At 52.1% G+C, this 114,135-nt stretch carries 113 protein-coding genes and 1 pseudogene (1 of these 114 cut by a window edge); 77 read left to right on the forward strand and 37 right to left on the reverse strand.

Going from position 1 to position 114,135, the window contains the following annotated elements:
* A protein-coding gene (locus OGV75_RS13140; protein ID WP_016152439.1) for a PTS sugar transporter subunit IIB crosses the window boundary here: on the reverse strand, positions 1-21 show its 5' portion. 255 nt of this gene lie to the left of the window's left edge; 21 of the gene's 276 nt are visible here — the first part of the coding sequence; the start codon lies at positions 19-21; the stop codon falls past the left edge of the window.
* 121 nt (positions 22-142) lie between these two features.
* On the opposite strand from OGV75_RS13140, the gene OGV75_RS13145 reads away from it, so the two are divergent.
* Complete coding sequence (locus OGV75_RS13145; protein WP_047359385.1) at positions 143-991, forward strand: MurR/RpiR family transcriptional regulator; 849 nt, start codon at positions 143-145, stop codon at positions 989-991.
* Positions 992-1,052: 61 nt separating this feature from the next.
* On the opposite strand, the gene pflA is transcribed toward OGV75_RS13145, so the two are convergent.
* The 3 genes from pflA to OGV75_RS13160 all read right to left on the reverse strand — a co-directional run bounded on the left by pflA (position 1,053) and on the right by OGV75_RS13160 (position 3,319).
* On the reverse strand, positions 1,053-1,850 hold the full coding sequence (pflA, locus tag OGV75_RS13150) for a pyruvate formate lyase 1-activating protein (protein WP_044701640.1): 798 nt from the start codon (positions 1,848-1,850) through the stop codon (positions 1,053-1,055).
* A gap of 31 nt (positions 1,851-1,881) precedes the next feature.
* Positions 1,882-2,877 carry a phage integrase gene (locus OGV75_RS13155; protein ID WP_181539867.1) on the reverse strand — a complete coding sequence of 332 codons (996 nt, stop codon included), beginning with the start codon at positions 2,875-2,877 and terminating at the stop codon, positions 1,882-1,884.
* Between the two features lie 142 nt (positions 2,878-3,019).
* Entirely contained in the window at positions 3,020-3,319 is a 300-nt protein-coding gene (locus tag OGV75_RS13160) for a helix-turn-helix transcriptional regulator (protein WP_181539866.1), read from the reverse strand.
* Positions 3,320-3,412: 93 nt separating this feature from the next.
* On the opposite strand from OGV75_RS13160, the gene OGV75_RS13165 reads away from it, so the two are divergent.
* The 11 genes from OGV75_RS13165 (at position 3,413) to OGV75_RS13215 (ending at position 10,104) form a co-directional block, all read left to right on the forward strand.
* On the forward strand, positions 3,413-3,787 hold the full coding sequence (locus tag OGV75_RS13165) for a Cox family DNA-binding protein (protein WP_286480759.1): 375 nt from the start codon (positions 3,413-3,415) through the stop codon (positions 3,785-3,787).
* A gap of 11 nt (positions 3,788-3,798) precedes the next feature.
* Positions 3,799-3,975: a hypothetical protein gene (locus OGV75_RS13170; RefSeq protein WP_286480760.1), complete on the forward strand. Its 177-nt coding sequence runs from the start codon at positions 3,799-3,801 to the stop codon at positions 3,973-3,975.
* Entirely contained in the window at positions 3,966-4,466 is a 501-nt protein-coding gene (gene repB, locus OGV75_RS13175; protein WP_279653635.1) for a phage replication protein B, read from the forward strand. The genes OGV75_RS13170 and repB overlap by 10 nt, the downstream gene beginning before the upstream one ends.
* 63 nt (positions 4,467-4,529) lie before the next feature.
* A complete protein-coding gene (locus OGV75_RS13180) occupies positions 4,530-4,754 on the forward strand; it encodes a DUF2732 family protein (RefSeq protein WP_286480761.1) in 225 nt (74 codons plus the stop codon).
* Positions 4,754-5,053 (forward strand): DUF5405 family protein, encoded by a 300-nt coding sequence (locus OGV75_RS13185; RefSeq protein ID WP_286480762.1) that lies wholly within the window; start codon positions 4,754-4,756, stop codon positions 5,051-5,053. The genes OGV75_RS13180 and OGV75_RS13185 overlap by 1 nt, the downstream gene beginning before the upstream one ends.
* Positions 5,053-5,334, forward strand: coding sequence for a DUF5405 family protein (locus tag OGV75_RS13190; protein ID WP_286480763.1), 282 nt, complete (start codon positions 5,053-5,055; stop codon positions 5,332-5,334). Before OGV75_RS13185 ends, OGV75_RS13190 begins: the two co-directional genes overlap by 1 nt.
* 194 nt (positions 5,335-5,528) lie before the next feature.
* Positions 5,529-6,161 carry a DNA cytosine methyltransferase gene (locus tag OGV75_RS23545; protein WP_353622581.1) on the forward strand — a complete coding sequence of 211 codons (633 nt, stop codon included), beginning with the start codon at positions 5,529-5,531 and terminating at the stop codon, positions 6,159-6,161.
* Positions 6,158-8,431, forward strand: a complete 2,274-nt coding sequence (locus OGV75_RS13200) for a replication endonuclease (protein WP_286480764.1) — start codon at positions 6,158-6,160, stop codon at positions 8,429-8,431. Before OGV75_RS23545 ends, OGV75_RS13200 begins: the two co-directional genes overlap by 4 nt.
* A 129-nt stretch (positions 8,432-8,560) precedes the next feature.
* Positions 8,561-8,749, forward strand: a complete 189-nt coding sequence (locus OGV75_RS13205) for a DUF2158 domain-containing protein (protein WP_286480765.1) — start codon at positions 8,561-8,563, stop codon at positions 8,747-8,749.
* Between the two features lie 41 nt (positions 8,750-8,790).
* Positions 8,791-9,474: a hypothetical protein gene (locus tag OGV75_RS13210; RefSeq protein WP_286480766.1), complete on the forward strand. Its 684-nt coding sequence runs from the start codon at positions 8,791-8,793 to the stop codon at positions 9,472-9,474.
* 405 nt (positions 9,475-9,879) lie between these two features.
* Complete coding sequence (locus OGV75_RS13215) at positions 9,880-10,104, forward strand: DUF2188 domain-containing protein (RefSeq protein ID WP_279653628.1); 225 nt, start codon at positions 9,880-9,882, stop codon at positions 10,102-10,104.
* Between the two features lie 35 nt (positions 10,105-10,139).
* Here the strand turns inward: OGV75_RS13215 and OGV75_RS13220 are convergent, their stop codons facing one another.
* Both OGV75_RS13220 and OGV75_RS13225 read right to left on the reverse strand, forming a co-directional pair.
* The gene (locus tag OGV75_RS13220; RefSeq protein ID WP_286480767.1) at positions 10,140-11,153 is read right to left on the reverse strand and encodes a phage portal protein; all 1,014 of its coding nucleotides are present in this window, start codon (positions 11,151-11,153) and stop codon (positions 10,140-10,142) included.
* 1 nt (position 11,154) lies between these two features.
* Positions 11,155-12,924, reverse strand: coding sequence for a terminase ATPase subunit family protein (locus OGV75_RS13225; protein WP_286480769.1), 1,770 nt, complete (start codon positions 12,922-12,924; stop codon positions 11,155-11,157).
* 166 nt (positions 12,925-13,090) lie between these two features.
* On the opposite strand from OGV75_RS13225, the gene OGV75_RS13230 reads away from it, so the two are divergent.
* The 27 genes from OGV75_RS13230 to OGV75_RS13360 all read left to right on the forward strand — a co-directional run bounded on the left by OGV75_RS13230 (position 13,091) and on the right by OGV75_RS13360 (position 32,275).
* On the forward strand, positions 13,091-13,945 hold the full coding sequence (locus tag OGV75_RS13230) for a GPO family capsid scaffolding protein (RefSeq protein WP_286480770.1): 855 nt from the start codon (positions 13,091-13,093) through the stop codon (positions 13,943-13,945).
* Between the two features lie 61 nt (positions 13,946-14,006).
* Complete coding sequence (locus OGV75_RS13235) at positions 14,007-15,074, forward strand: phage major capsid protein, P2 family (RefSeq protein ID WP_286480771.1); 1,068 nt, start codon at positions 14,007-14,009, stop codon at positions 15,072-15,074.
* Positions 15,075-15,077: 3 nt separating this feature from the next.
* The gene (locus tag OGV75_RS13240) at positions 15,078-15,833 is read left to right on the forward strand and encodes a phage terminase small subunit (RefSeq protein WP_286480772.1); all 756 of its coding nucleotides are present in this window, start codon (positions 15,078-15,080) and stop codon (positions 15,831-15,833) included.
* A gap of 99 nt (positions 15,834-15,932) precedes the next feature.
* Entirely contained in the window at positions 15,933-16,439 is a 507-nt protein-coding gene (locus OGV75_RS13245; RefSeq protein ID WP_046276225.1) for a head completion/stabilization protein, read from the forward strand.
* Complete coding sequence (locus OGV75_RS13250) at positions 16,439-16,642, forward strand: tail protein X (RefSeq protein WP_286480773.1); 204 nt, start codon at positions 16,439-16,441, stop codon at positions 16,640-16,642. Before OGV75_RS13245 ends, OGV75_RS13250 begins: the two co-directional genes overlap by 1 nt.
* A complete protein-coding gene (locus tag OGV75_RS13255; protein WP_019077171.1) occupies positions 16,633-16,854 on the forward strand; it encodes a phage holin family protein in 222 nt (73 codons plus the stop codon). The genes OGV75_RS13250 and OGV75_RS13255 overlap by 10 nt, the downstream gene beginning before the upstream one ends.
* On the forward strand, positions 16,838-17,347 hold the full coding sequence (locus tag OGV75_RS13260; RefSeq protein WP_286480774.1) for a lysozyme: 510 nt from the start codon (positions 16,838-16,840) through the stop codon (positions 17,345-17,347). Before OGV75_RS13255 ends, OGV75_RS13260 begins: the two co-directional genes overlap by 17 nt.
* Complete coding sequence (lysB, locus tag OGV75_RS13265) at positions 17,344-17,775, forward strand: Rz-like lysis system protein LysB (protein ID WP_286480775.1); 432 nt, start codon at positions 17,344-17,346, stop codon at positions 17,773-17,775. The genes OGV75_RS13260 and lysB overlap by 4 nt, the downstream gene beginning before the upstream one ends.
* Positions 17,657-17,902 (forward strand): Rz1-like lysis system protein LysC, encoded by a 246-nt coding sequence (gene lysC, locus OGV75_RS13270; protein ID WP_232034640.1) that lies wholly within the window; start codon positions 17,657-17,659, stop codon positions 17,900-17,902. The genes lysB and lysC overlap by 119 nt, the downstream gene beginning before the upstream one ends.
* On the forward strand, positions 17,865-18,332 hold the full coding sequence (locus OGV75_RS13275; protein WP_286480777.1) for a phage tail protein: 468 nt from the start codon (positions 17,865-17,867) through the stop codon (positions 18,330-18,332). Before lysC ends, OGV75_RS13275 begins: the two co-directional genes overlap by 38 nt.
* Positions 18,325-18,771: a phage virion morphogenesis protein gene (locus OGV75_RS13280; protein WP_286480778.1), complete on the forward strand. Its 447-nt coding sequence runs from the start codon at positions 18,325-18,327 to the stop codon at positions 18,769-18,771. The genes OGV75_RS13275 and OGV75_RS13280 overlap by 8 nt, the downstream gene beginning before the upstream one ends.
* Positions 18,772-19,024: 253 nt before the next feature.
* Positions 19,025-19,900, forward strand: a complete 876-nt coding sequence (locus tag OGV75_RS13285) for a hypothetical protein (protein ID WP_286480780.1) — start codon at positions 19,025-19,027, stop codon at positions 19,898-19,900.
* A gap of 16 nt (positions 19,901-19,916) precedes the next feature.
* Positions 19,917-20,441: a hypothetical protein gene (locus tag OGV75_RS13290; protein WP_286480781.1), complete on the forward strand. Its 525-nt coding sequence runs from the start codon at positions 19,917-19,919 to the stop codon at positions 20,439-20,441.
* Positions 20,442-20,675: 234 nt separating this feature from the next.
* On the forward strand, positions 20,676-21,317 hold the full coding sequence (locus OGV75_RS13295) for a phage baseplate assembly protein V (RefSeq protein ID WP_286480782.1): 642 nt from the start codon (positions 20,676-20,678) through the stop codon (positions 21,315-21,317).
* The gene (locus OGV75_RS13300; protein ID WP_216425065.1) at positions 21,314-21,664 is read left to right on the forward strand and encodes a GPW/gp25 family protein; all 351 of its coding nucleotides are present in this window, start codon (positions 21,314-21,316) and stop codon (positions 21,662-21,664) included. Before OGV75_RS13295 ends, OGV75_RS13300 begins: the two co-directional genes overlap by 4 nt.
* 5 nt (positions 21,665-21,669) lie before the next feature.
* On the forward strand, positions 21,670-22,578 hold the full coding sequence (locus OGV75_RS13305) for a baseplate assembly protein (protein ID WP_286480783.1): 909 nt from the start codon (positions 21,670-21,672) through the stop codon (positions 22,576-22,578).
* Positions 22,571-23,101: a phage tail protein I gene (locus tag OGV75_RS13310; RefSeq protein WP_181596544.1), complete on the forward strand. Its 531-nt coding sequence runs from the start codon at positions 22,571-22,573 to the stop codon at positions 23,099-23,101. The genes OGV75_RS13305 and OGV75_RS13310 overlap by 8 nt, the downstream gene beginning before the upstream one ends.
* Positions 23,102-23,111: 10 nt before the next feature.
* Positions 23,112-24,941, forward strand: a complete 1,830-nt coding sequence (locus OGV75_RS13315; protein ID WP_286480784.1) for a phage tail protein — start codon at positions 23,112-23,114, stop codon at positions 24,939-24,941.
* The gene (locus tag OGV75_RS13320; RefSeq protein WP_286480785.1) at positions 24,941-25,519 is read left to right on the forward strand and encodes a tail fiber assembly protein; all 579 of its coding nucleotides are present in this window, start codon (positions 24,941-24,943) and stop codon (positions 25,517-25,519) included. Before OGV75_RS13315 ends, OGV75_RS13320 begins: the two co-directional genes overlap by 1 nt.
* Positions 25,520-25,655: 136 nt before the next feature.
* Positions 25,656-26,849, forward strand: coding sequence for a phage tail sheath protein (locus OGV75_RS13325; RefSeq protein ID WP_286480786.1), 1,194 nt, complete (start codon positions 25,656-25,658; stop codon positions 26,847-26,849).
* 12 nt (positions 26,850-26,861) lie between these two features.
* The gene (locus OGV75_RS13330) at positions 26,862-27,380 is read left to right on the forward strand and encodes a phage major tail tube protein (RefSeq protein WP_041327772.1); all 519 of its coding nucleotides are present in this window, start codon (positions 26,862-26,864) and stop codon (positions 27,378-27,380) included.
* 53 nt (positions 27,381-27,433) lie between these two features.
* Positions 27,434-27,748: a phage tail assembly protein gene (locus OGV75_RS13335; protein ID WP_019077156.1), complete on the forward strand. Its 315-nt coding sequence runs from the start codon at positions 27,434-27,436 to the stop codon at positions 27,746-27,748.
* Positions 27,745-27,903, forward strand: coding sequence for a GpE family phage tail protein (locus OGV75_RS13340; protein ID WP_306308100.1), 159 nt, complete (start codon positions 27,745-27,747; stop codon positions 27,901-27,903). The genes OGV75_RS13335 and OGV75_RS13340 overlap by 4 nt, the downstream gene beginning before the upstream one ends.
* Positions 27,893-30,334, forward strand: coding sequence for a phage tail tape measure protein (locus tag OGV75_RS13345; protein ID WP_286480787.1), 2,442 nt, complete (start codon positions 27,893-27,895; stop codon positions 30,332-30,334). The genes OGV75_RS13340 and OGV75_RS13345 overlap by 11 nt, the downstream gene beginning before the upstream one ends.
* Positions 30,335-30,347: 13 nt before the next feature.
* Positions 30,348-30,812 carry a phage tail protein gene (locus OGV75_RS13350; protein WP_286480788.1) on the forward strand — a complete coding sequence of 155 codons (465 nt, stop codon included), beginning with the start codon at positions 30,348-30,350 and terminating at the stop codon, positions 30,810-30,812.
* Positions 30,809-31,978, forward strand: coding sequence for a phage late control D family protein (locus OGV75_RS13355; RefSeq protein WP_286480789.1), 1,170 nt, complete (start codon positions 30,809-30,811; stop codon positions 31,976-31,978). Before OGV75_RS13350 ends, OGV75_RS13355 begins: the two co-directional genes overlap by 4 nt.
* 75 nt (positions 31,979-32,053) lie before the next feature.
* Positions 32,054-32,275, forward strand: coding sequence for a DNA-binding transcriptional regulator (locus tag OGV75_RS13360; protein ID WP_047090157.1), 222 nt, complete (start codon positions 32,054-32,056; stop codon positions 32,273-32,275).
* Positions 32,276-32,587: 312 nt separating this feature from the next.
* Here the strand turns inward: OGV75_RS13360 and pflB are convergent, their stop codons facing one another.
* The 3 genes from pflB to ycaO all read right to left on the reverse strand — a co-directional run bounded on the left by pflB (position 32,588) and on the right by ycaO (position 37,952).
* Positions 32,588-34,870, reverse strand: coding sequence for a formate C-acetyltransferase (pflB, locus tag OGV75_RS13365; RefSeq protein WP_016152441.1), 2,283 nt, complete (start codon positions 34,868-34,870; stop codon positions 32,588-32,590).
* A 59-nt stretch (positions 34,871-34,929) separates the two neighbouring features.
* Positions 34,930-35,787, reverse strand: coding sequence for a formate transporter FocA (gene focA / locus OGV75_RS13370; RefSeq protein ID WP_003831909.1), 858 nt, complete (start codon positions 35,785-35,787; stop codon positions 34,930-34,932).
* 404 nt (positions 35,788-36,191) lie between these two features.
* Complete coding sequence (gene ycaO, locus OGV75_RS13375; protein WP_286480790.1) at positions 36,192-37,952, reverse strand: 30S ribosomal protein S12 methylthiotransferase accessory factor YcaO; 1,761 nt, start codon at positions 37,950-37,952, stop codon at positions 36,192-36,194.
* 136 nt (positions 37,953-38,088) lie between these two features.
* On the opposite strand from ycaO, the gene OGV75_RS13380 reads away from it, so the two are divergent.
* The 13 genes from OGV75_RS13380 (at position 38,089) to OGV75_RS13440 (ending at position 53,120) form a co-directional block, all read left to right on the forward strand.
* Positions 38,089-38,781, forward strand: a complete 693-nt coding sequence (locus OGV75_RS13380; RefSeq protein WP_016156114.1) for a DUF421 domain-containing protein — start codon at positions 38,089-38,091, stop codon at positions 38,779-38,781.
* 212 nt (positions 38,782-38,993) lie between these two features.
* Positions 38,994-40,082: a 3-phosphoserine/phosphohydroxythreonine transaminase gene (gene serC / locus OGV75_RS13385; RefSeq protein WP_075847039.1), complete on the forward strand. Its 1,089-nt coding sequence runs from the start codon at positions 38,994-38,996 to the stop codon at positions 40,080-40,082.
* A gap of 68 nt (positions 40,083-40,150) precedes the next feature.
* Positions 40,151-41,434: a 3-phosphoshikimate 1-carboxyvinyltransferase gene (gene aroA, locus OGV75_RS13390; protein WP_075847041.1), complete on the forward strand. Its 1,284-nt coding sequence runs from the start codon at positions 40,151-40,153 to the stop codon at positions 41,432-41,434.
* A 233-nt stretch (positions 41,435-41,667) separates the two neighbouring features.
* The gene (cmk, locus tag OGV75_RS13395; protein ID WP_016152447.1) at positions 41,668-42,351 is read left to right on the forward strand and encodes a (d)CMP kinase; all 684 of its coding nucleotides are present in this window, start codon (positions 41,668-41,670) and stop codon (positions 42,349-42,351) included.
* 113 nt (positions 42,352-42,464) lie between these two features.
* Positions 42,465-44,138, forward strand: coding sequence for a 30S ribosomal protein S1 (gene rpsA, locus OGV75_RS13400; protein ID WP_003035776.1), 1,674 nt, complete (start codon positions 42,465-42,467; stop codon positions 44,136-44,138).
* 160 nt (positions 44,139-44,298) lie between these two features.
* Positions 44,299-44,583 carry an integration host factor subunit beta gene (ihfB, locus tag OGV75_RS13405; protein ID WP_003035780.1) on the forward strand — a complete coding sequence of 95 codons (285 nt, stop codon included), beginning with the start codon at positions 44,299-44,301 and terminating at the stop codon, positions 44,581-44,583.
* 206 nt (positions 44,584-44,789) lie between these two features.
* Positions 44,790-47,054 carry a ComEC family protein gene (locus OGV75_RS13410; RefSeq protein WP_286480791.1) on the forward strand — a complete coding sequence of 755 codons (2,265 nt, stop codon included), beginning with the start codon at positions 44,790-44,792 and terminating at the stop codon, positions 47,052-47,054.
* A 36-nt stretch (positions 47,055-47,090) separates the two neighbouring features.
* A complete protein-coding gene (gene msbA / locus OGV75_RS13415) occupies positions 47,091-48,839 on the forward strand; it encodes a lipid A ABC transporter ATP-binding protein/permease MsbA (protein ID WP_286480793.1) in 1,749 nt (582 codons plus the stop codon).
* On the forward strand, positions 48,836-49,813 hold the full coding sequence (gene lpxK, locus OGV75_RS13420) for a tetraacyldisaccharide 4'-kinase (RefSeq protein ID WP_286480794.1): 978 nt from the start codon (positions 48,836-48,838) through the stop codon (positions 49,811-49,813). The genes msbA and lpxK overlap by 4 nt, the downstream gene beginning before the upstream one ends.
* Positions 49,814-49,854: 41 nt before the next feature.
* Positions 49,855-51,087 (forward strand): winged helix-turn-helix domain-containing protein, encoded by a 1,233-nt coding sequence (locus tag OGV75_RS13425; RefSeq protein ID WP_286480795.1) that lies wholly within the window; start codon positions 49,855-49,857, stop codon positions 51,085-51,087.
* 51 nt (positions 51,088-51,138) lie between these two features.
* Positions 51,139-51,321 (forward strand): protein YcaR, encoded by a 183-nt coding sequence (ycaR, locus tag OGV75_RS13430; protein ID WP_003035793.1) that lies wholly within the window; start codon positions 51,139-51,141, stop codon positions 51,319-51,321.
* Complete coding sequence (gene kdsB / locus OGV75_RS13435) at positions 51,318-52,064, forward strand: 3-deoxy-manno-octulosonate cytidylyltransferase (RefSeq protein ID WP_016152452.1); 747 nt, start codon at positions 51,318-51,320, stop codon at positions 52,062-52,064. The genes ycaR and kdsB overlap by 4 nt, the downstream gene beginning before the upstream one ends.
* 162 nt (positions 52,065-52,226) lie before the next feature.
* Positions 52,227-53,120 carry a YcbJ family phosphotransferase gene (locus OGV75_RS13440; RefSeq protein WP_016156120.1) on the forward strand — a complete coding sequence of 298 codons (894 nt, stop codon included), beginning with the start codon at positions 52,227-52,229 and terminating at the stop codon, positions 53,118-53,120.
* Between the two features lie 35 nt (positions 53,121-53,155).
* Here OGV75_RS13440 and elyC read toward each other — a convergent pair whose 3' ends face one another.
* The gene (elyC, locus tag OGV75_RS13445) at positions 53,156-53,920 is read right to left on the reverse strand and encodes an envelope biogenesis factor ElyC (RefSeq protein WP_049269627.1); all 765 of its coding nucleotides are present in this window, start codon (positions 53,918-53,920) and stop codon (positions 53,156-53,158) included.
* A gap of 135 nt (positions 53,921-54,055) precedes the next feature.
* Here elyC and cmoM point away from each other — a divergent pair, with 135 nt between their 5' ends.
* The 7 genes from cmoM to OGV75_RS13480 all read left to right on the forward strand — a co-directional run bounded on the left by cmoM (position 54,056) and on the right by OGV75_RS13480 (position 64,728).
* Positions 54,056-54,859 carry a tRNA uridine 5-oxyacetic acid(34) methyltransferase CmoM gene (gene cmoM, locus OGV75_RS13450; protein WP_286480796.1) on the forward strand — a complete coding sequence of 268 codons (804 nt, stop codon included), beginning with the start codon at positions 54,056-54,058 and terminating at the stop codon, positions 54,857-54,859.
* Positions 54,852-56,174 carry a chromosome partition protein MukF gene (gene mukF, locus OGV75_RS13455; RefSeq protein ID WP_016156123.1) on the forward strand — a complete coding sequence of 441 codons (1,323 nt, stop codon included), beginning with the start codon at positions 54,852-54,854 and terminating at the stop codon, positions 56,172-56,174. Before cmoM ends, mukF begins: the two co-directional genes overlap by 8 nt.
* On the forward strand, positions 56,155-56,859 hold the full coding sequence (gene mukE, locus OGV75_RS13460) for a chromosome partition protein MukE (protein ID WP_016152457.1): 705 nt from the start codon (positions 56,155-56,157) through the stop codon (positions 56,857-56,859). Before mukF ends, mukE begins: the two co-directional genes overlap by 20 nt.
* On the forward strand, positions 56,859-61,319 hold the full coding sequence (mukB, locus tag OGV75_RS13465) for a chromosome partition protein MukB (RefSeq protein WP_101699881.1): 4,461 nt from the start codon (positions 56,859-56,861) through the stop codon (positions 61,317-61,319). Before mukE ends, mukB begins: the two co-directional genes overlap by 1 nt.
* Positions 61,320-61,574: 255 nt before the next feature.
* On the forward strand, positions 61,575-63,326 hold the full coding sequence (gene ldtD / locus OGV75_RS13470) for a L,D-transpeptidase (RefSeq protein ID WP_286480797.1): 1,752 nt from the start codon (positions 61,575-61,577) through the stop codon (positions 63,324-63,326).
* A gap of 177 nt (positions 63,327-63,503) precedes the next feature.
* Positions 63,504-64,052, forward strand: a complete 549-nt coding sequence (gene mepK / locus OGV75_RS13475) for a peptidoglycan L,D-endopeptidase MepK (protein ID WP_016152461.1) — start codon at positions 63,504-63,506, stop codon at positions 64,050-64,052.
* A gap of 28 nt (positions 64,053-64,080) precedes the next feature.
* A complete protein-coding gene (locus tag OGV75_RS13480) occupies positions 64,081-64,728 on the forward strand; it encodes an MBL fold metallo-hydrolase (protein ID WP_286480798.1) in 648 nt (215 codons plus the stop codon).
* A gap of 54 nt (positions 64,729-64,782) precedes the next feature.
* Here OGV75_RS13480 and aspC read toward each other — a convergent pair whose 3' ends face one another.
* The 4 genes from aspC to pncB all read right to left on the reverse strand — a co-directional run bounded on the left by aspC (position 64,783) and on the right by pncB (position 70,614).
* Positions 64,783-65,973 carry an aspartate transaminase gene (gene aspC / locus OGV75_RS13485; protein ID WP_286480799.1) on the reverse strand — a complete coding sequence of 397 codons (1,191 nt, stop codon included), beginning with the start codon at positions 65,971-65,973 and terminating at the stop codon, positions 64,783-64,785.
* Positions 65,974-66,156: 183 nt separating this feature from the next.
* The gene (ompF, locus tag OGV75_RS13490) at positions 66,157-67,245 is read right to left on the reverse strand and encodes a porin OmpF (protein WP_003035828.1); all 1,089 of its coding nucleotides are present in this window, start codon (positions 67,243-67,245) and stop codon (positions 66,157-66,159) included.
* A gap of 600 nt (positions 67,246-67,845) precedes the next feature.
* On the reverse strand, positions 67,846-69,246 hold the full coding sequence (gene asnS / locus OGV75_RS13495) for an asparagine--tRNA ligase (RefSeq protein WP_016152464.1): 1,401 nt from the start codon (positions 69,244-69,246) through the stop codon (positions 67,846-67,848).
* A gap of 165 nt (positions 69,247-69,411) precedes the next feature.
* Positions 69,412-70,614 (reverse strand): nicotinate phosphoribosyltransferase, encoded by a 1,203-nt coding sequence (gene pncB, locus OGV75_RS13500; protein ID WP_016156127.1) that lies wholly within the window; start codon positions 70,612-70,614, stop codon positions 69,412-69,414.
* A gap of 265 nt (positions 70,615-70,879) precedes the next feature.
* Between pncB and pepN the strand changes: the two genes are divergently transcribed.
* Complete coding sequence (pepN, locus tag OGV75_RS13505) at positions 70,880-73,492, forward strand: aminopeptidase N (protein ID WP_019076406.1); 2,613 nt, start codon at positions 70,880-70,882, stop codon at positions 73,490-73,492.
* A gap of 103 nt (positions 73,493-73,595) precedes the next feature.
* Here pepN and ssuB read toward each other — a convergent pair whose 3' ends face one another.
* Genes ssuB through ssuE form a run of 5 tightly spaced genes read right to left on the reverse strand, consistent with a single transcriptional unit; the run spans position 73,596 to position 77,847 of the window.
* Positions 73,596-74,363: an aliphatic sulfonates ABC transporter ATP-binding protein gene (gene ssuB / locus OGV75_RS13510; protein WP_286480800.1), complete on the reverse strand. Its 768-nt coding sequence runs from the start codon at positions 74,361-74,363 to the stop codon at positions 73,596-73,598.
* A complete protein-coding gene (gene ssuC, locus OGV75_RS13515) occupies positions 74,360-75,151 on the reverse strand; it encodes an aliphatic sulfonate ABC transporter permease SsuC (protein WP_016156130.1) in 792 nt (263 codons plus the stop codon). Before ssuC ends, ssuB begins: the two co-directional genes overlap by 4 nt.
* Before the next feature lie 11 nt (positions 75,152-75,162).
* Positions 75,163-76,308, reverse strand: coding sequence for an FMNH2-dependent alkanesulfonate monooxygenase (gene ssuD, locus OGV75_RS13520; protein ID WP_053388964.1), 1,146 nt, complete (start codon positions 76,306-76,308; stop codon positions 75,163-75,165).
* Complete coding sequence (locus OGV75_RS13525) at positions 76,305-77,279, reverse strand: sulfonate ABC transporter substrate-binding protein (RefSeq protein WP_016156132.1); 975 nt, start codon at positions 77,277-77,279, stop codon at positions 76,305-76,307. The genes ssuD and OGV75_RS13525 overlap by 4 nt, the downstream gene beginning before the upstream one ends.
* A complete protein-coding gene (gene ssuE, locus OGV75_RS13530; protein WP_053388963.1) occupies positions 77,272-77,847 on the reverse strand; it encodes an NADPH-dependent FMN reductase in 576 nt (191 codons plus the stop codon). The genes OGV75_RS13525 and ssuE overlap by 8 nt, the downstream gene beginning before the upstream one ends.
* A gap of 242 nt (positions 77,848-78,089) precedes the next feature.
* On the opposite strand from ssuE, the gene pyrD reads away from it, so the two are divergent.
* Together pyrD and zapC are read left to right on the forward strand one after the other, a co-directional pair.
* On the forward strand, positions 78,090-79,100 hold the full coding sequence (pyrD, locus tag OGV75_RS13535; protein WP_016152472.1) for a quinone-dependent dihydroorotate dehydrogenase: 1,011 nt from the start codon (positions 78,090-78,092) through the stop codon (positions 79,098-79,100).
* Positions 79,101-79,265: 165 nt separating this feature from the next.
* The gene (gene zapC / locus OGV75_RS13540; protein WP_016152473.1) at positions 79,266-79,808 is read left to right on the forward strand and encodes a cell division protein ZapC; all 543 of its coding nucleotides are present in this window, start codon (positions 79,266-79,268) and stop codon (positions 79,806-79,808) included.
* On the opposite strand, the gene OGV75_RS13545 is transcribed toward zapC, so the two are convergent.
* A complete protein-coding gene (locus tag OGV75_RS13545) occupies positions 79,805-80,911 on the reverse strand; it encodes a YcbX family protein (RefSeq protein WP_286480801.1) in 1,107 nt (368 codons plus the stop codon). The genes zapC and OGV75_RS13545 overlap by 4 nt on opposite strands.
* Before the next feature lie 98 nt (positions 80,912-81,009).
* Between OGV75_RS13545 and rlmKL the strand changes: the two genes are divergently transcribed.
* The 6 genes from rlmKL to rmf all read left to right on the forward strand — a co-directional run bounded on the left by rlmKL (position 81,010) and on the right by rmf (position 88,932).
* On the forward strand, positions 81,010-83,118 hold the full coding sequence (gene rlmKL / locus OGV75_RS13550) for a bifunctional 23S rRNA (guanine(2069)-N(7))-methyltransferase RlmK/23S rRNA (guanine(2445)-N(2))-methyltransferase RlmL (protein WP_016152475.1): 2,109 nt from the start codon (positions 81,010-81,012) through the stop codon (positions 83,116-83,118).
* Between the two features lie 12 nt (positions 83,119-83,130).
* A complete protein-coding gene (locus OGV75_RS13555) occupies positions 83,131-85,038 on the forward strand; it encodes an ABC transporter ATP-binding protein (protein ID WP_016152476.1) in 1,908 nt (635 codons plus the stop codon).
* A 15-nt stretch (positions 85,039-85,053) separates the two neighbouring features.
* Entirely contained in the window at positions 85,054-86,301 is a 1,248-nt protein-coding gene (gene pqiA, locus OGV75_RS13560; RefSeq protein WP_016152477.1) for a membrane integrity-associated transporter subunit PqiA, read from the forward strand.
* Between the two features lie 4 nt (positions 86,302-86,305).
* On the forward strand, positions 86,306-87,946 hold the full coding sequence (gene pqiB, locus OGV75_RS13565; protein WP_003836843.1) for an intermembrane transport protein PqiB: 1,641 nt from the start codon (positions 86,306-86,308) through the stop codon (positions 87,944-87,946).
* Entirely contained in the window at positions 87,943-88,506 is a 564-nt protein-coding gene (gene pqiC, locus OGV75_RS13570) for a membrane integrity-associated transporter subunit PqiC (RefSeq protein ID WP_016152478.1), read from the forward strand. Before pqiB ends, pqiC begins: the two co-directional genes overlap by 4 nt.
* 258 nt (positions 88,507-88,764) lie before the next feature.
* Complete coding sequence (gene rmf, locus OGV75_RS13575; RefSeq protein ID WP_003035871.1) at positions 88,765-88,932, forward strand: ribosome modulation factor; 168 nt, start codon at positions 88,765-88,767, stop codon at positions 88,930-88,932.
* Between the two features lie 107 nt (positions 88,933-89,039).
* Here the strand turns inward: rmf and fabA are convergent, their stop codons facing one another.
* Positions 89,040-89,558 carry a bifunctional 3-hydroxydecanoyl-ACP dehydratase/trans-2-decenoyl-ACP isomerase gene (gene fabA / locus OGV75_RS13580; protein WP_003035875.1) on the reverse strand — a complete coding sequence of 173 codons (519 nt, stop codon included), beginning with the start codon at positions 89,556-89,558 and terminating at the stop codon, positions 89,040-89,042.
* 68 nt (positions 89,559-89,626) lie between these two features.
* Positions 89,627-91,387 (reverse strand): AAA family ATPase, encoded by a 1,761-nt coding sequence (locus OGV75_RS13585; protein WP_016156136.1) that lies wholly within the window; start codon positions 91,385-91,387, stop codon positions 89,627-89,629.
* A gap of 185 nt (positions 91,388-91,572) precedes the next feature.
* Between OGV75_RS13585 and matP the strand changes: the two genes are divergently transcribed.
* Positions 91,573-92,025 carry a macrodomain Ter protein MatP gene (gene matP / locus OGV75_RS13590; protein ID WP_016152480.1) on the forward strand — a complete coding sequence of 151 codons (453 nt, stop codon included), beginning with the start codon at positions 91,573-91,575 and terminating at the stop codon, positions 92,023-92,025.
* A 98-nt stretch (positions 92,026-92,123) separates the two neighbouring features.
* Here matP and ompA read toward each other — a convergent pair whose 3' ends face one another.
* Both ompA and sulA read right to left on the reverse strand, forming a co-directional pair.
* On the reverse strand, positions 92,124-93,182 hold the full coding sequence (gene ompA / locus OGV75_RS13595) for a porin OmpA (RefSeq protein WP_046275731.1): 1,059 nt from the start codon (positions 93,180-93,182) through the stop codon (positions 92,124-92,126).
* 357 nt (positions 93,183-93,539) lie between these two features.
* Entirely contained in the window at positions 93,540-94,049 is a 510-nt protein-coding gene (gene sulA / locus OGV75_RS13600; protein WP_046275730.1) for an SOS-induced cell division inhibitor SulA, read from the reverse strand.
* A gap of 216 nt (positions 94,050-94,265) precedes the next feature.
* Here sulA and OGV75_RS13605 point away from each other — a divergent pair, with 216 nt between their 5' ends.
* Entirely contained in the window at positions 94,266-94,880 is a 615-nt protein-coding gene (locus OGV75_RS13605) for a TfoX/Sxy family DNA transformation protein (RefSeq protein WP_016152483.1), read from the forward strand.
* Here the strand turns inward: OGV75_RS13605 and yccS are convergent.
* Positions 94,858-97,011 carry a YccS family putative transporter gene (gene yccS / locus OGV75_RS13610; RefSeq protein ID WP_016152484.1) on the reverse strand — a complete coding sequence of 718 codons (2,154 nt, stop codon included), beginning with the start codon at positions 97,009-97,011 and terminating at the stop codon, positions 94,858-94,860. The genes OGV75_RS13605 and yccS overlap by 23 nt on opposite strands.
* 18 nt (positions 97,012-97,029) lie before the next feature.
* Positions 97,030-97,476 carry a YccF domain-containing protein gene (locus OGV75_RS13615; RefSeq protein ID WP_016152485.1) on the reverse strand — a complete coding sequence of 149 codons (447 nt, stop codon included), beginning with the start codon at positions 97,474-97,476 and terminating at the stop codon, positions 97,030-97,032.
* Positions 97,477-97,601: 125 nt separating this feature from the next.
* Here OGV75_RS13615 and helD point away from each other — a divergent pair, with 125 nt between their 5' ends.
* Positions 97,602-99,656: a DNA helicase IV gene (gene helD, locus OGV75_RS13620; RefSeq protein ID WP_047359367.1), complete on the forward strand. Its 2,055-nt coding sequence runs from the start codon at positions 97,602-97,604 to the stop codon at positions 99,654-99,656.
* Positions 99,657-99,688: 32 nt separating this feature from the next.
* On the opposite strand, the gene mgsA is transcribed toward helD, so the two are convergent.
* Positions 99,689-100,147, reverse strand: a complete 459-nt coding sequence (mgsA, locus tag OGV75_RS13625) for a methylglyoxal synthase (protein WP_016152487.1) — start codon at positions 100,145-100,147, stop codon at positions 99,689-99,691.
* Positions 100,148-100,240: 93 nt separating this feature from the next.
* Positions 100,241-100,903 carry a curli synthesis inhibitor gene (csgI, locus tag OGV75_RS13630; RefSeq protein WP_019076417.1) on the reverse strand — a complete coding sequence of 221 codons (663 nt, stop codon included), beginning with the start codon at positions 100,901-100,903 and terminating at the stop codon, positions 100,241-100,243.
* A 171-nt stretch (positions 100,904-101,074) separates the two neighbouring features.
* Here csgI and OGV75_RS13635 point away from each other — a divergent pair, with 171 nt between their 5' ends.
* Positions 101,075-101,488, forward strand: coding sequence for a CoA-binding protein (locus tag OGV75_RS13635; RefSeq protein WP_016152489.1), 414 nt, complete (start codon positions 101,075-101,077; stop codon positions 101,486-101,488).
* Positions 101,489-101,555: 67 nt separating this feature from the next.
* Here the strand turns inward: OGV75_RS13635 and hspQ are convergent, their stop codons facing one another.
* Together hspQ and rlmI are read right to left on the reverse strand one after the other, a co-directional pair.
* A complete protein-coding gene (hspQ, locus tag OGV75_RS13640; protein ID WP_016152490.1) occupies positions 101,556-101,873 on the reverse strand; it encodes a heat shock protein HspQ in 318 nt (105 codons plus the stop codon).
* Positions 101,874-101,930: 57 nt separating this feature from the next.
* Positions 101,931-103,142, reverse strand: a complete 1,212-nt coding sequence (gene rlmI / locus OGV75_RS13645; protein WP_049283229.1) for a 23S rRNA (cytosine(1962)-C(5))-methyltransferase RlmI — start codon at positions 103,140-103,142, stop codon at positions 101,931-101,933.
* 113 nt (positions 103,143-103,255) lie between these two features.
* Here rlmI and OGV75_RS13650 point away from each other — a divergent pair.
* A pseudogene (locus tag OGV75_RS13650) lies at positions 103,256-103,402 on the forward strand (AraC family transcriptional regulator); the annotation flags it as partial.
* 34 nt (positions 103,403-103,436) lie between these two features.
* Positions 103,437-103,718 carry an acylphosphatase gene (gene yccX, locus OGV75_RS13655; RefSeq protein ID WP_016152492.1) on the forward strand — a complete coding sequence of 94 codons (282 nt, stop codon included), beginning with the start codon at positions 103,437-103,439 and terminating at the stop codon, positions 103,716-103,718.
* On the opposite strand, the gene tusE is transcribed toward yccX, so the two are convergent.
* The 6 genes from tusE to OGV75_RS13685 all read right to left on the reverse strand — a co-directional run bounded on the left by tusE (position 103,715) and on the right by OGV75_RS13685 (position 109,949).
* Positions 103,715-104,044 carry a sulfurtransferase TusE gene (gene tusE, locus OGV75_RS13660; RefSeq protein ID WP_016152493.1) on the reverse strand — a complete coding sequence of 110 codons (330 nt, stop codon included), beginning with the start codon at positions 104,042-104,044 and terminating at the stop codon, positions 103,715-103,717. The genes yccX and tusE overlap by 4 nt on opposite strands.
* A 69-nt stretch (positions 104,045-104,113) precedes the next feature.
* A complete protein-coding gene (locus OGV75_RS13665; protein ID WP_181546179.1) occupies positions 104,114-104,665 on the reverse strand; it encodes a LuxR C-terminal-related transcriptional regulator in 552 nt (183 codons plus the stop codon).
* A 10-nt stretch (positions 104,666-104,675) separates the two neighbouring features.
* Positions 104,676-105,833: a CblD like pilus biogenesis initiator family protein gene (locus OGV75_RS13670; protein ID WP_080858513.1), complete on the reverse strand. Its 1,158-nt coding sequence runs from the start codon at positions 105,831-105,833 to the stop codon at positions 104,676-104,678.
* Between the two features lies 1 nt (position 105,834).
* Complete coding sequence (locus OGV75_RS13675; protein ID WP_286480802.1) at positions 105,835-108,552, reverse strand: TcfC E-set like domain-containing protein; 2,718 nt, start codon at positions 108,550-108,552, stop codon at positions 105,835-105,837.
* A gap of 72 nt (positions 108,553-108,624) precedes the next feature.
* A complete protein-coding gene (locus OGV75_RS13680) occupies positions 108,625-109,131 on the reverse strand; it encodes a CS1 type fimbrial major subunit (protein WP_016152497.1) in 507 nt (168 codons plus the stop codon).
* 74 nt (positions 109,132-109,205) lie between these two features.
* Complete coding sequence (locus tag OGV75_RS13685) at positions 109,206-109,949, reverse strand: fimbrial protein (protein ID WP_047359363.1); 744 nt, start codon at positions 109,947-109,949, stop codon at positions 109,206-109,208.
* A gap of 308 nt (positions 109,950-110,257) precedes the next feature.
* Between OGV75_RS13685 and OGV75_RS13690 the strand changes: the two genes are divergently transcribed.
* Together OGV75_RS13690 and OGV75_RS13695 are read left to right on the forward strand one after the other, a co-directional pair.
* Positions 110,258-111,013 carry a winged helix-turn-helix domain-containing protein gene (locus tag OGV75_RS13690; RefSeq protein WP_286480803.1) on the forward strand — a complete coding sequence of 252 codons (756 nt, stop codon included), beginning with the start codon at positions 110,258-110,260 and terminating at the stop codon, positions 111,011-111,013.
* The gene (locus tag OGV75_RS13695) at positions 111,010-111,486 is read left to right on the forward strand and encodes a hypothetical protein (RefSeq protein WP_019076424.1); all 477 of its coding nucleotides are present in this window, start codon (positions 111,010-111,012) and stop codon (positions 111,484-111,486) included. The genes OGV75_RS13690 and OGV75_RS13695 overlap by 4 nt, the downstream gene beginning before the upstream one ends.
* A gap of 56 nt (positions 111,487-111,542) precedes the next feature.
* Here OGV75_RS13695 and yccA read toward each other — a convergent pair whose 3' ends face one another.
* The gene (gene yccA / locus OGV75_RS13700; protein WP_016152501.1) at positions 111,543-112,202 is read right to left on the reverse strand and encodes an FtsH protease modulator YccA; all 660 of its coding nucleotides are present in this window, start codon (positions 112,200-112,202) and stop codon (positions 111,543-111,545) included.
* 270 nt (positions 112,203-112,472) lie between these two features.
* On the opposite strand from yccA, the gene OGV75_RS13705 reads away from it, so the two are divergent.
* Entirely contained in the window at positions 112,473-114,101 is a 1,629-nt protein-coding gene (locus tag OGV75_RS13705) for an ABC transporter substrate-binding protein (RefSeq protein ID WP_131348256.1), read from the forward strand.
* Positions 114,102-114,135 lie beyond the last annotated feature (34 nt).

Consider the following 114,135-nt stretch of genomic DNA (forward strand, 5'->3'; position numbering starts at 1 on the left):
ACAGACGATCAGACCTTTCATTAGACGTTCTCCTGTTTGTAAAAATAATTATTTTTAATTATCATTGGTGCGATAAAAATTATTATCGCAAAGCCGGGCAAAGTATGTGACAGCATTTGCATTTTGTGCAAAAAGGCGAAAAATGAGTCAGATAGATACTAATTTATTGATTAACATAAGAAATGGGGCTTCAGAGCTGAGTCCGATACTGGAAAAGGTAGGGCGTTTTATCACTGAAAATCCTGATTTTGTGATGCGGCATACGATAACCGAGCTGGCCGATTCTATTGATACCAGTGAGGGGAGCATCACTCGTTTTTGCCGTGCCTTTGGTTTTAAGGGGTTTTCTGATTTCAGAACGGCTCTTGCACTGGAGCAAGGAGCTGCACGGCCGAATGATGGAGGAAGTGAGGAGACGGCGGCGGTACTGGCAAGCGTTTGTGACAGCAATGCCATCATTGACAGCAAAGAGTTGCAGGCGGTTGCGACCTGGTTAAATCAGCTCAGTAATATTGCAATTTATGCGGTAGGTACTGCGGTGCCGGTGGCGTTATTCCTGCAAATCAATCTGGTGCAGATGGGGAAAATAGCCAGTTATATCGACCGATTTTATCCGGCGGCTATCTCTCCGTTGGCGGACAGCCAAAAAACAGGGATTATTGTTATTCATACAGAACAAATCTCTACCGATATGATGCAGTCGCTGACGCTAGCGAAGGAACAAGGCATAAAAATTCTCTCGTTAACTCGCGGATCGTTTGCTCCATTAAATCGGCTTTCTGACTGGAATTTGCAGGCGGCGGTTGCATTACAGGGGGAAGGTGAGTCTGGTTTTGCTGAAATTGCTGGTGCGATGATGGTGGCGGATCGCATACTCAGTGCTCTGGAAGAGCAGGATGAGCGTTACGTGCAGTGTCGTAAAGCACACCAGAAACGTATTTTCTCTATTGAAAGCGTGACCAATAAACTTTCAGAATATTTTATGTCGTAGGCATCGAACGTTGGCGTCGCGCTACTCAAGCAGAGCGCTGCGACGCCGTGGTCGTCATACCTTAGTACATTACTTTATGACCATACTGCTCAAGAATGCCTTTCACGCGCTCCATGGTCTCTTTCTTCGGTGGCTTAACACCGTCAAGTTTGTACTCTTCACCCATTGCCACCCATTTGTGTTTGCCCAGCTCATGGTATGGCAGCAGTTCGATTTTCTCTACGTTGCCCATATCGCGGGTAAACTCGCCCAGGCGGTGCGCGGAGTCGTCATCGTCAGACCAGCCAGGCACAACGACGTAGCGGATCCACACCTTGATGTCTTTATTGGACAGGTAACGTGCGAACTCAAGCGTACGATGGTTAGATACGCCCACCAGATTCTGATGGATTTCATCGTTCATCTGTTTGAGATCGAGCATCACCAGGTCGGTGACTTCCAGCAATTCATCGATCACCGGATCGTAGCGGCGAACAAAACCGTTGGTATCCAGACAGGTATGAATACCTTCTTTTTTACAGGCACGAAACCAGTCGCGTACAAATTCAGCTTGCAGGATAGCTTCGCCACCGGACGCTGTCACACCGCCACCGGAGGCGTTCATAAAGTGGCGATAGGTCACGACCTCTTTCATTAACTCGTCGACGGTGACTTCTTTGCCGCCGTGCGTATCCCATGTGTCACGGTTATGACAATACAGGCAGCGCATCAGGCAGCCCTGGAAGAAGGTAATAAAACGGATGCCCGGGCCATCAACAGTGCCACAGGATTCAAAGGAGTGAATGCGACCAATAACTGACTTGGTAGCCCCCGATGCAGCGGGGTTTTCTGTTGTATTACAGTGATTTAAATTACTCATATCGCTCTAATTCGCTCTAAGTAGCTCTGGTTTATGGACGCATTATGGACATTCCAGACACCGGATTTAGAGTCACTGCATCTTGCAGGAAATCCGGCGCGAAATGTGCGTAGGTCATAGTTTGCTGTATGTTTGAATGACCTAATATGCGCTGCAATGTGATTATGTTACCTCCATTCATTATAAAATGTGTGGCAAATGTGTGCCTCAAAACATGTACGGCCTGTCCATCTGGTAAATCGGGTTTAACCTCTTTTAAGGCGGTGCGTACTTTGTAGTAACTGGCGTTAAAGAGCCTGCCTGAGTTTTTCTTCTTGATTCGCTTTATTAGGTCAAGCGAAAGGGGGATTGTCCTGCGCTTCCCGTTTTTGGTTTTCATGAATGTAACCATCTGATTTATGATGTGCTCGGCTTTTAAGTCAGAAACCTCACCCCACCTGCCGCCGGTTGACAAACAAACTAGAACGGCGTTGCGCTCGTCGCCATCAAGGCGGGCTAACAGAGCTTCAATTTCCTCACCTGACAAAAAAGCCATTTCGAAAGAAGCCTCTTTCAACCGCTTGATATCCCTGAACGGATTAGGGCAGTTGTATTCCTCTGCATCAATCAGTTTTGTGAATACGCCGCTCATCATTGCCATATGTCGGTTTACACTGGCTGGTTTCAACCCCTCATTCATCATCAACACCCGGTAATCGGTTATCGATTTTTTGGTTAGTTGATCAGCTCTGGTTATACCCATTTCCTCAAACTTTGCGGCTATTGTTGTAAGTCGACCCCTTTCGATATCCCCGCGGGGGTGCATCTTGCCGTGATATATCCACCAACGTTCTAAAAGTTCGGTAATTCTTCTTCGGTCTGCTGGTTTTTCAATCCACTCTTTATTGTGAAAGTTAACCAGTACATGGCGTTCAAAGGCTTGCGCCTCGCCCTTTGTGTTAAATTTGCGCCGGATGCGTTTTCCGTCTGCACCCTGCGGCCTTACGTCCACTTCATATCGACCGTCATCGAGTTTCTTAATGCTCATAAGATTCTCCATGCGGTGTATAAATTCTTCTTTTGTGCCTTTGACGCTATTTTTTGCGGTTTGAATCTCCTGTGGTTACGTTGCTCGCCGTATTTGTTAACAAGTAAACAAACTTTGTAATAAACATGCGCACGGTGAATGGTTAACCAGTCTTTTGGTCTGAGTGCTGCGAGGTTGTTAAATCTTGCCCAGAGTGTGCGAGCGCCGGAGCTATCTGTCCGGCTTCGGGGTCAGTCTCATCAAACATGAACCAATCGCGGTACTTACGAAATCGAGGGTGTTTAAAGAGTTTCATACCTGCGTCCATCGGCATTTTGGATTTTCCAGACTCGTAGCCGTGATAGGTGTAGTAATTTATTCCAATTAATTCAGCAAGTTCCTTTGTTTTTAAACGTTCAGATTCACGGATGAGTTTTAACTTCTCGCTTTGTTCACTTGACATAATTTTGCTAATCTCCAATTATATGTGCAGTTAAACATTGGCAATTCACTTTAAGTGGCTCTAAGTAGCTCCAGTTGGTGAAATGCAAATCTTATGGAGGATAGCAAATTGTCAACAGATGTAGAAATTTCTGGTGTTGCGGTTGATGGAGGAAGCGCAGAAAGCTCTGTTAAGAAGAAGGAGGTCCGTATTTCTGAACATCCATCTGACTTACTTTCTAAAGAGGGGTTTGCGCTTTATATCGGCAAAAGTCCTCGAGCAGTGGCTGAAATGGCTAAGTCCGGCAAATTGCCTGCTTTTTACATGACGGATCCTTTAAAACCGGGTGGTCAAGCGGAGTTATGGGTAAACCGCCGCGAGTGGGATAAATACGCTGCACAGTTGGTGCAGGACGCTCCGACCGAGTGGCATGACTGGAAAAACCGTATTAGCTACAGCAAGTCGGCTCATGGTCGCGCGGTTGCTTAGGGGAAAAGCTCATGAATGAACCTCGTTGCATTGCTCAGTTACTGCGTAGCGAAAGCCCACGCCCGATGACGTTCAAGATTACCCATGGTAAGGGACGTAAAGGCATCATCATCCGCACCCGTAAGCCGGGATTTTTTACCATGGCTAAACACTTCATAAAATCCAGAGGGTTAACGTTATGGCGGTAATGACTCTTGCTTTAGTTCAAAAACAGCCACAATCCCTGCGCCACGTCATCGGAAAACATCTGGCGGAACCGCGCTGGCATGATAGCTGCGATTTCTATAATCAAATGATGGAACGTGACCGCCTGACGGTCTGTTTTCATGCTCAGTTAAAACAACGTCATGCAATGATGCGTCTCGAAGAAATGAATGATGTAGACCGTGAGCGTCTGGTGTGTGCTATCGATGAATTGCGTACAGCTTTTTCTAAACGTCGTCAGGTTGGCGCAAGTGAGTCTGCATATATTAGTTTTCTAACAGTAGGTCAGCGACGTTCTTTATTTTTACATGCAGGGTTAAGTGAGGTTGAATTTAATCAGCCTTACTGGCGAATTAATGAAGAATCATGTTATTGGCGTGAGAGGTTATTTCGTGCATTGCGTGAGTTATTTAGCCTGTTTGAGTATGCGCCGACGATATTAACATCGGTAAAGCCTGAGCAATATTTGCATTAATTAAATAATACGAATTTTAAACGCACTTGATTGTGCGGGACTTCTTTTTGTCAGGAGAAAGTCATGCTTACAGGAACGGAAAAGCAAAGCGGTAATTTTTCTTTATTGCTTCAGCAGGCCAGAGCAGAAGCGCAGGCCGACGCGGCGACTATATTCTCATCTCATCTGGATAAACTGATTCAACATATCGTTACGCAGGAGTTGGGGCGTGTTGAGATTGTCGAGTTACTCAGCCAGGAATCAACGGTACTTCATAACGCAGGTCTCGCCCGTGGGGAGGCTGTTTAATGTCTTTGCTGAAATCTGTGATTATCAATGGCTGTTTAAAAGTTGCCGTTCTCAAAAATGGTGATTTATCTCTGTCTGACCTCAAAAGTGATAAAGAATCTGGCGTGATGGTTGGGTCAGTTATCGCTATTTATTCGAATGAGTTAAATCTGTTTTCTGATGTTGTCGACCTGCTCGCCAAACGTGCTATTTATCACAAGAGAATAACCACGGCGGATGAGTTAATAAAATTCATGGCTGAACAATCTACATATTGCGCGTGTGAGCTAAAAAAATTAAATCGGAAAGGTGGTAAATAATGTCAATTTATATTGAGGTGGGCGACCGTTTCGTCGTCACTAGTGACCAGTTTCAATTTATTTTGCAGGAAAAGAAAACCGCAAAATCAGGAAAGAGCGCCGGTAAAGAGTGGCTCGGTGTTATTGGTTATTATCCAACAATTTCCAAGCTCGCATCTGGTCTGTTAGTACACGGCATCCTGACAGGTGACGCGCGCTGCTTTGCAGATTTAAACGTGCAAGTTGAGCAATTGGGTCAGCAGTGTCTTGATGCTTTCATGGCTGGCGGTGCAAACCAGTGACAGCTTATTACAACGAATATGATCATTTTGCTGTGCAATGGCTTCGCAATCTTATCGATGCGGGGTTAATTGCGCATGGAATCGTTGATGACAGGAGTATTACCGATGTTACCCCATCAGACCTTAAAGGATTTAAGCAGTGCCATTTCTTCGCCGGAATCGGCGGATGGTCATACGCTTTGCGCCTCGCTGGTGTGCCAGACACTTTCCATTGCTGGACCGGAAGCCCACCTTGTCAGCCATTCAGCACAGCCGGAAAACAACTCGCTCAAAACGACCCCCGACACCTCGCGCCGACTTTCGCCCGGCTCATCATTGAGTGTCGTCCTCCAGTCTTGTTTGGAGAGCAAGTTAGAGCGGCAATTAACAAATTCTGGCTCGATGATTTATTCGTTGAGCTGGAAAAAGAAAACTACGCCTGCGCAGCGGCAGTTTTGCCTGCTGCAATCGACGGCGCGTACCACAAAAGAGAGCGAATTTGCTTCGGTGCGACCGTGGGCGACTGTTACAGCGCGAGCTGGCAAGGATACGGGGAATCTGAGCAAGTCTTTTTACAGAAAGGATGGAAGGATGAGAAACGACACTCTTTATCGCCAGATGTGGCTTCACACTTTTGGTCTGAATGGAGACCCGACGAGGGAGCAGATGGTCAAGTTAGAATGCTACCTGCCGGTTATGGCGAGACTCTTGATGGGTTATCCGCAAGGGTGGAGCGACTGCGCGGTTTTGGTAACGCAATAGTCCCGCAAGCTGCAGCTAAATTTGTAGAAGCGTTTCTTGATGCTGCCTCAGATTGTTGTTTAGTTAATTCGGGTTGCGAGTCATGACGATTATGACTCGTGGCCGCGTAGCTCCTTCACCACCTCCGCCACTACCAAAAAGCACCGGTGATAATTTCGTCGGTGCTTATCCGTGGAATAAATCCCGCGAGGCAGTTGGCCGCGACAGACCCCTTACACGTGCCGAACTCCGTCAGGTGCAAGGTGTTTTAAACCGGATTGATCGCCTGCCGTTTTTCCTGCAAACGCTGTTTACCTCGCGTTATAACTTCATTCGCCGCACAAAGAGCCCTTTGGGTGGGCTGTATTTCCTCAAAAACACGTTTGAGCGCAAGCTGCTGCCGCGTCTTGAGCGTGTTAATGAGCTGTGCGGGATGAATGAATCCGCCTCGATTGGTTTTTTGTCCGAGCGTGACCAGTATGCGCGCCTGCCGGATATGAATGACAAAGAGCTTAAGAAATTTGCGGCCAGAATTGCTTCTCAACTCTGGAGCAAATACGAAGAGTTAAGCGACGCATGGGAGGAGGCGCACGGCGGGAAAGAAACTTTATTCACCGATGAGGCGCAGGCGCATTTATACGGTCAGGTGGCCGGTATTGCTCGCGCTTTTAACTTCACCCCGATGTACTGGAAAAAATACCGTAAGGGTCAGATGACGATCCGCATGGCATTTTCTGCTATTTCCCGTCTGATAAAAGATGAGTGGTGGGTCAGTCAGCTCAAGGCGCAGCGGATGCGCTGGCGCGAGGCGCTGCTTATTGCGGCCGGTGAGGTCAACAAAGACCGCTCACCTTACGCAAGCAAAATGGCGATCCGCGATGTGCACGCGCGCCGCCTGGCTAATCTCGAATACCTGAAATCCTGCGAGCTGGAAAACAAAGTCACCGGCGAACGTATCGACCTCATCAGTAAGGTCATGGGGAGTATTTCTAACCCTGAAATACGGCGTATGGAACTGATGAACACTATCGCTGGGATTGAACGCTACGCGGCCAGCGTTGGTGACGTGGGGATGTTTATCACGCTGACCACGCCATCGAAGTATCACCCGACCCGACAGGTCGGCAAAGGTGAAAACAAAACTGTGCAGCTCAATCATGGCTGGAATGAAACCGCATTTACCCCCAAAGACGGCCAGCGCTATCTATGCCGAATCTGGAGCCTGATACGTACCGCTTTCAAAGATAACGATTTAGAGGTTTACGGGATGCGTGTTGTCGAACCGCACCACGACGGGACGCCACACTGGCACATGATGCTGTTTTGCAAACCCGGTCAGCGTAAAGCTATTAACGAAATTATGCGTCGTTATGCCCTCAAAGAGGATGGGCACGAAAAGGGCGCGGCGAAACAGCGCTTTGAGTCTCGTCATATTAATCAGGGCGGTGCGGCGGGTTATATCGCTAAATACATTGCCAAAAATATCGACGGCTACGCACTCGACGGCCAGCTCGACCACGACACCGGCAAGCCTCTGAAAGATACGGCTGCAGCCGTGACTGCATGGGCGTCTACATGGCGCATCCCGCAGTTTAAACCAATTGGCCTGCCGACAATGGGCGCTTACCGCGAACTGCGCAAGCTGCCGCGCGGCGTAAGTATCGCCAGTGAGTTTGACGACCGGGTCGAGGCTGTCCGGGCTGCTGCTGATGAAGGTGAATTTGACCTATATATCATCGCGCAGGGTGGGGCAAACATGCCGCGTGATGAACAGGCCGTCAGGGTCGCCCGTAAGGTGACTGATGAGGTCAACGAATATGAGGAAGATATCGAGAGAGTGGTCGGCATTTATGCCCCTCACCTCGGGGCGAGCCGCATACATGTAACCCGTACAGCCGAATGGCGCATTGTTCCAAAGATTTTGGCCGTTGAGCCTTTGACCTTAAAAAGCGGCTCTGCCGCGCCTCGGAGTCCTGTCAATAACTGTGGAAAGCTCACTGGCGGTGATACTCCAGTTATGACACCTACACCGTCTGAGCAAGCCGCAACGGTGTTAAATCTGATTGATAAAGGGGTTATTGGTTGGGATGAGCCAGATGTTATGAAGGTGCTTAACGGTGCGTTAAAAGCTGGCGCGCCTCAGAAAAACCGCCAACAAAGAAATGCAGCACCGCTTAAAACTGCTGAACAGGCTCCATCAGCCAGGCTAACCAAAGCTGAAAGGGATAAAATTCCGAAAATTCGTTTCGATTTGGCTCAGGAAGGGATTACCCCGGAACAGTGGGAACTCAGCGCGTTAGCCCGTGGAGCAACGGTAATTTATGGCGATAAGAAATTTAATTATGCGATCTGCGAGGAATGGCCTGGTTTTCAATGAAAAATCACCGCATCAATACATTTTAAAAGGTGTTTTGTAACTGTTTGTTTTTTATATTGTTTGTGCAGTGAATCTACATCAGTTTCGCTATGATATAATGGATTGTCTAAAAAACTTTGGAGAAGCAAAATGTTCAAACCTGCTGATGTTGTTCGCCTGAAAAGTGGTGGATTTAAAATGATGGTATCTGAGTCTACTGAGGTACATGCTAAATGTATTTGGCATGATAATCATGGCGTTTTGCATGAAGAATCATTCACATTTGATTTACTGGAAGTGGCGGTAAGTGAAAGTGGAATTCTACGCCGTTCGCGTTAAGTAAACCGAAATAGGAAATTAAGTTCACAAAGGTGATGGAAATGAAACAGTACAGCGAGTTAGAAATTAATGTTAAAAAATTTATTGTTGAATTTGAGAAAGGAATTTCCATTGATGATATACAACATAAGTTTCGAAAAGGTGACGGTCAGAACCATAAAATGGCAGATTATCTTATTGCGGATAATAAAATCATATTAGAGATGAAAAGTCTTTTTACTGACAGGGTCAGCAATGTTAATGAAAAATTGAATGAACTGGTTAAAACGGATGACTGGCTTGCAAAAAACTGGTATGGAACAGTTCATTTAGAGGATTTGATTACAAAACATCCGGATTCAGAGCGCTTTAGACACAATATAATGAATTTTGCTTACGAAAATATTAAAACAAAAGTAATTAAGACAGCAAATAAACAGATAAGTAAAACAAAGGAGGTTTTGGGTTTAAAAGATTCAATTGGTGGGGTTGTTTTGTTAAATGATAATGTGTTTTCGCATAATGCTGATTATTTGTCTGATGCGATACTTCATCTTTTAGCTACTCAAAAATACTCAAGTGTTGAATTTGTTGTTTATATATCAAAGTTAATTGATAAGCGAGTTGATTTTTTCCTTCTTATTAATGGTGAGTCCAAGAATCAAAACTATATAAATTGGTACATGAATAATGTTTTTCTAATGAAGTGGTCTTCTTTCAATCAATATGCTATTCAGTTTTCGTAGTGCGTGAAGGTGTTGAACCTTAGATAGGAAAGCAACAGGGTGTCAGTGGCCTCAATAACCACCCGTGTTGAGTGTTTTTATTGATACCTATACAACTGATATTGAAGGTTGTTCTAACAAAATTATCGCCTTTCTAGCGGCGCATGCATCAGTCGCATGAGTTTGCATTCATTTTTGAAGGGGATTTTTGACAGCCAGTGCCAGTGCCGATGCTTGTTGAGGCTGCTAATGCAACTGCATTAAAACCGACCCATAAAGCGGGCAGGCGAGGCGGGGATAGCATTGCGCGCTGAAGCGGAAAGCATGATTAATTTAGTACGAGATCATAATCACAACTATGCCGCTTCGCTTTGGATAAAATCTCATCGGCATACCTTGTGCCTAACTCACGGTTGGAGGTCTTTGATGGACAATTATCACATCACTAAAGACGGTGATAAGTGGAAATTGCAGAAAGAAGGGAACACGAAGCCAAGCAAAACGGCAGACACTAAAGCCGAAATGATCAAGCAAACTCAGGAGTTTATGTCTGATAAAAAGGCGTCTGTCAAAATTCACAAGGTAGACGGTAAGATCCAAGAGGAAAGGACTTATCAAAGGAAAGATGACCCTAAGTCCTCCAAAGGTTAGATTCAATTAAAGCCGCCATACTGGCGGCTTTAATATTAGTTATCCAGAATGTAATCTTTAAAACGGATTAGCTCCATCCCGAGCCAGTCGTTAATCTCTTTAAAGCGCTCCTGCAGTGGGTTCAGTTCGTTACGCACAAACACCCGCGCCACCTTCTCAATATCCCCCATTGAGCCAATATTTTCCGGCTTGCCGCCCATAAGCTGGAACGGTACGCGGTGTGCATCGAGCAGGTCAGCGGCGCTCACCTTTTTAATATTGAAAAAGTCATCTTTCGTGGCGACCTCACTCAGCGGCACTATCTTGATGCCATCCGGTTTCCCGTTGGGCGCGTAGAAAAACAGGTTTTTAAAATTCCCGAGTCCCTTTGAATCGCGCATTGCAGAGCGCAGCGACTCGACGTCGGTGCTGCTCTGTGCCGCGTCGGTGACATACATGATGTAACCCGCGTGCGCGCCATTCTGGTAATACTTGCGACGAAACAGGGTAGCGGATTCATTCAGCCAGGCCGAATTGAGTGCGCTCAGATATTCCGGCATGCCGTAAAGCTCCTGATTGATATCAGGCTCCAGCAGGTGAAACACCGAGCCGGGTGCGAACTGGTGCGGGTTGTTAAAGCTCGATATGTACCAGTAAACGCCATCCTCGACGCCACGACGGGTATATTTAGCGGGTGATGTTTCCAGTTTTAAAAGCTGGCCGGTAACGCTCATGCGTTTCTCAAGATAGCCGTTGGCAAAGACCAGATAATCCAGCACGAGGCGGCTGAAATCCTGACGCGACAGGAGCGGGTGCGGGATGTAGGTGCTCGTCAGAATATTTCGTTTCACGTAAATCGGCGAGCTGTGATGCACGGCGGCGCGCAGGCTTTTTGCCAGACCAGAGAAATTGACCGGCGGCTCGTACCATTTCCCGTTATTGATGCACTCGACATAATCGAGGATATCGCGGCGATCCAGAACGGCGGAGGGCTCGCCAAAGGTGAACGCCTCCATTTTTTGCGGTGCGCTGGCGGCCGTTGTGGCGGGTTTCTTCTGTTGTTTTTTCATGTCAGTTAATATCCAGAATTGACGTTGAATGCATGCCGCTACCGGCGGAAAGCGGCTCGTTTAACAGGGCGTGCATGGTTGCCCATGCGATATCCGCGTGGCTGGCCTCTTCGCTGCGGCTGGCTTCATAGGTGGAGCTGCGCCCGCTGTTGGTCATGGTTTTACGGATAGCCATAAATGACTGTGTGATGTCAGTTGCCCCGGCGTCGTATTCCAGACACCCGCGTCTGATGGTGTCTTTCGCTTTCAGTACCATCGCGGTTTTCATTTCCGGCGTGTAGCGAATGGCGCGCGCCGCCGGGAAGAACGAGCGCACGAGCTGGTAAACACCCTGGCCGATGCCGGTCGCATCGATGCCGATATACTCGACGCAGTATTTCTCGGTCAGCTCGCGGATAGCCTCGGCCTGTGTCGCAAAATCCATCCCTTTCCACTGGTGACGCTCAAGGATGCGGAACTTGCCACCGGCAACCAGTGGCGGAGCCAGTACCGCGCAACCTGCACTGTCGCCGGTGTGCGACGGGTCATAGCCAATCCACACCGGACGCCAGTTAAACGGACGGTCAGAAAACGGCTCAAAGTCCTCCCATTCTTCCATCGCATCGACCATGCAGCGCTGCAGTTCCTCGAACGGGAATACCGATGCCTTGTCGTCGACAAACTCACACATGAAGAGGTTGCGGAAATCGTCGGCGCTGTTTTCCTGTTTCAGCTGATCCAGATTAAACAGCGTGCATCCCCCGGCGAGCGCGTCCTCGATGGTGACAATCTGCCGCCACTGGCCATCCGGGCACAGCACGCCCCCGGCCAGCGCCTTATGACTGATATCGATGTCGACACGCTCGGCGGCGCTGCTGCGTCCCCGGTTGAACAGCTCACCTGACCAGAACGGATATGCGCCATGTGCCAGCGTCGAGGGGGTTGAAAAGTAGGTGGTGCGCAGGTGCGACTGTGACGCCATCCCCGAGGCAACTTTGCGCAGTTTCTGAAAGTTGGGGATCCAGAAAATTTCATCGACATACAGGTCGCCGTTATGACTCTGCGCCGTGTTGGAATTTGTCCCGAGAAAAATCAGCTCTGCGCCGTTGTTGCCGATGACAATCGGGTCGCCTGACAGGTCGACGTCGACCATGCGCGCAAAGGCGATGATGTACTTTCGGAACACGTAAGCCTGCGTCTTACTGGCCGACAGAAATATCTGGTTTTGCCCGGTTTTCAGGGCGCGAAGCAATGACTCGCGGGCAAAGTAAAACGTGGCGCCAATCTGGCGTGATTTGAGAATGTGGCGAATACGGTGCGCGATACCGGCCTTGTGCCAGTTGAGCTGATACTCAAAGGATTGATCGAAGAAAATCTCTTCGAGCTTTTCGATAGCCTCATCGCTGAAAAAATTACGTTTTGGCTTGCGGCGATCGCCTTTGTTGCGGCTGGCAATGTTGGGATTTAAATCTGCCTCGTTTCCGGTCTGGCCGTAGCGGCTGACGCGCGCGAGCCGTTCCATCTGGCGTGACAGAAAGTCAGCGACCTTGAAGTCATGCGGCGTGAGGTCAGGCTTTACATAAAGCTGAATCAGGCGCGCCTCAAGCGTGGATTCCACGCGGTTAAGCGGGGCGGTTTCCTCCCACCCGTCACGCTGTTTCCAGCTCTGCACGGTCGGGCGCTTGACCTGCAGCGTGTCGGCGATTTGTGGCACGGAAAACCCCTGCCAGAACAGCAGGCGTGCCTGTCGGCGCGGGTCGTGCAAAAGGGAGAGGTCAGTCGAAATGGTCATAGTTGCCTCGTGTCAGTGAATACGGGGCAAGGCTAAGGAAATAGCGGGGCATTATCGCTAACCCACTGTTGTGTCAGGGGGTACACGTCTGCAAGCGGTGGCTGATGCGGGGCGGAGTCGGGAAACTACACCCGAACCGAAAACCCAACATCAGGACACCTGAACAATGGCAAAGAAAGTTTCTAAATGGTTTCGCATCGGCGTCGAGGGTGACACCTGCGATGGTCGTGTCATCAACGGTGATGACATTCAGGATATGGCGGATACCTTTGACCCGCGCGTCTACGGTTGCCGTATTAACCTCGAACACATCAAAAGCCTCTGGCCTGACGGTCCGTTTAAACGCTACGGCGATGTGACCGAAGTGAAAGCGGAAATCATCAGTGATGACTCTGCGCTGAACGGCAAAAAGGCACTGTTTGCCAGGATTGCCCCGCTCGATGAACTGGTGAGCATGGTGCGTGCCGGTCAGAAGGTTTATACCTCCATGGAAATTCGCCCGAATTTCTCAAATACCGGTAAATGCTATCTGATTGGTCTCGCTGTGACCGATGACCCGGCAAGCCTCGGCACCGAATATCTCGAATTCTGCAGCCGTGCTGCGCAGAACCCGCTCGCCGGTAAAAAAGACCAGCCGGGCGATCTCTTCTCGGTGGCCTCCCTTGCTGAGCTGGAATTCGAGGATGTCCCCGACACCATGCTCAACAGCCTGACCGACAAGGTCAAATCGATTTTCAGCCGCAAACAGGTCAGTGATGACGCCCGTCTTGCTGATGTGCATGAAGCGGTGACCGCCGTCTCTGAGCAGGTACAGACCAACCTGACCGCCACCGAAACGCGCGTCACTGAGCTGGAAACCGCCTTTGCACAGCTAAAGCAGGACGTGACCAGCCAGACCACGCAGAGCGCGCAGGCGTTTAACGCCCTGAAAAGCTCCCTAGATAACACCGAAAGCTATCGCCAGCCGCGCCGCGAGAAATCGAAAGGCGGGACGGGTGACGAGCTGCTGACCAACTGCTGACAGACCTGCCGGGTGCGCATCACCCGGCCTGATGCCCCTTTTTAGAAAAACAGGAATAACAATGCGTAAAGATACCCGCTTTAAATTCAATGCTTACCTGTCCCGCGTGGCGGAGCTGAACGGCGTCGACACCGATGACGTGGCGAAAAAATTCACCGTTGAGCCGTCCGTGACGCAGACCCTGATGACCACTCTGCAGGCGTCATCCGCGTTTCTGACCAAAATCAATATCGTGCCGGTCGACGAGCTGAAAGGCGAAAAGGTCGGGGTTGGCGTCAATGGCACTATTGCGAGCACCACGGACACCGCCGCCGATGACGAGCGTAAGACCGCTGATTTCACTGCGCTCGAATCCAACAAATACGAATGCGCACAAATCAACTTTGACTTCCATATTCGTTACAAACAGCTCGACCTGTGGGCGCGTTTCCAGGACTTTCAGACCCGTATCCGTGACGCGATTATCAAGCGTCAGTCGCTCGATTTCATCATGGCAGGTTTCAATGGTATTACCCGTGCGGAGACCTCCAACCGCAAAACGAACCCGATGCTGCAGGATGTCGCGGTGGGCTGGCTGCAGAAATACCGCAATGAAGCTGCCGCGCGCGTGATGTCCAACGTCACCGATGATGACGGCAAGGTCATTTCCGATGTGATCCGCGTGGGTAAAAACGGTGACTATGAAAACCTCGATGCGCTGGTGATGGATGCGACCACCAACCTGATTGATGAGATTTATCAGGATGACCCGGAGCTCGTCGTTATTACTGGCCGTAAGCTGATGGCGGATAAATATTTCCCGCTCGTTAACAAGGCGCAGGAAAACAGCGAAACGCTGGCCGCTGACATCATCATCAGCCAGAAGCGTATCGGCAACCTGCCTGCTGTGCGCGTGCCGTATTTCCCGGCGAATGCCCTGATGGTGACTCGCCTCGATAACCTGTCGATTTACTTCATGGATGATGCACACCGCCGCGCCATCATCGAGGAGCCGAAAAAGGACCGTGTCGAAAACTACGAGTCGATGAATATTGACTATGTGGTCGAGGCTTACGCCGCCGGTTGCCTGATTGAAAACATCATTCTCGGTGACTTCACCTCACCTGCCGCACCGGAAATCGGGGAATAAGCCATGACGAGTCCCGCAGCGCGTCACATGATGCGGGTCTCGGCCTCTGAAACTGCGCGGCGGGCTGCTGCTCCGCTGCGCAATGCAACTGCCTATGAGCAGATGCTCGTCAAGCTGGCCGCAGACTGTCGCACGTTAAAACAAATCCGCTCCAATGAACGCAAGGCAGACAAAAAGCGTGAGCTGCTGCCGTTCTATCTGCCGTGGGTGTCGGGTGTCCTCAGCGCCGGAAAAGGGGCGCAGGATGACATTGTCATGACCGTCATGCTGTGGCGTCTCGATGCGGATGACATCGCCGGTGCGCTGGAGATTGCCCGCTATGCGATGACCTATGGCCTGACCATGCCGACCGGCGGCCACCGACGCACCACTCCGTATCTGCTGGCCGAAGAGGTCGCCCTTTCAGCGCAGCGCCTGCTCGATGCGAAACAGCCTGTCGGGCTGTCGCTCCTGCTCGATACCATCGCACTGACCGAACGGGCAGACATGCCGGATATCGTGCGCGCGAAGCTGCACAAAATTACCGGCTACGTGCTGCGTGAGGTTGGCCGTCTGACTGACGCGCTGGCGCACCTGCAGCGTGCGATCCAGTTAGAGCGAACTGTCGGTGTGAAAAAAGATATTGAACAGCTCGAGCGTGCGCTGAAACCCAAAGCAGAACCCGCACCAAAACAGAATAAACCGCGCACGCGCAAACCTGCAGCCAAACCGGCGGCACGGCGCGGGCGTCCCCCGAAAGCGGCAAAAGCTGCAGGTTAACAGAACGCTCCCCGAGCCGGGCGGCACGCCGGTCAATGCGGGTATTGATTGCCCTGACTGCGACCGGCGTCCACCGCCCACCCATTACCCGAGGTTGTCATGACGACAGTGATTATTGAGCCAAAAAAAGAGCCGCAGGATGTGCCGGGCGTGGTGATACCACCACCGGGCGTGAGCGAGCCGGTAATAAAAAACACCTTCTTTTTCCCTGATGTGGATCCGAAGCGTGTGCGCGAGCTGATGCGTCTGGAGCAGACCGTTTCCGCGCTGCGCCTTAATGATGCGATTAAAGCCGGTATGGCTGAAACCAATGCGGAGCTTGCTCTGTGGCGGGTTGAGCAAATGGCCGCAGGGCATGACACGCTGGCTGATGTGCCTGCCGATGATATCGATGGCGAAAGCGTGCGCTGCTTCCATTATTTCCGCGCCGTCTGCGCCATGACCAGCGCCACGCTGTTTGAGCGTTATCGCGGCATCGATGCGACGGCGAAAGGCGACCGCAAAGCGGAAAGCACCGAGGCGGTTATCGATGAGCTGTGGCGGGATATGCGCTGGTCTGTGGCGCGTATTCAGGACAAGCCGCGCTGTATTGTCGGTCAAATCTGATGAAGGTCAGGGCGATGCAGGGTGACACCCTCGATGCGATTTGCGCCCGGTATTACGGGCGCACTGAGGGCGTCGTTGAAACGGTGCTGCAGGCGAATCCGGGGGTGTCGGAAATGGGCGTTATTCTGCCGCACGGCACGGCAATAGAACTGCCCGAAACTGACAGCGCCCCGAAAACCGAGACGGTGAATTTATGGGACTGAGTGTGGAAAAAATCACGACGTTTATCGCTTACTGGCTGGCCGTGGGGCTGGCGTATTTCGGGGCGATGTCCCCCGAAAAGCTTGCGCTCTATGTAGGGAGTGCCTGCGCCATTTTTACCGCGCTGACGAATTACTGGTTTAAGCGCAAAACCTACCGCTACCTGACCTCACTCGGACCCGATAAGGGGGCTGCCCGTGAGCTCAATCATTAAACGCTGCAGTGTGGCCGCCGTGCTGGCGCTGGCAGCGCTGATGCCAGACTTTCGTCTGCTGAACACCTCGCCCGAGGGGCTGGCACTGATTGCCGACCTCGAAGGATGTCGCCTGACACCTTACCAGTGCAGCGCGGGAGTGTGGACGTCGGGCATCGGCCACACTGCCGGGGTGGTCCCGAAAGGGGATATCACAGAGCGACAGGCGGCGGATAATCTCGTTGCCGATGTACTTAACGTCGAGCAACGGCTCGCGGTCTGTGTGCCGGTGGATATGCCACCGCGCGTCTATGACTCGCTGGTCAGTTTTGCGTTTAACGTCGGAACCGGTGCGGCCTGCAGGTCGACGCTGGTCTCGTATATCAAACGTCATCAGTGGTGGCAGGCGTGCGACCAGCTCACCCGCTGGGTGTATGTCAACGGCACAAAAAACAAAGGGCTGGAGAACCGCCGCGCGCGGGAACGGGCTTACTGCGTGAAGGGGATGCAATGAAAGTGCTGATTATTCTGCTGGCCGGGCTGTTCGCCGTGGTGCTGTGGCTACGCCACGATAACGCGAATTTATCCCGTTCCTTTGAGAAAGCGAACCGTGTCGCCAGTGCGCAAAAGACGACGATTGGCATGCTGAAAAATCAGCTTGCCGTATCGCAGCGAATTGCCAGGGCGAATGAGGATGCGCAGGTCAGACTCAGAGATGAACTGGCCGTTGCCGGTGACCAGGCGGTGAAGCGGGAAGAAACCATAACGAGGATGATGAATGAAAACGAAACGTTACGCCGCTGGTATAGCGATAAGCTGCCTGATGCTGTGCGCCGGTTGCACATCCGAACAGGCTGCGCCTCCGCCGCCCGTTGTTTACAACGCCTGCCCGAAGGTGAGCCTCTGCCCGATGCCGGGAAGCGACCCCGTCAACAACGGTGATCTGAGTGCCGATATTCGCAGGCTTGAGCACGCGCTCACCGCCTGTGCGATTAAGGTCGAAACCATCAAAGACTGTCAGGATAAAATCGATGCAGAAAATGAAAAGCCTGCGCAAAGCGCTGAATGACGCCGTCCCGCAGCTCCTGAATAACCCCGAGATGATGCGTATCTTTGCCGATGAGGGGAATATCGATGCGCGTCTCGCCGCTTCGCTGTCCCATGAAAAGAAATACACGCTGAATGTAATCGTGTGTGATTTTGTCGGCGACCCCGACCTGATTTTCGTGCCGGTGGTGGCATGGCTGCGAGAAAACCAGCCGGATATATGTACGCTCGATGAGGGGCGCAAAAAGGGCTATCGATTCCAAATGGATTTAAATGACGGGGATAATGTTGATATCAGTATCAGCCTGCAACTGACGGAGCGCACCCTTGTCCGGGAAGAAAACGGTGCGTTACATGTCAGCTATGCCCCGGAGCCACCACTGCCGACGCCTGTTACACGACCGACTGAGCTGTATATCAATGGTGAGCTGGTGAGTAAGTGGGATGAGTGAGTTAACGCCTTTTGATAACCAACTGGCTGGGCTTATCGGGGCATTGTCACCAGCGTCGCGGCGTAGGCTGGCCGTTGATATTGCGAAGGAACTGCGCAGATCGCAACAGCAACGCATAAAACAGCAAAAAGCGCCTGATGGCAAGCCGTATCAGGCGCGAAAGCGCCAGCCACTCAGGGCAAAAAAAGGGCGAATAAAACGGGCGATGTTTCAGAAGCTGAGAACAAGTCGCTACATGAAAGCCAGTGGCCGTAATGATGCTGCAGTGGTGGAGTTTACCGGCAAAGTACAACGTATCGCACGCATTCACCAGTATGGACTCAAAGACAGACCTAACCCCCATGCTCAGGATGTGCAATACACGGAACGCCAGTTACTTGGATTCAATCGGGAAACTAAAAAGATTATTGACACACAGCTTGTAAAGCATTTTAGTTAATGTACTGCAACATGATAAAATTATGACGGTTACTATGCTATCGTATAGAACGTTGCGAGGATGGGGCGTAATAGATATCTTAAGTAGATAGTGAACCTCCTTGTCTCATCCGTGCAATTAGTGTGACCCGCGATGAATATTTTACATGTGTCAAGAGTCTTTTTGTTATGTAGAATACAAGAAATGTGAAGACTGTTGTTCAAATGATTAGAAAGCGAATTGTTTACCAAATGCTGAGCTTAGAAGGATCTTTATGAAGGTTTACTGCACCCCTGTAAAATTGGCCTGTACAAGTGGAAGATATACTGCTGCTTCTTTTCTTGCGGAAAATGCAAAAAATTTCACTACAAGTATGGATTATTCCGATGCAGATAAAAGTGTTTATTTCAGATTTTTTGAGGATAGTGATGCATTCTCTTGTGTGATATTAACAATTAAAAAATCAAAATCATACGTTTCCGCTAGTCCAGTTAATAAAGATTTCGCATTGAAAACTAATGGAATTGGTACGAACGCTATTAGCGAGGCAAACTTAATTGTTTTGAACAAAAAAAACCTTAAGGGAATATATGTTCATAATGAGGGGTCAATGCGCTTAGGGGCTTTTGATAGTAAACTTAAATCTTTTTATTACAGTGCGTTAAGAACTAAGTTAACATCAAAAAAACGTACTGAAAAATTTTCCATTGAACGGTTGGTTGATAATGCTACACTCATGGATAAAATAAAAAAGTATTCTTTTGTTGATGAAATTAATGCGACGTTTGTCAACTCAACCACCGCTTCAAGATATCTAAATTCATCTGTTTATAGTAAAACAAAAAGTGTCCGCGTGACAATGAGAACAAATAATCTCTCTATACAGTCCGCTAAAGCTAAAGATGATTTGGTAGACTATCTTCAAGACTTGATAAACGATCAAGCTCAAAACATTAGTTTTAAGGGGAAGCACTCAATTAACACAGCTGGAGAGACAGTCGGTGTTATTGATAAAGCAAATAGCGTTGAAAATTTAGAGCATGACGACTATATGAATATGCTTAATGGCATAAAAATAAGTGCGTTCTTGAGTAGCCAGTTATACATTGATATGAAACAAATAATCATGTCTCACAGTCTTCTCAAATGAAGCAATTGGAGGGCATATGATATTAAGGAACGTTTTTGTAGGTCTCTTTCTTGGGGCTGTTTTCTATGGTACCTCACTTTTCGCAGGTATCAAGATTACTGGTTCTGCTTTAGAATTGTCTATTGTATATGGCACTAGTATGAGAGGGTATTTTTTCTCTGCTTTTTTGGGTATATCATCTTTCCTTTTGTCTCTTTTGACTTTTGTAGTCATCAACCTAAAAGAGAAAATGTTCGACTCTGATGATTATAAGAAAATGTTTATAAAGCATATGAAGTTGAATGTGGGGGATGAAATTAAAAAGTGCGATTTGTATAAGCCTTTGGTCATTATCACTACGATGCTGGTATTTTCTATTGTCTGCAGTATAGCTTCTTCTATACTTCAATTTACACTTGGTTTGTCGACGTGTATATGGGTTTTGATAATTCCTACATTAGTTCCTTTTATAGCTATTTCTTTTATGCTTTTATCTCTTTATCAAATGACGCAGCTAATTTATCAATGGTTGCGTTCCGAGGAAGTGATAAAGGTAGAATAACCTTCACTTCTTGATTCTTTTGTTTCTTAAAGATCCGCCTTTTGGCGGATTTTGTGTTGCGATGATGTAATTGGTAATTGGTAATTGGTAATTGGTAATTGGTAATTACCATGATTTTTGATGTGTTAGGTCTAAGTAGTGCAGAGTGTGGCTTTCTTCGAACTAAATGTTGTTTCATCAATGATAAAACCCTGACCGATTGCCGCTGACCTTGCCCGGCGGCATTATTTCCCCATGAATACTTTAAATTCCATTCAGGATATCGCCCGCGCGATCCGTAACCTTATCCGCACCGGCATTGTGACTGCAGTCAATCCCGATGAGGGGCTTTGTCGTGTCCAGACCGGCGGCATGCAAACCACCTGGCTAAACTGGCTGACCTGCCGCGCCGGTCGCTCGCTTGTCTGGTGGGCTCCCTCGGTTGGCGAGCAGGTGCTTATTCTTGCCATTGGTGGCGAGCTCGATACCGCCTTTGTGCTGCCCGGTATTTTCTCTGATGACCATCCCGCGCCGTCGGCCTCGCCTGATGCCTTTCACGTTTCCTTTCCTGACGGAGCGGTTATTGAGTACGAGCCCGAAAGCGGGGCGCTCACGGTGAGTGGTATCAAAACCGCTGACGTTACCGCGTCGGACGCCATTACCGCAACGGTGCCGCTGGTACTGGTCAAAGCGTCCACCCGCATTACGCTCGATACCCCCGAGGTGGTCTGCACCAACAAGCTGACCACGGCCACGCTTGAGGTGCAAAAGGGCGGGAAGATGAGCGGCAACATTGAGCATGACGGCGGCACGTTTAAATCAAACGGTGTGCAGGTGGATGACCATGACCACGGCGGCGTGAAACGGGGCGATGACAGAACGGTGGGGACAAAATGACAACGAGCTATCTGGGCATGAACCGTCATACCGGACTCAGTATTTCTGAGGTTGAGCATATCAGGCAGAGCGTGCGCGACATTCTGGTCACGCCGGTGGGCTCGCGTGTCATGCGTCGTGAATACGGCTCGCTGCTGTCGGCACTGACTGACCAGCCGCAGACCCCGGCACTGCGCCTGCAGATTATGGCCGCGTGTTATTCCGCGATCCAGAAGTGGGAGCCGCGCGTCAGCCTGACGACTATCACCTTTGAGCGCGGGGAGAATGACGGCGCGATGTATGTCGATATCACCGGCACGCGGTCAGCGTCAGGCCAGCCTTTTTCTATCACCATTCCACTGAGTTAAACACTATGGCTATTGTTGACCTGAGCCTGCTCGCTGCGCCTGATGTGGTGGATGAGCTGGACTATGAAACCATTCTGGCAGAGCGAAAGGCGACGCTTGTCTCACTGTATCCCGAGGAACAGCAGGAGGCAGTCGCGCGCACGCTGACACTTGAATCTGAGCCGATGGTTAAGTTACTGCAGGAGAACGCTTACCGTGAGGTTATCTGGCGTCAGCGCGTGAATGAATCATCGCGCGCGGTCATGCTGGCGTATGCCGCCGGTAATGACCTCGATAATATCGGCGCAAATTTCAGCGTCGTGCGTCTTGTTATCACGCCTGCAGATGAGACAACGCTGCCGCCCACACCTGCCGTTATGGAATCGGACACCGATTACCGTCTGCGTATTCAGCAGGCGTTTGAAGGAATGAGCGTGGCCGGGTCTGTCGGCGCTTATCAGTTTCATGGCCGCAGCGCTGACGGGCGGGTCGCAGATATCTCAGTGACCAGCCCGTCACCCGCCTGCGTGACGATTTCTGTGCTGTCGCGTGAAAACAACGGCGTCGCCTCTGATGAGCTGCTCACTGTTGTCCGTAACGCACTTAATGCCGAAGATGTCAGGCCGGTCGCCGACCGTGTGACGGTGCAGTCAGCCGACATTGTTGACTACCAGATAACCGCCACGCTTTATCTCTATCCCGGTCCCGAGAGTGAACCCATTCGCGCCGCTGCCGTAAAAAAACTGGAGGGCTATATCAGTGCGCAGCACCGCCTCGGGCGTGACATTCGTCTGTCTGCCATTTATGCCGCGCTGCATGTCGAGGGTGTCCAGCGTGTGGAGCTGGCCGCGCCGGTGGCTGACCTCGTGCTCAGCAGTGCGCAGGCGTCATTTTGCACTGATTACAGCATTGTGATCGGGGGCTCGGATGAGTGATACCCGTCTGTTGCCGGTGGGCTCGTCACCGCTTGAGGTGGCGGCGGCGCGTGCCTGCGCGGATATCGAAAACACCCCCGTCCCGCTGCGTCGTCTGTGGAATCCTGACACCTGCCCGGCAAGTTTGCTGCCGTGGCTGGCGTGGGCGTTTTCTGTCGACCGCTGGGATGAGAACTGGCCGGAAGAAACGAAGCGCGCGGTCATCCGTGATGCGTACTTTATTCACTGTCACAAAGGCACTATCGGTGCTGTTCGTCGGGTGGTGGAGCCACTCGGTTATGTCATCAACGTCACGGAATGGTGGGAGACCAGCGACCCGCCCGGCACATTCCGGCTTGATATCGGTGTGCTGGAAAGCGGTATTTCTGAGGAAATGTATTTTGAAATGGAGCGCCTGATTGCGGATGCGAAACCTGCCAGCCGTCACCTGATTGGCCTGAATATTATCCAGGACATTCCCGGTCATATGTATGTCGGTGGTGTGGTGTATGACGGCGACATTATTACGGTTTATCCCGGATGAGTGAGGAATAATGAGCACGAAATTTAAAACAATTATTACCACCGCCGGAGCTGCAAAACTGGCGGCGGCCACGGTGCCGGGGGGTAAAAAGGTTAACTTTACCGCGATGGCCGTCGGGGATGGCGGTGGCGTACTGCCGGAGCCGAACGTCGGGCAGGTAAAACTCATCAATGAAGTCTGGCGTCATGCGCTGAATAAAATCAGCCAGGACAACAAAAATAAAAACTATATCGTGGCTGAGCTGGTCATTCCTCCCGAGGTGGGCGGCTTCTGGATGCGTGAGCTGGGTCTGTATGATGATGCGGGCACGCTGATAGCCATTGCCAATATGGCGGAGAGCTACAAGCCTGAACTGGCGGAGGGCTCGGGGCGTGCGCAGACCTGTCGCATGGTGATTATTGTCAACAGTATCGCCTCGGTGGAGCTGTCCATTGACGCGACAACGGTGATGGCGACACAGGATTATGTCGACGACAAACTGGCAGAGCATGAGCAGTCCCGCCGCCATCCTGACGCCACGCTGAAAGAAAAAGGTTTTGTGCAGCTCAGCAGTGCGACCGACAGCTCGTCTGAGAGCCTCGCAGCGACGTCGAAAGCGGTTAAGGCTGCGTATGACCTTGCTAATGGTAAATATACGGCTCAGGACGCGAGCACGGCGCAGAAAGGTCTGGTGCAGCTCAGTAGCGCCACCGACAGCGTGTCTGAGGCGCTCGCCGCGACGCCGAAAGCGGTTAAGACGGCGTATGACCTTGCTAATGGTAAATATACGGCTCAGGACGCGAGCACAGCGCAGAAAGGTCTGGTGAAACTGAGCAGCGCCACCGACAGCACATCTGAGACCCTCGCCGCGACACCGAAAGCGGTTAAGGCGGTGAATGATAATGCGAATGGTCGCGTCCCGTCTGAACGAAAAGTTAACGGGCATTCGCTGGCCGGTGATATCAGCGTCACGTCACAGGATATTTTTGACGGTCAGTGCATCGAGCTTGGTGCTGACCAGAATCTGGATAATTACCAGACGCCGGGTCTGTATTTTCAGCCCGCAAATGCCAATACCAGTGCTGCGCTGCATTACCCGGAAAATAACGCCGGTTCGCTGATGGTGTTAAAGGGCGCAGGGATAACGCAGGTTTATCGCGTGTACAGCAGTTCCCGAAGCTATTCGCGGAGCAAATATTCCACGCAGCCGTGGACGACGTGGACACCCGATGATGCTTTTCCTGTCGGCGCACCGATCCCGTGGCCATCCGATACCGTTCCGCCCGCTCACGCCTTAATGCAGGGACAACCTTTTGATAAATCAGTCTATCCGTTGCTGGCTGTGGCGTATCCCTCTGGCGTTATTCCAGATATGCGCGGCCAGACGATTAAGGGCAGGCCTGATGGCCGTGCGGTTTTGTCTCAGGAGCTGGACGGCATTAAGTCACACGACCACGGTGCAACGGTCGCAAGCACCGACCTCGGAAACCGCGATACAACGGGATTTGATTACGGTAATAAATCTGTTTCGGCTTTTGACTATGGCACGAAATCAACAAACAGCGGAGGCGAACACGCCCACTCGTTAGATGTTTATTTTCTCAACACTTCCCAGCAGGCAGCGAAAGTCGGTGCCGGGGGGCAGTGGGCTGGCGGGGTGGGAACTCAGGGAACTTATGCAGGTGGGGCGCATGCTCATTCTGTTGGTATTGGCGCGCACGATCACATTGTTGGTATCGGAGCGCATGCCCACTCTGTCTACATTGGTGCGCACAGCCACGGCGTGACCGTTTCGCCGTCTGGTCATGCAGAAAACACCGTAAAAAACACCGCATTTAATTATTTAGTGAGGCTTGCATAATGGCTTTTAAAATGACCGATTCAAACCGGGTAATTACAATCTATAACCTTTCATCTGCCACGAATGAATTTATTGGTCAGGGTGATGGATTTATTCCTGCTAATACAGGCTTGCCTGCCTACAGCACCGATATTGCGCCCCCAAAAGTGACGGCGGGTTTTGTGGCTGTTTTCGATGCTCAGGCTAATAAATGGTCTCGGGTGGAAGACCACCGCGGGACAACCGTCTATGACATCAGCACCGGTCAGCCCGTTGTTATTGAAAAGCTGGGCGCTCTGCCTGATAACGTTGTGTCGGTTGCACCTGACGGGGAGTATGTAAAATGGGATGGCGCTAAGTGGATCCACGATGCCGACGCGGAAAAAACATTTCGTCAGGGGCAGGCGGCGCAGGAAAAAGCAAACCTGCTGATGATTGCAATATCGGCTATTGCCCCGCTGCAGGATGCCGTTGATCTGGATATGGCAACGGAAGACGAAGCCGCGCGTTTACTCGCATGGAAAAAGTATCGCGTCATGCTCAACAGGGTCAAACCCGAAGATGCCCCCGATATCACATGGCCGGAACTGCCCGCATAACCGGCATCACTCAGGCGGGCGGTTGCCCGCGCTTTCCTGCTCCCCGGTTGTGTCAGACCTTATCCAACCCTGACAAATAGCCCGCCATCATCACACAACAGAAAATACACTCACCCTTAACCACGGAGTTAAACGGATGAGTGATTTTCATCATGGCGTAGAGGTCATCGAGATTAACGATGGCGTGCGCACCATTTCCACCGTCTCAACGGCCATCATCGGCATGGTCTGCACGGCCAGCGATGCTGACGAAAAGACATTTCCCCTCAATGAGCCGGTGCTCATTACCAACGTACAAAGTGCTATCGGCAAGGCAGGCAAAAAGGGGACGCTGTCGACATCCCTGCAGGCCATCGCTGACCAGTGCAAACCGGTCATTGTGGCCGTGCGCGTGGCCGAAGGTGTCGAAGAAGCTGACGACCCGGAGGCCGGGAAGAAACAAACTATTTCCAACATCATCGGCACGACAGATGAAAACGGCAAATATACCGGCCTGAAAGCACTGCTGACGGCGAAGACTGTCACCGGCGTGAAGCCGCGCATTCTCGGCGTGCCGGGTCTGGACACGCAGGAAGTGGCGACGGCGCTCGCGTCCACCTGCCAGAGCCTGCGCGCCTTTGGCTATGTCAGTGCGTGGGGCTGTAAAACCATTTCTGATGCCATCAACTACCGCGAGAATTTCAGCCAGCGTGAGCTGATGGTTATCTTCCCTGATTTTCTGGCATGGGACACCACGATGAATGAGACTGCGACAGCCTGGGCAACGGCGCGCGCGCTCGGTCTGCGTGCCAAAATTGACCAGACCGTCGGCTGGCATAAAACCCTGTCAAACGTCGGCGTGAATGGCGTCACCGGCGTCAGCGCCTCGGTGTCGTGGGATTTGCAGGAGCCCGCGACCGACGCCAACCTGCTTAACAAAGCCGGTGTTACGACGCTTATCCGCAATGATGGTTTCAAGTTTTGGGGAAACCGCACCTGCTCAGATGACCCGCTTTTCCTGTATGAGAACTACACCCGCACCGCGCAGGTACTGGCCGACACGATGGCGGAGGCGCATGCGTGGGCGATGGATAAGCCCATCACCCCGACCCTGATTCGCGACATCGTGTCGGGCATCAATGCCAAATTCCGCGAGCTGAAAAATAACGGGTATATCGTTGACGGCTCCTGCTGGTATGACCCGGAGTCAAACGAGACTGCGACCCTGAAAGTCGGGAAGCTTTATATCGATTACGACTACACCCCCGTCCCGCCGCTGGAGAACCTGACCCTGCGCCAGCGCATCACCGACACCTATCTGGCGAATCTGTCGGATGCGGTCAACAGCTAAGGAGCTTCGAGCATGGCGTTACCCCGCAAACTTAAATATCTGAATATGTTCAACGATGGCCTCAGCTACATGGGCGTCGTTGAGTCCGTCACCCTGCCAAAACTGACCCGCAAGCTGGAGAAATATCGCGGCGGCGGGATGCCGGGCGCGGTATCAATTGACCTCGGACTCGATGACGACGCGCTGTCGCTGGAATGGACGCTCGGCGGTCTGCCCGACGTTGAGCTGTGGGCGCAGTATGCCTCGCCGGGCGCTGACAGTGTGCCGTTGCGTTTTACCGGCTCTTTCCAGCGTGATGACACCGGCGCGATTTCTGCCGTCGAGGTGGTAATGCGTGGCCGTCACAAAGAATATGACGGCGGAGAGAATAAGCAGGGCGAAAGCGGCACGACCAAAATGTCGACCGAGTGCGCCTATTACCAGCTCACGATTGATGGCCGCGAAGTCATCGAGATTGACGTCGTTAACATGGTGCTGAAAGTCGACGGCGTCGACCGTCTGGCGGAGCACCGCCGGGCGATTGGACTGTAATCCCTTACCCGGTCAGTGAGGCTGGCCGGTCACTTTTCCTGATGAGAATACCTATGAAAAATATCAATGAAACTGCCGTTACTGACACTGAAACCGTCAATCCGAATGTGGTTATTTTTGACACCCCGCTGATGCGCGGTGAGCAGAAAATTGAACAGGTCACGCTGACCAAACCGAATGCCGGAACCCTGCGCGGGGTGTCGCTGGCCTCGCTGGCGAATTCCGACGTTGATGCGCTGATTAAAGTGCTGCCGCGCATGACGTATCCCGCACTGACTGAGCACGAAGTCACGCGTCTCGATGCGTCTGATCTGATTTCGCTGGCCGGGAAGGTGGTCGGTTTTTTGTCGCCTGCTTCGGGTCGCTGACCTTTCCGAAAAACCTGTCGGTCGATGACCTGATGGCGGATATCGCGGTGATTTTCCACTGGCCGCCATCAGAGTTACATTCCCTGAGCGTGACCGAGCTCCTGACATGGCGCGACAAGGCGCTGCAACGAAGCGGAAACCATCATGAGCAATAACGTCAGAATCGAGGTGCTGCTGAATGCCGTCGACCGGGCAAGCCGACCGCTCAAAGCCATTCAGAACGCCAGCAAATCCCTGTCCGGTGACATCCGTACCTCACAGAAAAGCCTGCGCGAGCTGAATGCGCAGGCATCCCGTATCGACGGATTCCGAAAAGCCAGCGCACAGCTTGCCGTGACCGGTCACGCGCTTGATAAAGCGAAACAGGAAGCCGAAGCTCTCGCCACGCAGTTTAAAAATACGGAGCGCCCGACGCGTGCGCAGGCGCAGGTGCTTGAATCCGCGAAGCGTGCCGCCGAAGGGCTGCAGACGAAATACAACAGCCTCACGGAGTCGGTAAAGCGCCAGCAGCGCGAGCTCGGTGCGGTGGGGATTAATACCCGTAATCTGGCAAATGATGAGCGGGGGCTTAAATCCCGCATCGCTGAAACCACCGCGCAGCTTAACCGTCAGCGCGAGGCACTGGCGAAAGTCAGCGCACAGCAGGCGAAGTTAAGCCGGGTGAAAGAACGGTATCAGGCCGGTAAATCACTGGCCGGTAATGCGGCGGCGGCGGGCGCTGCCGGTGTCGGTATTGCGACGGCGGGAACGATGGCCGGGGTTAAACTGCTGACGCCGGGCTATGAGTTTGCGCAGAAGAACTCAGAGCTGCAGGCGGTGCTCGGTGTCGATAAACAGTCACCCGAAATGCAGGCGCTGCGCAAACAGGCGCGCCAGCTCGGGGACAATACGGCGGCATCTGCTGATGATGCGGCGGGGGCGCAGATTATTATCGCCAAAAGCGGCGGGGATGCGGCGGCGATTCAGGCGGCGACACCGGTCACGCTGAATATGGCGCTGTCCAACAGGCGAACGATGGAAGAGAACGCCGCGCTGCTGACCGGGATGAAATCAGCGTTTCAGCTTTCAAACGACAAGGTCGCGCATATTGGTGATGTTCTCTCGATGACGATGAACAAAACCGCCGCCGACTTTGACGGGATGAGCGATGCGCTGACCTATGCCGCGCCGGTGGCGAAAAATGCCGGGGTGAGTATCGAGGAAACCGCCGCGATGGTGGGGGCGTTGCACGACTCTAAAATCACCGGCTCGATGGCGGGAACGGGAAGCCGTGCCGTCATGAGTCGCCTGCAGGCACCGACCGGCAAAGCCTACGATGCTATCAAAGAGCTCGGGGTGAAAACCTCCGACAGCAAGGGCAACACCCGCCCGATATTTTCCATCCTGAAAGAAATGCAGCGCAGTTTTGAGAAAAATAATCTCGGGACGGGTCAGCGCGCGGAATACATGAAAACCATTTTCGGGGAGGAAGCCAGCTCGGCGGCCGCTGTGCTGATGACGGCGGCCTCAACCGGCAAGCTCGATAAGCTCACCGCCGCGTTTAAAGCCTCGGACGGCAAAACTGAGGAGCTGGTTAAGGTTATGCAGGATAATCTCGGCGGCGACTTCAAAGAATTTCAGTCAGCCTATGAGGCGGTCGGGACCGACCTGTTTGACCAGCAGGAGGGCTCACTGCGTAAGCTGACGCAGACGGCCACGCAGTATGTGCTCAGACTCGACGGCTGGATCCAGAAAAATAAGGGGCTGGCGACCACCCTCGGCGTGGTGGTCGGGGGTGCGCTGGCGCTTATTGGTGTGATGGGCGGGATTGGCCTTATCGCATGGCCGGTGGTGATGGGGATTAATGCCATCATTGCGGCGGCTGGCGTGCTCGGGGTGGTTTTCAGTACGGTCGGCGGCGCGATTGTCACGGCTATTGGCGCAATAAGTCTGCCGGTGCTGGCGGTTGCCGGGGCGGTGGTGGCCGGGGCGCTGCTTATCCGTAAATACTGGGAGCCGATTGGCGCATTTTTCTCGGGGGTGGTGGAGGGGCTGAAAGCCGCCTTTGCCCCGGTGGGGGCGATGTTTTCCCCGCTCGCGCCGGTGTTTGATGCCATTGCGGAAAAGCTGGGCGTTGTCTGCCAGTGGTTTAAAGACCTGCTTGCACCGGTGAAAGCCACGCAGGACACGCTCGACAGTTGCAAAAATGTCGGCGTGGCATTTGGTCAGGCGCTGGCTGATGCGCTGATGACGCCGCTCAACCTGTTTAACAGCCTGAGCGGCAAGGTTGACTGGCTGCTGGAGAAACTCGGCGTTATCAAAAAAGAGTCGACCGACCTCGACCAGACTGCAGCCAAAGCGGATAAGGCTTCACCGGGTGACGGGTATATCCCTGCGACAGCGAGTTATGGCGGGTATCAGGCGTATCAGCCGGTCACTGCGCCTGCAGGCCGCTCTTATATCGACCAGAGCAAAAGCGAATACAACATCACTCTGCAGGGCGGCGTTGCGCCGGGTGGCGACCTTGACCGCCAGCTCCGCGACGCCGTCGACAAACTTGACCGTGAAAAGCGCGCGCGTCAGCGATCCAACATGAGACTCGACTGAGAGAGGGGGCAAAATGTTAATGGTGCTGGGCTTTTTTGTGTTTGAACGGCGCACCCTGCCGCATCAGTCGATGCAGTATTCGAAGGACTACCGGTGGGTGTCCAATGACCGTATCGGCAGGCGACCGGCTTATCAGTTTCTCGGGGAGGGGGAGACCTCGCGCACCCTGTCGGGGACGCTTTACCCTGAAATCACCGGCGGGCGTCTGTCGTTGCAGGCCATCGAGCTGATGGCCGATGAGGGGCGTGCGTGGCCGCTGATTGACGGAACCGGCATGATCCACGGGATGTACGTTATCGATAAAGTGACTCATAACCACACCGAGCTTTTCAGCGACGGCGCAGCGAGAAAAATCGAGTTCACTTTGTCCCTGAAACGCGTCGACGAGTCGCTCGCGGCCATGTATGGCGACCTGAAAACGCAGGCGGATAATCTGGTCTCGTCTGCCAGTGAATGGGCGGGAGGGCTGGCAGGATGATAACGGGAATGAATATTCAGGCCGGGGCGCGAGTCGCGCCCGCGTATATGCTCACGCTGGACGGGGCGGATATCACGCAGAATTTCAGCGACCGGCTTATCGGCCTGACCATGACCGATAATCGCGGATTTGAGGCTGACCAGCTCGATATTGCGCTCGATGATACCGACGGGCTGGTCGAGCTGCCGCCGCGCGGGGCATTGCTGACGCTGTGGCTGGGCTGGCAGGGCTCCGCGCTGGTTAACAAGGGGAGTTTCACGGTTGATGAAATCGAGCACCGGGGCGCACCTGATATGCTGACCATCCGGGGACGTAGCGCAGATTTTCGCGGCTCACTGAACTCGCGGCGCGAGCAGTCATGGCACGACACCACGCTCGGGGTGATTGTGGAGACCATCGCGCAGCGTAATAAGCTGACGGCCAGTGTTGCTGACGCCCTGAAAGCCATCGCCATTCCCCATATCGACCAGACGCAGGAATCCGACGCGGCGTTTTTGTCCCGACTTGCTGAGCGTAACGGTGCATCCGTGTCGGTGAAAGCCGGGAAATTATTATTCCTGAAAGCCGGTAGTGCGATGACGGCCAGTGGTAAGCCGATCCCCCAAATGACCGTTGAGCGTGGCGACGGCGACCGCCATCAGTTCGCCATTGCAGACCGGGAGGCGTACACCGGCGTGACGGCGAAATGGTTGCATACCAGAGACCCGAAACCACAAAAGCAAAAGGTAAAGCTCAAACGTAAACCCAAAGAGCAGCACCTGCGCGCGCTGCAGCACCCGAAAGCCACCAAAACATCAGCAAAGGCTAAGAAGAAAAAAGAGCAGGAAGCGCGGGAAGGTGAGTATATGGCCGGAGAGTCTGACAACGTTCTTGAACTCACGACCATCTATGCCACAAAGGCTCAGGCCATGCGCGCGGCTCAGGCAAAGTGGGACAAGATACAGCGAGGCGTGGCGGAATTTTCCATTACGCTTGCCACTGGCCGGGCTGATTTATTTCCCGAAACGCCGGTGGCCGTGAAAGGCTTTAAGCGCGTGATAGACGAGCAGGCATGGATAATCAGCCGTGTGGTGCACAACCTTAACGGGAGTGGCTTCACGACGGGCTTAGAGCTTGAGGTTAAGGTTTCTGATGTGGAGTATGAGAGCGAAGAAATAGCGCAGTAATTTACTATATGTGTTTGTTTTATAAGATTAAAATGAGTAAAATCACTGTATTGAAAACGCTCAGAGGTGCTCATCATGTTTCATTGCCCGAAATGCCATTACGCCGCCCATGCCCGCACGAGTCGCTATTTTTCTGACACCACAAAAGAGCGGTATCATCAGTGCACAAACATCAACTGCAGTTGTACTTTTGTCACGACAGAAACCGTTGAGCGTTTCATCGTTTCGCCGGGAGAAGTCGTACCGGCTCCGCCGCACCCGACGATGACCGGTCAGCATCAAATGCCCTGGCTGTGAGTCAAAAGAAAAGCCCCGCAATTGCGGGGCTTTCTCTTTCGATGTGGTCAATGTGTGGACGTGACCAGAAATAAATCCTTTTATTTCATTCGGTTATCTATTGAAAAATGTCACCAATAACTGACATTGCGGTGTTTCTCCAGGTGTGGCCCATCCGGGGCCAGTGTTAGTGCACAGTTATTAACTGTGTCGAGTCTGTTTTGGCTGCTATCCATAAGTATAGATAGCTGACAAAGCAGGCTATTAAAAAGGCCCCACTTACGTGGAGCCTTTATTGTACGCTTTTTAAAGTACGATTTCAGTCAAAACCAATTACATGGTCTGAGTGAAGGTACGAGTAATAACGTCCTGCTGCTGTTCTTTAGTCAGGGAGTTAAAACGTACTGCGTAGCCAGAAACACGGATGGTCAGCTGCGGATATTTTTCCGGATGTTCCATCGCATCCAGCAGCATTTCACGGTTCATGACGTTCACGTTCAGGTGCTGACCACCTTCGATGGACGCTTCGTGGTGGAAGTAACCATCCATCAGACCAGCCAGGTTGGTCTTACGAACTTCGTCGTCTTTACCCAGTGCGTTCGGAACGATAGAGAAGGTGTAAGAGATACCATCTTTAGCGTAAGCAAACGGCAGTTTAGCAACGGAGGTCAGAGAGGCAACAGCACCTTTCTGGTCACGACCGTGCATTGGGTTAGCACCCGGTCCGAACGGCGCGCCAGCACGACGACCATCTGGGGTGTTACCGGTTTTCTTACCATAAACCACGTTAGAGGTGATGGTCAGAACAGACTGAGTCGGGATAGCGTTACGATAAGTAGTCAGTTTCTGAATTTTCTTCATGAAACGTTCTACCAGGTCAACCGCCATGTCATCAACGCGAGAGTCGTTGTTACCAAACTGCGGGTATTCGCCTTCGATTTCGAAGTCGACAGCCAGACCGTCTTCGTCACGAATCGGTTTAACTTTCGCATATTTGATTGCAGACAGGGAGTCAGCAGCAACGGACAGACCAGCGATACCACACGCCATGGTGCGGATAACGTCACGGTCGTGCAGCGCCATCAGAGAGGCTTCGTAGCTGTACTTGTCGTGCATGTAGTGGATAACGTTCAGTGCAGTGACGTACTGTTTAGCCAGCCAGTCCATGAAGTGATCCATGCGCTCCATAACTTCGTCGAAGTTCAGAACGTCGCCTTTGATCGGTTCAGATTTAGGACCAACCTGCATTTTTAGTTTTTCATCAACGCCGCCGTTGATTGCGTACAGCATGGTTTTCGCCAGGTTTGCACGCGCACCGAAGAACTGCATTTGTTTACCAACAACCATCGGGCTTACGCAGCAAGCGATAGCGTAGTCGTCGTTGTTGAAGTCCGGACGCATCAGGTCATCGTTCTCGTACTGCAGAGAAGAGGTGTCGATGGACACTTTAGCGGCGAATTTCTTGAAGTTCAGAGGCAGTTTTTCAGACCACAGAACGGTGATGTTCGGCTCCGGAGAAGGACCCATGGTGTACAGGGTATTCAGGAAGCGGAAGCTGTTTTTGGTAACCAGAGTACGGCCATCAACGCCCATACCACCGATAGATTCAGTTGCCCAAATCGGGTCACCGGAGAACAGTTCATCATATTCAGGGGTACGCAGGAAACGAACCATACGCAGTTTCATGACCAGGTGGTCAATCATTTCCTGAGCGTCTTGCTCGGTGATTTTGCCTGCTTTGATATCACGTTCGATGTAGGCATCCAGGAAGGTGGATACGCGACCGAAGGACATTGCTGCGCCGTTCTGAGATTTAACCGCGGCCAGGTAGCCGAAGTAAGTCCACTGGATAGCTTCCTGAGCGTTGGTTGCCGGACCAGAGATATCGCAGCCATATTTAGCAGCCATTTCTTTGATCTGACCCAGTGCGCGGTGCTGTTCAGCAATTTCTTCACGCAGACGGATAGTGGCTTCCAGGTTTACGCCGTTTTCCAGATCGGACTGCAGAGAGACGAACTGAGCGTATTTGTCTTTCATCAGGTAGTCGATACCGTACAGCGCAACGCGACGGTAGTCACCGATGATACGGCCACGGCCATAGGCATCTGGCAGACCAGTCAGAACACCGGATTTACGGCAGTTCAGAATGTCTTTGGTGTAAACATCGAATACGCCCTGGTTGTGGGTTTTGCGGTATTCGGTGAAGATTTTTTTCAGCATCGGGTCCAGTTCGCGATTGTACGCTTTGCAGGAACCTTCAACCATTTTGATGCCGCCAAACGGAATGATCGCACGTTTCAGCGGAGCTTCAGTCTGCAGACCAACAATTTTCTCGAGCGCTTTGTTGATGTAGCCAGCGTCGTGAGAAGTGATGGTAGAAGCAACGGAGGTGTCAAAGTCAACAGGCGCGTGAGTGCGGTTTTCCTGTTTAACGCCTTCCATCACGCTGTCCCACAGTGCAGTGGTCGCATCAGTTGCGCCAGCCAGGAAGGACTCGTCACCCTCATACGGAGTGTAGTTTTTCTGAATGAAGTCACGGACGTTTACTTCATTCTGCCAATCACCTTTGGTAAAACCTTCCCAGGCTGTGGCTAACTTTTCATTAAGCTCGGACATGTAACACCTACCTTCTTAAGTGGATTTTTTATTTACTGCGTGTAATGGGCATCATCAGATTAATGATGATCGTTACCACGCAGATAAATGACCCAGTATGTCAACCCGACCAACAAACCGCCGCCGATAATGTTGCCGATCGTAACCGGAATCAGGTTATCGGTGATGAAATTCATCACGGTCAGGTGAGAAAAATTCTCCGGAGAAGACCCAACAGCGGTCCAGAATTCCGGGGTGGCGAAATCGCGAATTACAATACCCATAGGGATCATAAACATGTTTGCGATACTGTGCTCAAAACCGCTGGCAACAAACATTGCGACCGGTAATACCATGATAAACGCTTTGTCCATCAGGCTGCGACCCGAATAGCTCATCCATACTGCCAGACACACCATCAGGTTCGCCAGGATGCCAAGACTTACCGCCTCAACAAAAGTATGGTGCACTTTGTGGTCGGCTGTTTGCAGGACGTTGAGACCCCACGCGCCGTTAGCGGTCATATACTCGCCAGAAAGCCACATGAGTAACACGAAGATCAGGGCGCCAATCAGGTTGCCGACATAAACGTTAAGCCAGTTTTTCGCCAATTGGCCCCAGGTGATGCGACCACTGGCTTTCGCTACGACAATCAGTACGGTTGAGGTGAAGAGGTCTGCACCGCAGACAACGCAGAGAATCAGCCCCAGGGAAAAGCAGATACCACCTACTAGCTTCGCCATGCCGAAAGGCATTGTGCCGGTACCGGTTGTGGCGGTGATATAGAAAACAAAGGCAATTGAAATGAATACACCGGCAGTAATTGCCAGATAGAACGTCTTAAGCGGATGTTTCGTTGCTTTATAGACGCCTGCTTCTTCGGCAACTTTGGCCATTGCAGCAGGAAGAATAAGATCAAAAGGGTTGTCAGCTTTCACACTAACTCTCTCTTTATTAAGTCGGCGACGAGATACTAACAAAGCATTATAGATGAGAATTTGATATAGATCATATCTCGCCTGGCTTATAGGCCCGTAAGGCGCATGGTTTTTATGCGATTACGGTGTAACTTGTTGATTATCCAAATAAAAATAAATTTTAAAAATTATAAAGTGAGTTGAATTTTTTCTTTCTGTCTCCTCTGGGGCGGTTAATTAAAATGGAGTAATTGAGATAAAAAACCACATTAATAAGCTAATTTTCTTAATATCAACTACTAATATTTAACCTTGTTTTTACATTTATTTTTTGATTTGACCAAAATAAAAAACAGGGCGCATTAAGCGCCCCGTAATATAGCCCAGACAATACCTTTAGCCTACTCAGCGCAGGCTGATTGTCACTATTTTGACCAATGTGCTGCTTTCGCGCGCTGCAGTTTTTCGTAAGCTTTCAGCAGAGACTGATGCGCCGGGAAAGCCTGCAGATCGCTATCAACAGTTTGAAGCCCGTAGAACGGCGCTTCGCCACTTAATGCTGCACTTGCGGCTTCAACCGCCTCGGCACCGTACATGCGAACAAACGCGTTCAGATATTGTAGCGGCTGACGATCTTCTTCCTGAGATAGCAACAGCAGCGTTTGCAGACAGCGGTAGTAGTTGGCACGTTCAGCGCTAAAGACAGAGGCGTTGAATTCCATCGTCCATTCTGTCCAGACCAGCGCCTGCTCCAGGTCGCCGCCGGCCAGCGCCAGCATCACTTTAAGCTCGCCAATGCGCAGGGTGTACCAACCGTTATCCGCACCGGTTGCCAGACCGAGCAGCTCGCGTACGCGGGTGAAGTCGTCAAAGCCTTCCTCATCCAGTTGTTCGATCAGATTGAGATAGTCTTCTTTATCCCATTCACTGCCCGGGAGCGAGAGAATAGTGTCACGCAGATGGGCGCCCATGGCGTTGTTGGCTAACCACAGATCTTCAGCCGGATAGATGTCAGACATTCCCGGAACAATAATGCGGCACGCGTAAACGCTCAGGTGCTCGTAGTCGGCGATATACACTTCTTTATCTTCAGCATTGAAGATGGCCATCAGGGTGGCGAACTCTTCTTCGGTGGTACCGGAGAAATTCCAGTCAACGAACGGATAGTCAGCATCCTGCTTGAACAGATCCCAGGAGATCAGGCCGCTGGAATCGATGAAGTGGGTTTCAAGGTTAGTGTGTTCAGCTACTTCTTCGTCGTCAAAGGTTGGTGGGGTGAAGACATCAAGATCTTTCAGACCACGGCCCTGCAGCAGTTCAGTGACGGTACGCTCCAGCGCAACGCCGAAATCCGGGTGCGCACCGAAGGAGGCAAAGCAGGTACCATTGGCCGGGTTGAACAGGACAACGCAAATCACCGGATACTTGCCGCCCAGCGAGCCATCGTAGGCGAAAATTGGGAAACCTTCCGCTTCCAGTTTGGCGATGGACTCCACCACTGCCGGGTAGCGCGCCATGACTTCGGCCGGGATTTCCGGCAGGCTGATGCTTTCCGCAATAATACGGTTCTTCACATGGCGCTCAAAGACTTCAGACAGGCCCTGAACGCGCGCTTCGTTTCGGGTGTTACCCGCAGACATGCCGTTAGAAACGTACAGGTTGCCAATAATGTTCATCGGAATATAGACGGTCTGGTTATCCGACTGACGGGTAAACGCTAGGCCGCAAACCCCACGTTCTTCATTACCGGATTGCAGATCGATAAGCATGCTGCCAGTCAGTTCGTTGTCTGGATCGTAAAACGCACGCAGACGAGCATCCAGTAGACCTTCAGGTACGTCGTCTTCTTCAGTCAACGGGAACCATTTTTCGTTCGGATAATGCACGAATGGACCGTTGGCGATGGTTTCACCCAGCCAGAAATCCGCAAAGAAATAGTTAGTCGACAGACGCTCAAAATATTCGCCCAGCGCGGAAGCCAGCGCCGCTTTTTTCGTCGCGCCTTTACCGTTGGTGAAGCACAGCGCGCATTCTTTGTCGCGAATATGTACAGACCAGACGTTAGGGACGGGATTCAACCACGAGGCTTCTTCAATTTGAAAACCAAGGTCGAGCAATTTTTGCTGGAAGCGAGCGATGGAGTCTTCCAGAGCGGCATCTTTGCCGGGGATAAATGTTTGCGTCATGAAAATCACTTTTGTCGTACGGAAAGCGCGCAATGATACGGGTTTTAAATGAATGGCGCTATCGTCGCCGGAGTTCAGACGTAAATAAAAGTATTAGCTATGCTTTCCTACAGCCAACCACGTTTAGAGCATAATGATGAAAGCTTTCGATTTACACCGAATGGTACTGGATAAGGTGCCCATGGATTTTCTGGGAGAAGTTGCTCTGCGCAGCCTCTATACCTTTATATTGGTTTTTCTGTTTTTAAAAATCACCGGACGTCGCGGCGTACGCCAGATGTCGCTTTTTGAAGTGCTGATCATCCTTACGCTGGGGTCCGCGGCGGGAGACGTGGCATTTTATGATGATGTCCCGATGCTGCCGGTGCTGGTGGTCTTTATTACGCTTGCCGTGCTGTATCGGCTGGTTATGTGGCTGATGGCGCATAGCGAGAAAATGGAGGATTTGCTGGAGGGCAAGCCCGTTGTGATCATTGAGGACGGCGAGCTGGCATGGTCGAAGCTCAATAGCGCCAATATGACGGAATTCGAATTCTTTATGGAATTGCGTTTGAACGGCGTGGAGCAATTGGGACAGGTGAGACTGGCCATCCTGGAGACTAATGGGCAAATCAGCGTCTATTTCTTTGCCGATGAAGACGTAAAGCCGGGGCTCAGTATTTTGCCTAAACGCTGTACACAGCGATTTAAAGTGATACCTGAAGCTGGGGACTATGCCTGTATACGGTGTAGTGAAGTGGTGCAAATGAACGCCGGAGATCATCAATTATGTCCACGCTGTGCAAATCCAGAATGGTCGAAGGCCAGTCGGGCAAAACGGGTCACCTGACAGCGAAAATCTCGGTTTTTACCCGTCAATCCGATAGATTCTGTTGTGTGACCAATGACACATTTTTACCCTGGTCAGTTTTACCCATTGCGGCGCGTGTCACTGAATGATAAAACCGATATCCACAGGAATAACTTATACCAATGTCTGTCACCGGATTATCGCCAATGACAGGATGTTGATTGGACAACAACACAACGTGGTGAGGGGAAATGGCTCAGGTCTTCAATTTTAGTTCAGGTCCGGCAATGTTACCGGCAGAAGTACTTAAACTGGCTCAACAGGATCTTCGCGACTGGAACGGTCTTGGCACGTCGGTGATGGAAATTAGCCACCGTGGCAAAGAATTCATCCAGGTCGCAGAGGAAGCGGAGCAGGATTTTCGCGATCTTCTCAGCATCCCCTCCAACTATAAAGTGTTGTTCTGCCATGGCGGTGGGCGCGGGCAGTTTGCGGGTATCCCGTTAAATATTCTGGGTGACAAAACCACGGCGGATTACGTCGATGCCGGTTATTGGGCCGCCAGCGCAATTAAAGAAGCGAAAAAATACTGTACGCCAAACGTTATTGACGCCAAAGTCACCGTTGACGGACTGCGCGCTGTTAAGCCAATGAGCGAATGGCAGCTTTCTGACAACGCGGCGTATTTGCACTATTGCCCGAATGAAACCATTGATGGCATTGCGATCGATGAAACGCCGAATTTTGCCAGCAATGTGGTGGTTACGGCGGATCTGTCCTCTACCATTCTTTCTGCACCGCTTGACGTGAGCCGTTATGGCGTAATTTATGCCGGGGCGCAGAAAAACATCGGCCCGGCCGGGCTGACCATTGTCATCGTACGTGAAGATTTGCTGGGTAAGGCTCATGTGTCATGCCCGTCAATCCTCGACTATACCGTGCTGAATGACAACGACTCCATGTTCAACACGCCGCCAACCTTTGCCTGGTATCTGTCTGGCCTGGTCTTTAAATGGCTGAAAGAGCAGGGCGGTGTTAACGCGATGGATAAAATTAACCAGCAAAAAGCGCAACTGCTGTACGGCGTAATCGATAACAGCGATTTCTACCGTAACGACGTGGCAAAATCGAACCGTTCACGCATGAACGTACCGTTCCAGCTTGCTGACAGCGCACTGGATAAACTCTTCCTGGAAGAGTCTTTCGCTGCGGGTCTGCACGCGTTGAAAGGACACCGTGTGGTCGGTGGTATGCGCGCGTCCATCTACAATGCAATGCCGCTAGAAGGTGTAAAAGTGCTGACCGATTTCATGGTCGATTTCGAGCGCCGCCGCGGTTAATCTGCTGTATTTTCATCCCCACAGCCAGTCTGTGGGGTTTTTATGTCTGTTTTTGAGAGTCGAGTTTCATGGAATCCCTGACGTTACAACCCATTGCGCGGGTGGATGGCACCATCAATCTGCCTGGATCCAAAAGTGTTTCTAACCGCGCTTTGCTGCTGGCTGCATTAGCAAATGGCACCACTGTCCTGACCAACCTGCTGGACAGCGATGATGTCCGCCATATGCTTAATGCTCTGAATGCGTTAGGAGTTAGCTATACCCTTTCTGCCGACCGTACGCGTTGCGAGATTATCGGCAATGGCGGTGCGCTGCATGCCGAAGGCGCAGTGGAACTGTTCCTTGGCAATGCCGGAACCGCAATGCGCCCACTGGCCGCTGCGCTATGTCTGGGCAGCAATGACATCGTGTTGACAGGCGAGCCGCGCATGAAAGAGCGCCCGATTGGCCATCTGGTTGATGCGTTACGCCAGGGCGGAGCCAACATTGAATACCTGGAGCAGGAAAACTATCCGCCTTTACGTCTGCGCGGTGGCTTTACCGGGGGACAGGTTGAGGTAGACGGCAGCGTATCCAGCCAGTTCCTGACTGCGCTGCTGATGACTGCGCCACTGGCGCCGCAGGATACGACGATCGCCATTAAAGGCGAGCTGGTATCCAAACCTTACATTGATATCACACTGAACCTGATGAAAACGTTTGGTGTTGAAATTGAGAATCAGAACTACCAGCGCTTTGTTGTGCAGGGTCAGCAGCAGTATCAGTCACCGGGTGCATATCTGGTTGAAGGCGATGCTTCTTCCGCTTCCTATTTTCTCGCAGCGGGAGCCATTAAAGGCGGTACGGTAAAAGTCACCGGGATTGGCCGCAACAGTATGCAGGGTGATATCCGCTTCGCTGATGTGCTGGAAAAAATGGGCGCGGCCATTACCTGGGGCGATGACTTTATTGCCTGTACTCACGGTGAGCTGAACGCGGTAGACATGGATATGAACCATATTCCCGATGCGGCGATGACCATAGCCACGGCAGCGCTGTTCGCTAAAGGCACCACGACTTTACGTAACATCTATAACTGGCGCGTCAAAGAGACCGACCGCCTGTTCGCGATGGCGACCGAGTTGCGTAAAGTGGGCGCGATCGTTGAAGAGGGCGAAGACTATATTCGTGTCACACCACCGGCGACGTTACAGTTTGCGGAGATCGCGACCTACAACGATCACCGCATGGCGATGTGTTTCTCGCTGGTGGCGTTGTCTGACACGCCGGTGACCATTCTGGACCCTAAATGTACCGCCAAAACCTTCCCGGATTATTTCGAACAGTTGGCGCGTATTAGTACACCTGCCTGATCCTCACATCTGACGATCGCGCTCCGCATATTCGTGAGCGCATCGCTGCAGATAAAAAGTAAATCAGTGTCATCTTCCGGGCTGGTTTCTCGCCAGCCCGCTATAATTGCGCAATTCTTCCTCACATCGTTACAGACTAATCGGGTTTTTACACTCTGTGTTAACGATTATTAGCGTTGGCGCGTATAATGCGCGGCGTTCACGTTAACGTATGCCCGTTTAAGGAGAAAAAGATGACGGCAATTGCCCCGGTTATTACCATTGATGGCCCAAGTGGTGCAGGAAAAGGCACCTTGTGCAAGGCAATGGCGGAAGCATTGCAATGGCATCTGTTAGATTCAGGCGCGATCTACCGCGTACTGGCGCTCGCAGCGTTGCATCACCATGTTGATGTCACATCTGAAGATGCTCTGGTACCGCTTGCCTCACACCTGGATGTGCGTTTTATCTCAACGGACGGCAACCTGGAAGTCATTCTGGAAGGTGAAGATGTCAGCGGCGAAATCCGCACCCAGGAAGTAGCGAATGCCGCATCTCAGGTCGCTGCGTTTCCTCGCGTACGCGAAGCGCTGTTACGCCGCCAACGCGCGTTTCGTGAAGCGCCCGGCCTGATTGCCGACGGACGAGACATGGGGACCGTGGTGTTCCCGGATGCACCAGTGAAAATTTTCCTGGACGCCTCCTCGCAAGAACGTGCGCATAGACGTATGCTACAGTTGCAGGAAAAGGGCTTTAGTGTTAACTTTGAACGCCTTTTGGCCGAGATCGAAGAACGCGATTTCCGCGATCGTAACCGTGCTGTAGCGCCGCTGGTTCCCGCTGCTGATGCTTTAGTTTTGGATTCAACCCGATTAAGCATTGAGCAAGTGATTGAAAAAGCGTTACAATACGCGCGCCAAAAACTGGCACTCGCTTAAGTGCGACCGAATTTGCAGTACCCCCGTTGCAATGGATTGACAGCGGGTATGTTAAACAACCCCATCCGGCATGGAGCCAGGTGGACGTTAAATATGAAACCTGAAGATTAAACATGACTGAATCTTTTGCTCAACTGTTTGAAGAATCCTTAAAAGAAATCGAAACCCGTCCGGGTTCCATCGTTCGTGGTGTTGTTGTTGCTATCGACAAAGACGTAGTACTGGTTGACGCTGGTCTGAAATCTGAGTCCGCCATTCCGGCAGAGCAGTTCAAAAACGCCCAGGGCGAGTTGGAAATCCAGGTTGGTGACGAAGTTGACGTTGCTCTGGATGCAGTAGAAGACGGCTTCGGTGAAACCCTGCTGTCCCGTGAAAAAGCTAAACGTCACGAAGCTTGGATCACGCTGGAAAAAGCTTACGAAGAAGCTGCAACCGTTACTGGTGTTATCAATGGCAAAGTCAAGGGTGGCTTCACTGTTGAGCTGAATGGTATTCGCGCGTTCCTGCCGGGTTCCCTGGTAGACGTTCGTCCGGTCCGCGACACGCTGCACCTGGAAGGCAAAGAGCTTGAATTCAAAGTAATCAAGCTGGATCAGAAGCGTAACAACGTTGTTGTTTCCCGTCGTGCCGTTATCGAATCCGAAAACAGCGCAGAACGCGATCAGCTGCTGGAAAACCTGCAGGAAGGCATGGAAGTTAAAGGTATCGTTAAGAACCTCACTGACTACGGTGCATTCGTTGATCTGGGTGGCGTTGACGGCCTGCTGCACATCACCGACATGGCATGGAAACGCGTTAAGCATCCGAGCGAAATCGTAAACGTTGGCGACGAAATCACTGTTAAAGTGCTGAAGTTCGACCGCGAGCGTACTCGTGTATCTCTGGGCCTGAAACAGCTGGGCGAAGATCCATGGGTAGCTATCGCTAAGCGTTATCCGGAAGGTACCAAACTGACTGGTCGCGTGACCAACCTGACCGACTACGGCTGCTTCGTTGAAATCGAAGAAGGCGTTGAAGGCCTGGTTCACGTTTCCGAAATGGATTGGACCAACAAAAACATCCACCCGTCCAAAGTTGTTAACGTTGGCGATGTAGTGGAAGTTATGGTTCTGGATATCGACGAAGAACGTCGTCGTATCTCCCTGGGTCTGAAGCAGTGCAAAAACAACCCATGGCAGCAGTTCGCGGAAACCCACAACAAGGGCGACCGTGTTGAAGGTAAAATCAAGTCTATCACTGACTTCGGTATCTTCATCGGCCTGGACGGCGGCATCGACGGTCTGGTTCACCTGTCTGACATCTCCTGGAACGTTGCAGGCGAAGAAGCAGTTCGTGAATACAAAAAAGGCGACGAAATCGCAGCTGTTGTTCTGCAGGTTGACGCAGAGCGTGAGCGTATCTCTCTGGGCGTTAAACAGCTCGCAGAAGATCCGTTCAACAACTGGGTTGCACTGAACAAGAAAGGCGCAATCGTAAACGGTAAAGTCACTGCAGTTGATGCTAAAGGCGCAACCGTAGAACTGGCTGACGGCGTTGAAGGTTACCTGCGCGCTTCTGAAGCTTCCCGCGACCGCGTTGAAGATGCAACTCTGGTTCTGAGCGTAGGCGACGACGTTGAAGCTAAATTCACCGGCGTTGATCGTAAGAACCGCGCAATCAGCCTGTCTGTTCGTGCTAAAGACGAAGCTGATGAGAAAGATGCAATCGCAACTGTTAACAAACAGGAAGATGCTAACTTCTCTAACAACGCAATGGCTGAAGCTTTCAAAGCAGCTAAAGGCGAGTAATATCGAGTGCTCCCAAATCCTTTGTGCTGTTAACAGCACAAAGGGTGACGAGTAGCTTGACAGATTACAGGATTCGTCCTGTAATCAATGACAAAGGGCGGCTAAGGCCGCCCTTAATCAATGCAGCAGCTAATTATGCCTTTAAGGAACCGGAGGAATCATGACCAAGTCAGAATTGATTGAAAGACTTGCAACCCAGCAACCTCATATTCCCGCGAAAGCGGTTGAAGATGCAGTTAAAGAGATGCTGGAACATATGGCCTCGACTCTTGCGCAGGGCGAGCGTATTGAAATCCGCGGTTTCGGCAGTTTCTCTTTGCATTACCGCGCACCGCGCACCGGACGTAATCCGAAGACCGGCGATAAAGTGGACCTGGAAGGAAAATACGTTCCGCACTTTAAACCAGGTAAAGAACTGCGCGATCGCGCCAATATTTACGGTTAAGTTTTTAGCGAGACTTAACGCCGAGAAAAGCACCCGCATGGGTGCTTTTTTCATTTCTGCCAGCCCATCCTGGAATCCCCGTCCCAGTTAATTTGCACGTTACAAGCGCCGCTAAATGTTAGCGGAATGCATACTGTATAACGCTAAATTGGCACCAGACAACCGTCGAGCATTACTGCACACTTCCTGCTACAGGGAGGTGACTGATGAAAATAACAACGGTTAGTACGAGTGCATTATTCGGCATTCTCCCGCTTATGCTATTACCTGCGTTACCTGACATGCTGTGCATCGGCGTTATATTTGGTCTGGCAATTCTGCTCTGTCTTATTTCTCACAGCCCTGTACGTTTCGTCGGATTAACCCTGCTATTTTTTCTTTGGGGAGTTCTGGCTGCGAAAGATGCGCTGTGGGCCGGTAATACGCTGCCTGCAAAAAGTCAGCAGGCCATCGTGCGGATAACCGGAACCGATAATATGACAACGCACTACGGCCAGATCACGCATCTGCAGGGGAAGCGGGTATTTCCTGCCATCGGAATTACTCTGTATGGGCAGTACTTACCCGGCAACGTTTGTGCGGGCCAGACATGGGCGATGACGTTGAAGGTTCGTGTTATACACGGTCAATTGAACGAGGGCGGGTTTGATAGCCAGCGTTACGCATTGGCGCAGCACCAGCTGCTGACGGGAAGATTTTTGCAGGCTTCGGTTATCACACAGCAATGCAGTTTGCGTTCGCGGTATCTCTCCTCGTTGAAAAGCGCGCTCGCTGACTATCCCTGGCAGCAGGTTATACTGGGCCTGGGAATGGGGGAGCGCTTGTCCGTGTCACAAGCGGTGAAAACCATTATGCGTGATACCGGTACGGCCCATTTGATGGCTATCTCCGGACTGCATATTGCATTTGCCGCACTTCTGGCAGCAGGATTAATTCGCGCGGGGCAATATTTTATGCCAACCAGATGGATTTGCTGGCAGGTTCCGTTAGTTGGCGGGATCGTCTGCGCAACATTCTATGCCTGGTTAACGGGGCTACAGCCCCCGGCATTACGTACGGTTGTTGCGCTACTGGTCTGGGGAGGGCTAAAACTCAGCGGCAGGCAGTGGAGTGGATGTTCGGTGTGGATCTGCTGTCTGGCAGCCATTCTGGTGGTGGATCCTGTCGCCGTTCTTTCACAAAGTCTGTGGTTGTCTGCTTTTGCCGTTGCGGCGCTGCTGTTCTGGTATCAATGGGTTCCGATGCCGGATTGGCCGCTGTCGCGCGTTGGACGCCAATTTCTGGCGCTTGCTCATTTGCAATTGGGAATTATGCTCCTGCTTCTGCCTGTGCAAATCGCGATGTTTCACGGTTTTAGCCTGACCTCATTTCTGGCGAATTTGTTTGCTGTACCGCTGGTTACGTTTATTTCCGTACCGTTGATATTAGCAGGCATGATCGTGCATTTAACCGGGCTGGCGATGATTGAGTCGAATCTATGGTATTTAGCGGATCGCTCCCTCGCGCTACTATTTTGGGGGCTCAGGAGCCTGCCTGAAGGGTGGATCAATATTGATGCACGTTGGCAATGGCTTGCATTTTTACCCGGACTCCTGTTCATCGCATATCGGCTGAACGCGTGGCGAACTATACCGGTAGTTTGCGTCACTGTGCTCCTTTTACTGAGCGCCCCGTTCTGGCGAACGTCACGTACTGATGTCTGGCAAGTGCATATGCTGGACGTCGGGCAGGGGCTGGCGATGGTAATTGCGCGCAATGGGAAAGCGATTCTTTACGATACCGGTCTGGCATGGCCTGAAGGCGATAGCGCGCAACAGCTGATTATTCCCTGGTTACGCTGGCACAACCTGGAGCCAGAAGGCGTTATTTTAAGCCACGAGCATATGGATCACCGGGGCGGGTTGCGCTCGCTGCAGCAAACCTGGCCGTCGCTATGGATAAGAAGCCCATTAGGTTGGGAAGGGCATCTCCCGTGTTTACGCGGGGAGCGCTGGCAATGGCAAGGGTTAACCTTTAGTGCGCATTGGCCCGTGCGTGGAAATAAAGATCTGGGAAATAACCACTCCTGCGTGGTTAAGGTCGATGACGGGCATCAGAGTATTCTGCTGACCGGAGATATTGAGTCTCCCGCTGAACAAAAAATGCTAAGTCACTACTGGCAGCATCTGCAGTCTACGGTGATACAGGTTCCACATCATGGTAGCAATACCTCATCATCGCAGGCGCTGATTCAGCGGGTCGGCGGGCAGGCCGCGCTAGCCTCCGCATCCCGTTACAATGCCTGGCGTCTCCCGTCCAGGAAAGTGAAGCAACGTTATCGGCAACAAAATTATCAATGGCTGGATACACCACACCAGGGGCAGATTACGCTGGATTTTTATCAAAAAAACTGGCGAATAAACAGCTTGCGGGATCAGATTTTACCTCGTTGGTATCATCAGTGGTTTGGCGTGTCGGAGGATAACGGGTAGAATATGCGGCTATTCTAACAAATGCTGGTTTTTTGAATGCATAACGATAAAGATCTCTCTACGTGGCAGACGTTTCGCCGACTATGGCCAACCATAGCGCCTTTTAAATCGGGTCTGATCGTGGCGGGTATAGCGTTAGTCCTTAACGCGGCCAGCGATACCTTCATGTTATCGCTCCTTAAGCCATTACTGGATGATGGTTTTGGTAAAACGGATCGCTCGGTGCTGCTGTGGATGCCGCTGGTGGTCATTGGACTGATGATAGTTCGTGGCTTAACCAGCTATGTCTCCAGCTATTGCATCTCATGGGTATCAGGCAAAGTGGTCATGACCATGCGTCGCCGCCTGTTTGGCCATATGATGGGCATGCCGGTCTCCTTTTTTGATAAACAGTCTACAGGTACGCTATTGTCACGTATTACCTATGATTCAGAGCAGGTCGCGTCATCGTCCTCCGGCGCGCTGATCACGGTGGTACGTGAAGGGGCCTCAATTATTGGCCTGTTTATCATGATGTTTTATTACAGCTGGCAGCTGTCATTGATCCTGATTGTGCTGGCACCGATTGTATCAGTGGCAATCCGTGTGGTTTCCAAGCGCTTTCGTAGCATCAGTAAAAATATGCAAAACACTATGGGTCAGGTTACGACCAGTGCTGAGCAGATGCTGAAAGGCCACAAAGAAGTTCTGATTTTTGGTGGTCAGGAAGTCGAAACTAAGCGCTTTGATAAAGTCAGCAATAAGATGCGTTTGCAGGGCATGAAGATGGTTTCCGCCTCTTCTATCTCCGATCCTATCATCCAGCTGATTGCGTCTCTGGCTCTGGCCTTCGTGTTGTATGCAGCCAGCTTCCCAAGCGTAATGGAAAACCTGACTGCAGGGACAATTACGGTTGTCTTCTCCTCAATGATCGCGCTGATGCGTCCGTTGAAATCGCTGACCAACGTCAACGCGCAGTTCCAGCGCGGTATGGCGGCCTGCCAGACCTTATTTACGATTCTGGATAGCGAGCAGGAAAAAGATGAAGGTACACGCGAAATCGAACGCGCTACCGGCAATCTCGAATTCCGCAACGTGACATTCACCTATCCGGGACGTGAAGTACCTGCGCTGCGCAACATCAACCTGAATATTCCAGCGGGGAAAACCGTTGCCCTGGTTGGCCGTTCGGGTTCAGGGAAATCCACCATCGCCAGCTTGATCACGCGCTTCTATGATATTGATGAAGGGCAAATTCTGATGGACGCACACGATCTACGTGAATATACCCTGGCATCCTTGCGCGATCAGGTCGCGTTGGTTTCGCAGAATGTGCACCTGTTTAACGATACGGTTGCCAACAACATCGCCTACGCGCGTACCGATTTGTACAGCCGTGAGCAGATCGAAAAAGCGGCGAAAATGGCTTACGCCATGGATTTCATCAATAAGATGGACAATGGCCTGGATACGGTGATTGGCGAAAACGGCGTCCTGCTATCTGGTGGTCAGCGCCAGCGTATCGCTATTGCCCGCGCCTTGTTGCGTGACAGTCCGATTCTGATCCTTGATGAAGCAACGTCGGCACTCGATACCGAGTCTGAACGCGCGATTCAGGCTGCTCTGGATGAGCTTCAGAAAAACCGTACCTCCCTGGTGATTGCTCACCGCCTTTCTACCATTGAACAGGCGGATGAAATCATCGTGGTGGAAGACGGTATTATTGTTGAGCGTGGAACCCATAGCGAGCTGATTGAGCAGCGTGGGGTGTATGCACAATTACATAAAATGCAATTCGGTCAATGATCGCTCGAATCTGGTCTGGTGAGTCGCCGCTGTGGCGACTGTTACTCCCACTCTCCTGGCTGTATGGCCTGGTGAGCGGGGGGATCCGCTTATGTTACAAGCTTGGGATTAAACGCACGTGGCGTGCACCAGTCCCGGTTGTGGTGGTCGGAAACCTGACCGCGGGCGGCAATGGCAAAACACCAGTGGTGATTTGGCTGGTTGAACAACTGCGTCAACGTGGGATTCGCGTGGGCGTGGTGTCGCGTGGTTATGGCGGGAAAGCGGCTGCTTACCCGCTATTACTGACCGCAGATACCACTACGGCAGAAGCGGGTGATGAACCTGTGCTGATCGCCCAACGTACCGGCGTGCCCGTAGCGGTATCCCCGGTAAGATCGGATGCGGTCAAAGCCATTTTGGCCCAACACGATGTGCAGATGATTGTGACGGACGATGGGCTACAGCACTACCGTCTGGCGCGAGATGTTGAAATCGTGGTTATTGACGGAGAACGTCGGTTTGGCAATGGCTGGTGGCTTCCCGCGGGTCCCATGCGGGAACGCGCAGGCCGGCTTAAATCGGTGGATGCGACTATCGTTAACGGTGGCGTTGCGCAGCCAGGGGAAATCCCTATGCGACTTGAACCGGGGCTGGCCGTTAATTTACGTACGGGTGAACGCCGCGATGTGTCGCAGCTGTCCAATATTGTCGCCATGGCGGGCATTGGCCATCCACCGCGTTTTTTTGCCACGCTGGAAGCATGCGGTGCCAGCGTGCAAAAAAGTATTGCGCTGGCAGACCATCAGTCTCTGACCTACAGTGACGTCAGTGCGTTTGCAGACGCTAGGCAAACGCTGGTGATGACGGAAAAAGATGCGGTTAAGTGCCGTGCATTTGCCGATGAAAACTGGTGGTATTTACCTGTTGACGCTCATTTGTCAGGCGATCGGCCTGATATGTTGCTGGATAGCTTAATCTCGCTGACTCGCTAACTGATTCACGCTGCGGCAGCGAATCATTTATGAGGCCATAAATGTCGTTGCCGCGTCTTTCTTTGACGGATGCCCGTCATCTTCACCTTGCCGCTCAAGGGCTGCTGAAAAAAACACGCCGTCGGGCAACCCCAGCAGATATTCTTGCTACCATTTCGCGCATGTCGTTACTGCAAATCGATACCATCAATATTGTGGCGCGCAGCCCTTACCTGGTGCTGTTTAGTCGTTTGGGTGATTATTCGCCCCAGTGGCTGGATGACGCGTTGCATCGGGGCGAACTGATGGAATACTGGGCGCACGAGGCCTGCTTTTTGCCGCGTAGCGACTTTATGCTGATACGTCACCGCATGCTGGCCCCGGAGAAAATGGGCTGGAAATATAAAGCGGAGTGGATGAAAGAACATGCGCATGAGATTGAGCAACTGCTCCAGCACATCCAGCATAACGGACCAGTACGCTCTGCCGATTTTGAGCATCTGCACAAGGGGGCCAGCGGCTGGTGGGCATGGAAACCGCATAAGCGTCATCTTGAAGGCCTGTTCACCGCCGGGAAAGTGATGGTGGTGGAACGGCGTAATTTCCAGCGAGTGTATGATTTAACCCATCGCGTCATGCCGCACTGGGATGATGAACGCGACCGGCTTTCACAGGAAGAAGCAGAAAGCCTCATGCTGGATAACAGTGCCCGCAGTCTGGGGATTTTTCGCGAACAATGGCTGGCAGACTACTATCGCCTGAAGCGTCCGGCGCTAAAAAACTGGTGCAACGTACGTGCACAGCAGCAACAGATTATTCCTGTCGATGTCGAAGGGTTAGGAACCCTGTGGCTGCATAGCCACCTTCAGCCGCTGCTGGAGCAGGCATTGACGGGTAAATTAACGGCGACGCATAGCGCAGTATTATCACCCTTTGATCCGGTGGTCTGGGATCGTAAACGGGCAGAGCAGCTATTCGATTTTAGTTATCGTCTCGAATGTTACACGCCAGCACCGAAACGTCAGTATGGTTATTTCGTCTTGCCGCTGCTGCATCGCGGGCAGTTAGTTGGGCGGATGGATGCCAAAATGCACCGCAAAACGGGCGTACTGGAAGTGATTTCGCTGTGGTTACAGGATGGCGTCAAACCTGGGGTTACTCTGCAAAAAGGATTGTTTCAGGCGATTGATGATTTTGCCCGCTGGCAGCAGGCAACACGTGTGACGCTGGGACGCTATCCTGAAGGTTTATTTGCTGATGCACGCCATGGTTGGGAAATAGACCCAGCACGGTAAGCGATTATGTTAATATTTACGGATTCACAATCCGGTCCATCTGGAGGAACTATGGATCATCGTCTGCTTGAAATCATTGCCTGCCCGGTATGCAATGGCAAACTCTGGTTTAACCAGGAAAAACAGGAACTGATTTGTAAACTGGATAACCTTGCTTTCCCACTGCGTGATGGCATTCCCGTGTTACTGGAAACCGAAGCTCGCGTTCTGACTGCTGATGAGAGTAAATCATGAGTTTTGTGGTCATTATTCCTGCGCGTTATGCGTCCACACGTTTGCCGGGCAAGCCGCTGCTGGATATCAATGGCAAGCCGATGATCGTGCATGTGCTGGAGCGTGCGCGTGAATCTGGCGCTGAACGTATTATTGTTGCGACCGATCACGAAGATGTCGCTCGCGCGGTAGAAGCGGTGGGTGGTGAAGTATGCATGACCCGCGCCGATCACCAGTCCGGTACGGAGCGTCTGGCGGAAGTCGTCGAGAAATGTGGCTTTAGCGATGATACCGTTATTGTGAACGTACAGGGTGATGAGCCGATGATCCCGGCGGTCATTATTCGCCAGGTCGCTGAGAATCTGGCGCAGCGCCAGGTCGGTATGGCGACCCTTGCTGCCCCGATTCACAGTGCGGAAGAGGCATTTAATCCGAATGCGGTGAAAGTCGTTCTGGACGCCGAAGGTTATGCACTCTATTTTTCACGCGCGACCATTCCGTGGGATCGCGACCGTTTCGCTAAAAGCCTGGAAACGGTGGGTGACACCTTCTTGCGACATCTGGGTATTTACGGCTATCGCGCCGGTTTTATCCGCCGTTATGTTAACTGGCAGCCCAGCCCGCTTGAGCATATTGAAATGCTGGAGCAACTACGTGTGCTGTGGTACGGCGAAAAAATTCATGTTGCCGTCGCAAAAGAAGTACCCGGTACCGGCGTAGACACTGCCGAAGATCTTGAGCGCGTTCGCGCCGAAATGCGTTAGTTTTTCTCACGACACTCCCCTGAGGACGCCAATTTTTGGGAGGAGTGTCATATCGTTACGCTTTCCCGCCACTTTTCTTTTCATCAATTGATCTCATCCGGGTGACATCTGTCTGCACGACGCTCATTATGAAAGCAGTAGCATTTATGAGGGCAATCCGAAATGGAACAGTTGCGTGCCGAACTCAGTCATCTGTTGGGTGAAAAACTCAGTCGTATAGAATGCGTGAATGAAAAAGTGGATACGGCCCTGTGGTCACTGTACGACAGCCAGGGAAATCCGATGCCACTGATGGCGAGAAGTTTCACCACGCCGGGTATGGCGCAGCAGTTGGCATGGAAAACCTCCATGCTGGCGCGCAGTGGTACGGTGCGTATGCCCGTCATTTATGGGGTCTTAACCCACGAGGAACATCCCGGTCCTGATGTGCTACTGCTTGAGCGTTTACGTGGAGTGCCGGTGGAAGCGCCTGCCCGAACGCCCGAACGCTGGGAACATTTAAAAGATCAGATCGTAGAAGGTCTGCTGTCATGGCATCGGCAGGATAGTGCTGGCTGCGTGGGAATGGTGGATAACACGCAAGAGAATATCTGGCCATCCTGGTATCGTCAGCGGGTTGAGGTGCTGTGGACCACGTTAAATCAGTTCAACAATACCGGGCTAACGATGCAGGACAAGCGGATCCTGTTTCGCACGCGTGAGTGTTTGCCTGCCTTATTTGAAGGATTCAATGATAACTGCGTGCTGATCCACGGTAATTTCAGTTTACGTAGCATGCTCAAAGACGCCCGTAGTGATCAGCTTCTGGCTATGGTGGGACCGGGGTTGATGCTGTGGGCGCCAAGGGAATATGAACTGTTCCGCTTGATGGATAATGCGCTGGCGGAAAGCCTGCTTTGGCAATACCTGCAGCGCGCGCCAGTGGCGGAGTCATTCATCTGGCGGCGCTGGTTGTATGTGTTATGGGATGAAGTGACGCAATTGGTCAACACCGGACGCTTTAATCGTTCCAACTTTGACCTGGCAACGAAATCATTGCTGCCGTGGCTCGCATGATAAACATGTGAACACCTTATCAGGCAGCATTCCTGTCAATGTTCCGATCCCTTCAGCCACTGCCAGATGCGTCCCAGGGTTTCGTAACCAACGCGATCGCTGTGCATCAACCAGACGGGTGAAGGTATAGCGCGCTCCCACGGATTAAGCGGTGAATCAATTGCTAACTGATTGGCTGGCGCTGGCAGCGGATGCAAGCCGGCCTGCTGGAAGAAGATCATCGCCCGCGGTAAGTGGGAGGCAGAGGTTACCAGCAGGAACGGCGCATTGCCGATGGCCTTCTTTACCGCCGCGGCTTCTTCTTCGGTATCTTTGGGGTGATCCAGGGTGATGATTTCATCGGCTGGCACCCCCAGCGACTGCGCTACTCGGGCGCCAGCTTCTGCGGTACTGACGTTATTCGTCTTTGCGGCAGCGCCGGTAAAGATGAGCTTCGATCCCGGGTTTGCGCGCCATAGGCGAATACCTTCATTCAGACGTGGAAGGCTGTTGCTGATCAGATTTGAACTCGGCGCCCACTGCGGATTCCAGGTATACCCTCCCCCCAGCACCACAATATATTCCACTTTTTGCGAACCTTGCCACGTTGGATAACTGTCCTCAATCGGTTTCAACAGTCTGTCGGCGACGGGCTGTAAACTAAGGAGTAACAGTGCCAGCCAACTCAGGCTAATACACACTTTCCCTGTTTTTTGAAAGCGACTGAACCAGACCAGCGCCAGGCCAATACCCATCATAATTAGCATCAGTGGCAGCGGCAGCATCATACCGCCAATCACTTTCTTCAGCGTAAAAAGCATCCTTTTTGGTTCCTTTTTTAACCATACAGCAGGGGATCTGCAGGGATATTACACCAGGAAGGTTCATTCTCGGCGTGGGTGTGACAAAATAGCGGTTTTACTTAGTCACCCTAAAGCCAGTATGCGGAGAGCCCGATGCGGGATCGCAATTTTGATGACATTGCAGAGAAGTTTTCCCGTAACATTTACGGCACCACCAAAGGTCAATTAAGACAGGCTATCCTTTGGCAGGATCTGGATCGATTACTGGAAACGTTCGGTGAGCAAAAACTGCACATTCTGGATGCCGGTGGTGGTGAAGGGCAAACGGCCATCAAAATGGCGCAACGAGGACATTTCGTCACATTATGCGATCTGTCTGGCGAGATGATCGCCCGAGCGCAACAGGCGGCAGAGGCAAAAGGTGTGAGCGGGAACATGCATTTTATACAATGCGCTGCTCAGAATGTTGCTTCGCATTTGGAAAGCCCGGTTGATCTGATATTGTTTCATGCTGTGCTGGAGTGGGTGACAGATCCGGTCAACGTGTTGCAGACTCTGTGGTCAGTATTGCGTCCTGGCGGCGCGCTGTCGTTAATGTTCTACAATGCTAACGGTCTGTTGATGCATAACATGGTCGCAGGGAACTTTGACTATGTGCAGGTGGGGATGCCGAAACGTAAAAAGCGCACGCTTTCACCGGACTACCCGCGCGATCCGGGGCAGGTCTACCAGTGGCTGGACGAGATCGGTTGGCAGATAACCGGTAAAACGGGCGTCCGCGTGTTTCATGATTATCTGCGAGATAAACATAAACAGCATGACGACTTTGAAATGTTACTTGAGTTAGAAACGCGCTATTGCCGCCAGGAACCGTATATCAGCCTTGGGCGCTATATTCATGTCACCGCGATTAAAAGTTCGGCCCGAGCCGCAGATGCAAGGATAATTTATGAGTGAATTTTCCCAGACAGTCCCCGAACTGGTTGCCTGGGCCAGAAAAAATGACTTCTCCATCTCTCTGCCGGTAGACAGACTTTCGTTCCTGCTGGCGGTCGCGACCCTGAACGGTGAGCGACTTGACGGCGAGATGAGTGAAGGTGAGCTGGTGGATGCGTTCCGCCATGTGAGTGATGCGTTTGAGCAAACCAGCGAAACCATCGGCGTACGCGCCAACAACGCGATCAACGATATGGTGCGTCAACGTCTGCTGAACCGCTTTACCAGCGAGCAGGCGGAAGGCAACGCTATATATCGTTTAACGCCATTGGGAATTGGCATCACGGATTACTACATTCGTCAGCGTGAATTCTCTACGCTACGTCTTTCAATGCAGCTGTCGATTGTTGCTGGTGAACTAAAGCGCGCGGCGGATGCGGCAGCGGAAGGTGGCGATGAGTTCCACTGGCATCGCAACGTCTACGCGCCATTGAAATACTCGGTGGCGGAGATTTTCGACAGTATCGATCTGACCCAGCGCATCATGGATGAACAGCAACAGCAGGTAAAAGACGACATCGCACAGTTGCTTAATAAAGACTGGCGGGCGGCGATCTCCAGCTGTGAACTGCTGCTCTCTGAAACGTCAGGTACGCTGCGTGAACTGCAGGATACGCTGGAAGCGGCGGGGGATAAGCTACAGGCTCACCTGTTACACATCCAGGACGCCACGATGACGCATGACGATTTGCATTTCGTCGATCGGTTGGTGTTTGACTTACAAAGTAAGCTCGACCGCATTATCAGTTGGGGTCAGCAGTCCATTGATTTATGGATCGGCTACGATCGTCACGTGCATAAGTTTATCCGTACCGCGATCGATATGGATAAAAACCGCGTCTTTGCCCAGCGTCTGCGCCAGTCCGTGCAGACATACTTTGACGATCCGTGGGCGCTAACCTATGCCAACGCCGATCGTCTGCTGGATATGCGTGACGAAGAGATGGTGCTGCGTGACGAAGAGGTCACCGGCGAGCTTCCGGAAGATCTGGAATATGAAGAATTTAACGAGATCCGTGAACAGTTGGCGGCGATCATCGAAGAACAGCTAGCTATCTACAAATCCAGACAAACACCACTGGATCTCGGTTTGGTCGTGCGCGAGTATCTGGCGCAATACCCACGTGCGCGTCATTTCGACGTCGCGCGCATAGTTATCGATCAGGCGGTACGCCTTGGCGTAGCGCAAGCAGACTTCACCGGACTGCCAGCCAAATGGCAGCCGATTAATGATTACGGAGCCAAGGTACAGGCGCATGTCATTGACAAATATTGAACAAGTGATGCCGGTAAAGCTGGCGCAGGCGCTGGCGAATCCGTTATTTCCGGCGCTGGACAGCGCCTTACGTTCGGGCCGCCATATCGGTCTGGATGAACTGGATAATCATGCCTTCCTGATGGATTTTCAGGAATATTTTGAAGAGTTTTACAGCCGCTATAACGTGGAATTGATCCGTGCGCCGGAAGGGTTCTTCTACCTTCGCCCGCGTTCAACGACGCTCATTCCCCGTTCGGTCCTGTCTGAACTGGACATGATGGTCGGTAAAATTCTTTGCTATCTCTATCTCAGCCCGGAACGCCTGGCGAATGAAGGGATTTTTACCCAGCAAGAGTTGTACGACGAGCTGCTAACGCTGGCTGATGAAGCGAAGCTGCTGAAACTGGTGAACAACCGTTCAACCGGTTCGGATGTTGATCGCCAGAAGCTACAGGAAAAAGTTCGTTCTTCGCTAAACCGTCTGCGCCGTTTAGGCATGGTGTGGTTTATGGGTCACGACAGCAGCAAATTCCGTATTACGGAATCAGTCTTCCGCTTTGGCGCGGACGTGCGCAGCGGTGACGATCCGCGCGAAGCGCAGCGTCGCTTAATTCGTGATGGCGAAGCGATGCCGGTCGAGAACCGCCTGCAGCTCAACGATGAGCCCGAAGAGAATCAGCCGGACAGTGGAGAAGAAGAATAATGATTGAACGCGGTAAATTTCGCTCACTTACGCTGATTAACTGGAATGGTTTTTTTGCCCGTACGTTCGACCTTGATGAACTGGTTACCACGCTGTCCGGCGGTAACGGTGCGGGTAAGTCCACCACCATGGCGGCATTTGTAACAGCGCTCATCCCGGACTTAACCCTGCTGCATTTCCGTAACACCACCGAAGCCGGTGCAACCAGTGGTTCACGTGATAAGGGCCTGCACGGTAAGTTGAAAGCGGGCGTCTGTTACTCAATGCTCGACGTCCTCAACTCGCGCCATCAGCGCGTGGTCGTGGGGGTGCGTCTGCAACAGGTTGCCGGTCGCGATCGTAAAGTGGATATCAAACCGTTTGCCATTCAGGGGCTGCCGATGTCGGTGCAGCCAACCCAACTGGTGACGGAAACGCTGAATGAACGCCAGGCGCGCGTGCTGTCCCTCTCTGAGCTGAAAGAGAAGCTTGATGAGATGGAAGGTGTGCAGTTTAAACAGTTCAACTCAATCACTGATTATCACTCACTGATGTTCGATCTGGGCATCATCGCCCGTCGTCTGCGTTCCGCGTCTGACCGTAGTAAATTCTATCGTCTGATTGAAGCCTCGCTGTACGGCGGGATCTCCAGTGCCATTACCCGTTCACTACGTGACTACCTGCTGCCGGAAAACAGCGGCGTGCGTAAAGCCTTCCAGGATATGGAAGCTGCGCTGCGTGAAAACCGCATGACGCTGGAAGCGATTCGCGTAACTCAGTCTGACCGCGATCTGTTTAAGCATTTGATCAGCGAAGCGACCAACTATGTGGCCGCGGATTATATGCGTCACGCCAACGAACGTCGTATCCATCTTGATAAAGCGCTGGAATATCGTCGTGAGCTGCATACTTCACGTAAGCAGCTGGCCGCGGAGCAGTATAAGCACGTGGATATGGCGCGCGAACTGGGCGAGCATAACGGCGCGGAAGGCGATCTGGAAGCTGATTACCAGGCCGCGAGCGATCACCTGAATCTGGTGCAAACCGCGCTGCGTCAGCAGGAAAAAATTGAACGCTACGAAGCGGATCTCGAAGAACTGCAGGTCCGTCTCGAAGAACAAAATGAGGTGGTCGCGGAAGCCGTTGACCGCCAGGATGAAAACGAAGCCCGCGCAGAAGCCGCGGAACTGGAAGTGGATGAGCTGAAAAGCCAGCTTGCCGATTATCAGCAAGCGCTGGACGTCCAGCAAACGCGAGCCATCCAGTATACCCAGGCGATCCAGGCGCTGAATCGGGCGAAAGAGCTCTGCCATTTACCGGATCTGACCGCCGACAGCGCTGCTGAATGGCTGGAAACCTTCCAGGCTAAAGAGCAGGAAGCCACTGAAAAACTGCTGACGCTGGAACAAAAAATGAGCGTGGCGCAAACCGCGCACAGCCAGTTCGAACAGGCTTATCAGCTGGTGGCGGCTATCAATGGCCCGCTGGCGCGTGGTGAAGCCTGGAGCGTGGCGCGTGAACTGCTGCGGGAAGGCGTTGAACAGCGCCACCTGGCGGAACAGGTTCAGCCGTTGCGTATGCGACTTAGCGAGCTGGAGCAGCGTTTGCGCGAACAGCAAGACGCCGAGCGTCTGCTGGCTGAATTCTGCAAGCGTCAGGGTAAACAGTTCGATATCGATGAGCTGGAAGCGCTGCACCAGGAGCTGGAAGCACGCATCGCCGCCTTGTCGGACAGCGTCTCTTCTGCCAGCGAACAGCGTATGACGTTGCGTCAGGAGCAGGAACAGCTGCAGTCTCGTATCCAGCATCTGATGAAACGTGCGCCTGTCTGGCTGGCCGCGCAGAATAGCCTGAATCAGCTTAGCGAGCAGTGTGGCGAAGAGTTTACCTCAAGCCAGGACGTGACCGAGTATCTGCAACAACTGCTGGAGCGCGAGCGTGAAGCCATTGTTGAGCGTGATGAAGTCGGTGCGCGCAAAAATGCAGTTGATGAAGAAATTGAACGTTTAAGTCAGCCGGGCGGGGCGGAAGATCAGCGTCTGAACGCGCTGGCGGAGCGCTTCGGCGGCGTTCTGCTGTCAGAAATCTATGACGACGTTAGCCTTGAAGATGCGCCGTACTTCTCTGCGCTGTACGGTCCTTCGCGTCATGCCATCGTGGTGCCGGATCTGACGCTGATTACCGAGCAGCTTGAAGGGCTGACGGATTGTCCGGAAGATCTCTATTTCATCGAAGGGGATCCGCAGTCGTTTGATGACAGCGTTTTCAGCGTTGATGAGCTGGAAAAAGCGGTAGTGGTGAAAACCGCCGAGCGTCAGTGGCGTTATTCCCGCTTCCCGACGGTGCCGATTTTTGGCCGTGCAGCGCGCGAAAGCCGTATCGAAACCCTGCATGCCGAGCGTGAAGGGCTGTCTGAACGTTTCGCAACTCTCTCCTTTGACGTCCAGAAAACCCAGCGTCTGCATCAGGCGTTCAGTCGTTTCATTGGCAGTCATTTGTCGGTGGCGTTTGAAGCCGATCCGGAAGCGGAAATTCGCCAACTGAATGGCCGTCGCGTTGAACTGGAACGTGCGCTGAGCAATCATGAAAATGATAATCAGCAAAGCCGTATGCAGTTTGAGCAGGCGAAAGAGGGGGTCTCCGCTCTTAACCGCCTTCTCCCGCGTTTGAATCTGCTGGCGGATGACACGCTGGCCGATCGCGTGGACGAAATTCGTGAGCGCCTGGATGAAGCCCAGGAAGCAGCGCGTTTTGTACAGCAACATGGCAACCAGTTAGCCAAACTGGAACCGATTGTTTCGGTCCTGCAAAATGACCCTGAGCAGTTTGAACAACTGAAGGAAGACTACGCGTATTCCCAACAGATGCAGCGCGATGCGCGTCAGCAAGCTTTTGCCCTGACCGAAGTGGTGCAGCGCCGGGCGCACTTTAGCTATTCCGACTCTGCTGAAATGCTTAGCGGCAACAGCGATCTGAACGAAAAACTGCGTGAGCGCCTGGAACAGGCGGAAGCTGAACGTACCCGCGCCCGTGAAGCGCTACGCAGTCACGCTGCACAGTTAAGCCAGTACAACCAGGTCATGGCGTCGCTGAAAAGCTCCTATGACACCAAAAAAGAGCTGCTTAACGATTTACAACGTGAACTGCAGGATATTGGCGTTCGTGCGGACAGCGGTGCCGAAGAGCGCGCGCGTATTCGTCGTGATGAACTGCATGCGCAGCTCAGCAATAACCGTGCCCGCCGTAACCAATTGGAAAAAGCGCTGACCTTCTGCGAAGCGGAGATGGAAAATCTGACCCGCAGGCTGCGCAAGCTGGAACGTGATTATTTTGAGATGCGCGAGCAGGTGGTTACCGCGAAAGCCGGATGGTGTGCGGTGATGCGGATGGTGAAAGATAACGGCGTTGAACGCCGCCTGCACCGTCGTGAGCTGGCGTATCTTTCCGGTGATGAACTGCGCTCGATGTCGGATAAGGCGCTCGGTGCGCTGCGCCTGGCGGTTGCGGATAACGAACACCTGCGCGATGTACTGCGCATGTCTGAAGATCCAAAACGCCCAGAGCGTAAAATTCAGTTCTTTGTCGCGGTTTATCAGCATCTGCGTGAACGTATTCGCCAGGATATCATCCGTACCGATGATCCGGTTGAAGCGATCGAACAGATGGAGATTGAGCTGAGCCGTCTGACGGAAGAATTAACGTCCCGCGAACAGAAACTGGCGATCAGCTCTCGCAGCGTGGCGAATATCATTCGTAAGACCATTCAGCGCGAACAGAACCGTATTCGCATGCTGAACCAGGGGCTGCAAAGCGTGTCGTTTGGCCAGGTAAACAGCGTTCGTCTGAACGTCAACGTACGCGAGACGCATGCTACCTTGCTGGACGTACTTTCCGAACAGCATGAGCAGCACCAGGATCTGTTTAACAGCAATCGTCTGACCTTCTCTGAAGCGCTGGCGAAGTTGTATCAGCGTCTGAATCCGCAGATTGATATGGGGCAACGTACGCCGCAAACCATTGGTGAAGAGCTGCTGGATTACCGTAACTATCTGGAAATGGAAGTTGAAGTTAACCGTGGCTCTGACGGCTGGCTGCGTGCTGAATCTGGCGCGCTGTCAACGGGTGAAGCGATCGGGACCGGGATGTCTATTCTGGTGATGGTTGTGCAAAGCTGGGAAGACGAAGGGCGTAGACTGCGCGGGAAAGATATTTCTCCTTGCCGTCTGCTGTTCCTTGATGAAGCTGCGCGACTTGATGCACGCTCTATCGCGACTCTGTTTGAACTGTGCGAGCGTCTGCAAATGCAGCTGATTATCGCAGCCCCAGAAAACATTAGCCCGGAGAAAGGCACCACCTACAAACTGGTGCGTAAAGTCTTCCAGAACACCGAACACGTTCACGTGGTAGGTCTGCGCGGGTTTGCGCCTCAGTTACCTGAGCCGCTGCCTGGTACCGAAGATGCCTCCTCGCAGGCAAGCTAAATAAAAGGCGGCTAAATGGCCGCCTTCTTTTTTCCGGAAATTCTCAATAACTGGTGTAATTTCTTTAAACTTCTTTACATTAGGTTAGGCAAAAATTTTTTCATGTTTATATACTAAAGGTAAGCCTAACGCGTCACAGGCTTGCTCGTCATACTTCAGCTTGTATTGGCGTTTTACAGGTTCGGCCCCGCCAAAATAAGGGGAAGACATACGGCCTGGCTACTCAAAGTATGATAAAAAAACAGGGGGCAAGGGATGTTGCTTAATAAAATGTGTGGTCGTCGGCTGTCGGCAATTAGTTTGTGCCTGGCCGTAACATTCGCTCCACTGTTCAATGCGCAGGCCGATGAGCCTGAAATGATCCCTGGCGATAGCTCAGCGACCGTCAGTGAACAGCCAACAGCGTTATCACAGCCGCAGGCTCAATCTTCCGCGACGGCTATCATGGCAGGTATTCAACCACTGCCCGAGGGCGTGTCAGTTGATAAAGCCCGCGCCGAATTACAATCTCAACTTCCAGCGGGCTTCACACCGGTTTATATGAGCCAACTGGAACTACTGTATGCCGCACGCCAAATGAAACCGATGTGGGAAAATCGTGATGCGGTAAAAGCCTTTCAGCAACAGTTAGCTGAAGTGGCGATTGCTGGCTTTCAGCCGCAGTTCACCACCTGGGTCGCTTTACTGACTGACCCAGCAGTAACCGGTCAGGCGCGAGATATCGTGCTCTCAGATGCGATGATGGGGTATCTGCACTTTATTGCCAACATCCCCGTCAAAGGTAATCGCTGGCTCTATAGCGATAAGCCCTATGCGCTGACGACGCCGCCGATTTCCGTGATCAACCAATGGCAAGTCGCGCTGGATAACGGTCAACTGACTTCGTTTGTCGCCAGCCTGGCACCGCAACATCCGCAGTACGCAGCCATGCATGAATCGCTGCTCAAGCTGGTGGGCGATACGCGGCCCTGGCCGCAACTGACCAGTACCGCGACGCTGCGTCCGGGGGAGTGGAGTAAGGATATCCCTGCGCTGCGTGAAATTTTGCGCCGCACCGGGATGCTGGAGTCTGTTGTCAGTACGGCTGCCAAAGAAGGCCGTAGCGCTTACGATCGTGAACTTGTTGACGCGGTTAAGCGGTTTCAGACGTGGCAGGGGCTTGGGGCCGATGGCACGATTGGCCCTGCCACGCGTGACTGGCTGAACGTGACGCCCGCTCAACGTGCGGGCGTGCTGGCGTTAAATATTCAGCGCTTGCGCCTGCTGCCGGGTACGCTGTCTACCGGTATCATGGTGAATATTCCTGCCTACTCGCTGGTGTATTATCAAAACGGCAATCAGGTACTGGCCTCGCGCGTTATCGTCGGACGTCCCGATCGTAAAACGCCGATGATGAGCAGTGCGCTGAATAACGTGGTCGTTAACCCGCCGTGGAACGTGCCTCCGACGCTGGCCCGGAAGGATATTCTGCCTAAGGTTTGGAATGACCCAGGGTATCTTGAGCGTCACGGCTATACCGTAATGCGCGGCTGGAACAGCAAAGAGACGATAGATCCGTGGCAGGTTGACTGGGCCACCATCACCGCCTCCAATCTGCCGTTCCGCTTCCAGCAGGCTCCGGGAGCGCGTAACTCGCTCGGACGCTATAAATTCAATATGCCGAGTTCGGATGCTATTTATCTGCACGATACGCCGAACCACACTCTGTTCCAGAAGGATTCGCGGGCGTTAAGCTCCGGCTGCGTGCGCGTGAACAAGGCATCTGAGCTGGCGAATATGCTGCTACAGGATGCGGGGTGGAATGATACGCGCATCTCGGATGCCCTGAAGCAAGGGGATACAAGGTACGTGAATATTCGCCAGAATATCCCCGTCAACCTCTACTATCTGACCGCATTTGTTGGCCCGGATGGTCGCACGCAGTATCGTACAGATATTTACAATTACGATCAGACAGCGCGATCCAGTGCACAAATTGTGTCAAAAGCTGAACAATTAATCAGATAAATGAAGCAGTTCGAGGAAAATAATTGTCGTAAGTTATGCTGGAAACGGGGCGAAATGGCTGCAAGCCCCGTATTTCCTGGGGTTGGGAGCCTTGACGTGGACTACTTAGCCAGATAAGGTTTCCCGCGTGCGCTAGAGCATACATACGATAACATTGACCTTGTAGACCTTAAAACCATGGACAAATTTGACGCTAATCGCCGCAAACTGCTGGCGCTTGGTGGCATTGCCCTCGGCGCTGCCATCCTGCCTACGCCTGCGTTTGCTACACTCTCCACCCCACGTCCGCGCATTTTGACTCTGAATAACCTGCATACCGGTGAGTCAATAAAAGCAGAGTTTTTTGATGGCAGGGGCTATATTCAGGACGAATTAGCTAAACTTAATCACTTTTTCCGTGATTTTCGTGCGAATAAAGTGAAATCCATCGATCCGGGATTGTTCGATCAACTCTTCCGTCTGCAGGGCCTGCTGGGCACGCGTAAACCCGTACAGCTTATTTCTGGTTACCGCTCTATTGATACCAATAATGAATTACGTGCGCACAGCCGCGGTGTGGCAAAGAAAAGCTACCACACGAAAGGGCAGGCCATGGATTTCCATATTGAAGGCATCGCATTAAGTAATATTCGCAAAGCTGCGTTATCTATGCGCGCAGGTGGTGTAGGATACTACCCACGCAGTAACTTTGTGCATATTGACACCGGACCGGCGCGTCATTGGTGATCCATAAGCTTAATGAAACAGGAGCCGTATGAACTATCGTATTATTCCGGTCACTGCATTCGCCCAGAACTGCTCGTTAATCTGGTGTGAGCAAACCCGTCTGGCTGCGCTGGTCGATCCCGGCGGCGATGCTGAGAAAATCAAACAGGAAGTCGATGCCAGTGGCCTGACGCTAATGCAGATCCTGCTCACCCATGGTCATCTTGATCACGTAGGTGCGGCGGCTGAACTGGCACAGCATTATAGTGTACCGGTTATTGGTCCGGAAAAAGAAGATGAGTTCTGGTTACAAGGACTTCCTGCTCAGAGTCGCATGTTTGGCCTGGGCGATTGTGAGCCGCTGACGCCCGATCGCTGGTTGAATGAAGGCGACCGGGTAAGCGTGGGTAACGTGACGTTGCAGGTACTGCATTGCCCGGGTCACACGCCGGGACATGTGGTCTTCTTTGATGAACAATCAAAGCTACTGATTTCTGGTGACGTGATTTTCAAAGGCGGCGTAGGGCGCAGCGATTTTCCTCGCGGAGATCATAGTCAATTGATTGATTCGATTAAACGTAAACTGTTGCCGTTGGGCGATGACGTGACGTTTATTCCGGGTCACGGCCCACTTTCGACGTTGGGCAACGAACGGCTACATAATCCGTTCCTGCAGGATGAAATGCCAGTCTGGTAACACCGCAGATAAATGAAAAAGGCCGCTATTGCGGCCTTTTTAGTACGCGATAAATTACAGTACTGCGACAATCGCTTCGCACAGCGGCGCCATGTTATCTGGCGTCATTCCTGCTACGTTCACACGTCCGGAAGCGACGGCATAGACACCAAACTCTTCACGCAGACGCAGAACCTGCTCTTTGGTCAGGCCGCTGAATGAGAACATGCCGTTCTGTTTGATGATAAAGCTGAAGTCGCGGTTCGCACCTTTCTCCTGCAGCGTATTCACAAACAGCAAACGCATGCGTTGGATGCGTTGACGCATATCAGTCAGTTCCTGCTCCCAGATAGCGCGCAGGGCATCGTTGCTCAGGATGGTTGCCACAACCGACGCACCGTGTGCTGGTGGGTTGGAATAGTTGGCACGAATGACGGATTTCATCTGGCTAAACGCGCGGTCGACGGTTTCAGCATCGGCTGCAACCAGCGTACAGGCGCCTACGCGCTCATTGTACAGACCAAAGTTCTTGGAGTAGGAGTTGGCGACGATCAGCTCTTTGTGCAGCGCAGCGAATGCGCGCAGACCTTCTGCATCTTCTTCCAGACCGCGGGCAAAGCCCTGGTATGCGAAGTCAAACAGCGGCAACCAACCTTTTTCGACAGAAAGCTGAGCCAGCGTTTGCCACTGCTCCAGCGTAGGATCGATACCGGTTGGGTTATGGCAGCAGCCGTGGAATAACACCACGTCGCCAGCCTGCGCTTCGCTGAGGCTTGCCAGCAGCGCATCAAAGTCTAATGAGTGGTTCGCGGCATCGTAATAGTTGTATTCACGAACTTCCAGACCGGCAGAGTTAAAGACGCTCTTATGGTTTGGCCAGCTTGGATTGCTCACCCATACGCGTTTAGCTGAGGTGTTTTTTGCCAGGAAATCAGCGGCCACACGCAGTGCGCCAGTGCCGCCAGGAGTCTGTGCTGTACGCGCACGTTTGTCGTTGATAAGCGAACTTTCTTTACCAAACAGTAATTCCTGAGTGCAGCGACCAAACTCTGGAATACCGTCGATGCCAAGGTAATTTTTGGTGGTTTCATTTTCCAGTATATATTGCTCGGCTTTTTTAACGCTGGTCAGTACCGGCGTTTTACCTGTCTCATCTTTATATACACCGATCCCAAGGTTTATTTTTCCTGGGCGGTCATCGGCACGAAACAAATCAGCCAGACCCAAAATGGGGTCGGCAGGAGCGGCAGTAATGTTCTCAAACATGACGAGGTTCCATAGTGATTACAGAAGGGAAGTCCGCTATCAGGTTAACGGTAGATTTACAAAATGCCAACCGTTACTGACGAAAAGCCGAGGTGTTTTTTTAAGACGCAAGAATCCGCTAGCAGAGATAAAAAAACAGGACCGAAGTCCTGTTTTTAAGGCATTTAACAAAGAGGTCTGCTATTAGAACTGGTAAACGATACCGAGTGCTACGGTGTCGTCAGAGTTCACACCCAGTTTGTTGTCAGAATCGATCTGGTTGATCTGGTAGTCAACATAGGTGGACATGTTTTTGTTGAAGTAGTAGGTTGCGCCTACTTCAATGTAGTTCACCAGATCTTCGTTGCCTACACCTTCTACGTCTTTCGCTTTAGATTTGTTGTAGGAGATGGACGGGCGCAGACCGAAATCGAACTGGTACTGAGCGACAACAAAGAAATCTTGCGTTTTGTTGGCGAAGCCGCTGGTGGTCACGCCATTCTGGGTAGTGGAGAGGCGGGTTGCGTTACGGGTTTCACCGTAGTTCGCCGCCAGGTAGATGTTGTTAGCATCGTACTTCAGGCCGGTTGCCCACTGCTCAGCTTTTTTGCCGCCGTTAGCGTAGAAAGAGTTTTCCTGCGCGTTGGTACGGTCAGCCGCACCGTAAGCACCAACGATCCCGAAGCCATCCATTTCGTAGCTTACAGAACCGCCAACGCCGTCGCCGTTAGAACGACCGGTATTGCCATCACGCTCGTTTTTACCCAGATACTGGATACCGAAGTTCAGGCCGTCAACCAGACCGAAGAAGTTAGAGTTACGGTAGGTCGCAACACCACCCACACGGCCAACGAAGAAGTTGTCGCTGTACGCGGTATCACCACCAAATTCTGGCAGCATATCGGTGTAACCCAGGGCATCGTAAACGATACCGTAGTTACGACCGTAGTCGAAAGAGCCCAGATCGGCATATTTCAGACCAGCAAATGCCAGACGGGTTTTGTTACCGTTCTGAGCGTCGCTGCCGCCTTCAGAGTTGTTACCGGCAAAGTTGTATTCCCACTGACCGTAACCGGACAGATCGGAATTAATCTGAGTTTCCCCTTTGAAACCAAGACGGGCATAAGTCTGATCGCCATCGTTGCCAGCGTTATCAGAAAAATAGTGCAGACCTACGGTTTTACCGTATACATCCAGCTTGTTGCCATCTTTGTTATAAACTTCTGCAGCGTTAGCTGCCCCGGCTACCAGCAGAGCAGGGATAACCACTGCCAGAATATTGCGCTTCATCATTATTTATTACCCTCATCGGTTTTTATATGACACCTGCCACTGCCGCCAATAATTTCCGTCAATAAAAATTTACGGAACTATTGATGAGAGTTTGGTGTCTTTATGTGTCTGACAGGCATCTTTCCATTCAAACTATCGTTTCGCTACCGTCAAAGTGCTACAAATATAAAGATTTAGTTTCAAAAAGAAAAAATGTGTAACAAAATATTATTTTTGTGCAACTTTGTGAACAACTTCAAATTTCAGATGTGCGTACGCTAAAAATCACCGCTTCTATTTCTATTTATATGATTTTCTTATATTTAATTTAGATAACCTCCTTTTTTATCTGTTCTGCCATAAAGTTCCTGCTTTACAGATGGCTATTTCTGGACGTCTGGAATGCCGTGCAAATGGTCAGAAAATGTACTATTTAATCAGGAAATGCTAATCCACAATAAAAATGATGATTATTTTTTGTTCAAATATGTTGCGGTGAAATATTACGTAACAGGAAGGGGGAAGGCGAAGGGTTGTGTTAAACGCGGGAGGGGGATCCCAAAACGTGAAGCGGTGACAAAAAAAGCCAGCAATGCTGGCTTTTGTATCAAAAATGCAGGGTTAGAACGTGGCGTTACGCGGGGTACGCGGGAACGGAATAACGTCACGGACGTTCTGCACGCCGGTCACGTAAGCGATCAAACGCTCAAAGCCCAAACCGAAGCCGGAATGTGGAACGGTACCGTAGCGACGCAGGTCGCGATACCACCAGTAATCTTCTTTGTTCAGACCCATTTCCAGCATACGGGCATCCAGTACGTCCAGACGCTCTTCACGCTGAGAACCACCGATGATTTCACCGATTCCTGGAGCCAGTACGTCCATTGCTGCAACGGTTTTACCGTCTTCGTTAAGGCGCATATAAAACGCTTTGATATCTTTCGGGTAGTTTTTAACGACGACCGGCGCTTTAAAGTGCTCTTCAGCAAGGTAACGTTCGTGCTCAGAAGACAGATCCACACCCCAGTAAACCGGGTTTTCGAACTGTTTGCCGCATTTTTCCAGAATGCTTACCGCGTCGGTGTAATCCACCTGCGCGAAGTCAGCCTCAATGAAACGTTCCAGGCGTGAAATCGCGTCTTTGTCGACACGTTCGGCGAAGAATTTCATATCATCCGCACGCTCAGCCAGTACGGCTTTGAACGCGTACTTCAGCATCGCTTCAGCCAGGCCTGCAACATCGTTCAGGTCGGCGAAAGCCACTTCCGGTTCCAGCATCCAGAACTCTGCCAGGTGACGACTGGTATTAGAGTTTTCTGCACGGAACGTCGGGCCAAAGGTATAAATTTTGGACAGAGCACAGGCGTAGGTTTCGCCGTTCAGCTGACCGGAAACGGTCAGGAAGGCTTCTTTACCAAAGAAGTCTTTGTCGAAATCGACTTTGCCCTGATCGTTACGCGGCAGGTTTTCCAGATCCAGCGTAGACACGCGGAACATTTCACCGGCACCTTCCGTATCGGAAGCGGTGATCAGCGGAGTCGATACCCAAAAGAAACCCTGCTCGTGGAAGAAGCGATGCAGCGCTTGCGCCAGCGTATGACGTACACGCGCGACGGCACCAATCATGTTGGTACGTGGGCGCATGTGCGCCACTTCACGCAGATACTCTATGCTGTGACGCTTAGCCGCCATTGGATAGGTATCAGGATCTTCAACCCAGCCGGCTACTTCAACCTCAGTGGCCTGAATTTCAAAGCTCTGTCCTTGTCCAGGAGATGCAACGACTTTACCCGTTACGATAACTGAACAACCCGTCGTCAGGCGCAGTACGTCCTGATTGTAATTGGGCAGAGAATTATTGATGACGGCCTGTACAGGATCAAAGCAGGAACCGTCATAAACGGCGAGGAAGGAGATGCCAGCTTTTGAATCTCGGCGGGTACGCACCCATCCGCGCACGGTGACTTCGCTGTCAACGGCTACGCGGCCCTGGAGTACGTCGGCTACAGGCACAACGCTCATAATATTCTCTCTGTTAATAGTCGGATATATAAACACATGTCCACCCGTAATGGGGGGATACCTATGTTACCTGGCATCTGCAATCAGACAAGCAGAATTCGTAGCTGGAGTGAAAGATTTCGGAAATTAGCGTGAAAAGGGAGCCAAACTGGCTCCCTGGAAGGTTTAACTGGCTTTTTTAATATGCGGCAAATCGAAGGCTTTGCGTAGCGCGCGTACGAACGCTTTATCGTGGCAGATGGTTTTACCCGGGCTATCAGATAACTTCGCCACGGGTTTGCCGTTACATTCCACCAGCTTGATCACAATATTGAGCGGCTTAACCTGGGGAATATCACAGGTTAAACGTGTGCCAATACCAAAACTCAACTGCACACGAGAAGAGAAGTGGCGGTAGAGCTCAATCGCTTTTTTCAAATCGAGGTTATCTGAAAACACCAGCGTTTTGCTCAGCGGATCAATGCCCAGTTTTTCATAATGGGCGATGGCTTTTTCACCCCATTCCACCGGGTCGCCTGAGTCATGGCGTAAACCCTGATAGCGGGTCGCAAACTCGACGCCAAAGTCGCGTAAAAACGCATCCATGGTGATGCAATCGGTCAGCGCAATGCCGAGTTGGTCAGGATATTCATTTAACCAGGCGGCCAGGGCAACGCGCTGGCTGGTGGCAAGCTCAGGGCTGATTTGCTGATGAGCCTGGAACCACTCATGCGCCTGCGTGCCCATTGGGGTTAATGACAGGCGGCGGGCCAGATCGTAGTTACTGGTGCCGACAAACCAGGGCTCTCGCTGCAGGCGTTTAACAATAGCCTGCTGTACTTCACGTGAAAAACGACGACGCGTACCGAAATCCATCAGATGGAAGCGGGACATATCGACATCTTTCGTTAAAGCAGAGAATTCTACTAGTTTGCTTTCCAGCTCATTGAGTGCCTGCGGGACGCCTGATTCGGGCGAACGGTAACGGTGTACCATCTCGCTGATAACCGCTAGCAGCGGGACTTCCCACATGATCACTTCACGCCACGGCCCGGTTAAGCGGATGTTCAGCTTACCGTTATCATTGGTGACGCAAACCTGTTCCGGGTTATAGCGGAAATCACGTAACCAGGTGAGGTAATCAGCTTTAAAGAAAGGCAGGCCGGAGAGCCACTGGTACTCGTCCTCCTGCAGTCGCAGGTGTTGCATAGCATTCACCTGCTCACGAATAGAATCGGCATAAATACCGAGCAGGTCATCGCCACGGCAACGAAATTCAGCCGCTACTTGTACATCATAGTAGTGGTGAAAAACGGCTTGCTGCATATGCAACTTATAAGCGTCTGTATCCAGCAGCGAGTGCAGAACAGGAGAAGCGAATTGTGTCATAGGTGCGCAGTAGCATCCTCTCACGGGAGCGTTTAGTACAATAAACAACTAAGAAAACCGCTGGAGTATACCTTGTTTAGCGATTTATTGAACCCCGATCACACCATAAGCTGTCTTTCTGGTCGAGGGCAATTCGTGCCGCGTGTTATAAAAATGTAGCAAAAAGGGTGTTTGTGCCTGAAAAGATGAACATTCTGCGTAGCGCGATTTACGCAACAGGAATAGACTGAAGCCGAGACTCTACCAAAGATGCTAAAGGTTTTTTATGACACAACAGCCACAAGCCAAATACCGTCACGACTATCGTGCGCCGGATTACCAGATTACTGATATTGACTTGACCTTTGACCTGGATGCTGAAAAAACCGTGGTCACCGCCGTGAGCCAGGCTGTCCGTCATGGCGCGTCCGATGCGCCCCTGCGCCTGAATGGTGAAGATCTGACCCTGGTGTCGATCCACGTGAACGACGAGCCGTGGGCAGAGTATAAAGAAGAAGAGGGCGCTCTGGTCATCAGTCAACTGCCGGAACGTTTTACGCTGCGTATCGTGAATGAAATTAGCCCGGCGGCCAATACCGCGCTGGAAGGACTGTACAAGTCCGGCGATGCGCTGTGCACCCAGTGTGAAGCGGAAGGGTTCCGCCATATTACCTGGTATCTCGACAGGCCGGATGTCCTGGCGCGTTTTACCACCAAAATTATCGCCGATAAAACCCAATATCCGTTCCTGCTCTCCAACGGTAACCGTGTGGCGCAGGGGGAACTGGAAAATGGTCGTCACTGGGTACAGTGGCAGGATCCGTTCCCGAAACCGTGTTATCTGTTTGCGCTGGTAGCTGGTGATTTCGACGTCCTGCGCGACACCTTTACCACCCGTTCCGGGCGTGAAGTGGCGCTGGAACTGTACGTCGATCGCGGCAACCTGGACCGCGCGCCGTGGGCGATGACCTCACTGAAAAACTCCATGAAATGGGATGAAGAGCGCTTTGGCCTCGAGTATGACCTCGACATTTATATGATTGTCGCGGTCGATTTCTTCAACATGGGGGCGATGGAGAATAAAGGTCTGAACATCTTTAACTCCAAATATGTGCTGGCACGTACCGATACCGCCACTGACAAAGACTACCTCGATATTGAGCGCGTCATCGGTCACGAATATTTCCACAACTGGACCGGCAACCGCGTGACCTGTCGCGACTGGTTCCAGTTGAGCCTGAAAGAGGGATTAACCGTGTTCCGCGATCAGGAGTTCAGTTCCGATCTCGGCTCACGCGCGGTAAACCGGATCAGCAATGTGCGCACCATGCGCGGCCTGCAGTTTGCCGAAGATGCCAGCCCAATGGCGCATCCTATCCGTCCGGATATGGTCATTGAAATGAACAACTTCTATACCCTGACCGTGTACGAAAAGGGCGCTGAAGTTATTCGTATGATCCACACCCTGCTCGGTGAGGCTAACTTCCAGAAAGGGATGCAGTTGTACTTTGAGCGTCATGACGGCAGCGCTGCAACCTGTGATGATTTCGTGCAGGCGATGGAAGATGCGTCCAACGTCGATCTTTCGCATTTCCGCCGCTGGTACAGTCAGTCCGGTACGCCGATTCTGACCGTGCGTGATGACTACAATCCATCCACTGAGCAGTACACGCTGACTATCAGCCAGCGCACGCCGGCCACGCCGGATCAGGCCGAAAAACAGCCGCTGCATATTCCTTTCGCCCTCGAGTTGTATGACAACCAAGGGAAAGTGATCCCGCTGCAAAAAGGCGGACACCCGGTGAATTCCGTACTCAATGTCACTCAGGCTGAGCAGACGTTTGTCTTCGATAACGTCTACTTCCAGCCGGTTCCGGCACTGCTGTGCGAATTCTCCGCACCGGTAAAACTGGAATACAAATGGAGCGATCAGCAACTGACCTTCCTGATGCGTCATGCGCGTAACGATTTCTCTCGTTGGGACGCGGCGCAAAGCTTGCTGGCGACCTATATTAAGCTCAACGTAGCTCGCCATCAGCAGGGACAGCCGCTGTCGCTGCCGGTACACGTGGCCGATGCATTCCGGGCGATTTTGCTGGATGAAAAAATCGATCCGGCACTGGCGGCAGAGATTCTGACGCTGCCTTCGGTGAATGAAATTGCTGAACTGTTCGACATCATCGATCCGGTGGCGATAACGGAAGTACGTGAAGCGTTAACTCGCACGCTGGCGGCCGAACTGGCTGATGAATTCCTCGCCATCTATAACGCTAATCATCTTGATGAGTACCGCGTTGAGCATGCCGATATTGGCAAGCGTACGCTACGTAATGCCTGCCTGCGTTTCCTGGCCTTTGGTGAAACCCATCTGGCCGACACGCTGGTCAGCAAGCAGTACCGTGAAGCAAACAATATGACCGATGCGCTGGCGGCGCTGTCCGCGGCAGTCGCGGCGCAACTGCCTTGCCGCGACACGCTAATGCAGGAGTATGACGATAAGTGGCATCATGACGGTCTGGTGATGGACAAATGGTTTATCCTGCAATCCACCAGCCCGGCGAGAAACGTGCTGGAAACGGTACGTGGCTTACTGAAGCACCGTTCCTTCAGTATGAGTAACCCGAACCGAATCCGATCTCTGATTGGCGCCTTTGCGGGCAGCAACCCAGCGGCATTCCATGCGGAAGATGGCAGCGGCTATCAGTTCCTGGTCGACATGCTGACTGAACTCAATAGCCGTAACCCGCAGGTGGCGTCACGTCTGATTGAGCCGCTGATTCGCTTAAAACGTTATGATGCTAAACGTCAGACGCAGATGCGCGCGGCGCTGGAGCAGCTGAAAGGTCTGGAGAATCTCTCCGGCGATCTGTTCGAGAAGGTAACCAAAGCGTTAGCCTGAAACGTTGACCTGTCGTTTTGTAAGCCGGATTAGGCGGTAACGCCGCTATCCGGCAAAAGGCCCGGTGGCGCTTGCGCTTACTGGGCCTGATTTTTCTGAATGCTTATCCATGCCGGCGGATCGGCTGTTCCGTTTCGCTACGCTGCATTACCCGGTTCAACACTTCTGCTTCCAGCTCTGCCAGACGCACCGAACCAATCCGGCGTGGTCGCGCAATATCCACCGTTAAATCCAGTCCGATTTTTCCATCTTCAATAAGCAACACGCGATCGGCCATTGCCACCGCTTCACTGACGTCATGGGTGACCAGCAGTACGGTAAAACCGTGCTCTTGCCATAAAGAGACAATCAGTTCCTGCATTTCAAGGCGGGTTAAGGCATCCAGCGCACCGAGAGGTTCATCCAGCAACAGCAGACCGGGACGATGAATTAATGCCCGCGCCAGGGCCACGCGCTGTTTTTGTCCACCGGACAGGGCAGCAGGCCATTCCTGAGCACGATTCTCCAGCCCAACTGCGGCCAGCGCGTCCCGGGCCGCAACGCGCCAGTGACCTTTCAGACCCAGACCCACATTATCGATAACCGTCTTCCAGGGTAGCAGACGCGCATCCTGAAACATCATTCGCGTATCCTCCTGAATTTCTGCCAGCGGGGTGGTTCCGGCAAGTAATGCACCTGAGGTGGGAGACTCCAGCCCAGCCAGCAGACGCAGCAACGTGCTTTTACCTCCTCCGCTGCGGCCAACCACGGCAACAAACTGTCCGGCCTGAATATGCAAATCTAACTGATTGAGCACCGTATTGGCGGCGTATTGTTTCGTCACGGCACTCAGTAAAAGCGGCGTGCCTTGGTTTAGGCGAGCGGTATTCATACGGTAGCCTCCTTCACATGGTAAGCCGGGTTCCAGCGCAGCCAGATCCGCTCCAGCCATTGGGCGCTGACGTCGGCAAGTTTGCCGAGCAGGGCGTAGAGAATAATGGCCACCACGACCACATCGGTTTGCAGAAATTCGCGGGCGTTCATTGCCAGGTAACCAATGCCGGCATTGGCTGAAATGGTTTCCGCGACAATAAGCGTCAACCACATCAGCCCGAGAGCAAAACGCACGCCAACCATAATCGAGGGCAGGGCGCCGGGGAGGATCACATGAATAAATAGTGAAAAACCAGACAGCCCATAGCTGCGAGCCATCTCTACCAGACCGCGATCGATATTGCGGATCCCATGCCAGGTGTTGATGTAAATCGGAAAAAGCGTGCCCAGCGCGACGAGAAAGATCTTGGCGGATTCATCAATGCCGAACCACAAAATCACCAGTGGGATCAGCGCCAGATGCGGCACGTTACGCAGCATCTGCACCGAAGTATCCAGCAGGCGTTCTCCCCACCGCGAAAGACCGCTAATCAGTCCCAGCGTCAGGCCAATCGATCCGCCGATGGAGAAGCCTACCAGCGCGCGCCAGGAGCTGATCGCCAGATGCTGCCAAAGCTCGCCGCTGGCGGAAAGCGTCCAGAAGGCTTCGACAACGCCCTCCGGAGAGGGCAGGATGCGGGTGGACAACCAGCCCATTGATGATGCGAGCTGCCAGAGCGCGACCAACCCAACCGGTAAAAACCAGGGCGCGAGGCGCAGTAACCACCTGTTTTTCGGCGTTGCCATCAGCAGGCTCCTTAGCTTTGCGCGATTTTGCGTGGGATAAATTCGTTTGCCACCGCTTCACCTTGTTGATGCTGGCGCTGCGGCTGCGGAATTTCTGGTATAGCGACATCCAGATGTGGGAACAGCAGCTCGCCAACCTTGTATGCCTCTTCCAGATGTGGATACCCGGACAAGACAAAACTGTCGATTCCCAGTGCGGCATACTCGTTGATACGCGCCGCGACCGTCGGACCATCTCCGACCAGCGCGGTACCCGCGCCACCGCGCACCAGTCCTACTCCTGCCCACAAGTTCGGGCTGATTTCCAGTTTGTCGCGTTTACCGTTGTGCAGTGCAGCCATTCGCTGCTGACCAACCGAATCCGTTCTTGAGAAGGCGGCCTGGGCTTTGGCAATGGTGTCGTCATCCAGATGGGCTATCAGACGATCCGCTGCCTGCCACGCCTCTTGCGTTGTCTCCCGGACGATCACATGCAGACGAATACCAAAGCGGATCTTGCGCCCGAGCGCCGCCGCTTTGGCCCGCACCTGTTCAATCTTCTCTTTCACCTGTTCAGGCGGCTCGCCCCAGGTCAGATAGAGATCAACCTGCTCGGCAGCAAGATCTTGGGCGACATCAGACGAACCGCCGAAATAAAGCGGTGGCCGGGGTTGTTGTACAGGAGGGAAAAACAGTTTCGCGCCGCGGACATGAATGTGTTTGCCGTTGAAATCCACGGTTTCACCTTGCAGCAAACGCCGCCAGACCTGAGTGAATTCAGCAGAGGCTTCATAGCGCTCGGTGTGATCAAGGAACACGCCGTCACCCGCCAGCTCTTGTGGATCGCTGCCGGTTACCAGGTTGAATAACGCCCGGCCGTTAGAGAGTCTGTCGAGCGTCGCGGCCTGGCGGGCGGCGACCGTCGGCGAGGTTACGTTTGGACGAAGCGCGACCAGAAACTTTAATCGCTGGGTGACTGGGATCATCGACGCTGCGACCAGCCAGGCATCTTCACAGGAGCGACCGGTTGGGATCAGAACGCCAGTAAATCCCAGACGATCGGCTGTTTGCGCAATTTGTTGCAAATAACCGTGATCGACCGGGCGCGAACCTTCTTCCGTTCCCAGATAATGACCGTCACCGTGGGTGGGTAAAAACCAGAACATGTTCAGACTCATAATTTTTCTCCTGCCTGCTGAGTGGGTTGCCAGATACGCTGGCGAATATCGATTTTTTTCGGCACCAGACGGTTGTCATAAAACAGATCGGCGGTTTGTTGTTGTAGGGCGGCAACAGAGGCGCTGACGGGCGTAATGGTGGTTGGCGGACGGTGATCCAGATAAGACGCAATTACCGGCTCGGGCAGGCCCATGGTTTTAGCCAGCAGAGTAATGCTTTGCTGGCGTTGGCTGAGAGTTAACGCATCCGCCTGGCTAAAGGTATCCAGTACGCCAAGAACAAAAGCGCTATTTTTTTCGGCATAAGGACGTGCAGCGAGATAAAACGAACCGGTCTGCTTGAGGTCTGAGCCGTCTTTCAGCACGCGCACATCACCTTGCAGTAATGCGGCCGAATAGTAGGGATCCCAGATAGCCCACGCATCGACGTTTCCTTGCTGGAAGGCCGCTCGCGCATCGGCGGGGGTCAGATAAGTCGGTTGAATATCGGTAAATTTCAACCCTGCCTGTTGCAGCGCCCGGAGCAGTAAATTGTGGGCGCTGGAACCTTTCTGGAAGGCGACTTTATGCCCTTTGAGCTGCGCAACGCTCTGGATCGGGCTATTTTTCGGCACCAGAATCACTTCGGCTTTCGGTTTGGGCGGTTCGACGCCCACATAAACCAGATCGGCTCCGGCGGCCTGGGCGAAAATTGGCGGAATGTCACCGGTACTGCCGAGATCGATACTGCCGATATTGAGTGCTTCCAACATTTGCGGTCCAGCCGGGAACTCAATCCACGAGATTTTGGTCTGTGGGTAACGTTTCTCCAGTAGCTGATGACTTTTTGCCAGCACCATGCTGACGCTTCCTTTCTGGTAGCCAATGCGCAGGGCATCCGGAGCCGATTCTGCGGCATGCGCCAAGGATGACAGGGACAGCAGCCCGGTTAATGCCAGCCATGGGGTGTGACGCTTGAGCAGATTAAGCATGGGCGGCACCTCGCAGGGCGTTCAGTTGCGGGAGTTGGAGATCGCGACGATGCAACGCCAGCCAGAAAGTGTCGAGCGCACTGTCCAGGCGCTGCTGCAGGTTGGGCGTAAACTGCGGTTTATGCTGATAATCGATGACCTGTGAATCATCGGCAAACACGCCGTGCAGGATCTCCTGAGCCTTTAACGCGCTCAGCACCGGTTTCAGCGCGTAATCGACGGCCAGTAAATGCGCCACGCTGCCGCCGGTCGCCAGCGGCAAAACCACTTTTCCTTCCAGCGCCCGCTCGGGGAGTAGATCGAGCAGCGTTTTCAGTGTGCCAGAGTAAGCGGCTTTGTAGACCGGCGTTGCGACAATCAGCCCGTCTGCATCCTGTAGTTGTTCGATAAATGTCTTCAGCGCCGGACTGTCAAAACGGGCATAGATCAGGTCTTCCGGGGCAAAGTTGTGCAGGTTCCAGTGAAAGACTTCGACATCCTGGCCGTTCAATTTTTCTCGGGCATATTCCAGCAACGCGCTGGAGCGAGAGGGAAAGCGTGGGCTTCCCGCCAGAGTGATGACGCGCATAATTTTATTCTCCCCTTATAACCAATTGTTTGCTTTTGATTAACATTGATAACAATTTGTGCAGTCTGGCAGAGAGACTTTCTTTTTCGAAATGATTTATACGGGATAGAAAAGTTGAAAAATGAATAAAAAGGAGGAAGCAGGAAAACGATTGCTATTTATTGCCGCAGGTCAATTCCCTTTTTGCTCGCGATCGCACATAATACGCCCCCGGTTTGCACACCGGGAATCCAGGAGAGTTCATGTACTACCCCTTCGTTCGTAAAGCCCTTTTCCAGCTCGATCCAGAGCGCGCTCATGAATTGACATTCCAGCAATTACGTCGCATTACCGGCACGCCGCTCGAAGCGCTTGTCCGCCAGAAAGTACCCGCAAAACCGGTTACCTGTATGGGGCTGACGTTTAAAAATCCACTCGGGCTTGCTGCCGGACTGGATAAAGACGGGGAGTGCATTGATGCGCTCGGCGCGATGGGATTTGGTTCCATTGAGATTGGTACCGTGACGCCGCGTCCTCAGCCGGGTAATGATAAACCACGTCTGTTTCGTCTGGTCGATGCAGAAGGTTTGATCAACCGCATGGGGTTTAATAACCTGGGGGTTGATAACCTGGTTGAGAACGTCAAAAAATCGCATTTTGACGGTATTCTGGGGATTAATATTGGTAAGAATAAAGATACTCCGGTAGAGAACGGCAAAGATGACTATCTGATTTGTATGGAAAAAGTCTATGCTTATGCTGGTTATATCGCGATTAATATCTCTTCACCGAATACGCCGGGATTACGTACGCTGCAATATGGTGAGGCGCTGGATGATCTTCTGACGGCAATTAAAAATAAGCAAAATGATCTGCAAGCGATCCACCATAAATATGTTCCAGTGGCGGTTAAGATCGCACCGGATCTTTCTGTGGAAGAACTGATCCAGGTTGCTGACAGTTTAGTTCGTCATAATATTGATGGCGTAATTGCGACTAACACCACTCTCGATCGTTCTCTCGTTCAGGGAATGAAAAATTGCGATCAAATGGGCGGCCTCAGCGGTCGACCGTTACAATTAAAAAGTACAGAAATTATTCGCCAGTTGTCTCAGGAATTAAAAGGTCAGCTGCCGATTATTGGGGTTGGTGGTATCGACTCAGTAATCGCCGCGCGTGAGAAAATAGCTGCTGGTGCTTCCCTGGTACAGATTTATTCGGGCTTTATTTTTAAAGGCCCACCGTTGATTAAAGAAATCGTCACCAATATCTGAATGCTACCTTAATCACAATCCAGGGCTTTATTTCTGGCCCTGGTTGTTTTATATTCCTTTACTGTTGCTTATTTAAACATTCTGAGCTTTTATTATTAAGGCAATAAACGAAGCGGCAAAAGGATACTGTCGTAATGGTGATGATTAAGGAAAGGAGAGAAACTGATGCGAATTAAACCCGACGATAACTGGCGCTGGTATTATGATGAAGAGCACGATCGTATGATGCTCGATTTGGCCAATGGCATGTTATTCCGTTCGCGTTTTGCTCGTAAAATGCTCACTCCAGATGCATTTTCTCCGTCGGGTTTTTGTGTTGATGACGCCGCGCTTTATTTTTCGTTTGAAGAAAAATGTCGCTACCTGGATTTAGCCAAAGAGCAAAAGGCGGAACTGGTGCTTAATGCGCTGGTGGCGATTCGTTACCTTAAACCGCAAATGCCAAAAAGCTGGCACTTTGTCGCACACGGTATTAACTGGTCGCCAGTCGTGGGGGATGCTGCTTGTGTGGATTTAAGCGATACGGATGAACAGGTAAACCTGTTAGTGGTTGAACCGGGTGAAAATGCCGCGCTTTGTCTGCTTGCACAACCTGGTGTGGTTATTGCCGGGCGAACAATGCAACTTGGCGACGCGATTAAAATAATGAATGACCGACTGAAACCGCAGGTTATTGCCGACAGTTTCAGCCTTGAACAGGCGGTTTAACTCTCCAGCCTGATTGTCGTTTTGGGAACGCAACTGCAGCACAGAATCGTCCCGTCATCCCCAATCGCTGATTTTTTCAGCGGACTAACTTCGCCTTCCAACAGTCGAATTCGACAGCATCCGCAAATTCCTGCCCGGCATGAATAGGGCACCCGGATACCCTGATTTTCCAGCTGTTCAAGCAATACCTGCTGATTATTTCCGCGAAAGGTCTGTCCCTGCCAGTCAATAAGTACCGTGGCATCGGGTTGTTGTTCCTGTGCTGTATCGTCTGACTCCGTCGCACCGTAAGCTCTGGCGGGACCGGTTGCCAAAATCTCTACCTCATCGCCGACGCGAATAACGCCACTGTTGCGTGCGATAAGATTCTGGCCGAAATCAACGTCGCCGTTATCCACCGCTGTCCGGAAGGTTTGCAGCGTGGCGAGCGGCTCGCCAGACGGATGTTTCTGGCCTTTTTCTGGACTAACGGTAGTGAAAATGCAGCGGCTACAGGGTTTTGCCACATCAAAAATGACGTCGCCAATGCGAATCACTTTCCAGGTGTCTTCTGCCCAGGCATCAGCCCCCGAAACCACCAGATTGGGGCGAAACTGTTCCATTTTGACGCTTGCCGGACAGCGATGTTGCACATCGCGCAGAGATGCTTCGTTGGCCAGCAGGTAGGGATAACCATCGGCAAAGGACAAAGGAACATCAGCGTGGCGCTTCACCCGGCGTGTCAGTTGCGGACCCACCCAGCGCAACTGCACGTCACGGGAGAAAAAGCCGCTCAGCCACAGGTTGATAGCCGCTGGCGCAATACGCGCGGTAAAATGGTTTCCCCACACTTCAGTCGGCGCATCCTGGGTGGCGAAGTCTGCGAATCGCACGAGCGCGCTGCTGCCGTCTGGAGCCGTGAGATGAAGTCCATCGTGGAAAGGGGAAGGGGTAAAGCGGACCATTTGCGGGAACTGTCGGGCGGTAATGAACGTCCCGTCGGGTTCGGTAATCATAAATATACGATCCAGGGCGAGACCGCTCACGTCTGCCAGGGCGTGCGTGAGTCCAATTCCACGCATTGATTTAACCGGATGAATAAAAAGTCGGGTCAACGTTACCACTGCACAGCCCCTTGAACGAAAATAAGCCTTCAACTTTATGACATACAGCCCATATTAGCTATAATGCGCAGCAATTTTCTAGGAGTAAAAGTGACATTATGAATTCTCTGTTTGCCAGTACGGCCCGCGGGCTGGAAGAGCTGTTAAAAACTGAACTGGAAAACCTCGGCGCGCTGGAGTGTCAGGTCGTTCAGGGTGGGGTCCATTTTAAGGGCGACACGCGGCTTGTTTACCAGAGCCTGATGTGGAGCCGCCTGGCCTCGCGCATTATCCTGCCGATGGGAGAGTGCAAGGTCTACAGCGATCTTGATCTGTACCTCGGCGTTCAGGCAATCGACTGGACAGAGATATTTAATCCTGGTGCTACGTTTGCCGTCCATTTTAGCGGCCTGAACGAGACCATTCGTAACAGCCAGTACGGCGCGCTGAAGGTCAAGGATGCGATTGTCGATGCCTTTACCCGCAAAAATCTGCCGCGTCCGAATGTGGATCGTGAATCTCCGGATCTGCGAATCAATGTCTGGTTGAACAAAGATACCGCCAGCATTGCGCTCGATCTGAGCGGTGACGGTTTGCATCAGCGCGGTTATCGCGATCGCGCGGGTCAGGCGCCGATTAAAGAGACGCTGGCCGCCGCTATTGTTATGCGTTCTGGCTGGCAGCCGGGCACACCGTTACTCGATCCGATGTGCGGCTCCGGCACGCTGCTGATTGAAGCGGCGATGTGGGCAACCGATCGCGCGCCGGGCCTGCATCGCGGGTACTGGGGCTTTAGCGGTTGGGCACAGCACGATGAAGCCGTCTGGCAAGAGGTTAAAGCCGAAGCTCAGGTGCGTGCGCGTAAGGGGCTTGCTGACTATACTTCGCACTTCTATGGCTCCGACAGCGATGCGCGGGTGATTGAAAAAGCGCGTAGTAACGCCCGCCGCGCAGGTATTGCCGATCTGATGACATTTGACGTTAAAGATGTCGCCAAACTGAGTAATCCACTGCCGAAGGGACCGTATGGTACGGTGATCAGTAACCCGCCCTACGGCGAACGTCTGGATAGCGAACCGGCGCTGATTGCCCTGCATAGCTTGCTGGGCCGTACGATGAAAAACCAGTTTGGCGGCTGGAATTTGTCGCTGTTCAGCGCCTCTCCGGATTTGCTCAGCAGCCTGCAATTGCGCGCTGATAAGCAGTTCAAAGCGAAAAACGGTCCGCTGGATTGCGTACAGAAAAACTATCACGTTGCAGAGACCACTGCGGACAGCAAGCCAGCCACGGTCGCGGAAGATTATGCCAACCGCCTGCGCAAGAATATCAAGAAGCTGGAAAAATGGGCGCGTCAGGAAGGAATTGAATGCTATCGCCTGTATGATGCTGACCTGCCGGAATACAACGTTGCAGTGGACCGTTACGGTGAGTGGGTCGTGGTTCAGGAATACGCTCCGCCGAAGACGGTCGATGCACAAAAAGCACGTCAACGTCTGTTCGACATCATTGCCGCAACGTTGTCGGTCCTGGAAATCGCGCCAAATAAACTGGTGCTGAAAACTCGTGAGCGGCAGAAAGGGAAGAACCAGTATCAGAAGATGAATGAGAAGGGTGAATTCATTGAGGTAAGCGAGTACAACGCGCGCCTGTGGGTCAACCTGACAGACTATCTTGATACCGGTTTGTTCCTCGATCACCGTATTGCGCGCCGTATGCTGGGCCAGATGAGTAAAGGTAAGGATTTCCTTAACCTGTTCTCCTACACCGGCAGTGCCAGCGTTCATGCCGGACTGGGCGGTGCGCGTAGTACCACGACAGTTGATATGTCGCGTACCTACCTGGAGTGGGCTGAGCGTAACCTGCGCCTGAACGGCCTGAGTGGTCGCGCTCACCGTTTAATTCAGGCCGATTGCCTGGGCTGGCTGCGCGATGCCAATGAACAGTTTGATCTGATTTTCATCGATCCGCCGACGTTCTCTAACTCAAAACGTATGGAAGACTCGTTTGATGTACAGCGCGATCATCTGGCGCTGATGAAAGATCTGAAACGTCTGCTGCGTAAAGACGGCACGATCATGTTCTCCAACAACAAGCGTGGGTTCCGTATGGATCTCGACGGTCTGGCTGAACTGGGATTAAAAGCACAAGAAATCACCCAAAAAACGCTTTCCCAGGATTTTGCCCGTAACCGTCAGATCCACAATTGCTGGCTGATTACCGCAGCCTGAAAGGATAAATAAATGTCATTGATCAGTATGCATGGTGCATGGCTGTCGTTCAGCGATGCGCCGCTTCTTGATAATGCAGAACTGCATATCGAAGATAACGAACGCGTCTGTCTGGTTGGCCGCAATGGCGCAGGTAAGTCGACGCTGATGAAGATCCTCAACCGTGAACAGGGTCTTGACGACGGGCGTATTATTTATGAGCAGGACCTGGTTGTGGCGCGTCTGCAGCAGGATCCGCCGCGTAATGTTGAGGGCAGCGTCTATGACTTCGTTGCCGAAGGTATTGAGGAACAGGCTGAATATCTGAAGCGTTATCACGATATTTCGCGCCTGGTGATGACCGATCCCAGCGACAGAAACCTGAATGAAATGGCGCGGGTTCAGGAAATGCTCGATCACCATAATCTGTGGCAGCTCGAAAGCCGCATTAATGAAGTGCTGGCACAACTGGGACTGGATCCTAACGCCGCGCTTTCTTCGCTTTCGGGCGGCTGGCTGCGTAAGGCGGCGCTGGGCCGCGCGTTAGTGAGCAACCCGCGCGTACTGCTGCTGGATGAACCAACTAACCACCTGGATATTGAAACTATCGACTGGCTGGAAGGGTTCCTGAAATCCTTCAATGGGACAATTATTTTCATTTCCCACGACCGTTCATTTATTCGCAATATGGCGACGCGTATTGTCGATCTCGACCGCGGCAAGCTGGTGACCTATCCGGGGAACTACGATCAGTATCTGCTGGATAAAGAAGAAGCGCTGCGGGTGGAAGATCTCCAAAACGCGGAATTTGATCGCAAGCTGGCGCAGGAAGAAGTCTGGATCCGTCAGGGCATCAAAGCGCGTCGTACCCGTAATGAAGGCCGCGTGCGGGCGCTGAAAGCCATGCGTCGCGAGCGTGGAGAACGTCGCGAAGTGATGGGCACGGCGAAGATGCAGGTCGAAGAGGCGAGCCGTTCTGGCAAGATTGTCTTCGAAATGGAGAATGTTGATTACCAGGTTGATGGAAAGCAACTGGTAAAAGATTTCTCCGCGCAGGTGCAACGTAGCGACAAGATTGCGCTAATTGGACCTAACGGCTGCGGTAAAACAACGCTGCTGAAGCTGATGTTAGGTCAGCTTCAGGCTGACAGCGGACGCATTCACGTCGGCACGAAGCTGGAAGTGGCGTATTTCGATCAGCACCGCGCCGAACTGGATCCGGATAAAACCGTGATGGACAACCTTGCTGAGGGTAAGCAAGAGGTGCTGGTTAACGGTAAACCTCGCCATGTGCTGGGCTACCTCCAGGATTTCCTGTTCCATCCGAAACGGGCGATGACGCCAGTACGTGCGCTCTCTGGTGGGGAACGCAATCGCCTACTGCTGGCGCGTCTTTTTCTCAAACCCAGTAATCTTTTGATTCTCGATGAACCAACGAACGATCTGGACGTCGAAACGCTGGAACTGCTTGAAGAGCTGATTGATAGCTACCAGGGCACCGTGCTGCTGGTGAGCCACGACCGTCAGTTTGTGGATAATACCGTCACCGAATGCTGGATCTTCGAAGGCGGCGGTAAAATTGGTCGTTATGTCGGCGGTTATCATGATGCCCGCAGCCAGCAATCGCAGTATGTGGCGTTTAAACAGCCAGTTGCGAAAAAAACAGAGGAAACCGTTGCTCCTAAAGCAGAAATTGTCAAACGCAGCACGAGCAAACTAAGCTATAAACTGCAGCGCGAACTGGAGCTGCTCCCCGCGCTGCTTGAAGAACTGGAAGCTAAACTGGAAGCATTACAAGCTCAGGTAGCTGACGCCGCTTTTTTCAGTCAGCCGCATGAGCAAACGCAACAGGTATTAGCTAATCTGAACGAAGCTGAACAAGAACTTGAGCAAGCCTTTGAGCGCTGGGAGTATCTTGAGTCTTTGAAGAACGGCGCATAATTTAAAGGAGCACATATGTGCGAACATCACCATGCCGCGAAGCATATTCTGTGCTCGCAGTGTGACATGCTGGTGGCGTTACCTCGCCTTGAGCATGGTCAGAAAGCGGCATGTCCACGATGTGGCACTACGTTAACGGTTGAGTGGGACGCGCCACGGCAGCGTCCTACCGCCTATGTGTTAGCAGCATTATTTATGCTGCTTTTGTCAAACCTCTTTCCCTTTGTGAATATGAATGTTGCGGGGGTGAGCAGCGAAGTGACGCTGCTGCAAATCCCCAGCGTTCTCTTTTCGGAAGATTACGCCAGCCTCGGTACCTTCTTTATCTTATTCGTTCAGTTGGTTCCCGCTTTTTGCTTGTTGACCATTTTGCTGTTGGTGAATCGGGTTCATATGCCTGAGCGGCTTAAAACATGGCTGGCGCGTATTTTGTTTCAGTTAAAAAGCTGGGGAATGGCAGAAATTTTCCTCGCGGGCGTGCTGGTGAGCTTTGTTAAGCTGATGGCCTACGGCGATATCGGTGTGGGCAGCAGCTTCATCCCGTGGTGCATGTTTTGTATGCTCCAGTTGCGGGCTTTTCAGTGTGTGGATCGCCGTTGGCTGTGGGATGATATTGCCCCTATGCCAGCCATTAAGCAGGAATTAAAGCCTGGTGTGCCCGGCATCCGACAAGGGTTGCGTTCCTGTTCCTGCTGCACCGCTATTCTTCCGGCAGACGAGCTGGTATGCCCACGCTGTCAGACGAAAGGTTATGTGCGACGTAAAAACAGTCTGCAATGGACATTGGCATTACTGTTTACGTCGATCATGCTTTATCTTCCTGCCAATATTCTGCCGATCATGATCACCGATCTGCTCGGGTCAAAGCTGCCTTCAACGATACTCGAGGGCGTGGTTTTAATCTGGAGCGAAGGTTCTTACCCGGTGGCTGCGGTTATCTTTATCGCCAGTATTATGGTGCCGACGTTGAAGATGATCGCCATTGCCTGGCTGTGTTGGGATGCCAAAGGGCACGGCAAACGCGACAGTGAACGAATGCATTTAATTTACGAGGTTGTAGAATTTGTCGGTCGCTGGTCAATGATCGACGTTTTTGTAATTGCCGTACTCTCCGCGCTGGTGCGCATGGGAGGGTTAATGAACATTTATCCTGCAATGGGTGCTTTGATGTTTGCTTTAGTCGTCATTATGACAATGTTTTCTGCGATGACATTTGATCCCCGTCTGTCGTGGGACCGTGAACCAGATCATGAGGAGTCCTGACAGCATGGAATCTAAAAGTGGGGAAGCCAAAGTGCAAAAGGTAAAAAACTGGTCGCCCGTGTGGATATTCCCTATAGTCACTGCCCTCATTGGCGCGTGGGTCCTGTTTTATCACTACAGTCATCAGGGGCCACAAGTCACGCTGATTACCACCAATGCCGAAGGTATTGAAGGGGGCAAAACGACGATTAAGAGCCGCAGCGTGGATGTCGGTATCGTCGAGAGCGCAACCCTGACTGATGATTTGACCCATGTGGAAATTAAAGCTCGTCTTAACTCCGGAATGGAAAAGCTGCTGCATAAAGATTCTGTCTTTTGGGTGGTGAAGCCGCAGGTTGGACGTGAAGGTATCAGTGGGCTCGGCACGCTATTGTCCGGGGCTTATATTGAACTGCAGCCTGGCAATAAAGGCAGCAAGCTGGAAAATTACCAACTGCTGGATTCACCGCCGCTGGCGCCGCCAGATGCGAAAGGGATCCGTGTGATTCTGGACAGCAAAAAAGCCGGTCAGCTGAGCCCGGGCGACCCGGTTCTGTTCCGTGGTTATCGTGTAGGTTCGGTTGAAACCAGCACATTTGATGCGCAAAAGCGTACGATTAGCTATCAGCTATTTATCAATGCGCCTAACGATCGTCTGGTGACCAGCAATGTGCGTTTCTGGAAGGACAGTGGGATCGCCGTGGATCTTACTTCGGCAGGTATGCGCGTGGAAATGGGATCTCTCTCCACGCTGTTTGGCGGTGGCGTAAGTTTTGATGTGCCAGAAGGGCTGGAACAAGGCGAACCGGTCGCACAGCAGTCTGCGTTTAATCTCTATGACGACCAAAAAAGTATTCAGGATTCACTGTATACCGATCATATTGATTACCTGATGTTCTTTAAAGATTCAATTCGTGGCCTGCAGCCCGGTGCGCCACTGGAATTCCGTGGCATCCGTTTGGGTACGGTAAGCAAAGTACCTTTCTTCTCGCCGAATATGCGTCAGGTCTTCAACAATGATTACCGCATTCCGGTGCTGGTACGTATCGAACCAGAACGTCTGAAGGCACAGCTGGGAGAAGATACTGATGTTGGCGCTCATCTGGCAGAATTGCTTAAACGAGGATTACGGGCATCGCTGAAAACCGGGAACCTGGTGACTGGCGCTCTGTATGTCGATCTCGACTTCTACCCGAAAGAACCGCCGATTACCGGTGTGCGCGAATTTAACGGTTATCAAATTATTCCGACCGTGAGCGGTGGTCTGGCGCAGATCCAGCAGCGACTGATGGAAGCGCTGGATAAGATTAACAATCTGCCGTTGAACCCGATGATTGAGCAGGCGACCAATACGTTGTCGGAAAGCCAGCGTACGATGAAGCATCTGCAAACCACGCTGGACAACATGAATAAGATCACGTCCAGTCAGTCGATGCAGGATCTTCCGGCGGATATGCAGAACACGCTGCGCGAACTGAACCGTAGTATGCAGGGCTTCCAGCCGGGGTCCGCCGCCTACAACAAGATGGTGGCGGATATGCAGCGTCTTGATCAGGTACTGCGAGAACTGCAACCGGTACTGAAAACGTTGAACGATAAGAGCAATGCGCTGGTATTTGAAGCGAAGGACAAAAAAGATCCAGAGCCGAAGAGGGCGAAACAATGAAAAAGTGGCTAGTGGCGATGATGGCGGTCTGGCTGACGTCATGCAGCTCCAGCGGAGAAAATAAAAGCTATTACCAGCTCCCTATCGCGCAAGGGGGCGTACAGAGCTCAGCTAACCAGGGTAACCGTCTGCTGTGGGTTGAACAGATTGCGGTCCCGGACTATCTGGCGGGTAATGGGGTGGTTTACCAGACCAGCGATGTGCAATATGTGATAGCGAATAATAATCTCTGGGCCAGCCCATTAGATCAGCAATTGCGCAATACCCTGGTTACGAACCTCAGTATGCAGTTGCCTGGCTGGGTTGTCGCTTCGCAGCCGCTGGGAAGCACTCAGGACACGTTGAACGTTACCGTGACCGGCTTCCACGGTCGGTACGATGGTAAGGTCATCGTGAGCGGTGAATGGCTGCTGAATCACCAGGGGCAGTTGATCAAGCGTCCATTCCACATCGAAGCTGTACAGACTAAAGACGGCTACGATGAGATGGTGAAGGTTCTGGCCAACGCCTGGAGCCAGGAAGCGACGGCAATGGCTCAGGAGCTGAAACGCATCCCTTAAGCTTAAATAATTGTAAATTATGCCGCCCCTGGTTCATTGCCCGGGGCGGTTTTTTTTATTTTTTTAGCCGTGGAGATAGCTGTTCTGACAGACTATTTTTGTACAAATGATTTTGCGGGTAGCTCACAAATATGACACTGGCGTGAATTTTGCGCATTGACGAGCCTGATGTTTAGGGGTATTCGTTTTAGTGTGATTGCACACTTAGTAATCACTGTTTTCTTTTCCACCAGACCCAAAAGATGAGGGAAACGAGGCATGAAGAGACAAAAACGAGATCGCCTGGAACGGGCACATCAACGTGGATATCAGGCCGGCATTGCCGGACGCTCAAAAGAAATGTGTCCCTATCAGACGCTGAATCAGAGGTCATACTGGCTGGGAGGCTGGCGAGAAGCCATGGGGGATAGGGTTTTAATGGCCTGATTCTGTCTCTTTAGATAAAAGAAACCTCCGCAGAGCGGAGGTTTCGCCTTTTTGCCCTCCAGACAAGACGAATAAACGTTAATGTCTGGCTGCTAAGCTGACCTTGATTAGAACGCGGAAGTGTCCTGGAACAGACCCACTTTCAGATCGTTTGCGGTATAGATCAGACGACCATCAACCAGCACTTCACCATCAGCCAGGCCCATGATCAGGCGACGATTAACGATGCGTTTGAAGTGAATGCGGTAAGTCACTTTCTTCGCAGTCGGCAGAACCTGGCCGGTGAATTTAACTTCGCCTACGCCCAGCGCGCGGCCTTTACCTTCGCCGCCCAGCCAGCCGAGATAGAATCCAACCAGCTGCCACATGGCATCCAGACCCAGGCAGCCCGGCATCACCGGATCGCCGATAAAGTGGCATCCGAAGAACCACAGGTCCGGGTTGATATCCAGTTCAGCTTCAACATAACCTTTGTCAAAGTTGCCGCCGGTTTCGGTCATCTTGATGACACGGTCCATCATCAGCATGCTTGGTGCAGGCAGTTGTGGCCCTTTTGCGCCAAACAGCTCACCGCGACCAGAGGCAAGAAGGTCTTCTTTTGTATAGGATTCGCGTTTATCTACCATGTTCTCTGTAAGCCTTATTTTATTGAAGCACGCAGGATAGCTAACACGTGTACGCTGAACAAGTCCGATCAGTTCGGAATAATCCAGTTCAGCCAACGTAGCGGCCAGGGAAAACGATGACGACCTTCCTGCTGCGTTGCCGTAGCAATACGCTCCTGGATAGTTTGCATCAGCGTTGTCTGGCCTTCACCATCCCACACCAGATTTAATAACAGTGGCAGCGCATCGGTCACGTCGTCCACCGCCCAGATAGTGAATTTTTCTTCTTCTACGGCCTGTAGCAGAGCGGGCTGCAGGCTCAGGTGTCTGACATTCGCTGAAGGAATGATAACGCCCTGTGTGCCTGTCAGCTCACGCTGCTGACAGATGGCGAAGAAGCCTTCAATTTTCTCGTTCAGACCACCAACAGGTTGTGCCCGACCAAACTGATCGACAGAACCGGTAATGGCGATGCTTTGATTAACAGGAACGTCGGCGAGGGCGCTAATCAATGCGCAAAGTTCTGCCATGGACGCGCTGTCGCCGTCCACTTCACTGTAGGATTGCTCAAAGGTCAGCGAGGCAGAGAAGGGGATTTGCTGTTCAAGCTGGAGTTCCGACATCAGGAACGCCTGCATAATCATCATACCCTTCGCATGAATATTTCCGCCAAGCTCGGCTTTGCGCTCAATATCCGTAAATTCGCCGTCGCCAATATGAACCACACAGCTGATACGAGAAGGCTCACCAAACGCGCGGGGGTGACCAGGAAATTCAATCACCGACAGGGCGTTGATTTGGCCAATACGCTCGCCTTCCGTCTCGATCAGGATCTGTTCCTGCAGGATCTCATCCTGCATTCGTTCGGCGAGGAAACCTTCCCGCCATTCACGCTGGGTTAGCATCAGGCTGAACTGCTCAGCGTTGCAGGTTTCGCCCTCGCATAACGGGGCCACTTCTTTGAACTGACGGGTGATCCACAGCGGGTTAAGCGGCAATGTATCCTGTTCGCCGGTATAACGAACGGCTTCACGGATCAGCACTTGCCAGGCATCAGGGGCCGGGTAGGGCAAATTGTTGCGCGTAGCGGTATGTGTTACCCACTGACACCACTGCGTCATGGTTTCGGCATCCACTATCTGCAGATTATCTTCAAACTCGCTATAAATAGCCTGCTCAGCCAGCTCCGGCTCCATGTCCTGGAAGTCTGCCAGTGATTCACGTTCACCGACTAATACCACTTTGAGTTTAAGCGGCATAGGTGGAACGGAGACGGGCAGCGGGCGAGACTCATCAAAAGCTACCCAGTCAAAACGCTCGTGGCTGACAATGGCTTTCAGGCGCATCCACAGCAGCGGTTGGGCCAGTAGCGTGCGCAACGAAATAACCAGCACACCACCGTTGGCCTGATGCACAAGGCCTGGCTGTAGGGTAATTTCGCCGTTGAACTGACGCAGACAGCCAAACAGTTGTTCGGCTTCAACCCAGTCAGCGCAGACTACCTGGGTTAATGTCGCAAAATTGTCTTCTGCTGTCTCAGCTGTACGATAGCGGATAGTGTGACCGGAGATATCATAATGACCTCCGGTGAGACTTCCGGCATCCGAGTGCAGAGGCCGCGCGGCCTGTGCAATAAGGTTGATGTACTCAAGCTCCTCCGGCGCTTTTACCAGCATGAACGAAGACGTCGTCCAGTGCTGAAGAAGCTGCTCTAGCGCAAATTGTAAACGTGGCTGAGTATCACTAAGTAAGGTATCGGTGTCGTCAGTGACGTGCGGCTGTGCAAATACTTCCTGATAACTATCGGTGTCAGGAACCAGATCACGCCATGCAAGTTTCGTAATGGTCAAAGTTGATGTTTTTTAGTCTGTTGTAAAAAACGAGATTATACCGTAACCATCATCACTGCACACGTGGAAAGCGCTGTGAAACGAATGCGATGACGCGCGACAGTTCACAGGCTGGATATTCTTTTCTTCAGATGCCGAAAAAGCTGATATTCTGATAAGAGTTACACGGTAACATTGAGATCGCAATGAAATATCAACAACTTGAAAACCTTGAAAGCGGCTGGAAATGGAAGTATCTGGTGAAGAAGCATCGTGAGGGGGAATTAATCACCCGTTACGTAGAGGCCAGCGCTGCCGAAGAAGCCGTTGATTTGTTGCTAACCCTCGAAAATGAACCGGTTCGGGTCAATACCTGGATTGAAGAACACATGAACTCTGCGTTGCTAAATCGTATGAAACAAACCATACGGGCGAGGCGTAAGCGGCACTTTAACGCGGAGCATCAGCATACGCGAAAGAAATCTATCGATCTGGAATTTATGGTCTGGCAGCGCTTAGCGGGGCTTGCGCAGCGGCGCGGTAAAACGCTTTCTGAAACCATTGTGCAACTGATTGAAGACGCAGAGCATAAAGAGAAGTACGCGAATAAAATGTCGACATTGAAGCAGGATTTACAGGCGCTGCTGGGAAAAGAATAACCACAGAATGGCTAAATGTGTTGTGTACAGGCGTGCTTTGATTGATAAAAAGTGAAAAAAAAAACCCCGCCAAGCGGGGTTTTTCATAAGACGATAACTTAAGCCTGAGGCTGAGTTACAACGTCTTTGATACCTTTAACTTCGATCTCAACACGACGATCCGGAGCCAGGCAGTCGATCAGTGCAGCGCGAGCTTTCACGTTGTCACAGGTGTTGCCAGTAACCGGGTTGGATTCGCCCATGCCACGTGCAGAGATTTTGTCAGAAGGAATACCTTTAGAGATCAGGTAATCAACAACGGACTGAGCACGTTTCTCGGACAGACCCTGGTTGTAAGCGTCAGAACCGATGCGGTCAGTGAAGCCCAGAACCACTACGGAACCGTCTTTCGGGTCCAGGTTGCTCAGCTGGCTGTACATCTGATCCAGAGCCTGCTGGCCTTCTGGTTTCAGAGTTGCTTTGTTGAAGTTGAACAGAACGTCAGACTTCAGAGTGAAGTGTTTGGTCTGTACTTCTGGAGCCGGAGCCGGAGCAGCAACTACTGGAGCTGCTTCTTCCTGCTGACCGAAACGGTAGGAAACACCAACGCTCAACAGACCGTTATCCGGACGACCGCCAACGGTGTTCGCGTCACCGATGTTGTTGGTCCACTGGTATTCCAGACGGGTAGCGATTTCAGGAGTAATTGCATACTCTACGCCACCAGCGAATACTGGGGAAACACCAGTGTCGTGGTCTTTGAAGCCTTCGTTGTTTTTAGCGTCTGCACGCCAAACCATACCACCCAGACGGGTATAAACGTCCAGATCGTCAGTGATTGGGTAACCCAGTTTAGCGGTCAGCTGAACGCCCTGAGCTTTGAAAGCGCCGTTTTGATGGGTAGCGTCGGTGTAGCCTTTGTACGGCATACGACCTAACCAGTCGTAACCCATTTCAAAACCAACGTACGGGTTAACCTGATAACCACCGAACGCACCAGCACCCAGTTGGCTTTCGTGGGTAGGACCAGCGTTGTTGATCTGGTTGTTACCAATATCATGGTACTGAGACCAGCCCAGTTTAGCACCAGTGTACCAGGTGTTATCTTTCGGAGCGGCCTGCGCCACGGTAGCGAAACCAGCCAGTGCCACTGCAATTGCGATAGCTGTCTTTTTCATTTTTTGCGCCTCGTTATCATCCAAAATTCGCCATGAATATCTCCGAAGAGAGATAACACGGTTAAATCCTTCACCCGGGGACCAGTTCAATAGTTACTCTACCGATATCTGCGGCTTATGCCGAGCACCCCTGGCGATGTAAAGTCTACAACGTAGTTGAAAACTTACAAGTGTGAAGTCCGTCAGGCATATGAAAAAAAAAGGCTTGTGTACACAATATTTAACATTTATAGATGAATAAATGTACTGAAGATTTCCTGAAAACCGCTTCAGACAGGCCTTCAGCCGGAAAACGCGTTACAGCTCAATGGCAAATTAAAACATGAAAAAAAATTCCAGGATAAATCCTAATTTTACTCAATGATACAAATTCGAGTGAATTTTTAGCCCGGAATGCTGTCTCCCCGCAAGTGACTGAGCGCGAACAGGACGCATGATAAACCCCATCGCATTACCTTCATCTGCCGCTTTTACCAGTTCGGCATGTTCATCTTCGGTTAATTCTTCCGTCAACCAGCCGATGACGACGCTGTAGTTACCTGTGCGCAGCGCACGAATCATCGATTCCAGCGTATTGCAGGGGGAGAGCTGGCTGATTTGCATGACTTTGGTCAATGGAAGCCCGGCCGACTGCACCCACTCACGGCTTAATTTTTGCTGAGGCGTCAGCCACAGCTGCCAGCGTGATTGTTGCCCTAATTGTTGCAGCAGGGGAAGCAGCAGGAGCTGCGTCATCATGGGCTGGTCCTCGCGATAGACCACTTCACTGATAAGCCCAGCGGTAGCGTTCTCTGCTGAAACGCGCGCAATGCTGCTCGATGCGGAAGAGAACGACGAAGAACGATTTGCATAACCTGAAGTGTACATAATCAATCCAGCCCTGTGAGTTACTGTATGGATATACAGTAACCCTGCCATCAATAAAGATCAACCTTATTTTCGGAAACAGGTTCGCAATTTTTAGTCATCATCACGGGAAAAATAAAATTCATCTTGCCCCATACGCATAAGTTGCCTATTTTCGTCATTAACGGATCTGCTACTGCAAATTATTTGCTTACGTTATGATTTAAAAGGATTTTTATGAAAGAAAAGTCTTATGCAAGAATCTATAAATCACAAGAATATCTGGCTTCTCTGGGAACAATTCACTACCGCTCACTGTTTGGCGGCTATAGTCTGACGGTTGGTGATACGGTCTTTGCCATGGTAGCCAGCGGTGAGTTATATCTTCGCGCCTGTGAGCAGAGCGCCCAGTACTGTGTAAAAAATTCTCCTGTCTGGCTAACATTTATCAAGCGCGGGCGACCAGTTGTACTCAATTATTACCAGGTGAACGATACCCTGTGGCAGAACCAGCAGCAGTTAGTATCGCTATCACAATTTTCACTCGATGCAGCCGTTAAGGAAAAACAGAGTCGCTTTGCACAACATCGCCTGCGGGAATTACCGAATATGACGTTTCATTTGGAGACCTTGCTAAATGAAGCAGGAATTAAGGATGAGGGGACATTGCGATCGCTGGGAGCTCAGATGTGCTGGTTGAAACTTCGGCAAAATAACCCTGCCTTAACGGTAAAAATACTCTATGCCCTTGAAGGAGCGGTTGACGGGGTGCATGAAGCCGCGCTCCCGGCGACGCGTCGCCAGGAGCTGGTGGAGTGGGTGAGTTCTCTTACGCCGGAACCGGGGTATTAGATGGCAGCACAGCAATTTGTTGCTGTAATCGCCGAATCTCCGGGAGCAGGGCAATCAGTAACCCAACTTGCTGTACGACCAGCGGCTCTTTACTGTCCGGACGTGGCTCGAGATGCTGAATTCGCTGCTTCAGATCTTCCAGCGCCTGGTATACGCGCTGCTCATCAGCAGGTTGATGGTGAAGCGCATCATCTACATAGCAGACGGCATCATCCAGCAATGCCAGAACGTCAGGATTGGTTAACTGCTCGCGATGTGCGCCGAGGGCGGAAATATAGCTGGTAAACGTATGGTTAAGACACAGCAAGCGGAACGCCGTTTCGCGTGTTTGGGCCGTGACATCCGGTTCACTCGACATGTTCGACACCACCGAAGCAAGTTCCGCATCACGATTGTGCGCGTCACGGCGGGCGATACGGTATGCCAGACGATTATCACGCCCCTGATGATATTGTTCGAGAATAGCATCAAGATAACGACAGTTAGCGTCAGTGGCCCGTTCAATCACTCGCGGCAGATTCCGAAAACGCCAGTCTGGCCAGATAAAGCTGACAGCAGCCCAGGCGATGGCACAGCCGATCAACGTATCGATGACGCGCGGAAGTGCAACTTCAAAACCTTCACCGAGCAGGTTAAAGCACAACAGCACCAGCAGAGTGATAAACATGGTGGCATGCGCGTACTGGACGTTACGAAAGGCAAAAAACAACACGCCGGTGATCACCAGAAGGATCAATTGCCCTTCGAGAGAAGGTACAAACCACAGGATCGGTAACCCAATGGCGATCCCGACTAATGTGCCGATAATCCTTAGTGCCAGACGATGTCGGGTGGCGTTGTAGTTTGGCTGGCAGACAAACAGACTGGTCAACAGGATCCAGTACCCGTGGTTCATTCCGGTTATCTGGATAATGGCATAGCCGACGCATAGCACCAGCGACATGCGAACAGCATGACGAAACAGGGCGGACTCAGGCGTGAAGTTACGGCTCAGACGCAACCAGATATCACTGAACCCATGCGGGCTGTCATCGGCAAGCTGATTTTCAGACTCATTGCGCGAAAGTACCTGAGCCTGTTCAGACTCAATGGTAGCCAACTGGGCATCAATGGCCCGCAGGTTTGACAGCAAAAATCCCAACGTGTTGAGCAGGTCGGCAGGCTCACCACTCGCGCGCATGCGCTCAAGTGCAGCATCAATATGGGTGAAGACGCGCTCAAAGTGCGGATCGTGCTGATAAGGCGTGCGTAATAAAATACAGCGAGACAGTTGCGAACACGCTTGCCCCTGCATCGACATCAGGCGCTGGAAGCGGAACATCACGTCGCTGTGGCGGAAATGGTCGCGAAGCGTTTGGTACTGAATATGCGAGGAGCTTGCGCGTTCGTGAATATCCTGCGCCACAAAATAGTAATGTAGCGTGCGACGTGTTCCTCGCTGTCCGCGGTCGCCGCGCAGGCGGGTCAGCAGTGACACCTTTGTCTGGTTTAGGGTCGCCATCAGTTGCCCATTCGCAAGAGCCAAATCATACAACGGCGCCTGGCTTTCATCTTCTATGTCGGGATCAAAAAGACGCGATTTCAGTTCCAGATAGTGCGCTAACTGTTCATAGCTACGCGCCAGATTGTCCTGCAACGGGCGAATAGGGAACAGAAGATGTCCGGTCAGGGTTAACAGGTTGTACCAAATGGCGCCCGCGAGCAGCAGGATCGGTTGCTGATACCACTGATCGTAAAGCGAGGTGCCGAGCATTGTGTAAATGGCGATCAGCAACGCGCCAAAGGCGATGGTTGCATAGCGCTGCCCTAATCCCCCCAGCAGTATAAAGCCGCTGGTGGAAAGCGTTAACCCAAGGGCAAACAGCCATGGCCATGGGAAGAGCAGTTCGACCGAGGCCGAGGCAATGAAAAAGCACACCAGCGTGATGATCAAATTGCGCAGGCGGCCTGCAAGACGATCGTCCAGGTCAGTAAGCGCGGCAGCGACCATACCCAGCGTGAGCGGGATGGTCAGCTTAACGTCACCCAGCCACCAGGGCAGCGCTGTTGTGCCGCAAAGCGCGATAAAAATCCGCACGTAGTACAGCCAGGTGCTGTTCCAGGTATAGCGTTTGAGCAGAGGACTTAACATAAAGGCCATCGGTCCTGATTATTCGAAGCGACGACGCGCGTTGGCTTCACGCGCTGCGCGAGCAACTTCAACTGACACTACCCGGCGACCCACCGGCCACAGTGCAATCGCCGCGATTTTGAAATTCGCAATGCCAACCGGGATACCAATAATCGTAATGCACTGGGCAATACCGGAGACAATGTGCATCAGGCACAACCACCAGCCGAAGAAAATCAGCCAGAAAATATTGAGCACGGTGCCTCCGGTATTCAACAGGACGTTTTTGCCCGCTGGATTAAGCTCATCGACATGAATCGCTTCGTTACCGTAGGGAAACAGCGAGAGTCGGGTAATTTCCCAGCATGAGCGGGTCAGGGGGAGAGTAAAAATCAGCACAATACTGACCAGCGTAGCCAGTAACCAGGCTAAGGTGGTGGCGAATCCCCCGAGCACAAAATTTAAAATATTCAGAACAGTACGCATAAACCCTCGGTTAACTCTGGTTTTCTGTGAATTCGGCAATTGTAACGTTTTTTTGGGCTGGAGCACGTTTTCTCTGGCGGTTACACTGATAAGCAAACCTCTTCGTGTGGATCCGCTTGAGTCTTATGGAACTGAAAGCAACTTCTCTTGGAAAACGTCTGGCACAACACCCTTACGATCGGGCCGTTATTCTCAATGCCGGGATTAAGGTTTCCGGCGATCGTCACGAGTATCTTATTCCCTTCAATCAGTTACTGGCTATTCATTGTAAACGCGGCCTGGTATGGGGTGAGCTGGAGTTTGTGCTCCCGGATGATAAGGTGGTTCGTCTTCACGGCACAGAATGGGCTGAAACCCAGCGCTTCCATCACCATTTGAATTCGCTCTGGCAGCAGTGGAGTCAGGAAATGAGCGACGTCGCTGCGGGAGTTTTACAGCAGCAGTTGGAGGCGATCGCCACCCGCACCAGTGAGAATAAATGGCTGACGCGCGAGCAGACGTCAGGGCTACAGCAGCAGATCCGCCGCGCCTTTGCCGCATTGCCGCTCCCGATCAACCGGCTGGAAGAATTTGAAAATTGCCGTGAGGCGTTACGTCAATGCCAGGCATGGTTGAAGGACATTGAAGCTTGTCGCTTGCAGCACAACCAGGCGTATACCGATGCCATGCTGGAAGAACATGCCGATTTTTTCCAGCAAATTGAGTCCTCGCCGCTGAATCCGGCCCAGGCGCGGGCGGTGGTGAACGGCGAACAATCATTACTGGTTCTTGCGGGGGCCGGAAGCGGCAAAACATCCGTATTGGTCGCCCGTGCGGGCTGGCTACTTGCGCGAGGGGAAGCGGCGGCGGAACAAATCCTGCTGCTGGCGTTTGGACGCAAAGCGGCCCAGGAGATGGACGATCGCATCCGTGAACGTCTGCATACGGAAGAGATCACTGCGAGGACGTTTCATTCACTGGCGTTGCACATTATTTCGCAGGGGAGCAAAAAAGTCCCGACGGTTAGCAAGCTGGAAAATGATGTTGCCGCGCGTAGCAAACTTTTTATCACGACCTGGCGTCAACAGTGCAGTGAGAAAAAGGCACAGGCCAAAGGCTGGCGGCAATGGTTAGAAGAAGAGATGCAGTGGTCTGTACCCGAAGGTAACTTCTGGGATGACGAAAAATTACAGCGCCGGCTGGCTTCCCGGCTGGATCGTTGGGTTAGCCTGATGCGTATGCATGGCGGAGCGCAGGCGGAGATGATCGCCAATGCTCCGGAGGAGATTCGCGATCTGTTCAGTAAACGCATTAAGCTGATGTCTCCCCTGCTCAAGGCCTGGAAGGGCGCCCTGAAGGATGAGAATGCCGTCGATTTTTCCGGGCTGATTCATCAGGCCATTGTCATTCTGGAAAAAGGCCGGTTTATCAGTCCGTGGAAACACATTCTGGTCGACGAATTTCAGGACATTTCTCCTCAGCGTGCCGCCCTGTTAGCCGCACTGCGCAAGCAAAACTCACAGACTACGCTGTTCGCCGTAGGGGATGACTGGCAGGCAATTTACCGGTTTAGCGGAGCACAGCTTTCGTTGACCACCGCATTCCAGCAAAACTTCGGTGAGGGCGACCGTTGTAATCTGGATACGACTTACCGTTTTAATAGCCGCATTGGTGAAGTCGCAAACCAGTTTATCCAGCAAAACCCTCATCAGCTTACGAAACCGCTCAACAGTCTGATGGCAGGCGATAAAAAAGCCGTCACGTTGCTCGATGAAAGCCAGCTGGATCTGCTGCTGGATAAGCTGTCGGGATTTGTGAAGGCAGAAGAGAGAATTCTGGTGCTGGCGCGATACCATCATCTGAAACCTGCCAGTCTGGAGAAAGCAGCTACCCGTTGGCCTAAGCTACAGCTGGATTTCATGACTATCCATGCCAGTAAGGGACAGCAGGCAGATTACGTTATTGTTGTGGGGCTTCATGATGGGAATGACGGTTTTCCCGCCCCGGCCCGCGAGTCGATTATGGAAGAGGCGTTGCTTCCGGCGGTGGAGGATTTCCCGGATGCTGAAGAGAGACGCTTGCTGTATGTGGCTCTAACGCGTGCACGGCATCGGGTATGGCTGCTGTTTAATAAAGAAACACCGTCGTGCTTTGTGGATGAGCTTAAACAACTGGATGTTCCGGTAGCAAGAAAACCCTGAATAGCAGGCGGCAATTGCCGCCTGCCCTGCGTTTATTTGAGGCGCTCTGCCAGATAGCGGGCGTAATCTGGGATCAAGATGTCCGTTGCATCGTTGAAGTTTGGCGACTGGATAATAAAATCGGCGGTCGACACGTTGGTGGCAACCGGAATGTTCCATACCGTCGCCAGACGCAGCAGGGCTTTGACATCAGGATCGTGAGGTACGGCGTTCAGCGGATCCCAGAAGAAAATCAGCACATCAATTTTCCCTTCTGAAATCAGCGCACCCACCTGCTGGTCACCCCCCATCGGACCGCTCAGCATGGCGTTGACGTCCATTCCCGTTGCGCGTTGGATTAAGTTTCCCGTTGTTCCTGTGGCGTACAGAACGTGCTTTTCCAGCAACGGCTGGTGGCGTTCCACCCAGCTCATCAACATCTTTTTACAGTGATCGTGTGCAACCAGCGCAATATGCTTACGCGCTGGCAATGTGCGAGTTGTTAATTCCATAGTACAGCTCCCAAGTTAACCTGGTTACAGAGTACTGGAAGCTCTTGACGCTGCAAGAGAAAGACAAAAAAAATGCGTATGCGAACATAAATGTCATGAAGGAGGCTGTTTCTGAGCCCATTGCAAAAAGTTACTTCGCGTTTGTGCGTCTGCCTGTTGGTACCAATATTTTAAGCGCTGTTCGGTTAGCGTTTGCGACTGAGGCGGCACGCGATCCAGTTCAGATACCCCGGAAAGCAGCGAGCTGTCATCGGCCATCATCGTAGCAAACTGCGGTAATGACGCATGTTTAGCCGCTTTGTTATAGCGTTCAGTTTCCATTTCATAATTCACTATTTTCGCTGTGGATGTGATTGACAGAATATCCAGCTTGACGGGGATAGGCATGGAGTCCCCATCCAGCAATTCCACACGTGGAACGTCATCAAAATGCGCTGTATCCCGCTCATTGTTCAGACGCGGGAGGTGGAAATTAACCTGGCTGACGAGTTGCGTATCAAAGCTGATGACCAGCGGAGGCGAAATATACAGACGTTCTTCGTGGCTGGACAAGCGAATGGTTTTTTCTACGCGAAATACGAGCTGGTGGCGACCATTTTCCAGCTCGATACTGTCGGCGCCACGCAGTAATGAGCTGGAAACTTTTTTTCCGTCCAGCACCAAAAGGTCAATATCATTAGACAGGCGTAATGAGGTAGCAAAAACGGTTACCGGCAAACACAGGGCAATTAAGGCTGTCACAATGCCGGCTTTCATAGGTTTCTCCTGTCCAGAAAATAGCTGCAAACATGTATCTAAATTTTTCGATAATCACGTTTACTAACATATAGACATATTTTTGAGTTTAGCTCTCATACGCCAGTATGGGATGAATGGTTGCGGGGGCAGGTTTGTCGTACACTTTGTTAAACAGCCTGGAGGAAAACGATGAAAGAGACCGATATTGCTGGCATTTTGACATCTACCCGCACGATTGCACTGGTTGGCGCAAGCGATAAACCCGATCGCCCAAGCTATCGCGTGATGAAGTATTTACTCGACCAGGGCTATCACGTTATTCCCGTTTCACCGAAGGTTGCCGGAAAAATGCTGCTGGGGCAGCAGGGCTATGCAACGCTGGCGGATGTGCCAGAGAAAGTGGATATGGTCGATGTCTTCCGTAATTCTGAAGCGGCGTGGGGCGTCGCTCAGGAGGCTATCGCCATCGGCGCGAAGACGCTATGGATGCAGCTTGGCGTAATTAACGAGCAGGCGGCCGTGCTGGCGCGTGATGCGGGGCTGACGGTGGTGATGGATCGTTGCCCGGCGATTGAGATCCCGCGACTGGGACTGGCGAAGTAAAGTTTGACTGTCGCCGGATGAAACGCACAGGCCCGATAAGCGAAGCGCCATCGGGCCTGTGTTAGTATCAATTACGCAGGCGCGGAGCCTGAAGCTGTTTACGGATTGTGCGCGCCAGTTCATCCATTGACGGTTGCTCCGGATGTTCTTCCTGTAGCTCGCTACTCAGTTGTGCTTCGGCCAGATACGTATGCACTGGCAGACCATTATCGTCTTCCATCACCACGTGATACCAGGGAGCGGCGCGAAGTTCGCTGTTAACCGCCAACTCATCGGCTGACGGCTCATCAAGCGAATATTCCGGGTCGATATCCACGACCACTCCGAGGTAACCTAACAGGGAATGGCGGACCTGCTGGCCGATACCGAATTTGCTGGCAATCATAGTCACCTCCCGGGAAATAGATACCCTCTATGTAAGGGTAATATTCCACTTTTCAAGTTACATGATGCGACAGGCAAACCCTTTCAGATACAGCCCTTCCGGGTAGGTAGCGATCACCGGATGATCGGCGGCCTGACGGAACTGCTCTATAAATTGTACATCACGACCAGCATCTATTGCGGCATCAGCGATGATTTTCTGAAATAAATCGGTCGTCATCAGCCCGGAGCAGGAAAATGTTAGCAGTACGCCGCCTGGGTTCAGCAACTGAATAGCCAGCATATTGATGTCCTTATAACCGCGGCAGGCGCCCATCAACTGGCTTTTGTTTTCGACAAATTTCGGCGGATCCATCACGATGACATCAAATTTCTCACCGCGATCGCGATAGGCGCGCAGCAGTTTGAACACATCATCTCGCACGAACTCGGCTTTACTCAGATCCAGCTTGTTCAGTTCCACGTTCTGGCGGGCAATATCGAGTGCTTCCTGAGAGGTGTCGACGCTGACCACCTGACGGCATCCGCCCATTAATGCTGAGACCGCAAAGCCGCCGGTATAGGAGAAACAGTTCAGGACACGCTGGTTTTCCACATAACGACGCGTCGCCAGGCGGCTATCGCGTTGATCGAGGTAATAGCCGGTTTTGTGACCGTGCTGAATATCAACCAGCAGCTTCATCCCGTGTTCTTCGATAGGCAGCAGAGCAGGCGGCAGTTCGCCCGTGACGGGCCCTTGGGTCAGCGCCATACCTTCTTTTTTACGCACGGCCACATCGCTACGGTCATAAATAGCGCAGTCCGGGAAAACAATTTGCAGAGCACTAATCAGCGCGGCGCGTTGGTATTCAGCACCCGCGCTGAGCAACTGTAATACCAGGAAGTTGCCGAAGCGGTCAATAGTGACACCTGGCAGGCCGTCGGATTCTCCGGCGATCAGACGGTAGCTGTCCAGACCGTCCTTTTTCGCCAGCCAGTCACGCCATGTCAGCGCCTTCTGCAGACGACGGGTAAAGAAATCAATGTCGATGGATTCAGACTTATCGAAGGTCCAGACGCGCGCACGGATCTGCGACGCCGGAGAGAACGCACCGCGCGCTATCCATTTCCCCTGGTGGTCAACGATATCAACGGTTTCACCGAGGTTGGCTTTACCTTCCATACGTGCGACAGCACCGGAAAATACCCACGGATGGCGGCGAAGTAATGATTTTTCGCGCCCCTTGGCTAACACTAAACGAGGATAATGTGGAATTGTAGATTCAGTCATGCGGAGCAACCTCTCACAAACAGTGACGCGGGTTGGATGAAAGTACCAACCTGAAACCATTAAAATAAAATGGCGCGTAGAGTAGCACAGATGATGAGGTCAATCATCAGCGTCTGGCGCTACTGCATGATGGTATGGCGGGACCTCTGCTTATCGAGCGACGGTTTAATCTCACTGAACAGGTGCGACAACTTATTCTGTTATCCCCTGCTAATCTATGGACAGATCAGGAGATTGCCGATCATCTGTCCATCGGTACCTGTTCTTTCATTTATGTTGATAAGGAGAACCGCAATGTCGAAAGTCTGCATCATCGCCTGGGTCTATGGCCGGGTTCAGGGGGTAGGATTTCGCTACACCACCCAGCATGAAGCGCAACGGCTGGGGTTGACCGGCTATGCGAAGAATATGGATGACGGCAGCGTAGAAGTTGTCGCCTGTGGTGAAAGCGAGCGGGTGGAACAACTGATGAAGTGGTTGAAAGCCGGGGGACCGCGCAGCGCCAGGGTTGATCGGGTTCTCAGCGAACCGCACCGCCCTGGCGACGAGCTAAAGGGATTTAGTATCCGCTATTAAATACATTTCACCGGTTTCGGCAGGCCGGCAATTTTAGTTGCCTGCTTAGCTGGGCCTTTCGGAAACAGGCGATAGAGATAACGGCTGTTGCCTTTTTCTTCGCCAAACTTGTTGGCCATCGCTTTTACCAGCATGCGGATAGCGGGGGAGGTATTAAACTCCAGATAAAACTCGCGAACGAAACGCACCACTTCCCAGTGTTCGGGGGAGAGAACGATACCTTCGTTTTCGGCGATTTTCTCCGCCAGCGGCTCGCTCCATTGTGTGGTGTCTTTCAGATAGCCTTCGCTATCGGTCTCAATTTCATGGCCTGCAAAAATGAACATAGTGCTCTGTCGATAAAGTAAAAACCGCCCTTAGTTTAGCAAATAAGGGGCGGTGTGAGAAACCTCGACCTACAGAAGTAGCTGTAGCAGATTGTTGGCATTAAGCTTCTTCAGCGCGTTGCATTTATACGTCGAAACCTGTTTTTCGCTAATCTGCGTCATATGCGCAACATGTTTTACCGATTGACCGTTAACCAGCCTGTCGAGAACATTGAACTCCATGCCAGTCAGGCAGCAATTCAGACTGCGTACCCGACGGGGCTCTTTAGCAAGCAGATACGCCGCATCCACGACGGCAATTCTGTCATCAATGATATGTAAGGTCAGCGTGGCAAAACGCTTTCGTAAATGCGTGGCCAGTGCCCAGCCTTTTTCATTGCACACCAGATAAACCGTTCCCTCCCAGCGCCTGGCCTCCAGTTGAAGCAGAATGTCGACCAGCGCCAGATGCGTCCTCGCGACGGAAAAGCGGCAACGCATAACGAGGGTGTCGCAGGCTAACAGCGAACGGTGCCACTGTAACGCGCCGCTCTCAACTTGAGTGTGAGCGTTACGGCGCAGAAGGGCGTAGCGCAACCCTTCGGCATAAAAACGATTATTATCAAGAATGACGTAATTCACGGCGGCCTCTTTATAACGTACTGGGTGTGTAGATGATGCGTAGCGTGCCGGTGTAATCCCCGGCGTTTTTACTGCTGGCTGCAAACGCAGGGGTTTTCAAAACAATAGGGGCTGGTACGCACAGTACGCTCTCACGTCCGCCGGGCAGGACGACCTGACGCAGATGCTGCGGATCGTTGGTGCCTTGCCAGACTAGGGTTTTACCGTTGGCGACGGTTTCGGTTGCGCCCGTGACAGGATTAGTGACGAAGACCTGATAGTCGAGACGATCCCGCGCATCGGTCTGACTTCCGCCGCGTCGCCGGATTGAAAATGCCTCTTCAGCACGGTCCGTTGAGGGGAGTCCGTCGTCCTCAAACCGAAGATAAGTGCGGGTGCTGGTACTGTTTTTGCCGTCGTACAGGCACATATCCAGCGTGTTTTCACCCTGGATTTCACTGCCACCCGGCCGCCCCGGGAAGTTGGTCAGGTTGAGGTTAACGATAGGCGTTGAGTGCGGAAATGCCGGCAGATAAATCTGCTGATTACCCGGATCGACAACCTCAATGCGCATCGTGGCCTGCCAGCTAGCAATGGCGCGATAGCCTGGACATCCGGTATTGGGGTCAGCGAAGTTCCCGCCGCAGTTGCCACTATCCCATTGACGCAGGTTCTGCCTCAGCGTTGCGGTCCAGATACCCGGCAGAGCGAGCTTTTCCAGTTCGCTTTTCACGATATAGAAATCGAAGTAGGGTTCTCTGGTCCAGTTTGCAACAATCTCTGTCCCTCCCGTGATAAAACTGGGATAGGTAAAGACTTTATTATTGAAAAACATGTAGTGGTCGCCATAGACCTTAAGATCCACCGTTTTGCTGGTAAGGGCATGCGTAAAACGTAAATTGATGGCATAAGGTGTCCCCGGGTTCGCCGTGAACCAGGCCGGGGCGGTCATGCAGGCGCCAACTGTGGAGTCGGTACGGGACAGACACGTCAGAGTATTACGTCCCCACTTTTGCGGATCGGCGACATCATAGCCGCTCGGTTCATGAACCCAGATATCAAAGCGCGCGGGGGGGGCCATGCGATCGAAGCTGATATCGACGCTGGTGTTTCTTCCGGCAGGGGCCGCTGCCTGAGTCTGACCCGCCCACAGGCTTAAAAAAAGTAAAATAATTAAGTGCTTGTTCACATCATTTCCCTTTTGTGACGTTGTCTGCATTCATGGCAGTTGGACCCGTTGGTACCGATCGTCCGGCGAGCATCAGCTGTGCCTGTTGCTGGACAGTATCCGGCAGGGCAGAGAAGGTTAATTCCCGGCAAGGGATCGACCCGACGTAACGCACGACGTCGCGCATAGTCTTTACATTCAGCTCGCACTGATAAAACTGCTGCTGACGCACCAGGTAGAGGTTATGCAGCAGAGCGTCGCTTTGAGCGCTAAACCCGCCGTTGCCAAGGTCGCTCCAGCCGTTAACGTTCAGTGGCACGCCGCCGATAAACGGCGAATGTTGCTCGTCAGTTAACTGGCCGAGCCAGGTGTAGCTTGCCGTGGTTTGCACGTCCCGGCGGAGCAGTTTGCCTGGCACCATAAACAACGTTCTGCTGCCTGAACCTTGTGTGATTTCACTGCTGGCACCCCGCGAGACATCCAGCGATTCGTTAATCGTCAACGTAGTCTGCTGATAGCCCGGCACGGCGAAGAGGGCGCGGCTATTGCCTGGAATGTCTGCACTGCCGCCGTTATCCAGCGACACGGCAATACTCGGATCCTGGGAATCTTCCGGTGTGGCAACGTTAACCGCGATGGCTGAAGCAGGACGTCCGTCGCTCCAGCGGCCCAGCCACAGACCAGAGCGCGACAGCGCAAGCGTGGAGTTGTAATTGCCGCTGCTGCTCAGGGTATGGCGCCGATCCTGACGATCCCAGGCATCGCTGACTGTCAGGCTCCCGTTGCCATATCGTCCGCCCTGGCGCGTGTAGGCAGAGGTATTGAGTGAATCGCTGTTAATACCTGATGCGCTCAGTCCATACTCATTTTCACCACGTGCGTCGGCATACCAGTTGTGCGCCACGTTATAGCTCAGCTGGTTTTTATCATGCTGCTGGTGCTGCCATGTCGCGCCCAGAGAGGTATAGCTTGTCGCATTGCCCTGACGGTTATGCGCCATTGACAGGCTCACGCTCAGGTAGCCGCCTTTATCCCTGCCTTCGCGCGAGTCATCGTTACGCATGAAAAGGTTAATGCTGCTGTTGATGTTCAGACCGCGTGTGCTGAAAGCCGTACTCAAGCCACCCTGCCAGGCCCGCGTGCGTGAGCGTGTCATATAAACCGACTCCCAGGGCAAGCCTGCATCGTGGCGATCGTCACTGTCCGGGAGTTCCCGACGAGAAACGTACCGTCCTTCGTTGCGGTTATCCGAATATCCCAGGCTGGCGTACCAGGTGCCGACAGGGACGGAGAACATCACCGACAGGCTTCGGTAACAGCCATTTACGGCGTCATATCCCGCGCTTCGGGTATTGCAGTTTTCCGCTGATAACGCGTTGCGATAGAAGCTCAGTGAAAAGCCGTCGTTATAGCTGATTTGCTGAATATTGCCGCGTTGTCCTTCGCTGCCGTAAAGGTAGCTAAACCGGGTCGAGAGTACGCCATCGATCGGACCCGCATTGAAACCACGACTCCAGTCGAGAGCATTTTCCAGAAAACGTTGGTTTTTCTTTATCGCTGCGCCACTGGTGAGTGCCAGCGTTGGAGTGACAGGCAGGCGGACACCCGCCTGAGCGACCGCGCTACGTTCATCGTTTTGATTGTTATTGTCTGTTTCGCCCGCCTGCAGGAACCACTCGACGCGGTCAAACGGCGTAATACCGGTGCGGGTAAACGGTATCTGCTCGGTACGTGTCAGCCGGTTATTTTCATAGACGGACAGCGTCACGGTATAGCTCCCGTCGGGGAACGATCGCGTGTCCAGGGTCTGAGCCCCGGCATTGAGATAGAAACTGGCCAGCAGCTGATTGCCCCGGCGGGCGTCAATACGCGCATCATGGGAAAGCAGCACGGTGATGGGGGTACCCTTTGACTGCTGAACCGGATTGATCCATGCCCTTGTCGAGCCTGTGCGCAGGCCGCGAATTTTGCCCAGCGGCAGTTGGCTGAGGTTGATATTCCCACCAGCATTACTGAACAGATCGCGGGTATCCATCTCGCCTAATTGAATATAGTACTGACGCCAGATATCCTGGCGAAACCAGGCATTGTTGACGGTTATTTCTTGTTGCTGCTGGTGCCTTGAACGCTGCCCCAGCCAGGTCCAGTCGAGATTAAAGTAGCCGTCCTGCGTCATGGCCAGCGCGCCATTGCCCTGAACAGTGGCTGACTGGTAATCCCTGTCGGCAACAAAATTGATATTTTGTTGATGGATCAACGCATTCTCAGTGCCCTGCGTAGGCTGATACCACTGGTTTTCTGTGGTCTGTTTAGGCAGAAATTTCTTGTCCAAAAACAGGCTAATGCGCGCGTTATTCTCATCATAGATAATGGCCGCACGATGGGTATCAATGTAATCACATCCCGTTACGGAGCCATTGCTGCTGCACGCCAGGTTGCCGTTACGGGCAAGTGGAACGGCGAGAGCTGCAGACACGGTGGCAACGAGGGCAGGAGCGTCATTAAACTGACGTTTGATAGCCGCGACCACGGTTTCGGGTGCGACAAAACTTACCGATTCAAGTGTGATATCCGTTTCAAAAAGGCCAAGCGATTCGCCATAGAGGTTAACCTCTATCCACAGACGCTGCGTTTTCGCCAGATCTTCGAAACCTGCCGGGACGGCCATCTCGGCGCAGGCGAGTTGGATGGATGCGGGTAATAAAGCAACTAAGAGGAGAGTATTTCTGTGAAACGCCATGACCAAGCCTCGACATCATCCTGACGTCAGAGGGTGGGCACCCTCTGACGTTATCCCTTATGTACTGTGGTGTTACGCACCGCCTTCCGTGGTCGTCGCCTGCGTCAGCATCAGGCTGACAACGCCGCTGTACTGACCGGTTTTCAGAATGCCTTTGGTGGTCTGAGAAATGGTCAGTGGCAGTACCGCTGAACCGTTTTCAATGCTGCCTGGGAACAGTTCAGTTCCGGTAAATTCGGCATCGGTGGTAGACAGTGTTTTATCACCCAGAATCACCGTCATCGGTACAGTCTCGTCGCCATCCATATTGGTGAGCTTAGCTGCGCTAACGAGGCGCACTTTGACATTGCTGGTGGCGGAGTTAGACCACACCTTGGTGTTCAGACGGTAGCTTTCCAGCCCACGACCTGGCAGGTACTGCATGTCGATGCTGGCCGGCAGTGGCGTGTTATCGGCCTGAGTCATATCCAACTGTGAGTCAACGCTGGCGTTGACGGTAATATCTTTTTGAATCGCCAGCGCGCTAAAGGACGAGGCCATCGCGGCAACAATCATCAGAGGTTTAATATAGTTACGCATTGATATCTCCATATTTACAAATGAGCACCTTGGCTCTTTAAACAAACTACGTGGGTTATTACTGTGCCGTCGTGTTATTGCACGACGGGTAAATCAGCTTCTTCAGCGGTTTTATTCACCCAGTTGAAGTAGCGGAACTTATATTTCTGACCCTGTTTCATAGTGAGCGTTTTTAATTTCCGTTCAGTGTCCGGATAAATCGTCGCGTCTTCTTTTATCCATTTACACGATGAAACAGCATCACAAATACCAATCTCTCTGAGCGGCACACGCAATGTGCCGTTGTTTTTTAACGTTCCCCGGCGAGGGTCAATCGACAGTGAAATTACGTTTTCTTCTGGAGCAATGTGGACCAGTGCGCCCCAGATCACATTGACACCTAATGTCGCCATTGCTGCAGGGGTTTCTGCCTTGCCTGGAATAATGCTGTCAGGTTGTTTTACCCCTTCAAAATAGACACGCCAGGTGGTCTCTTTTTTCGGAGGTATAAGCGATACCAGACGAACAACGCGCATCGCTCCTGCAGCCAGAGCAAATTTCTCGGGCGTAACCACCACGCCACCTTCTTTCCACGAAGCGACGTCAATTTCTTTTTCCTGGGCTGTTCCGGGATTAAGAATTTTCTTTTGCCTCACCCGAATGAACTGAATATCATCCGTTTTTGAAGCCACCTTAATTTGCGCCGCACCGGATCTGTCTACATTCAGCTCCATGGGATACACGCTCATATTGGCCATTGTCATTTCTGAGAAAAATGGCAATGACAGCGCGGCGACATAAAAGGCGGTTGTCATGCTCACTCTTTTTTTCTGTTTCACAATCAGTCTGCCTGCTCTGAGTTTAAAGGCGGCGCGTTAACACCAGGACACCGTCTGCTTTCGTATCGCTTCAGGGCAGGGAAACTTTAACCAGAACAGCGATTTGTGAAAATTTGTATTAGTTAACTCGTTATATACAGTTTTTTATCCTGCTTTTCTGGCTTTAAGGTTGTATAGTTAAGCGAAAATACCGCGGCCAAGGATGGGAGGAAAATTCCTTCTGATGAAAAAATAAGCAGGTCAGGGGGCGGTTTTCATATCGACGTACCAGGGAATAAAAAGCATGCGGTAACAGCCGAGAATAAAAGATGTTTTTTATATGCAATAATTCGTTGTTATTTGATCCTGAAGCACATGCAATAAGTCTTGTTGGACAACCCGAGTCTGTATTAACACTTTCGGCGCCAGCCGTTCGTCTTTTACAGGAATTCATTAAACACCGAGGACGCGACTTAAGCCGGGAGGAATTGATCGCTCGCGTGTGGGAAGAATTTGGCTTTACGCCATCAGGAAATAATCTCAATAAAGCGGTAAGCGAACTGCGTAAAAGCTTCCAGTCTCTGGGAGAGGGGCACGAATTGATCGTCACTGTCCCGCGCTATGGTTTCCGTTTTGATGCTGATGTGATTTTTCAGCCTGGAGAGAAAATTCAAGCCGTTGATCCGCAACCCCCCTCAGCGCAACAAGACGTTCTGCCCCGGCGAGTATCCCTGAAAAAGTGGTTCAGAATAGGGGCATTGATTGCTGTGCCGTTGGGAGCGATCTTTTACATTAGCCGCCCGCAGGAGATAACTGTTCCGGCGAAATTAAAGCCGGTCCAGGAAAAAATCGCGCGTTGTAGTATTTGGGTTATCGAAGATCATGGACGGCCGTTAGTGCTATCAAAATTAGCTGAGCGACTGGAGGCCAATGACGTGGCTTGCGAGCGCGAGGAGTATGCTATTTATTTTTTCAGCGCCCGTTTTTCGCTTGCAACTGCTGATGAACTGTTTATCGGGGCCTGCCCGGTCAATAAAACACGTCTGTGCAAGACCATTCGCTATAAAAACGGGGCTGGAAAATGAAAATAAGGCTTCTTTTTGGACTGGGCGGAGCCCTGGTCGGCGGCGCGCTGGCGCTGTTTTACTATTGCGGCGCGACGGGAAAAAGCGATGTGCTGGCCTGCAGCACTGAATTTAACTTTACGCGCAATGAAGGGAAAGCAAGTGAAGTGAAGGTAAATGCCCTTGCTCAGTTCTATTTTCATCGGGACGGTACAGGGTTGACCACCTATAAAGGTGCGGCAAGAGCTGGCGGGCAAAATTTTATCGTTGACAGGGATGTAGACTTTACGTGGGAGCAGCGGGACGATGACAACGTCATTGTATTGACCTACACCAAAACCTGGCTTCGCCACAATGACAATACGCCGAATGCCCAATGGGGGAGTTTCGCCTATCCGACCTCACGCTACTACCTGACGATCTCTGAACTTTCACCTGCTGTGTGGCTTATTCAGGACCGGCGCTATCCTACCTATATCTGCCGGGGTCAATAAGGTATAAAAAAAGAGAATGCCATTGGCATTCTCTTTTTTCGTATCAGTGATGCTGCTTAATCGCGGCTGGCGAAGCCCAAAATGCTCAGCAGGCTGACGAAGATGTTGTACAGCGAAACGTACAGGCTGACGGTGGCACGGATATAGTTGGTTTCACCGCCACGGATGATATTACTGGTTTCAAACAGGATTGCGCCTGAAGAAATCAGAATAAACACCGCGCTGATCGCCAGATGTAAAGCCGGCAACTGCAGGAAGATATTCGCAACCATACCAATCAGCACCACCACGATCCCTGCCATCAGCATACCGCCGAGGAAGGACATGTCTTTCCGCGTGGTCAGCACGTAGGCTGAGCAGCTGAAGAAGACCAGCGCCGTACCGCCCAAAGCCATGGCGATAACATCACCCATGCCCGCAGACAGGTATGTGTTCAGGATCGGTCCCAGAATGTAGCCCAGGAAGCCGGTGAAAGCGAAAGCTGACAGAATACCAACCGGTTTATCCGCCGTTTTATAGGTCAGGAACATCAGACCATACATACCCACCAGCGTCAGGATAAGCCCCGGAGAGGGCAACATCAGTACGGTACTGGCAGTCGCAGTGAGCGCCGAAAATGCCAGCGTCAGGCTGAGCAGGAAATAGGTATTGCGCAGCACCTTATGCGTGCTGAGTAGCGATGTACGATCGCGTGAAGAACTAATAATACGATCCATGAGTCACTCTCTTATGACAGATGTAATTAATGATGGAGGATAATGAAATCAAGGGGAATGACACAGCGGTTTTACCCATCTTTACGCATTTTAACCCGCCAGGCTTAAGCATATTATTTCAACAAAAGCTCCCGAATCAGATGTTAGCACTATATGTGTAAAAATGCCTGTTAGATATCTGCCAGGTAACTGAAAAATATTGCGTTATTCCTGTTTCTCTCTGACAGTGACAGCGGTGTCTACATAAAACAGAGCAATAAGGTAAAGGGAATGATTCAACATAAATCGAAGATATTGACGTTTACGCTGTTGACTGTCTGTTTGATGTCTATCAACGGCGCGGCGATGGCGGCAAATGTTCCCGCAGGAACAATTCTTGCAGAAAAACAGGAACTGGTCAGAAACAATGGCAGTGAGCCAGCGTCGCTGGATCCGCATAAAGTCGAAAGCAACGTTGAATTTAATTTAATCAGCGATATGTTCGACGGACTGGTGGCGGTTAAGTCGGATGGGTCTATCGAACCCCGGCTTGCCGCGTCCTGGGAGAACAAAGACAACACCGTCTGGACCTTTCATTTACGTCCGGGCATAACCTGGTCAGATGGGTCTGCCATTACCGCACAGGATGTCGTCTGGAGCTGGCAGCGTCTGGTCTCACCGCAAACAGCTTCACCTTATTCCTCGTATCTGGGCAATATGCACGTAGCAAACGCCCTCGATATTGCCCAAGGGAAAAAAGATCCTGCCGATATCGGGGTCAAAGCCCTGGATGATAGCACGCTGGAAATTACCCTGACGCAGCCAACGGCGGCGTTTCTGGCGATGCTGGCGCACCCGTCACTGGTTCCGCTGGATAAAGTGCTGATCGGCCGTTTTGGTGATAAGTGGACCCGGCCAGAACATTTTGTCTGCAGCGGGGCGTACAAGTTATCGCAGTGGGTCGTCAATGAGCGCATCGTTGCCGTGCGTAACCTGCATTATTGGGACGATCGGCACACCGTCATTGATAAGGTCACTTATTTGCCCATCAGTTCAGAGTCCGCAGACGTTAACCGCTATAAGGCCGGCGAAATCGACATTGTGTATAGCGTCCCGGTCAATCAGTTCGCGCAGTTGAAAAAGACGATGGGCGATGAACTCCATGTCTCACCTCAGCTTTCAACCTATTACTATCAGTTCAATACGACTCGAGCGCCGTTTAATGACCCGCGCGTGCGCCGGGCGCTGAATATGGCGTTAGATAAAGACATCATCGCACAAAAGGTGATGGGGCAGGGACAACGCGCGGCGTGGGTTATCAGCCAGCCGGAAATAGGGGGAGTGCAACTGCATGCGCCGGAATATGCGGCGTGGCCGCTCGAAAAACGCATTGCCGAAGCTAAGAAACTGCTGGCTGAAGCTGGTTTTGGCCCTGAGCATCCGCTTAGCCTAAATCTGCTCTATAACACCTTCGAAACGCACCAGCGTATTGCCATTGCCGCATCGTCAATGTGGAAGAAAAACCTCGGCGTTGAAGCCAAGCTGCAAAATCAGGAATGGAAAACCATGCTGGATACCATGCACACCGGTAATTTTGACGTCGTGCGCTACGCATGGATCGCCGATTATGATGATGCCTCAAGTTTCCTCAATATTTTCCGTACCGGCGATAGCGAGAATACCACCAGGTACAGCAATCCCGCTTTTGATGACGCGATGCGCAATGCGGCGAAAGCAACTTCGCTGGAGGAGCGAGGCAAATACTACCAGCAGGCTGAAGACCTTTTAGGAGAGGATGTGCCAGCGATTCCGGTTTACCACTATGTCCGCACGCATCTTGTGAAGCCGTGGGTGGGAGGATTTGCGCCAGATAACCGGGGAAATTACTACACCAAAGATATGTTCATCAAAAAACATTAAGCGCTGTAGCCAGTATTTGTGCTGAATAAACGGT

Source organism: Citrobacter sp. Cb028, assembly GCF_030336705.1.
Classification (GTDB): Bacteria; Pseudomonadota; Gammaproteobacteria; order Enterobacterales; family Enterobacteriaceae; genus Citrobacter; species Citrobacter braakii.

What these genes read in the sequence shown, in the direction of transcription:
- OGV75_RS13145 (WP_047359385.1), top strand. Translation starts at nt 143, where the DNA reads ATGAGTCAGATAGATACTAATTTATTGATTAACATAAGAAATGGGGCT.
- pflA (WP_044701640.1), bottom strand. Translation starts at nt 1,850, where the DNA reads ATGAGTAATTTAAATCACTGTAATACAACAGAAAACCCCGCTGCATCG.
- OGV75_RS13155 (WP_181539867.1), bottom strand. Translation starts at nt 2,877, where the DNA reads ATGAGCATTAAGAAACTCGATGACGGTCGATATGAAGTGGACGTAAGG.
- OGV75_RS13160 (WP_181539866.1), bottom strand. Translation starts at nt 3,319, where the DNA reads ATGTCAAGTGAACAAAGCGAGAAGTTAAAACTCATCCGTGAATCTGAA.
- OGV75_RS13165 (WP_286480759.1), top strand. Translation starts at nt 3,413, where the DNA reads ATGGAGGATAGCAAATTGTCAACAGATGTAGAAATTTCTGGTGTTGCG.
- OGV75_RS13170 (WP_286480760.1), top strand. Translation starts at nt 3,799, where the DNA reads ATGAATGAACCTCGTTGCATTGCTCAGTTACTGCGTAGCGAAAGCCCA.
- repB (WP_279653635.1), top strand. Translation starts at nt 3,966, where the DNA reads ATGGCGGTAATGACTCTTGCTTTAGTTCAAAAACAGCCACAATCCCTG.
- OGV75_RS13180 (WP_286480761.1), top strand. Translation starts at nt 4,530, where the DNA reads ATGCTTACAGGAACGGAAAAGCAAAGCGGTAATTTTTCTTTATTGCTT.
- OGV75_RS13185 (WP_286480762.1), top strand. Translation starts at nt 4,754, where the DNA reads ATGTCTTTGCTGAAATCTGTGATTATCAATGGCTGTTTAAAAGTTGCC.
- OGV75_RS13190 (WP_286480763.1), top strand. Translation starts at nt 5,053, where the DNA reads ATGTCAATTTATATTGAGGTGGGCGACCGTTTCGTCGTCACTAGTGAC.
- OGV75_RS13200 (WP_286480764.1), top strand. Translation starts at nt 6,158, where the DNA reads ATGACGATTATGACTCGTGGCCGCGTAGCTCCTTCACCACCTCCGCCA.
- OGV75_RS13205 (WP_286480765.1), top strand. Translation starts at nt 8,561, where the DNA reads ATGTTCAAACCTGCTGATGTTGTTCGCCTGAAAAGTGGTGGATTTAAA.
- OGV75_RS13210 (WP_286480766.1), top strand. Translation starts at nt 8,791, where the DNA reads ATGAAACAGTACAGCGAGTTAGAAATTAATGTTAAAAAATTTATTGTT.
- OGV75_RS13215 (WP_279653628.1), top strand. Translation starts at nt 9,880, where the DNA reads ATGGACAATTATCACATCACTAAAGACGGTGATAAGTGGAAATTGCAG.
- OGV75_RS13220 (WP_286480767.1), bottom strand. Translation starts at nt 11,153, where the DNA reads ATGAAAAAACAACAGAAGAAACCCGCCACAACGGCCGCCAGCGCACCG.
- OGV75_RS13225 (WP_286480769.1), bottom strand. Translation starts at nt 12,924, where the DNA reads ATGACCATTTCGACTGACCTCTCCCTTTTGCACGACCCGCGCCGACAG.
- OGV75_RS13230 (WP_286480770.1), top strand. Translation starts at nt 13,091, where the DNA reads ATGGCAAAGAAAGTTTCTAAATGGTTTCGCATCGGCGTCGAGGGTGAC.
- OGV75_RS13235 (WP_286480771.1), top strand. Translation starts at nt 14,007, where the DNA reads ATGCGTAAAGATACCCGCTTTAAATTCAATGCTTACCTGTCCCGCGTG.
- OGV75_RS13240 (WP_286480772.1), top strand. Translation starts at nt 15,078, where the DNA reads ATGACGAGTCCCGCAGCGCGTCACATGATGCGGGTCTCGGCCTCTGAA.
- OGV75_RS13245 (WP_046276225.1), top strand. Translation starts at nt 15,933, where the DNA reads ATGACGACAGTGATTATTGAGCCAAAAAAAGAGCCGCAGGATGTGCCG.
- OGV75_RS13250 (WP_286480773.1), top strand. Translation starts at nt 16,439, where the DNA reads ATGAAGGTCAGGGCGATGCAGGGTGACACCCTCGATGCGATTTGCGCC.
- OGV75_RS13255 (WP_019077171.1), top strand. Translation starts at nt 16,633, where the DNA reads ATGGGACTGAGTGTGGAAAAAATCACGACGTTTATCGCTTACTGGCTG.
- lysB (WP_286480775.1), top strand. Translation starts at nt 17,344, where the DNA reads ATGAAAGTGCTGATTATTCTGCTGGCCGGGCTGTTCGCCGTGGTGCTG.
- lysC (WP_232034640.1), top strand. Translation starts at nt 17,657, where the DNA reads ATGCTGTGCGCCGGTTGCACATCCGAACAGGCTGCGCCTCCGCCGCCC.
- OGV75_RS13275 (WP_286480777.1), top strand. Translation starts at nt 17,865, where the DNA reads ATGCAGAAAATGAAAAGCCTGCGCAAAGCGCTGAATGACGCCGTCCCG.
- OGV75_RS13280 (WP_286480778.1), top strand. Translation starts at nt 18,325, where the DNA reads ATGAGTGAGTTAACGCCTTTTGATAACCAACTGGCTGGGCTTATCGGG.
- OGV75_RS13285 (WP_286480780.1), top strand. Translation starts at nt 19,025, where the DNA reads ATGAAGGTTTACTGCACCCCTGTAAAATTGGCCTGTACAAGTGGAAGA.
- OGV75_RS13290 (WP_286480781.1), top strand. Translation starts at nt 19,917, where the DNA reads ATGATATTAAGGAACGTTTTTGTAGGTCTCTTTCTTGGGGCTGTTTTC.
- OGV75_RS13295 (WP_286480782.1), top strand. Translation starts at nt 20,676, where the DNA reads ATGAATACTTTAAATTCCATTCAGGATATCGCCCGCGCGATCCGTAAC.
- OGV75_RS13300 (WP_216425065.1), top strand. Translation starts at nt 21,314, where the DNA reads ATGACAACGAGCTATCTGGGCATGAACCGTCATACCGGACTCAGTATT.
- OGV75_RS13305 (WP_286480783.1), top strand. Translation starts at nt 21,670, where the DNA reads ATGGCTATTGTTGACCTGAGCCTGCTCGCTGCGCCTGATGTGGTGGAT.
- OGV75_RS13310 (WP_181596544.1), top strand. Translation starts at nt 22,571, where the DNA reads ATGAGTGATACCCGTCTGTTGCCGGTGGGCTCGTCACCGCTTGAGGTG.
- OGV75_RS13315 (WP_286480784.1), top strand. Translation starts at nt 23,112, where the DNA reads ATGAGCACGAAATTTAAAACAATTATTACCACCGCCGGAGCTGCAAAA.
- OGV75_RS13320 (WP_286480785.1), top strand. Translation starts at nt 24,941, where the DNA reads ATGGCTTTTAAAATGACCGATTCAAACCGGGTAATTACAATCTATAAC.
- OGV75_RS13325 (WP_286480786.1), top strand. Translation starts at nt 25,656, where the DNA reads ATGAGTGATTTTCATCATGGCGTAGAGGTCATCGAGATTAACGATGGC.
- OGV75_RS13330 (WP_041327772.1), top strand. Translation starts at nt 26,862, where the DNA reads ATGGCGTTACCCCGCAAACTTAAATATCTGAATATGTTCAACGATGGC.
- OGV75_RS13335 (WP_019077156.1), top strand. Translation starts at nt 27,434, where the DNA reads ATGAAAAATATCAATGAAACTGCCGTTACTGACACTGAAACCGTCAAT.
- OGV75_RS13345 (WP_286480787.1), top strand. Translation starts at nt 27,893, where the DNA reads ATGAGCAATAACGTCAGAATCGAGGTGCTGCTGAATGCCGTCGACCGG.
- OGV75_RS13350 (WP_286480788.1), top strand. Translation starts at nt 30,348, where the DNA reads ATGTTAATGGTGCTGGGCTTTTTTGTGTTTGAACGGCGCACCCTGCCG.
- OGV75_RS13355 (WP_286480789.1), top strand. Translation starts at nt 30,809, where the DNA reads ATGATAACGGGAATGAATATTCAGGCCGGGGCGCGAGTCGCGCCCGCG.
- OGV75_RS13360 (WP_047090157.1), top strand. Translation starts at nt 32,054, where the DNA reads ATGTTTCATTGCCCGAAATGCCATTACGCCGCCCATGCCCGCACGAGT.
- pflB (WP_016152441.1), bottom strand. Translation starts at nt 34,870, where the DNA reads ATGTCCGAGCTTAATGAAAAGTTAGCCACAGCCTGGGAAGGTTTTACC.
- ycaO (WP_286480790.1), bottom strand. Translation starts at nt 37,952, where the DNA reads ATGACGCAAACATTTATCCCCGGCAAAGATGCCGCTCTGGAAGACTCC.
- OGV75_RS13380 (WP_016156114.1), top strand. Translation starts at nt 38,089, where the DNA reads ATGAAAGCTTTCGATTTACACCGAATGGTACTGGATAAGGTGCCCATG.
- serC (WP_075847039.1), top strand. Translation starts at nt 38,994, where the DNA reads ATGGCTCAGGTCTTCAATTTTAGTTCAGGTCCGGCAATGTTACCGGCA.
- aroA (WP_075847041.1), top strand. Translation starts at nt 40,151, where the DNA reads ATGGAATCCCTGACGTTACAACCCATTGCGCGGGTGGATGGCACCATC.
- cmk (WP_016152447.1), top strand. Translation starts at nt 41,668, where the DNA reads ATGACGGCAATTGCCCCGGTTATTACCATTGATGGCCCAAGTGGTGCA.
- rpsA (WP_003035776.1), top strand. Translation starts at nt 42,465, where the DNA reads ATGACTGAATCTTTTGCTCAACTGTTTGAAGAATCCTTAAAAGAAATC.
- ihfB (WP_003035780.1), top strand. Translation starts at nt 44,299, where the DNA reads ATGACCAAGTCAGAATTGATTGAAAGACTTGCAACCCAGCAACCTCAT.
- OGV75_RS13410 (WP_286480791.1), top strand. Translation starts at nt 44,790, where the DNA reads ATGAAAATAACAACGGTTAGTACGAGTGCATTATTCGGCATTCTCCCG.
- msbA (WP_286480793.1), top strand. Translation starts at nt 47,091, where the DNA reads ATGCATAACGATAAAGATCTCTCTACGTGGCAGACGTTTCGCCGACTA.
- lpxK (WP_286480794.1), top strand. Translation starts at nt 48,836, where the DNA reads ATGATCGCTCGAATCTGGTCTGGTGAGTCGCCGCTGTGGCGACTGTTA.
- OGV75_RS13425 (WP_286480795.1), top strand. Translation starts at nt 49,855, where the DNA reads ATGTCGTTGCCGCGTCTTTCTTTGACGGATGCCCGTCATCTTCACCTT.
- ycaR (WP_003035793.1), top strand. Translation starts at nt 51,139, where the DNA reads ATGGATCATCGTCTGCTTGAAATCATTGCCTGCCCGGTATGCAATGGC.
- kdsB (WP_016152452.1), top strand. Translation starts at nt 51,318, where the DNA reads ATGAGTTTTGTGGTCATTATTCCTGCGCGTTATGCGTCCACACGTTTG.
- OGV75_RS13440 (WP_016156120.1), top strand. Translation starts at nt 52,227, where the DNA reads ATGGAACAGTTGCGTGCCGAACTCAGTCATCTGTTGGGTGAAAAACTC.
- elyC (WP_049269627.1), bottom strand. Translation starts at nt 53,920, where the DNA reads ATGCTTTTTACGCTGAAGAAAGTGATTGGCGGTATGATGCTGCCGCTG.
- cmoM (WP_286480796.1), top strand. Translation starts at nt 54,056, where the DNA reads ATGCGGGATCGCAATTTTGATGACATTGCAGAGAAGTTTTCCCGTAAC.
- mukF (WP_016156123.1), top strand. Translation starts at nt 54,852, where the DNA reads ATGAGTGAATTTTCCCAGACAGTCCCCGAACTGGTTGCCTGGGCCAGA.
- mukE (WP_016152457.1), top strand. Translation starts at nt 56,155, where the DNA reads ATGTCATTGACAAATATTGAACAAGTGATGCCGGTAAAGCTGGCGCAG.
- mukB (WP_101699881.1), top strand. Translation starts at nt 56,859, where the DNA reads ATGATTGAACGCGGTAAATTTCGCTCACTTACGCTGATTAACTGGAAT.
- ldtD (WP_286480797.1), top strand. Translation starts at nt 61,575, where the DNA reads ATGTTGCTTAATAAAATGTGTGGTCGTCGGCTGTCGGCAATTAGTTTG.
- mepK (WP_016152461.1), top strand. Translation starts at nt 63,504, where the DNA reads ATGGACAAATTTGACGCTAATCGCCGCAAACTGCTGGCGCTTGGTGGC.
- OGV75_RS13480 (WP_286480798.1), top strand. Translation starts at nt 64,081, where the DNA reads ATGAACTATCGTATTATTCCGGTCACTGCATTCGCCCAGAACTGCTCG.
- aspC (WP_286480799.1), bottom strand. Translation starts at nt 65,973, where the DNA reads ATGTTTGAGAACATTACTGCCGCTCCTGCCGACCCCATTTTGGGTCTG.
- ompF (WP_003035828.1), bottom strand. Translation starts at nt 67,245, where the DNA reads ATGATGAAGCGCAATATTCTGGCAGTGGTTATCCCTGCTCTGCTGGTA.
- asnS (WP_016152464.1), bottom strand. Translation starts at nt 69,246, where the DNA reads ATGAGCGTTGTGCCTGTAGCCGACGTACTCCAGGGCCGCGTAGCCGTT.
- pncB (WP_016156127.1), bottom strand. Translation starts at nt 70,614, where the DNA reads ATGACACAATTCGCTTCTCCTGTTCTGCACTCGCTGCTGGATACAGAC.
- pepN (WP_019076406.1), top strand. Translation starts at nt 70,880, where the DNA reads ATGACACAACAGCCACAAGCCAAATACCGTCACGACTATCGTGCGCCG.
- ssuB (WP_286480800.1), bottom strand. Translation starts at nt 74,363, where the DNA reads ATGAATACCGCTCGCCTAAACCAAGGCACGCCGCTTTTACTGAGTGCC.
- ssuC (WP_016156130.1), bottom strand. Translation starts at nt 75,151, where the DNA reads ATGGCAACGCCGAAAAACAGGTGGTTACTGCGCCTCGCGCCCTGGTTT.
- ssuD (WP_053388964.1), bottom strand. Translation starts at nt 76,308, where the DNA reads ATGAGTCTGAACATGTTCTGGTTTTTACCCACCCACGGTGACGGTCAT.
- OGV75_RS13525 (WP_016156132.1), bottom strand. Translation starts at nt 77,279, where the DNA reads ATGCTTAATCTGCTCAAGCGTCACACCCCATGGCTGGCATTAACCGGG.
- ssuE (WP_053388963.1), bottom strand. Translation starts at nt 77,847, where the DNA reads ATGCGCGTCATCACTCTGGCGGGAAGCCCACGCTTTCCCTCTCGCTCC.
- pyrD (WP_016152472.1), top strand. Translation starts at nt 78,090, where the DNA reads ATGTACTACCCCTTCGTTCGTAAAGCCCTTTTCCAGCTCGATCCAGAG.
- zapC (WP_016152473.1), top strand. Translation starts at nt 79,266, where the DNA reads ATGCGAATTAAACCCGACGATAACTGGCGCTGGTATTATGATGAAGAG.
- rlmKL (WP_016152475.1), top strand. Translation starts at nt 81,010, where the DNA reads ATGAATTCTCTGTTTGCCAGTACGGCCCGCGGGCTGGAAGAGCTGTTA.
- OGV75_RS13555 (WP_016152476.1), top strand. Translation starts at nt 83,131, where the DNA reads ATGTCATTGATCAGTATGCATGGTGCATGGCTGTCGTTCAGCGATGCG.
- pqiA (WP_016152477.1), top strand. Translation starts at nt 85,054, where the DNA reads ATGTGCGAACATCACCATGCCGCGAAGCATATTCTGTGCTCGCAGTGT.
- pqiB (WP_003836843.1), top strand. Translation starts at nt 86,306, where the DNA reads ATGGAATCTAAAAGTGGGGAAGCCAAAGTGCAAAAGGTAAAAAACTGG.
- pqiC (WP_016152478.1), top strand. Translation starts at nt 87,943, where the DNA reads ATGAAAAAGTGGCTAGTGGCGATGATGGCGGTCTGGCTGACGTCATGC.
- rmf (WP_003035871.1), top strand. Translation starts at nt 88,765, where the DNA reads ATGAAGAGACAAAAACGAGATCGCCTGGAACGGGCACATCAACGTGGA.
- fabA (WP_003035875.1), bottom strand. Translation starts at nt 89,558, where the DNA reads ATGGTAGATAAACGCGAATCCTATACAAAAGAAGACCTTCTTGCCTCT.
- matP (WP_016152480.1), top strand. Translation starts at nt 91,573, where the DNA reads ATGAAATATCAACAACTTGAAAACCTTGAAAGCGGCTGGAAATGGAAG.
- ompA (WP_046275731.1), bottom strand. Translation starts at nt 93,182, where the DNA reads ATGAAAAAGACAGCTATCGCAATTGCAGTGGCACTGGCTGGTTTCGCT.
- sulA (WP_046275730.1), bottom strand. Translation starts at nt 94,049, where the DNA reads ATGTACACTTCAGGTTATGCAAATCGTTCTTCGTCGTTCTCTTCCGCA.
- OGV75_RS13605 (WP_016152483.1), top strand. Translation starts at nt 94,266, where the DNA reads ATGAAAGAAAAGTCTTATGCAAGAATCTATAAATCACAAGAATATCTG.
- yccS (WP_016152484.1), bottom strand. Translation starts at nt 97,011, where the DNA reads ATGTTAAGTCCTCTGCTCAAACGCTATACCTGGAACAGCACCTGGCTG.
- OGV75_RS13615 (WP_016152485.1), bottom strand. Translation starts at nt 97,476, where the DNA reads ATGCGTACTGTTCTGAATATTTTAAATTTTGTGCTCGGGGGATTCGCC.
- helD (WP_047359367.1), top strand. Translation starts at nt 97,602, where the DNA reads ATGGAACTGAAAGCAACTTCTCTTGGAAAACGTCTGGCACAACACCCT.
- mgsA (WP_016152487.1), bottom strand. Translation starts at nt 100,147, where the DNA reads ATGGAATTAACAACTCGCACATTGCCAGCGCGTAAGCATATTGCGCTG.
- csgI (WP_019076417.1), bottom strand. Translation starts at nt 100,903, where the DNA reads ATGAAAGCCGGCATTGTGACAGCCTTAATTGCCCTGTGTTTGCCGGTA.
- OGV75_RS13635 (WP_016152489.1), top strand. Translation starts at nt 101,075, where the DNA reads ATGAAAGAGACCGATATTGCTGGCATTTTGACATCTACCCGCACGATT.
- hspQ (WP_016152490.1), bottom strand. Translation starts at nt 101,873, where the DNA reads ATGATTGCCAGCAAATTCGGTATCGGCCAGCAGGTCCGCCATTCCCTG.
- rlmI (WP_049283229.1), bottom strand. Translation starts at nt 103,142, where the DNA reads ATGACTGAATCTACAATTCCACATTATCCTCGTTTAGTGTTAGCCAAG.
- yccX (WP_016152492.1), top strand. Translation starts at nt 103,437, where the DNA reads ATGTCGAAAGTCTGCATCATCGCCTGGGTCTATGGCCGGGTTCAGGGG.
- tusE (WP_016152493.1), bottom strand. Translation starts at nt 104,044, where the DNA reads ATGTTCATTTTTGCAGGCCATGAAATTGAGACCGATAGCGAAGGCTAT.
- OGV75_RS13675 (WP_286480802.1), bottom strand. Translation starts at nt 108,552, where the DNA reads ATGGCGTTTCACAGAAATACTCTCCTCTTAGTTGCTTTATTACCCGCA.
- OGV75_RS13680 (WP_016152497.1), bottom strand. Translation starts at nt 109,131, where the DNA reads ATGCGTAACTATATTAAACCTCTGATGATTGTTGCCGCGATGGCCTCG.
- OGV75_RS13690 (WP_286480803.1), top strand. Translation starts at nt 110,258, where the DNA reads ATGTTTTTTATATGCAATAATTCGTTGTTATTTGATCCTGAAGCACAT.
- OGV75_RS13695 (WP_019076424.1), top strand. Translation starts at nt 111,010, where the DNA reads ATGAAAATAAGGCTTCTTTTTGGACTGGGCGGAGCCCTGGTCGGCGGC.
- yccA (WP_016152501.1), bottom strand. Translation starts at nt 112,202, where the DNA reads ATGGATCGTATTATTAGTTCTTCACGCGATCGTACATCGCTACTCAGC.
- OGV75_RS13705 (WP_131348256.1), top strand. Translation starts at nt 112,473, where the DNA reads ATGATTCAACATAAATCGAAGATATTGACGTTTACGCTGTTGACTGTC.